Consider the following 113,495-nt stretch of genomic DNA (forward strand, 5'->3'; position numbering starts at 1 on the left):
AGCACGGCCCGCTTTTCTATGTCAATGATCGTTGTTTTTAGAATCTTCCACGACGACGCAGCACTCCCCCGGCCGGGCGTCCATGCGGGCGCGGACGGCGCCGGCCGCACCGAGCAGCCCTTCCAGCAGTGCGAGGTTCATGCCGCAGACCAGGGGCGGGAAGCGTTCGGCCACGGCGTGGAAGGGGCAGTTGCGCATGCGGACGGCGCGCGCGGCCGTCCCGGACGTACCTTCGGGGCCTCCGGCAGGTCCGGCGCCCCCGGTGTCCTCCAGGTGCGGTTCGTAGCCGCGGGCGGCCAGCAGTTCCACGGCCTCTTCGAGGCTGGCGCAGGGCTCGGCGGGAGCGCGCAGGGCTTCACCGCGGCGGCGCGCGGCCGCGCAGAGCGCGGCGTCCAGCCCGGCCCGCTCGACGGTCTCGGCGAGGAGTTCGGCGGCGGTGCGGTAGTCGCGGGCGGGCAGTGACAGCGTCCGCTCGGTGCGCGAGCGGGTGTACACCTTGGCGGGGCGGCCCGCCCCCGGCCCCGAACGGCCCGTCAGGCGGCGGCTGCCGCTCTCCAGCAGGCCGGCCTCGGTCAGCCGGTCCAGGTGGTGCGCGGCGAGGGTCCGCGCCACCCCGGCCGCTTCGGCGGCCTCGTTGCGGCCGACTTCGCGGCCCTGCGCCGCCACGTACTCGTAGAGGCGGCGTCGTACCGGGTCCTGCAGCGCCGCGATCGCGTCGATGTCCTCCATCCGGCCATTCTAGGAACAACGCGGGTTGGAGATAGAAGGGGCGGCGGGATCGCGCGGGCGGTCCCCCGCCGGCGGGCGGGGCGGCGGAACTCGGCGTTGAAGACGGGCGGGAAGCGCGCGGCCTCCGGGACGACCTGGATCGACACGAGGAGCGCCCGGCCGACGTCGTCGTCGTACTCGGCGGCGCTGTGCGGCTGCCGCATCGAGCGGTACGTGCTCCCGGGGGTCAGGACCGGGTTCTCCCGGTCGTTGCCGCCCGGGAGGCCTGAGTGGCTGCCGGTGCGCGGCATGATGCGGGCGTCGCCGATGCCGAGGGCGTTCTGTAACTCCAGGGCCCGGTCTCCGGACACGAGGTGGGTGTCGGCGCCGGGGGGGGGAGGGTTCGGCCGCGCGGGTCGGTGGAAGGGACGGGTGCGGCGTACGGTCGGGTGACCGGCCGGCCTCACCGGGCGGGGACCGGTCCTCCTCGACGCCACGACCCCAACGGGAGCCCGACGATGCGTCTTTACGCCCAGACCCCGGCACGTCGGAACCGGCAGGTGCTCGGGGACCTGATCGCCGCGGCCCTGGTGGCCGCCGCGGTGTGGTTCGCCCTGGCCGTCCGCGAAACGATCATGCTGCTGGCCGAGCCGGGGCGGAAGGTCGAGAGCGCGGGCGACAGCCTCGCCGCCGGACTCGGCAACGCCGGGGACGCGGCCGGGGGCGTACCGCTCGTCGGCGGTCTGCTGGAGAAGCCGCTGCGCTCCGCCGCCGACGCCGGCAGCGGGTTCGCCGACGCCGGACAGTCGCTCCAGGACACCGTCGGCCGGGTCGCGGACCTGACCACGGTGGCGCTGATCGTCGTCCCGGTGGCCGCCGTGCTGCTGCTGTGGCTGCCCTGGCGCCTGCGCTGGATCCGGCGCGGCGTCACCGTCCGGCGCCTCCTCGACGCGCCCGGGGGCGCCGACCTGCTCGCCCTGCGCGCCCTGACCGGCCCGCCGGGCGACCTCGCCGCGGTCCCGGTGCCCGCGGGCGGTCTCGCCGACGCGTGGCGGCGGGGGGACCAGCGGGTCATCTCCGACCTCTCCCGGGTCGCCCTCGACCGGGCCGGTCTGCGCCCCTGACGGCCGCCGGGGCGGCGGGCCTTCGGAACGGGGCGGGAGCGGGGGCGCGCGGGCTTCCGGCCGACCGGTCCGAGGGCGGCCCGGCGCGGTGTGGTGCGCGGGTGGCGCGTGGCGCCGCTAGGTCGTCTCTTTCGGATCTTGTCGGCCGAGCCCGCGGCGTCTGGTGCCGTGCCTGGGCGTGCTGCCGGGGCGCTCGCGTACTGGACGTACGTGGTCGCCTCGGCAGTGCGGCCGGGCACGGTGCCAGGCGTCGCGGGCCCGGCAAGATCCGAAAGAGACGGCCTAGCGGGCGAGGAGGGCGCTGACGGTCTTGCCGCCGGCCGGCCGGCGGGTCACGGCGGTGGCGCGGGCGAGGCGGTTGACCATGGGCCAGCCGAAGCCGCCGGTGCCGCCGTGCAGGTCGGGGGTGCGCGTGTGCGGCTCGTGCGGGCTGCGGTCGTGCACGGCCACCTCGATGGTGTCGGGGTGGGCGGTCAGGTCCAGGGTGCAGGCGCCGCCGCCGTGGCGCAGGGCGTTGGTGACGAGTTCCGAGACGATCAGGACCAGGGCGTCGGCGACTTCGGCCGCGATCGGGCGGACGAGGCCTTCGAGGAAGGCGCGGGCGCCCTCGCGGGCGCCGGCGAGGGAGGCCGCGGGGCGGACCGTCGCGATGGCGAGGCTCATCGTGTCCATCGGGGTCACCCCGGTCTCTTCCTGGTTCGGTGCGCGGTTCCGGTTGGGTGCGCGGTGTGCGGTGCCGGCCGTGGGCTCTTGTGCCCTGCCCGTGGTCCGCCAATCGCGGGTGGGGGCCGCACCCTGCCGTGTCGTTGTTCGAGGTCGATTACCTGACCGTCGAACACGCGGAAATCTATGATGGCTGGAGTAGACATTGGGCGATGGCGTGGTTATGGTTTCTCTCGTAGCCCAGAGAGACAGCAGGGCCCGGCAGAGACGAACTGCCGGGCGGTGGTAGCGCAGTTGCAGTACGCAGGACGGTGCGGTGGTGGAGCGTCGAAGCCAGAGCGGTTGCAGGACGGCGACGGGGCTGACGACCGGACCGGGTGGCCCGAGGTGATCAGGGGCCGCCGTGGACGGTGTCGCGGGGCAGTACCCGCGGCACCCGGCAGCGAAGTGCAGCACCTCGGTGAAGGCGTCGGCTGCGGACGCGCGCACCGGGAGGTCCGGCAGTGGGGTTCCAAGCCAGAGCAGACGCACGACGGGCGACGGGGCTGGCTGCCGGAGCGTGGCGCCGGGACGGGCCGCGCAGTGGTTCGCGTCACCAGCAGTACGCAGTTCCCGTGGTAGGCAGTTGATCACCGAGGGAAGAACGGAGGAGCGGGCAGGCGCCATCAGGATCGCCCGGGCGGGTTGTTCGAGCCCGGGTACCGCAGGACATCGATAGTGAGGTGGTCTCCGGTCAGGCAACCGCGATCCCCGCTCCCCCGACGGCGTTTCGGTCGGGTGGGCGGAAACAGAGGGCCGGCGCAGGATCAGGGCCGGCAGATGGTGTAGCAGTTCCTTCGGGGCCCCGGTGCCGTACGGCACCGGGGCCCCTCCACGTGTTCCGGCCGGTGTCCGGGGTTTCGGGGCGGCGGCCGGCCCCGCCGGCCGGTCAGCGGGGCCCGTCGGAGGGTGGGGCGGCGGCCCGCAGGAGGCCCGAGAGGGAGATCACGAGGTCCGCCAGGGTGTCGGTCAGCTCCCGCTCCCGGGTGTGGAGGAGGGCGGCCAGCAGGGTCACCCGCAAGGGGACGGGGTGGGTCCGCAGGAGGGAGGGGGCCTCGGCGGCGGCGCGGGTCCGCCAGCCGGCCAGGACCGGGGGTGCGATGCCGGTGAACAGGTCCGGCGGCAGTCCGATCGAGCGGACCGCCAGGAGCCTGTCCGCCTCGGCGAGGATCGTCTGCAGGCTGGCCGCGCCCGGGGCCTCTTTGATCGTCTTCAGGAGTGGCGGATCGTTTTGGCTCGGCCCCGCCGGCCCGGCTCCGGGTGCGGCGGCGGCGTTGCGGCCGGCCCGGGCGGCCACCAGGGAAACGATTCGCTGGGTGCTTTCCGGGCTGAGCCGCGAGCAGACCTGCGCCGTGAGCGCCTCCTCGGCCGCGTGGAGCGCCGCGGCGACGATCCGGTCGCAGCGGCCGGGGGTGGGCGGTTCGACGCCCTCGGCGCGGCAGCGCCGCATCAGCTCCTCGCGGACCCGTTCGGGGGTGCGTTCCTCCCGGGCGACGGTGCCGGCCAGGTAGCCGGTGAGTTCCTTGGCGTCGGCGACGGTGCACTCCCTGAAGCGGCGGTGGCCGCGGATCTGCGCGCGGTGGTACTCGGCGGTCCGCCCCGTCCAGTTGTAGGAGTCCAGGTCGGACGCGGGAACGTGCAGCCGGCGGGCGACGCACGCGACGGCGCCGTCCGGCAGCTCCGACGGGCCGTGGGGGAAGCGGCCGTACAGGGTGTGGAACTTGAGCAGCACGGCGAATCCCAGCCGGGTCGCGCCGCGCTTGCCCGCGGCGAGTTCCCGCTCCTCCTCCGAGAGCGTCCAGCGCTCGGCGAGCTCATGAAGGTCCGACTTTCTACGCGTCACGATCGAAGATCGTCGCCGTGGGCCTCCGCCCCCCACAGTGGTACGGCCCCGGGCTCACCCGGACGAAGGACATTCGGCGGCTTCCGGCGCATGCGGCGCCGGTGACGTGCTGTCGACCCGCATCCCGCGCCGGCCCCGGGGCGTGGACCGGCCCGCACCGCTCCGGCGGGCCCGGCGGCCGGACACGCGTGAACGCCCGGCCGGGGTGCCCGGCCGGGCGTTCACGTGCGTCTGAGGTCCACCGGCGGTTTAGTACCAGTGGTTGTTCTGCCAGAACTTCCAGGCGCCGACGGGGCTGCCGTAGCGGGAGTTCATGTAGTCCAGGCCCCACTTGATCTGGGTGGCCGGGTTGGTCTTCCAGTCCGAGCCCGCCGAGGCCATCTTCGAGGCCGGCAGGGCCTGGACCAGGCCGTAGGCGCCCGAGGAGGCGTTGGTGGCGGTGTGGTTCCAGCCGCTCTCGCGGGACACGATGTTGTTGAACGCCGCGAACTGCGCCGGGTCCTTGATCATCTGCTGGGCGATCGCCTTGGCGCTCGTCGGAGCCGCCTGGGCGGGAACCGTGGCGAGCATGGAACCGGCGACACCGAGGGCGACGACGGCACCCGCGAGGGTCTTCTTCGAGGCGGCGATGCGGCGGATGACGGTGTGGGACACGGACGGACCTTCCGAAGGGGACGGGGACGGTCGCGGCATGTCGAAGACATGCGTGAGCCACTCACGCGAAGGAGAGGGGTTCGTCGGCGGCGGGTGAAGCACCCGTGCCGCCTGGCGACTCATCCAGTTCTACAGACGCCCCGACCCCCTGGCAACGACCGCTCCTACTAGGCGCCCTCGCAGCCGGGGGCCCGCGGCCCCGCGCCGGGGGCGGGGCGTTCCGTGCAGGTGGGAGCCGGTGCGGGGCCGCAGGATCGGCCCGTGCGGGCCTACTAGAGCGGCTCGTATGTGATCTGGGCCCTATGGGACGGCTCACCCTCCAGGCGCCCGTATCTCACCGAATGTCACCGTATGTACCCGTGGAGAGGACCCGTCCGGACCGGTCGGACCGACACCGGCGTTCGGGCCGGTCGGGGCGGTCGGGGCTCATGCGGTCTGCTCGTCGCCGGTGTCGGTGAACATGCGGACCAGGCCGTGGGGCGCGTCGTCGCCGTACATCCGCTCGTGGAGGCGGACGGCCTCGGCGGCTTCCGCGGCGCTGCGCGGGAAGAGGTCCCGCTCGTACGCGGTGAGCGCGGCCTCGACGTCGTCGGGGTGCGCGGCGAGGGCCAGGCCGAGCTCGGCGCCGTCGTACATGGCCAGGTTGGCTCCCTCGCCGGACGGGATCATGAGGTGGGCGGCGTCGCCGAGCAGGGTCACCCCGGGCACCCGGTGCCAGCGGTGCTCGCCGGGCAGGGTGTGGAGGGGGCGCAGGACGGGTGCGCTCTCGCCGTCGGTGATCAGCGCGGTGAGTTCCGGTGCCCAGCCGGCGAACTCCTCGGCGATGCGGGCGGTGGCCGCGGCGGGGTCGGTGAAGTCGATGCGGGTGAACCATTCCCGCGGCTTGGAGAGCGCCACGTAGGTGTGGAGGGTTCCGCCGGTCTCCCGGTGGGCCTGGATCCCCCGGCCGGGCGCGAGGGCGAGGAGCGATCCGCCGCCGACCGCCTTCGCGCTGGCCGGGTGCCGCGTGTCGCTGTCGAGCAGGTACGTCTCGACGAACGACGTGCCGACGTACTCGGGCGTGGCGGCGGAGAGCAGGGGGCGGACGCGTGACCACGCGCCGTCGGCGCCTACCAGCAGTCGCGTGGTGGCGGTGGCGCCGTTGGTGAAGGCCACCTCGTGGCGGCCTTCGCCGAGGGCGCGGACGGATCGGGCCTTGTGGCCCCAGCGGACGGTGCCGGCCGGGAGGGAGTCGAGGAGGATCCGGCGCAGTTCGCCGCGCTGCACCTCGGGGCGGCCGCCCTCGGCGTCGTCGGGTTCGTCGAGCAGGACGGTGGCGTCGCGGTCGAGGATGCGCAGGGCCTGGCGGCCCTCCAGGACCAGGGCGCGGAACTCGTCGGTCAGGCCGGCCGCGCGCAGGGCCGGCTGGCCGTTGTGGTCGTGGATGTCGAGCATCCCGCCCTGGGCGCGGGCGGTCGGGGAGGGTTCGGCCTCGTAGACCGTGGCCGGGATTCCGTGGACGTGCAGGACGCGGGCGAGGGTGAGGCCGCCGAGGCCGGCTCCGATGATCGTGACGTGCGTGGGCATCGTGGCTCCTTGGGTGGGGGCCGCCGCCGGTGCGCCGGGCCGCCGCTTTGGAATGTCGTTCCAGTCATGTTGGAACAACGCTCCAGTCATGTCAAAATGCGGGGGTGACATCACCACGCGCACGCAGGTCGCCACGGCGGACGGAGGCACTCAGCCGCGAGCGGATCGTCGAGGCGGCCGTCGGGCTGCTCGACGCGGCCGGCGAGGGCGGGCTGACGTTCCGGGCACTGACCGAACGCCTGGCGACGGGGCCCGGGGCGATCTACTGGCACGTGGCGAACAAGGGCGAGCTGCTCGGCGCGGCGACCGAGGCCGTCGTCGCGGCCGCCGTGGCCACCGGCCCGCAGCGCACCGGGCGTGCGGGCGGGACCGAAGGGGCCGAAGGGGCCGAAGAGAGCGGTGGGGCCGCGGAGGCGGCGCGGGAGGGGATCCGCTGCGTCGCGCTCGGCCTGTTCGACGCGATCGAGGAGCACCCGTGGCTCGCCCCGCAGCTCGCCGGCCAGCTCTCCCGCAACCCCGGGGGGCCGGTCGCCCCGCGGATCTTCGAGAACATCGGCCGGCAGGTCCGCGCGCTCGGCGTGCCCGGGGACAGCTGGTTCACGGCGACCTCGGCGCTGGTGCACTACGTGCTCGGCGCGGCCGGCCAGAACGCCGCGAACACCGCGAGCGGGCGCGCCCTGGGTCCCGACGCGGACCGCGCCGGGTTCCTGGACGCGGTGTCGACGGCGTGGGAGGGCCTCGACGCCGAGGACTATCCGTTCACCCGGGCCGTCGCGGACCAGGTGCGCGAGCACGACGACCGCGAGCAGTTCCTCGCCGGGATCGATCTCGTCCTGGCCGGCATCACCGCCCTCCACCTGCCCGCCGGGCGGCCGGGCGGCTCGCCGGAGGCCTGAGCGGCGCCTTCGGCGGCGCGCGCACGGGCGGTCCGGCCGTCGGGTGCGGCGCCTCTCCCCCGGCCACCTCCGGGAGGGCCCGGAGTGGAGGGGCGCCCGCGTACGGGACCTGCTCGGGCGCCCCGACGACGCGGGCGAGGCGCCGGGCCGGGCGGCCGGGGTCCGGCACGGTCCGGGGGAGGCGGTCTAGGCCGTCTCTCTCGGATCTTGTCGGCCGGGCCCGCGGCGTCTGGTGCCGTGCCTGGGCGTGCTGCCGGGGCGCTCGCGTACGTCCCGTACGCGAGCGCCTCGGCAGTGCGGCCAGGCACGGTGCCAGGCGTCGCGGGCCCGGCAAGATCCGAAAGAGACGGCCTAGCTCTGGCGTCTGCGGAGCAGGGGCGGGGCGGGGTTGGGCAGGGGGGTGGCCGCGGCGGGGGTCAGGCCGTCGAGGACCAGGGTCACGTAGCGCCGCCAGCCGCCCTCGGACGGGTCCATGGTCCACAGCACGCTGACGAGCATGCCCATGATGCGCTTCAGGTCGTCGGGGACGAGGTCCGTGCGGATCACCCCGGCCTGCTGGCCGCGGGTGACCAGGGGGTCGAGCGCGTCGAAGAAGCGGGCGCTGGTCTCCGTGGTGAAGATGCCGGCGGTGCGCGCGGCGGTCAGTACGTGGTGTTCGTCGGCGGCCGAGGTCAGGGCGGCCTCGATGACGGCGCCGAGGCCGCGGCGCGGGTCCTCGTCGGCGAGTGCGCGCTCGATGGCGGGCAGGACCTCGTGGGTGAACTGCTGCTCCAGGACCGCGCGCAGGAGGGCGGCCTTGTCCGGGAAGCGGCGGAAGAGCGTCGCGATGCCCACGCCGGCGCGTCGGGCGATCTCGTCGAGGCCGGCGTCGGGGCCCTGTTCGGCGTAGACGTGGCGTGCCGCCCTGACGATCTTCTCGACGTTGCGCACCGCGTCTGCGCGCAGCGGCCTGGGGGTTTGGGTGGGCACGTGTCCAGGATACCAACCGATAGTCGGCAATCAGTTCGAGTTGACACCCTGCGCGGCGTGAAGTGATAGTTGGCTACTGATTAAGGGGGGTCCCGCTCCGCCGTGCCCGCCCGCCGCTCCCGCTCCCCCGCCGCCCGGCGGGTGGCGTCCTCTCCTCGCTCCGCCCGCCCGTGCCGCCTGCCCGGCCGGGTGAATCAGCCCTACGCCCCTCAGCCCTACGCCCCGAGGAACCCCCATGCCACAGCCGCCCGCGGCTCCCCGTACCGGCAAAGTGATCGCGACCCTGGCCCTCGCGGGGGTCACCGCGGCCGTCATGCAGACCCTGGTCACTCCCCTGCTGGCCGACATGTCGACGATCCTGCACACCTCTTCCTCCAACGCCGCCTGGGTCGTCACCGCCACCCTCCTCGTCGCGGGGGTGTGCGTCCCCATCAGCGGGCGGCTGGGCGACATGCTCGGCAAGCGCCGCATGCTCCTGGCGTGTTCGATACCGCTGATCGGCGGATCCGTGGTGTGCGCGCTGTCGGGCAGCGTCGTCCCGATGATCGTCGGACGCGGCCTGCAGGGCATCGGCATGGGCATGATCCCCCTGGGCATCGCCCTGCTGCGCGACGTGGTCCCCGCCGAGAAGCTCAGCTCCTCCATCGCCCTGGTGAGCGCCTCCATGGGCATCGGCGGCGGCATCGGGCTCCCCGTCGCCGCGGCCGTCGCGCAGTACGCCGACTGGCGCTTCCTGTTCTGGGGGGCGGCCGCGCTGGCCGGCGTCGTCGCCGCCATGATCGTGGCGTTCGTCCCGGAGGTCCCGGCGGCCGCCAGGGGTCAGCGGTTCGACGCCGTCGGGGCGCTGGGGCTGGCCGTGGGCCTGGTGTGCCTGCTGCTCGGGGTGTCCAAGGGCGCGGACTGGGGCTGGGGTTCGCCCGTCGTCCTCGGCCTGCTCGCCGGCGCCGTCGTGGTGCTGGCCGCCTGGGGCTGGTACGAGTGGCGCACCACCGACCCGCTGGTCGACCTGCGCACCACCATCCGTCCGCGGGTCCTGCTGACCAACCTCGCGTCGGTGTTCATCGGCTTCGGCATGTACGCCAGCATGCTGGTGGTCCCGCAACTGCTCCAGTTCCCCGAGGCCACCGGCTACGGCCTGGGGCAGTCGATGCTGGCGGCGGGCCTGTGGATGCTCCCCGGCGGTCTGATGATGATGGTCGTCTCGCCCCTGGGGGGCAGGCTGACCAACGCGCGCGGTCCGAAGGTCACGCTGGTCTGCGGGGCGCTCGTGCTGGCCCTGGGCTACGGCACGGCGCTGCTGCTGTCGGGCACGGCCTTCGGGCTGATGTGCGCCGCGATGGTCATCAACAGCGGTGTCGCCCTCGCCTACGGCGCCATGCCCGCCCTGATCATGGGTGCGGTGCCGCTCGCGGAGACCGGTGCGGCCAACGGCTTCAACACGCTCATGCGGTCCCTGGGCACCTCGGTGGGCGCCGCCGTCGTCGGTGTGGTCCTGGCGCAGATGACCACCACGGTCGGCGGCCACACCTTCACCTCCGAGAACGGCTTCCGCACCGGACTGCTGCTGGGCGGCTGCCTCGCCCTGGTCTCCGCGGCCGTCGCGGCCGCCATCCCCGCCGCCCGGCCGGAGCGGCCGGCGCCGCGGGACCCGGCGGGGCCTGCGGCACAGAGCGCGCACGCGCCTGCGGCCACATAGCGGGCCGGCGGGCCGGGGCCGGCCGCGCCGCCGCGCGGGGCGGTGCGCCGCTCCCCCGCCCGCGGGGTGATCGAAGGCTCGCACCGCAGCGGACGCGGGCGGGCCTTCGGCCTGTGCGGGGCGGGGGTGGCGCGGGGTCAGGCGAGGCCGGCGATCCAGGCGTCGACGGTGGTGACGGCGGCCCGGCCGGGGAAGACCTTCTCGGTCAGGACCCGGTGGACCTCGGCGTCGGCGTCGGCGCAGCCGTCGGTGGATGGCCGCACCGGGGTCCTCCGCGGTGGAGGCCCCCCTCGGGCAGGGCGCCGAAGAGCGGGCCGGACCTGGTCTCGGGGTGGCCGGGGCGGAAGCCGGACGGGGGCTTCTCGGGGGCCGGGGGCGGCGGGACTCGGGGTCCGGTGTTCCTCAACCGCTGCCGGTTTCAAGGGAGATGGGGTTCGGGTACGAGGTACCCGGTTCGGTTCGAGCCGCTGCGGAAAGGGACGGGGGCCCGTTGCGGTGTCCTCGTTCCCTTCTCCGCGGGTGATCCCCGCCGGCGCACGGGAGTCCGCGCGCCGGCCACCCCCCTCCCGGAGGAATGCCATGCGTCGTCGCCTCGTCCCCGTCCTCGCCGCCGCCGCGGCCGCGGTCCTCGCCCTCGCCACGCCCGCGTCCGCCGTCCCCGCGGACAAGCCCCAGGTGCTCAGCGGCTGGACGCAGACCAGCGCGGCCAGCTACGGCTCCTGGGTGGCGGCGCGCGGGAGCCAGGGCAGCTGGTCGGCGTACGGCTTCGACTGGTCGACCGACTACTGCTCCAGCTCGCCCGACAACCCGTTCGGCTTCCCGTTCCAGACGTCCTGCGCCCGCCACGACTTCGGGTACCGCAACTACAAGGCCGCCGGGGCCTTCCCGGCCAACAAGTCCAGGCTGGACGACGCCTTCTACGCGGACCTCAAGCGGGTCTGCGCCCAGTACTCGGGGGCGAAGAAGGTCTCCTGCGACGGGACGGCGTGGACCTACTACCAGGCCGTGAAGGCCCTCGGCGTGTCCCCGGAGAGCTCCCTGGTCGGCTGAGCCGCCGCGGGCGGACGGGCGGCCGGGGTCAGCCCCGCTGCCCGTCCGCCGGCGAGGCCGCCGGCTGCCGCTTGCCGATGACGGCCGGCGCGATGAAGAAGCCGATCTGGCCGATCGCCAGGGTGGGGGTGGCCAGCGCCTTCTCGTCGTAGTGCCCGGCGATGCGCTCTTGCGACTCCCCCGCCTTGCGCGGGAAGGCGGTGCTCAGGACCGTCAGGTAGGTGGTGGCGACGATCTGCCCGGTCTGGCTGGTCGTCATGGCCGTGCTCCTTCGCGGCGGCCCGGTCGGCGTGTTCGGAGCACTGGCGGACGGGCCCGGCCGGATGTGACGGGAATCGGGAACGGGTTTCCCGCGGGGCCGCGGACGCGCGGGCCCGGGGCACGGTGGGGCTCAGCGGGGGCGGGGCGGCGGAGCGGGCAGGCGCAGGCGGGCGGCGGCGGAGGTGATCACCGCGCCGGCGAGGCCCGTGGCGGGGTCCAGGCCGGCCAGGACCGCGGCCCGGTGGGACGCGCCGCCGGCGGGCAGGCCGGGAAGGCCGTTGACCTCCAGCAGGTGCAGCGCGCCGTCGGGTGAGAGGCGGAAGTCGGCGCGGGCGAAGTCGCGCAGCCCCAGGGCGCGGACGGCGGTGCGGGTCAGGGCGCGGGCCCGGTCGGCCAGGGCGGCGGGGAGGGGGGCGGGGACGCGCAGGTGGCTCCAGCGCGCCGGGTCCTGTTTGAGGGTGTAGTCGAAGAGGCCGCCGGGGGCCCGGGTGGCGGGCATGGTGGTCTCGGCGGGGGTCAGGGCGCCGCCGGCGGCCGTGAAGTAGGGGACGGTGATGTCGCGGCCCGGGACGTACTCCTCCACCAGGACCCCGGCCGGGTAGTCCCGGAGCGTCTCCAGGAGGAGGGCGCGTGCGGTCCGGGCCGTGTCGGCGAGGGAGTGCGGGCCGATGCCCTTGGAGCAGGACTCGAAGTTCGGCTTCACGATGACCGGGTACCGCAGGTGCTCCAGCGGGGGGAGGTCCGTCGCGTCGTCGGCGAACACCCAGCCGGGGGTGGGTATGTGACGGGCGCTCAGGACGAGTTTGGTGAGGTGCTTGTCGAGTGCCAGGCCGAGCGCGGCGGGCCCCGACCCCGTGTAGGGCAGGCCCAGTCGCTCGTAGAGGGCCGGGTGGAAGGACTGGCGCCAGGGTCCGGCCCACCCCTCGGCCAGGTTGAACACCAGGTCCGGCCGGGCCGTGCGCAGCAGGTCGAGGGTCTCGTCGAGGGTGCCGCCGACCTCCACGGGCACCGGGTGATGGCCCAGCAGGCCCATGCTCTGCAGCAGTTCGTCCACCTCCGCGCCGGAGGTGAAGCCCCGCTGTCCCTCGTCGTCGCCGCGCCGCAGGTTGTGGGCCAGGGCAATGCGCACGGGAGCCTCCCCCGACCGGGGCCGGGCGTGCCCCGGCCGCCCGGGGACCCTACCCGCGTAACGGGCGCCGCCACCCTGCGCGGGGCGGTTGTCGCGGGGCGGCGGGGCGGGCCGTTCGGGGTCCGGTCAGTGGGTCGGGGTGATGTCGGGGGCGCCCAGGCGGGCCGCGTCCGCGGTGCGGTCGTCGGGTTGCTGCTGGGCTTCGCGTTCGGCGGCGACGCGTTTCGTGTAGTGGTCGACCTCGCGGTCCTGGCGGGCGCGGTCCCAGCCGAGGTGGGGGGCCATCAGTTCGGCGACGGTGCGGGCGGCGTCCACGCCGCGGTCCCAGGACTCGATGGAGATGCGGGTGCGGCGGGCCAGGACGTCCTCCAGGTGGCGGGCTCCCTCGTGGGTGACCGCGTAGACGGCCTCGACGCGCAGGTAGTCGTCGGAGCTGGGCAGCGGTTCGCCGAGCGCGGGGTCGGCCTCGACGAGGGCGAGGAGTTCGTGGACCAGGGAACCGTAGCGGTTGAGGAGGTGCTCGATGCGGGCCACGTGCAGGCCGGAGCGGCGGGCGAGGTGGTGGCGGGAGTTCCACAGGGCCGGGTAGCCGTCGGCGCCGAGCAGCGGGACGCGCTGGGTGGTGCAGTCGGGGACCTTCTCGTCCAGGGCGCGGGCGGCTTCGTCGACGGCGTCCTTGGCCATGACCCGGTAGGTCGTGTACTTGCCGCCGGCGACGACGACGAGGCCGGGGACGGGGTGGGCGACCAGGTGTTCGCGGGAGAGCTTGCTGGTCTCGGCGGCCTCGCCGGACAGCAGGGGGCGCAGGCCGGCGTAGACGCCTTCGACGTCCTCGGGGGCCAGGGGGGTGGCCAGGACGCTGTTGACGTGGTCCAGGAGGTAGCCGACGTCCTGGGAGCTGAGGGCGGGGTGGGCCTTGTCGAGGGTCCAGTCGGTGTCGGTGGTGCCGATGATCCAGTGGCGTCCCCAGGGGATGACGAACAGGACGCTCTTCTCGGTGCGCAGGATCAGTCCGGTGCGGGAGTTGATGCGGTCGCGGGGGACGAGGAGGTGGACGCCCTTGGAGGCGCGGACGTGGAACTGGCCGCGGGTGCCGGCGAGGGCCTGGGTGTCGTCGGTCCACACGCCGGTGGCGTTGATGACCTGCCGGGCGCGGACCCGGGTCTCCTCGCCGGTCTCCAGGTCGGTCAGGACGGCTCCGACGACGCGTTCGCCCTGGCGCAGGAAGCTGCCGACGCGGGTGCGGTTGGCGGCCAGGGCTCCGTACGCGGCGGCCGTGCGGGCCAGGAACATGGTGTGGCGGGCGTCGTCGACCTGGGCGTCCCAGTACTGGATGGCGCCGACCAGGGCGTCGGAGCGCAGGGCGGGGGCTTCGTGCAGGGCGCGGCGTTTGAGGAGGTGGCGGTGGTGGGGCAGGCCGCTGGAGGTGCCGGAGGCGGCGGCCATGGTGTCGTAGAGCAGGACGCCGGCGCCGACGTAGGGGCGTTCCCACAGGCGGTGTTGGAGGGGGTAGAGGAAGGGGACGGGGCGGACCAGGTGGGGGGCGAGGGTCTGGAGGAGGAGGCCGCGTTCCTTGAGGGCTTCGGCGACGAGGCGGAAGTCGAGCATTTCGAGGTAGCGCAGGCCGCCGTGGATGAGTTTGCTGGAGCGGCTGGAGGTGCCCGAGGCCCAGTCGCGGGCTTCGACGAGGCCGGTGCGCAGGCCGCGGGTGGCGGCGTCCAGGGCTGCTCCGGCGCCGACGACGCCGCCTCCGACGACGAGGACGTCGAGTTCGCCCTCGGCCATCCGGGCGAGGGCGCGGGTGCGTGCTTCGGGTGAGAGGGCGGCCGGGTCGGCCATGGTGGTCTCCTCCTCGTTCTCCTCGGTCCTCCCCCTCGGTCCTCCCCCTCGGTCCTTCCGGTTGTCCTCGCTGCCCTCCCCGGTCCTCCCCCTCGGTCCTTGCGGTCCTGCCCGGTCCTCCCGGTCCTCCCGGTTCTCCCGGTCCTCCCGGTCCTTCCGGTTCTCCCCGGTCCTTCCCCGGTCCGCTCGTTCTCCTCGGTGGCGTGTACGGGGTCGCGGGCCGCGGGCGGGCGGGGCCCGGGGCGGCCCGCGGGGGTCAGGCGACCTCGGTCCAGTCGAGGGTGCGTTCCACCGCCTTCTTCCAGCCGGCGTATCCCTCGGCGCGCTGTTCCTCGGACCACTGGGGTTCCCAGCGCTTGGACTCCTGCCAGTGGGTGCGCAGTTCGTCGGTGTCGCGCCAGAAGCCGGTGGCCAGGCCGGCGGCGTAGGCGGCGCCCAGGGCGGTGGTCTCGGCGACGACGGGGCGGCTGACGGGGACGCCCAGGACGTCGGCCTGGATCTGCATGCACAGGTCGTTGGCGGTGACGCCGCCGTCGACCTTGAGGACGTCGAGGTGGACGCCGGAGTCCTGTTCCATGGCCTCGACGACGTCGCGGCTCTGGTAGCAGATGGCTTCCAGCGCGGCTCGGGCCAGGTGGCCGCTGTCGTGGTAGCGGGCGAGGCCGACGATGGCGCCGCGGGCGTCGGAGCGCCAGTACGGGGCGAACAGGCCGGAGAAGGCGGGGACGAAGTAGATGCCGCCGCTGTCCTCGACGGTGCGGGCGAGGCGTTCGCTCTCGGCGGCCTGGCCGATGATCTTCAGCTGGTCGCGGAGCCACTGGATGGCGGAGCCGGTGACGGCGATGGAGCCTTCCAGGGCGTAGACGACGGGCTGGCCGGCGAACTGGTAGGCGACGGTGGTCAGCAGTCCGTGCTGGGAGCGGACCAGTTCGGTGCCGGTGTTCAGGACGAGGAAGTTGCCGGTGCCGTAGGTGTTCTTGGCTTCGCCGGGTGCGTAGCAGACCTGTCCGACGGTGGCGGCCTGCTGGTCGCCGAGGACGCCGGTGATGGGGATGGCGGCGCGCAGGGGGCGGGAGGTGCGGGTCTGGCCGTAGGCGTCGGGGTGGGAGGAGGGGTTGATGGTGGGCAGCATGGCCCGGGGGACGCCGAAGAAGCCGAGGAGTTCCTCGTCCCAGTCGAGGGTTTCGAGGTTCATCAGCATGGTGCGGCTGGCGTTGGTCACGTCGGTGGCGTGCATGCCGCCGTCGGGGCCGCCGGTGAGGTTCCACAGCACCCAGCAGTCGGTGTTGCCGAAGAGGGCGTGGCCCGCTTCGGCGGCTTCGCGGACGCCGTCGACGTTCTCCAGGATCCATTGGATCTTGCCGCCGGAGAAGTAGGTGGCGGGGGGCAGTCCGGCCTTGCGGCGGATGACGTCGCCTTGGCCCGAGCGGTCCAGGGCCGCGGCGATGGAGTCGGTGCGGGTGTCCTGCCAGACGATGGCGTTGTAGTAGGGGCGGCCGGTGCGCGGGTCCCAGACGACGGTGGTCTCGCGCTGGTTGGTGATGCCGATGGCCGCGAGGTCGGACGCGGAGAGGTTTCCGTGCCGGAGGGCGTTTTGCATCACGGAGTTGGTGCGTTCCCAGATCTCGACGGGGTCGTGCTCGACCCATCCGGAGCGGGGGAGGATCTGGGAGTGTTCCAGCTGGTGCTTCGCCACCTCGTTGCCGGCGTGGTCGAAGATCATGAAACGGGTGCTGGTGGTCCCCTGGTCCACTGCGCCGACGAAGTCAGCCATGGTGTGCTGCCTCTCTTGCGGCCCCTTCGGGTCCTGTGGGGGCTCCGGGGCTCCTCGGGCTTGCCGGGTGGGGGTGGAGCGGGCGCGCGGGCCCGCTCCACGGGTGGGGCGCGGTCAGCTCTTGTCCGGGGCCGGGATGCGTCCGGCGGGCTCCGGTTCGGCGGTCGGCAGGAACCGGCCGATGAAGAACTTGTACAGTCCCGCTCCCAGCAGGCCGCCGATCAGCGGGCCGATGATGGGGACCCAGAAGTAGAAGTTCCCGTACTGGTCGCGCCATGCCCCGCCGTAGCCGGTGAGGAAGCTGGCCAGTCGGGGGCCGAAGTCGCGGGCCGGGTTGATGGCGTAGCCGGCGTTGGTGCCCCAGGCCATGCCGATCGCGACGACGATGAGGCCCACGATGAACGGGGCCAGGTTGGCGCCGGGGGGCGTGTTGAGCAGGTCGGTGACCGCCATGATCAACAGGAGCAGGATGGCGGTGCCGATGATCTGGTCGCGCAGGGCTCCCCATTCGGTGACCGGCAGGTTGGGGTTGCCGTTGGCCGGGAGGGTGGAGAAGACGGTCTGCGTCTTGATGGTGTGTCCCGGGTCGGCCTTAGCCAGGGCTTCGGTGTAGTTCCAGCGGACGAGCAGGGCCGCCACGAAGGCGCCGGCCGTCTGGGCCAGCGCGTAGGGGGCCACCTTGCGCCACGGGAAGCCTCTGAACGCGGCCAGGGCGACGGTGACCGCGGGGTTGAGGTGGGCTCCGCTCAGCCTCGCCGCGACGTAGACGCCCAGGGTGACGCCCAGGCCCCAGGCCCAGGCGATGCTGTCGTGGTTTCCGAGGCCGCCCGCCGGGTCCGTGAGGGCTCCGCCGGCGGCCACTTGGGCCACCACGCCGCAACCGAAGAGGATGAGGATCATGGTGCCGGCGAATTCGGCCGAGAGTTCGCCGATCAGCCCCGACCTTTTGAGCCGCTCAGCCATGGATGCCCGCTTCCCGCCGGCCCGGAGACCAGCCGTCGAACTGCCCCGAGTGCTCCACGAAGCAGTTTAATCCCGCACATATCGACCGGCCAGCGTGGTGCGTACGGGGGGTCCGCGCCACGCGCCGGGTGGCGGGAACGGGCGGATCGTGCTGGGGCGGCGGGGGCGGGGCGGCCCGGCGGTGGGCGCGGGGCGCGGGGGGCATCCGTGGCGGATGTCCACGGCGGGGCGGCACACTTGGGCTGTACGGCAGGTCCGGGTCCGGCTGGTCCGGCGGGCGGCCACGGTCGCGGCCGCCGCCCGCCGGCCGCGCTCCCCCGGCCCGGTGGGCTCACCGGGCGCCGCTCCGTCCGCCGGTTCCCTCCGGGAGGTACCCCATGAAGATGCTGATCAACAGTCCGCAGAGCGTGGTCGCCGACGCCCTGCGCGGGATGGCCGCCGCCCACCCCGATCTGGAGGTGGACGTGGAGCAGCGGGTGGTCGTGCGGCGCGGCGCCCGGGAGGGCGGCCGGGTGGGCCTGGTGTCGGGCGGCGGCTCGGGGCACGAGCCGCTGCACGCGGGGTTCGTGGGGTACGGGATGCTGTCGGCCGCGTGTCCCGGGGAGGTGTTCACCTCGCCGGTGCCCGACCAGATGGTGCGGGCGGCCCGGGCCGTGGACTCGGGGCGCGGTGTGCTGTTCGTCGTCAAGAACTACACGGGCGACGTGCTGAACTTCGACATGGCGGCCGAGCTCGCCGAGGAGGACGGCATCCGGGTGGAGCGGGTGCTGGTCAACGACGACGTCGCGGTGACCGACAGCCTGTACACGGCGGGGCGGCGCGGTACGGGGGCCACGCTGTTCGTGGAGAAGGTGGCCGGGGCGGCGGCCGAGGCGGGCGCGTCGTTGGAGGAGGTCGCGGAGGTCGCGCGGCGGGTCAACGCCTCCTCGCGGAGCTTCGGTGTGGCGCTGAGCGCGTGCAGCACCCCCGCGAAGGGCAGTCCGACCTTCGACCTGCCGGACGGCGAGCTGGAGCTCGGGGTCGGGATCCACGGCGAGCCGGGCCGCGAGCGGCGGGCGATGATGCCGGCGCGGGAGATCGCGGAGTTCGCGGTGGGCGCGGTGCTGGAGGACCTGGCGCAGGTCGCTCCGGCCGACGGGCCGGTGCTGGCGCTGGTCAACGGGATGGGGGCGACGCCGCTGTTGGAGCTGTACGGGTTCCACGCGGAGGTGGCGCGGGTGCTGGCGGAGCGGGGCGTGCCGGTGGCGCGGACCCTGGTCGGCAACTACGTCACGTCGCTGGACATGGCGGGCTGTTCGGTGACGCTGTGCCGGGCCGACGAGGAGGTGCTGCGGCTGTGGGACGCGCCCGTGCAGACCAGCGCGCTGCGCTGGGGGCGCTGACCTAGGGTGGCGGGGGCGGGGGACGGCCAGGGTGGTGCGATGCGAGGGCGAGGAGATCCGGTGCGTGACGCAGACTTCTTCCGGCGCTGGATGGTGGCCGCGGCGGCTGCCGTGGAGCGCGAGGCGCAGTGGCTGACCGAGCTCGACTCCCCCATCGGGGACGCCGACCACGGCAGCAACCTGCTGCGCGGGTTCACCGCGGTCCGGGCCGCCCTGGATGCGCAGGATCCGGCCCCTGCCGGGCCGGGGGCGGTGCTGCAGTTGGCCGGGCGGACCCTGATCTCGACGGTCGGCGGTGCCTCGGGGCCGCTGTACGGGACGTTGCTGCGGCGTACGGGCAAGGAGCTCGGGGACGCCGCGGAGGTGTCCGACGAGGAGCTGCGCGCGGCCCTGGACGCGGGGGTGGCGGCCGTGGCCGGGCTGGGCGGGGCCGCGCCGGGCGACAAGACGATGCTGGACGCGCTGGTGCCGGGGGTCGCCGCGCTCGGCACCTCCTACCGGGCGGCCGCGGACGCGGCGGAGGCCGGGGCGCGGGCGACGGTGCCGCTGCAGGCGCGCAAGGGCCGGGCCAGCTATCTGGGCGAGCGGAGCGTGGGGCACCAGGATCCGGGCGCGACCTCGTCGGCGCTGTTGCTGGGGGCGCTGGCGGACGCGGCGGACGGCGCGCCGTGACCGGGCCGCGGCGGGCGGAGGCGGGTACGGGTGCGGGGCAGGTCGGCATCGTGCTGGTGTCGCACAGCGCGGCGGTGGCCGAGTCGGTGGCGGAGCTGGCACGGGGGCTGGCGGCGGGCGGTCCCGTGGTGCCGGTGGCCGCGGCGGGCGGTACCCCCGACGGCGGGCTGGGCACGAGTGCGGAGCGGATCGCGGCGGCGGCGCGGGAGGTGGACCGGGGCGCCGGGGTCGCCCTGCTGGTGGACCTGGGCAGCGCCGTCCTGACGGTCAGGGCGCTGCTGGAGGACGACGAACTGCCGTCCGGATCGCGGCTGGTGGACGCCCCGTTCGTGGAGGGCGCGGTGGCGGCGGTGGTCGCCGCTTCCGCGGGGGCGCCGCTGGCGGAGGTCGAATCGGCGGCCGCGGAGGCGTACGGGTACCGCAAGTCCTGACCCGCGACACCGCGACCCGCGGCACCGTGACACCGCGGTACGGGGGCTGGTGGCGCGAGCTCCGGCGGGCGGGCCGTGCGGGGGCCGATCCCGGCGGCCGCGGGCCCTGCGGTGTGGGCCTGGCGGCGTGAGTGCCGCCGGTGCGGTCCCCGGCGCGGGGGCCGGCGGTGCGGGTGTGCCGGGCCGGTCGCGGGACGGGGTGGCGGGGGGACGGGCCCCGCCGGTGAAGGGGGTGGCGGGGCCCGTCGGTGGAGGGGGCGGGGCCGTGTCAGCAGGCGCGGTAGCGGTAGCCGTCGGTGCCGGCGGCGGAGACGTCGAGGTCCCGCTGGACGATGGCGAGCTTGGAGCCCCAGGCGGAGCAGGCGCGGTCGTAGCCGCCGGACTCGTACTCGATGACGAACACGCGGTTCGCGTACGCCTTGGCGAAGTCCCCGCACTCGTCGTACCGGCCGCATTCCTCGGCCACGGCGAAGTCGAAGCCGATCTTCGTGCGGTCGGGCAGCATCTCGGCGGTGTTCTTCTGGCCGATGGCGAGGCCGGCGGCGTGTGCGCGGTCGGCCAGGAGTGTGGCGAAGGCGACGTTGTTCGCCTTGGTCAGGCGGCCCTTGGAGCGGCTGAAGGAGTCGAGGTTGTCGGGTTCGACGGCCTGGAAGCCGCTGCGGGCGCAGCCGCTGATCCAGTCTCCGACGACCTTGGCGAGGCGGGTGCGCTTGTCGGCCGTCGAGGTGTCCAGGAGGGCCTCGCCCCAGTTCTCGTCGACGACGGGCTGCTGCCTGCCGTCGCGGAGCACCAGGTCGGGGTGGTTCTTCTGCCACCAGCCGAGGGCGTCGGGCTGGGTCTGGAAGGCGTTGACGTAGCAGATGTTGTAGAGGCCCGCGGTGGGCTTGGCGGAGCGGTCGCGGGAGACCGTCTTGACGCCCTTGGGGGGTGTGTACGCCTGTCCGATCTGGTAGTCGAAGGGCGAGTTGGCCGCGGGGAGGCGGGGCGCGGCGCTCTGCCCGGCGGATGCCTGGAAGAACATCAGGCCCGCGCCGAGGGCGCCGGCGACGCCGACGGCGCCGGCCGCGAGGGTGCGCTTGCGGCGCAGGAAGGGGGTTGCTGAGTGTTTCGGCACACGTGCTCCAGTACGAGGGGCGGTCTGGTGTTCGCATCCTGCGTGAGGAGTCGTGAGGAATTCATGAGGGCGGGGCGGCGGGGGGCCGGGCGCGGCGGGCGCGGGCGCGGCGGGCCGGTCGCGGGCCGAGGGCGAGGCGGAAGACCGCGCCGCCGCCGGGGCGGGTGTCCGCGGTGAGGCGGCCGGCGTGGGCGGTGGCGATCTCCGCCACCAGCGACAGGCCGATGCCCGAGCCGCCGCCCGGGGAGCGGAACCGCGAGACCAGCTCGGGCAGGTCGGCCGCGGTGACGCCGGGGCCGCGGTCGGCGACGGCCACGGTGGCGCCGCGGACGGTGACGTGGACCTGGGCGCGGCCCGCGGGGTCGCCGGGGGTGCGGCCGTGGCGCAGGGCGTTGTCGAGGAGGTTGCGCACGGCGATCCGTACGAGGGCCGGGTCCGCGGTGGCGACCGAGGGTTCCAGGGAGGCGGTCAGGGTGTGGGCGCCGGCCGGCAGTTCCTCGCAGATCTGCTCGACGAGCTGGTCCAGGCGCAGCGGTACGGGGCGCAGGGTGTCGGCGGGGTCCTGGAGCCGGCCGCGGGTGAGGACGTTGTCGACGACGTCGGTGAGGCGTTCGGTGGCGCGGCGGATGCGCGGCAGGTGGGGGTCCAGGCCGCGCGGGTCCAGGCCGGCGACGTCCACCGAGCTGCGCATGACGGCGACCGGGGTGCGCAGTTCGTGCGCGGTGTCGGCGAGCATCCGCTCCTGTGCCTCCAGGGCCTGCCAGGCGGGGCGCAGGCTGCGGCCGGAGAGCAGGTGTCCGGTGGCCGCGGCCAGGCAGGTGAGCAGGCCGGAGCCGGTCAGGACGGCGGCGATGAGGCGGTCGTGTTCGGCCACGCGGTGGGCGGGGTCGCCGACGACCACGACCGCGCCTTCCACGGCCCCCGATTCGTCGTGGTGGAAGGGCCGGCCGAGGAGGTAGGCCGGGGCTCCGCGGGCGTCGGTCACCTCCGCCCGTACGGTGTCGTCGCGGGCCATGGCGGAGCGGGCGAGGGCGGTCAGCCGGGTCTCGGCGACCGGGGCGGCGGGGCCCCGGGAGGTGAAGATCCGCTGCAGGGTGCCGTCGGGGGCGGTGTGGACCACGGTGACCTGGGGGCCGTTCTCGGTGGCCTCGTCGTCGTAGAGGCCGTCCAGCTGGATGCCGGTGTCGGTGTAGTAGATCAGCGAGGTGCCGACGGCGGCCCGGCGGCCCATCTCGTCGTATGCGGCGGCGCGCCAGGAGCGTTCGTCGGTGCGGATCACCAACCAGGACAGTGCGCTGACCCCGGCGAGGGTGACGAGGGTGTAGGCGAGGGTGAGGCGCAGTTGGAGGCGGCGCAGCCGCAGGCGGGCGGGTGAGCGGCGGGCGCCGCGCCGGGCGGCGCGCTCGGCGCCGGCCGGGGCGCGGGGGCCGGGCGGGGCGTCGGGGGTGCGGGGGCCGCCGGCGGGGTCGCGGCGGGTGCGGCGGCGGTGGGAGGGCGGGCCGGGGGCGGTGTCCGTCACGGGTGGTCCGGTTCGGCGGAACCGAGGAGGAAGCCGTGGCCGCGTACGGTCCGGATCAGGGCGGGGGCGCCGAGTTTGCGGCGCAGGCCGGCCATGACGGCGTCGACCACGTTGGAGACGGGGTCGGCCATCTCGTCCCAGCAGTGCTCGACCAGTGCGGTGCGGGTGACCACGGTCTCGCGGTGGATGAGCAGGTGGCGCAGGACGGCGTATTCCTTGTGGGTGAGGGTGAGCAGGATGCCGGCGCGGCTGACCTCGCGGCGGGCGGTGTCCATGCGGAGGTCGGCGTGGGCGAGGTGGACGGGGAGCCGTCCGGCGGCCCGGCGGCCGAGGCTGGCGACCCGCATCACCAGTTCCTCCATGGCGAAGGGCTTGGGGAGGTAGTCGTCGGCGCCGGAGCGGAAGCCGTCGACCCGGTCGGGGAGGGTGTCCAGGGCGGTGAGGCAGAGCACGGGGGCGGCCCAGCCGGTGTGGCGGCGGCGTTCCAGGGGGCGCAGGGAGTCGCCGGAGGGCAGCATCCGGTCCAGGACGACGCAGTCGTACGCGGTGAGGTCGAGCAGGATCTCGGCGTCCGGCCAGTCGCCGGCGGAGTCCACCGCGTAGCCGGCGGCCTTGAGCCCGGCCGTGAGGAGGTCCCTGAGGTCCGGTTCGTCCTCGACGAGAAGTACGCGCATGTGCGGTTCGACCTTGGTTTTCGCGTCGGCTGCGGGCAGGCGGGAGGGGGTCGCGCCACGCCGCCACGCGGTGGGGGGCGCGGCCGGAAGCACATCCTAATCAGGCCGGAGAGGAAAGGTTTCTTCTGACCGAGGGGAATGGAGGGGTAAGTTCCGTTTTCCCTCTTCTTCCCTCTTCTTCCCCCTTCCCCCCTCGGAACCGGCGCCCGGCCGGGGCTCTGACGTGGGATCTCCCGGCCCGGGCCCGCGGGCCCGGCGCTCCCCCGGCGCCGGGACGGGCACTCCGGCGGGGGCCCGCGGGGCGCAGCGGGGTGCCTCGGGCGGGTCCGGGCGGGTCCGGGCGGGGTGGCGCGATACCACCGGATCGGGATGCAAACACCTTGTGGGACAAGATCACCGCATCGGGGTAATACCAACGGCTTACCGGATCAATCGGGTGGGGCCGCCACTAGTGTGCTGCTGGATCTGGGCGGATTGCCCGGTATTTCTCTGCCCTTTTCCGTTTTCACCGGTGACGCGGGCGCACGCCGGTCACCGCCCCGACGAAGGAGAGCGTGCCCGATGACCACGGACACCAGCCCGGAAGCCCAGCTGGAGCCGCCCCGGCAGAGCAGCCTGGGCACGGCGGCCGCCCGCAACCTGGCCACCACCACCAAGTCCGCTCCGCAGATGCAGGAGATCACCTCCCGCTGGCTGCTGCGGATGCTTCCCTGGGTGGAGACCAAGGGCGGCACCTACCGGGTGAACCGCCGGCTGACCTACACCGTCGGCGACGGGCGCGTCGAGTTCGTCCAGGACGGCGCCCGGGTCCGGGTGGTGCCGCGCGAGCTCGGCGAACTGGCGCTGCTGCGCGGCTTCGAGGACGAGGGGGTGCTGGCCGCGCTCGCCGGCCGGTGCGTCCAGCGCGACTTCCGCGCGGGCGAGGTGCTGGCGGAGCGCGGCGGGCCCGCCGAGCGGATCCACCTGATCGCCCACGGCCGGGTCGGCCAGACCTCGGTCGGCAAGTACGGCGACGAGATCGCCGTCGCCGTCCTCGCGGACGGCGAGCACTTCGGCGAGCACGCCCTGCTGGACGAGGAGGCGCGCTGGGAGCACACCGCGACCGCCGAGACCGCCGGCACCCTGCTGAGCCTCTCCCGCGCCGACTTCGCCGCCGTGCTGTCGACCGCGCCGCAGCTCCAGGACCACGTACGGCGGTTCGCCGCGCTGCCGCTGCAGCGGCAGAACCGGCACGGCGAGGCCGAGATCGCGATGTCGGCCGGGCACACCGGCGAGCCCGCGCTGCCGGGCACCTTCGTCGACTACGACCTCCACCCGCGCGCGTACGAACTGTCCATCGCGCAGACCGTGCTGCGGGTCCACACGCGGGTCGCCGACCTCTACAACGAGCCGATGAACCAGACCGAGGAGCAACTGCGGCTCACCATCGAGGCGCTGCGCGAGCGCCAGGAGTACGAGCTGATCAACAACCGCGAGTTCGGCCTGCTCCACAACGCCGCCTTCAAGCAGCGGATCCAGACGCACTCGGGTCCCCCCACCCCGGACGACCTCGACGAGCTGCTCTGCCGGCGCCGCGGTTCGAAGTTCTTCCTCGCCCACCCCCGGACCATCGCGGCCGTCGGGCGCGAGTTCAACGCCCGCGGCCTCTACCCGGACCACGTCGACCTCGGCGGGCAGCTGGTCCCGGCCTGGCGCGGGGTCCCCATCCTGCCGTGCAGCAAGATCCCCATCAGCAAGGAGAACACCAGCTCGATCCTGGTGATGCGCACCGGCGAGGACAAGCAGGGCGTCATCGGCCTGCACCAGACCGGCCTGGCCGAGGAGTACGAACCGGGCCTGTCGGTGCGGTTCATGGGCATCGACGAGCAGTCGATCATCTCCTACCTGGTCAGCACCTACTACTCCGCCGCCGTCCTGGTGCCCGACGCGCTCGGCGTGCTGGAGAACGTGCAGATCGCCCGCCGGCACGGCTAGGGCGTCCCTTCCGGATCGTGCCTGACCCGCGCCGCCCGGCACCGCACCTCGCCGCCTTGGCCGAACACCACGTACGTCCAGTACTCCGGCGTCCCGCCGAGGCGCCGATGCACGGCACCGGACGACGCGGGCTCAACCGGCACGATCCGAAAGAGACGACCCAGGCCGCCCGGACCCTCCCCGCCCGGCCGCGCGCCCGGACGGCCCGCCGCCCTCCCGGGGCCCGCCCCCGGCCCGGCGGGTGCGCCCGGGTGCGGGCGGCCCGGCCACTTCCACCAAGGAGCCACGGATGCCCGTTCCCGGGCCTTCCCCCCGGCAGCCGAGCCTGCCCTCCCCCGCGGCCCGTCCCGGGGACCGCGTCCCCGGCCCGGCCGCCGCCCCCGGAGCCCTCGCCGGTGCCTGCGGCAGCGGGACGCCCGTACCGACCGCGGCCTCCGCGCCGCCGCTCGTTCCGGGGCCGCCCGTTCAGGGGGCTGGCGCGGCGCTGGCGCGGCTGCTGCGCGGGCCCAGCGGGCTGGGCACGGCCGGGCTGTCGCTGGTCCGGCGCGCGGAGCCGGCCGCCCCCGCGGAGCCTGCCGCGGCGGGCACCGCGATCCCCGGCCTCTACCACCACCCGGTGCCCGAACCGGACCCCGTACGGGTGGAGGAGGTCAGCCGCAGGATCAAGGCCTGGGCGGTGGAGGAGGTCGAGCTGTACCCGCCGGACTGGGAGGACCAGTTCGACGGGTTCTCCCTGGGCCGCTACATGGTCGCCTGCCATCCGGACGCCCCCGGCGTCGACCACCTGATGATCGCCACCCGGCTGATGGCGGCCGAGAACGCCCTCGACGACTGCTACTGCGAGGACCACGGGGGCTCCCCCGTCGGCCTCGGCGGACGCCTCCTGCTCGCCCACACCGCGCTCGACCCGCTCCACACCACGGCGGAGTACCAGCCGCAGTGGGAGCGCTCGCTGCACGCGGACGCCCCCCGGCGCGCCTACCGCTCGGCCATGGGGTACTTCGTACGGGAGGCCACCCCCGCCCAGGCCGACCGGTACCGGCACGACATGGCCCGGCTGCACCTGGGGTACCTCGCCGAGGCCGCCTGGTCCGAGACCGACCACGTGCCGGAGGTGTGGGAGTACCTGGCGATGCGGCAGTTCAACAACTTCCGTCCCTGCCCCACCATCACCGACACCGTGGGCGGCTACGAGCTGCCGGCGGACCTCCAGGCCCGGCCCGAGGTGCAGCGGGTCATCGCGCTCGCCGGGAACGCCACCACCATCGTCAACGACCTCTACTCGTACACCAAGGAACTCGCCGGCCCCGGCCTGCACCTCAACCTGCCCGTGGTGATCGCCGAACGCGAGGGCCTCCCCGTCCGCGACGCCTACCTGAAGGCGGTCGAGGTCCACAACGACCTCATGCACGCCTTCGAGACCGAGGCCGCCGGGGCTGCGGCCGCCCTGCCCGTGCCGAGCCTGCTGCGCTTCCTGCGGGGCGTGGCCGCGTGGGTCGACGGCAACCACTACTGGCACCAGACCAACACCTACCGCTACAGCCTGCCCGACTTCTGGTAAGAAATGGACCGATCTGTGACCGACACCGAGCTCACCCTGGCCCCCGCCTCCGCGTTCGTGCCCGCCCCGGCGACGCCCTACCAGGGGGACATCGCCCGCTACTGGGACCACGAGGCCAGGCCGGTGAACCTGCGCCTCGGCGACGTCGACGGCCTCTACCACCACCACTACGGCATCGGCGACGTCGACCACGCCGCTCTCGGGGACCCCGGCGACGAGGCGTACGAGAAGAGGCTGATCGCCGAGCTCCACCGGCTGGAGTCCGCCCAGACCGACGTCCTCCTGGACCACCTCGGCCCCATCGGGCCCGGGGACACCCTCGTCGACGCCGGCTGCGGCCGCGGCGGCTCGATGGTCATGGCCCACCAGCGGTTCGGCTGCACGGTCGAGGGCGTCACCCTGTCGGCCAAGCAGGCCGAGTTCGCCAACCGGCGGGCCCGCGAGCTGGACATCGACGGCTCCGTCCGCGCCCGCGTGTGCAACATGCTCGGCACGCCCTTCGAGACGGGACGGGCGGCGGCCTCGTGGAACAACGAGTCGAGCATGTACGTCGACCTGCACGACCTCTTCGCGGAACACTCCCGCGTCCTGGCCGTCGGCGGCCGCTACGTGACCATCACGGGCTGCTGGAACCCCCGGTACGGCCAGCCCTCGAAGTGGGTCTCCCAGATCAACGCGCACTTCGAGTGCAACATCCACTCCCGCCGGGAGTACATGCGGGCCATGGCCGACAACCGGCTCGTCCCGCAGACCGTCGTCGACCTGACGGCCGCGACCCTGCCCTACTGGGAGGCCCGCGCCACGTCCTCGCTGGTCACCGGGATCGAGGAGGCGTTCATCAACTCCTACAAGGACGGCTCGTTCCAGTACCTGCTGATCGCCGCCGACCGCGTCTGACCCCGCACCGCACCGTCCGGGCGGCCACCTCGACGGCCGGCCGCCCGGACGGGAATGCCCGGGGGCTGGCTTCCGTTGCAGAAGTCAGCTGACATGCGCGCGTCACCCGCCGGGGAGCGCGCGGTGTCACCGGAAGGAGCAGCTCGTGGCCCGCAGCACCACCCGTCCCGTCGTCCGGCTGACGTCGACGGCCGGGACCGGCACCACCTACACGACGCGCAAGAACCCCCGCAACGACCCCGACCGGCTCGTGCTGCGCAAGTACGACCCGCTGGCCGGCCGGCACGTCGCGTTCCGGGAGGAGCGCTGAGGGGCGCCGAACCGCCCCGGGCGGCGCCCGGCACGGGCGCACCGCCCACCCGTACACGTGTGACCAGGGAGGAAAGCACATGAGGAAGCACATCCACCCCGTATCGCGCCCCGTCGTCTTCCGTGACCGGGCGGCCGGCACCGCGTTCCTGACGCGGTCGACCGTGGACACGGCCCGGACGGTCGTCTGGGAGGACGGCGCGCTCTACCCGCTGGTCGACGTCGAGGTCTCGGCGGCGAGCCACCCCTTCTTCACGGGCGGCACGCGGGTCGTGGACACCGCCGGCCGCGTGGAGCGCTTCGAGCGCCGCTACGGCCGCCGGGGCCCGTCCCGGGGCTGACGGAGAGGGCCGGCCGGGGGCCGGGGACGGGCAGGGGCCGGCAGGGCCGGCACAGGCGGCAGGACAGGCAGACAGGACGGACAGGACGGGAAGAGGGCAGAGCCGTGAAGGTACGCGCATCCGTGCGCTCGCTGAAGTCCAGGCCCGGAGCGCAGGTGGTCCGCCGGCGGGGCGTGGTCTTCGTCGTCAACCGGAAGAACCCGCGCTTCAAGGCCCGCCAGGGCTGACGGGCACCGCGACACCGCCCCGCCCCCCGACCCGCCGCGGGTCGGGGGGCGGGGCGCGATACTGGGGTTCCGGTGGGCAATGACGTCGAGGGGAGCCGTTCATGACCACGGCGAAGGACCTGTTCATCATCGCGATGGCCCCGCGGCCGGACCGCTCCGTGGGCCAGGGCGACCTGTCGCTGGCGCTCGCGGGAGCCGAGCTGATCGACCTCCTGGGCGCGGGGGCGCTCACCCTGGACGGCGAGCGCATCGTGCCGGGCCCCGGGCCGGCCACCGGCGACCGGCTCCTGGACGGGGCGGCGCGGGCGCTCGACCGGCAGGCCCCGTACGAGCGGATCGAGGACTGGCTGTGGCGCAGGGGCCGCGACCTCGCGGCGCTCTACCAGACGGCCCTGGAGGAGGAGGGGCAGCTGACGCGGGAACGGCACGGCCGCTCGCCCTTCGGCGCCGAGCGCCTGCAGCTGGCCGACTCGCCCGCGCGCGGGCGGGCCCTGGAGCGGTGGGCGGACGGCGATCCCGTGCTGGTGGCCCTCGCCGCGGTCGTGGGGGTCGGCGGCGGGCCGGACGGGGACGCGCCGGTTCCCGAGGACGAGGCGGTGACGGCGGTACTGGCGCTGGTCAACGACGCGGTGATGGAGCTGGAGGCCGTGCGCCAGCGCCGGTCCATCGAGAAGGCGGCGTTCGCCAACCTCTGGCGGGGCCCCTGACGGACGCGGGCGCCCCCGCCCCGCCGTCGCGGCCCCGGCGCTGCCGTGCGGGAGGCGGCCTAGGCCGTCTCTTTCGGATCTTGCCGGGCCCGCGACGCCTGGCACCGTGCCTGGCCGCACTGCCGAGGCGACCACGTACGTCCAGTACGCGAGCGCCCCGGCAGCACGCCCAGGCACGGCACCAGACGCCGCGGGCTCGGCCGACAAGATCCGAAAGAGACGACCTAGGGTGGAGGTGTGAGCGAACGCCACGTGCCGACCTGGGAAGTGACGGCCAGCGGCGGCCTGGAGACCGCCTGGGTGGAGATCGGCCGGGGCCCCGCGGGGCCGGCCGGGCTGCGCGCCCGGGGCAGGGCCGTGGGCACCGACCCGGAGCCGTACTGGCTCTCGTACGCGCTGGAGACCGGCGAGGACCTCGCCACCCGGCGCCTGACGGTGCGGGTCGAGGACGCCTGCCGGGTCCGGGAGCTGGACCTGCGGCGCTCCCCGTCCGGCCGGTGGACGGTCGACGGCCGTCCCCGGCCCGACCTGGAGGGCGCGCTCGACTGCGACCTCGGCCTGTGCCCGCTGACCAACACCATGCCGGTGCTGCGCCACGCCCTGCACCGCCGGCCCGGCGAGCACCGGTTCCTGATGGCCTGGGTGTCCGTCCCCGACCTGACCGTGCGGCCGTCCCGCCAGACGTACACGCACCTGTCCCGCACCCCGTCCGGCGGCGCCCTGGTCCGCTACGCCTCCGGGGACTTCGCCGCCGACGTGGAGTTCGACGCGTACGGCCTGGTCGCCGACTACCCGGAGCTGGCCCGGCGCGGCGACGGCGGGCGGCGCCCGCCGGTCAGGCCGCCACGGCGCTGACGCGGCCGGCGGCGATGGCGGCGGTCAGCGCGCGGTGGTCGCGTTCGTTGCGGTCGGCGTAGGTTTCCGCGAACCGCTGCACCGCCCGGTCGAAGACGTCGCCGCGGCCGAGGTAGGCGGCGATGGCGATGCGGTCCCCGGAGCGGGCGTGGGCCCGGGCCAGGGTGAGCCCGCACAGGTCGGCGAAGACCCGCATGCCGCGCGGTTCCATCTGCGAGGGGTCCAGCACTCCCTTCCAGTCGCGCAACTGGCGTACGTAGAAGTCGCGTTCGCGGCCGTCGATGCCGCGCAGCCGCTGCCAGCCGAGGAAGATGTCCCCGGCCGCCTGCATCAGGCGCTGTCCGGCGACGACCCGTTCGCCCTGCGTGGGGTAGGCGCTCGCGCCGGCGTGCGGGGCGAGGACCGACTCGCCCGCCTCCTTCGCCTGCAGGAGCAGCGGGTCCGCGTCGTCGCGGCCCGTCAGCAGGACGACCCAGCAGCGCATGCCGACGCTGCCGACGCCCACCACCTTGCGGGCCATGTCGATCACGGTGAACTGTTCGAGGAGGTGGCGGCGGTCCGTGGAGAGGCTGTGCCGGTACTGCCGCAGCAGGTCGCCGATCTCCTCCTTGAGCGCGGCGCGCTCCCGGTCGGGCAGCAGGTGGGAGAGCGGCGTGATCAGGCGCGGTACGGCGGCGAACCGGCGTTCCCCGTCGACGACCTCGGTGAGCTTCCCGGCGGCCTGGAGGCTGTCGCGGCCGCGGGCCTTGCGCAGCTCGGTGGAGACGCGCGCGCGGCCGCGGGTGTGCAGGGCTCCGGCGGCCAGGGCGCGCAGCTGGTCCTCGTCGATCCTGGCGTACCAGACGTCGAGGTGGCGCTGGGCGGCGAAGCGGTGCATCTGCTCGCGGTAGGAGCGCACCGCGGACCGTACGATCGCGGCGCGTTCGGAGTCGGTGAAGGAGTTCTCGCGGCCGGCGACGACCAGACTCACGGCGAGCCGTTTGACGTCCCACTCCCAGGGGCCGGGCAGGGTCTCGTCGAAGTCGTTGATGTCGAACAGGAGGTTGCGTTCCGGGGAGCCCAGCAGGCGGAAGTTCATCAGGTGGGCGTCGCCGCACAGTTGGACGCGCAGTCCGGAGTCGGGGGTGCCGGCGAGGTCGCCGGCCATGATCGCGGCGGCGCCGCGGTAGAACCGGAAGGGCGACTGGGCCATCCGTCCGTAGCGGATCGGTACGAGTTCCGGGACCCGGGTCGCCGACTGCTCCTCGATGACGTCGACCGGGTCCGGGCGGGCGGGGGACGGTCCGAACTCCGCGTGGGCGGAGCGCGGCGTCCGCTTGCGGGCGGCCCGGCCGCGGTCGGCGCGTTCCCGGGCCGAGGGCCGGGGCCCGTCGGCGCGGTCCGTCTCGGGTGCCTCGCGCTTCGTCATCGCTGTGAACCCTTCCGGCTGCGGGGCCCCCGCCCTTCAGCATGGCATCCCGGCGGCGGCGCTGCGCTGTGAGCGGGGGCGGGCGGGTGTGGGCGGGCCGCCCGGGGGCAGGGGGTCGGTATATCCGCCCCCGGGGACGAGACCCCGGCGCAGGCGGCGAGCGACGGAGGAGACGCGGTGTCGGACCGGACCACGCACGAACACCTTGAGGCCCTGCGCGAGGAGCTGAGGACGTCGGGCTCCCGCCTCTCCCCGCAGGACCGCGCCCATCTGGAGGCCCTGCTGGAGGACGCGGCCGCGGACGACGCGGCGGCCGATCCCGGGGTCACGCAGTCGCTGAACCACGCCGCGGAACGCTTCGAGGTGGACCATCCGTCCCTGTCGGCCGCGCTGCGCAACATCGGCGTGAGCCTGGCCAACATCGGCATCTGAGACCGCGGCCGCGGCTCGCGCGTGCGGGCGTGCGGGCGTGCGGGCGGTGCACCGGTGCGTACGGGTGGGGGTGCTGCGGCCGCGGGGTGCGGGCCGCGGCCTGAGGACCGCCCGGTGACGCCGTTCCACGGGGGAACGGCGTCGCCGGGGGCCGGGCGGCGCCTGAGTAGCGGGCGCCGGGCGGCTGAGTACGGCGGCGGGTACGGCGGGGGCGGGCGGGGCTGTTCACTGGGGGCATGGACGAGACGAGGGGTCCGGCGGGTCCGGGGGGCGGGGTGCGGCGTACGAGGCCGTGCCGGTGGTGCGGGCGGCCGGTGGCGCAGCCCTGGCCGGTGGTGCGCCGGCTGCACTGTTCGGCCGGGCACTGGTTGCGGGACGTGCGGGCCCATCTGTGGCGCGATCTGTGGAAGGGTCTGTGAGCGCCTGCCCCGGCTGCCCGCCCGGGGCCGGGGCGGCGGGGCGTGTCAGACTGCCCGGATGAGCGTGCTCCCCTCCCCCGCCGGGCCCCCGGTCGCCGTCCGCGCGATGACCGGGGCCGACATCGACGCCGTGGCCGCGGTGCGCGTCGGCGGCTGGCGCCGCGCGTACGCGGGGCTGATGCCGCAGGAGCGTCTCGACGCGCTCGATGCCGCCGCCGACGCGGCGCGGCACCGTGCGCGTCTCGCCGACGCGTCCTCGCAGTCCACCGACCTGGTGGCCCGGGACGCGGACGGCGACGTCGTCGGCTGGGCCTGCTTCGGGCCGGTCCGGGATGCCGGACTCGCGCGCGGCGAGGCCGAGTTGTACGCGCTGTACGTCCGCCCCGATCTCATCGGTACCGGGGTCGGTCGGGCCCTGATGGCGGAGGTGCTGCGGCGGTGCGCGGACCGGCCGGCGCTGCGCCTGTGGGTCGTGGAGGGCAACGTGCTCGGCCGGCGGTTCTACGAGCGTGCCGGTTTCGTCCCCGACGGCGCGGTGTCGTGCGAGGAGATGGCGGGCGCGGTGGTCCGCGAGGTGCGCTACCGGCGTGCCGGTGGGCGGGGGGCGGGGGCGTGAGCCGTCCTTCGCTGCCCACCACGGAGTCGGCGGTGCGCGCCGTGCGCGCGGTGGCGGCGGAGTACGGGCGGGCGGTGGCGGTCGAGGAGGACATCGGCGCGGACCTGACCTCGCGCCGTACGTCGGCGGCCCTGTTCACGGTTCTGGACCCGAACGGTTCGCTGCCGCACGAGGCGTACGTGGAGCTGGGCGGGGTTCCGTCGGTGGGCGTGCGGTTCTTCCCCGAGGACGACGCGCACGTCACGGTCGAGGGGATCGAGTTCCTCGACGTCCCCCGGGAGTCCGTGCCGGCGTTCCTGCGGTCGGTCTACGGCGGACTGGCGTGGGTGCGGGGGCGGTTCTTTCCGCCGGGGCAGTGGCTCGTCGTGCCGCTGCCCGGTGACGAGACCTACCGGGAGCGGGTGGGTGTCGCCCTCACGCCCTGGCTCGCCCGGATCGTGCGCGGCTGACGCGGGCCGCCGGAGGAGTGTCGGGCGGCGCGGGGGGCGGGCGCCTGGTTGAACTCGACGCCGACCCGGCAGGGGACCAGGGCAGGGGCGTGCGGCGGGGCGTCCAGGAGGGTGCGGGCGGGGGCCGGGGCGCATGCGGAGACCGGTGGGGTCGGGGCGGTGGGGTCGGGGCGGTGGGGCGGGGGGTGCCGGGGACGGGGTGTTCGCCGCGGCGGAGGCGGTCGCGCACGTCGGTGACGGTGGCCGGGGCGAGGCCGACTTCGGCGACGATCTGGCGCAGGGAGGCGCCGGGGTTGCCGCGCAGGAGTTCTCCGGCGCGTTCGCGACTGCGCGAGGAGTCGACGGGGCGGGCGCGTCCGTCGCGTCCGACGCGGTGGCCGGCGGCGTCGGCGGAGGTCTCGATGAACTCGACCGAGACGGGTCTGCTGAGGGGGGTGCAGGCGGTGGGCGGCATCGCGGGCGGGGCGCTGGTCGGCACGCTGGCCCGGCGGACCGATCCGAGCCGGCTGCTGGGCTGGGCTGGGCGCTGCTGGTGTTCTCCGCGACGACGGCCGTGACGTGGAACAGCGTCTACCTGACCACGTCGATGGGGTTCTTCGTGGCCTTGTTCGTGGTGCTGGGGGCGCCGGGCATCGGGGTGTTCGCGGGGCGGATGTCGATCGTGCAGATGTACACCTCGGATGCCACCCGGGGCCGGGTGCCGGCCAGTTTCCAGAGTGTGTTCGACGGGTTCCAGGCGCTGGGGATGGCGTTGGCGGGGGTGCTGGTCGCGCACATCGGGCTGCCGCTGGCCCTGGACGTGCAGGCGGCGCTGCTCGGTACGGCGGGGCTGCTGGCCCTGTGGCACTCGAACCCGCCCCGGCCGGCACCCGGTCCGCTCGCTCCGCACCCGCCACGACCGCCGCCGGCCGGAACAGTGAGCGGTGTGGGGCGGGGGCGGGCGCGGGGGCGGGGGCGGGCGGGGTGCCGGAGAGGTGCTGGAGAGGTGCTGGAAGATCGCTCGAAGTCACCGTGGTGCGGCGCCCACCGGCCGTATAGTCGCCATGACTTGACGATTTGATGACCCGTTCCCGAAGAATCGATGACCCAGAGGCTCCGAGGACGGACGATCGGGGGGACCCACGATGGAGACCGCACGCCTTGCCTCACTCATCGCCGCGACGGTCACGATGGGCCTGGTGAGCGGCCTGTTCTACGGGTTCTCGGTCTCGGTGATGCCGGGTCTCAAACGGACCGACGACCGGACGGTCATCGAGGTGATGCAGCGCATCAACGTGGCCATTCTCAACGGCTGGTTCGTGCTGGGCTACATCGGGGCGTTCCTCTTCACGGCCCTGGCGCTGGCCCTGCACATCCCCGAGGACGGGCGCGGGGTGCTGCCGCCGCTGATCGCGGCGCTGGTCTGTTACGTCGTGGCGATGGGTGTGACGAACAAGGTGAACATCCCGCTGAACAACGTGCTGGAGAAGGCGGGTCCGGTCGGTCGGATCGGTGACCCGGCGGCCGTCCGGCGGGCCTTCGAGGGGCCCTGGGCGCGCGCCAACGTGTGGCGGACGCTGCTGTGCACGGCGGCGGTCGGGTTCCTGGCGTGGGCGCTGTACCTGAACGGGCAGGGTGCCTGAGCCGCGTCCGAGCCGGGCGCGGTACGCGCGAAGTCCCCCGGTCGGGTGGTCCGGGGGACTTCGCGGTGGTGCGTGTGGGGGCGGGTGGGCCGTGGTGGGCGGCGGTCAGCGGGTGGCGCGGCCGTAGAGGACCAGGGCGCGGGACAGACCGGTGAGGGCCACCGTGCACAGCAGGGTGCGCAGGATGTTGGTGGTGACCCAGGTGCCCTTGAACTTGTCCACGATGGAGAAGTCCTTGAGCTGGGCGGCGTCGCCGACGGCGGCGAGTTCGTTGTTGAGGGGGATGTTCACGGAGAAGGTGATCATCAGGACGACGAAGTAGGCCACGGCGGCGGCCGCGACCCAGACGGCGACGTTGCGGCGGCCCTTGCGGAACTCGACGATCGCGGAGGCTCCGGAGACCAGCAGGGCGAGGATGAACGCCATGCCGAAGAGGCCGTTGCCGTCGATGGCCTTGTTGAAGGCCTGCATGGCGGTGACGTAGGTGCGCTCGTCGCCCGCGGCGAGACCCGGCATGACCGAGACGTCGAAGGCGAAGAAGAGGCCCGCCATCAGGCCCACGAGGACCGTGGAGGCCACGAGCAGGGCGGTGGCGACCTTGCTGTGCCCGGCGGTTGCCGGGGTGTGCTGGGGGTGCTGCTGCTGGGCGTGGTAGCCGGGAGGGGCCGTGTACGGACTCGGGCCGCCGGCAGGGTACTGCTGGTGACTACCGGCCGGATTGGTGTTCATGGGTGATCCTCATCTGGGGTGGTGGGAGTGGTGCTCGCCCTCGGCGCGGACATTCGATCGTGGCATCCCCGGGGTCACCGGGCCACGGGGTTCCACCGGCTCTCGAGCGGAGTTCGAGAGCCGGTGGAACCCCGGTCCGTGCGCGGGCCTGTCGGGTCAGTAGCGGTAGTGGTCGGGCTTGTACGGGCCGGCGACGTCGACGCCGATGTACGCGGCCTGCTCCGGGCGCAGGGTGGTCAGCCGGACGCCCAGCGCGTCGAGGTGGAGACGGGCGACCTTCTCGTCGAGGTGCTTGGGCAGCACGTAGACACCGGTCGGGTACTCGGCGGGCTTGGTGAACAGCTCGATCTGCGCCAGGGTCTGGTCCGCGAAGGAGTTCGACATCACGAACGACGGGTGCCCGGTCGCGTTGCCCAGGTTCAGCAGCCGGCCCTCCGACAGCACGATCAGGACCTTCCCGTCGGGGAACTTCCACGTGTGGACCTGCGGCTTGACCTCGTCCTTGACGATCCCCTCGATCTTCGCGAGACCCGCCATGTCGATCTCGTTGTCGAAGTGACCGATGTTCCCCACGATCGCCTGGTGCTTCATCTTGGCCATGTCCGCGGCCATGATGATGTCCTTGTTACCCGTCGTCGTGATGAAGATGTCCGCACTCGACACCACATCGTCCAACGTCGCGACCTGGTACCCGTCCATCGCCGCCTGCAACGCGCAGATCGGGTCGATCTCCGTGACGATCACCCGCGCACCCTGACCGCGCAGCGACTCCGCACACCCCTTGCCGACGTCCCCGTACCCGAAGACCACCGCCGTCTTCCCACCGATCAACACATCGGTGGCACGGTTGATGCCGTCGATCAACGAATGCCGGCACCCGTACTTGTTGTCGAACTTCGACTTCGTCACCGCATCGTTCACATTGATCGCCGGGAACAACAGCGTGCCCTCGGACATCATCTCGTACAGACGGTGCACACCCGTGGTCGTCTCCTCCGTCACACCGCGGATCTCGGCGGCCAGCGCCGACCAGTCGATGGACGTCCTCGCCAGCAGGCCCAGCACCAGGGCCATCTCCTCGTTGTCGGCGGTCGACGGGTCCGGGACCGCGCCCGCCTTCGCGTACTCGACGCCCTTGTGGACCAGGAGGGTGGCGTCGCCGCCGTCGTCGAGGATCATGTTCGGACCGGTGTGACCGGGCCAGACCAGTGCCTGCTCCGTGCACCACCAGTACTCCTCCAGCGTCTCGCCCTTCCAGGCGAAGACGGGGACGCCCTGCGGGTCCTCGGGGGTGCCGTTCGGGCCGACGGCGACGGCCGCGGCGGCGTGGTCCTGGGTGGAGTAGATGTTGCACGACACCCAGCGGACGTCGGCGCCGAGCGCGACGAGCGTCTCGATGAGCACGGCCGTCTGCACGGTCATGTGCAGCGAGCCGGTGATCCGGGCCCCGGCCAGCGGCTGCGCGTCCGCGTATTCCGCGCGGATCGACATCAGACCCGGCATCTCGTGCTCGGCCAGGGTGATCTCCTTGCGGCCGAAGGCGGCGAGGGAGAGGTCGGCGACCTTGAAGTCCATGGGTTCTACTCCGTGGTGGTGGTGGCTGGGGTCTGGCTGACGTTCAGGTTCTGATGGATCTCTAGAGTCGCGGTGGACTTGTTGAGGGTGATGTAGTGCAGTCCGGGGGCCCCCTCGGCGAGCAGGCGCTCGGACATGGCGGTGGCGTAGGCGACGCCGATGCGGTGTCCGTCGGCCGGGTTGTCCTTGGCCGCTTCGAGGCGGCGGGCGAGGGCGTCGGGGAAGCGGGCGTCGCTGAGTTCGGCGAAGCGGCTGATCTGGCGGAAGTCGGTGGCCGGCATGATCTCGGGGATGACGGGGGTCAGGCAGCCCACGGAGGCGAGCCGGTCGCGCAGGCGCAGGTAGTCCTCGGCGTGGAAGAACATCTGGGTGATGGCGTAGTCGGCGCCGGCCCGGCACTTGGCCGCGAAGTGGGTGATGTCCTCGCACCAGGACGGTGAGCGGGGGTGGCGTTCGGGGAACGCGGCGACGCCCACCGTGAAGTCGCCCAACTGTCTTATGAGAGTGACCAGTTCGGCGGCGTGGGTGAGGCCGTGGGGGTGGGGTGTCCACTCCCCCTTGGGGTCGCCGGGCGGGTCGCCGCGCAGGGCGAGGACGTCGCGGATGCCGGCGTCGGCGTACTGGCCGATGATGTGGCGCAGTTCGGTGACGGAGTGGCCGACGGCGGTGAGGTGGGCGACGGGGCGCAGGGTGGTCTCGGCGGCGATGCGCTTGGTGACCTCGACGGTGCGGTCGCGGGAGGAGCCGCCGGCGCCGTAGGTGACCGAGACGAAGGAGGGGGCGAAGGGTTCGATGCGGCGGATGGCCGCCCACAGGGTCCGTTCGCCCGCGTCGGTCTTGGGCGGGAAGAACTCGAAGGAGAAGGTCCGCCGGCCCTGGGCCAGCAGCTCGCGGACGCCGAGGGGGGTGGGGGCGGACGTGCGGGGGCGGGGTGCGGTGACGGCGGTGGCTGCCGGCATGTCGGGCTCCTTTCCGGCTTGGGGAGCGGGGGTCAGCGTGCGTTGAAGTACTTCGCTTCGGGGTGGTGGATGACGATGGCGTCGGTGGACTGTTCGGGGTGGAGCTGGAACTCCTCGGAGAGGTGGACGCCGATCCGCTCGGGCTGGAGGAGGTCGGCGATCTTGGCGCGGTCCTCCAGGTCGGGGCAGGCTCCGTAGCCGAGGGAGAAGCGGGCGCCGCGGTACTTGAGGTCGAACATGTCCTCGACCTGGGCGGGGTCCTCGCCGGCGAAGCCGAGCTCGGAGCGGACGCGGGCGTGCCAGTACTCGGCCATGGCCTCGGCGAGCTGGACGGAGAGGCCGTGGAGCTCCAGGTACTCGCGGTAGGCGTCGGCCTCGAAGAGTCTGGCGGTGGCTTCGCCGATCTTCGAGCCGACGGTGACGACCTGGAGGCCGACGACATCGGTTTCGCCGGATTCCTCGGGGCGGAAGAAGTCGGCGAGGCACAGGCGGCGGCCGCGGCGCTGGCGGGGGAAGGTGAAGCGCGTCCGCTCGTTGCCCTGCTCGTCGAGGATGATCAGGTCCTCGTCCTTGGACACGCACGGGAAGTAGCCGTAGACCACGGCCGCCTCCAGCAGGTTCTCCGTGTGCAGCTTGTCCAGGAGACCGCGCAGGCGCGGACGGCCCTCGCTCTCGACGAGCTCCTCGTACGTCGCCCCGCCCGCACGGGCCTGCTTGAGGCCCCACTGGCCCTTGAAGAGGGCGCCTTCGTCGAGCCAGGAGGCGTAGTCCTTGAGCGGGATGCCCTTGACGACGCGGGTGCCCCAGAACGGCGGAGTGGGCACCGGGTTGTCGACGGCGGTGTCGGAGCGGACCGAGCCGAGTTCGGGGACGTCCTCGACCTCGGGGACGGGGGCCTCGCGCTTGGCGACGCGGCGTTGTTTGAGAGGGGGCAGGGTGACGCCGGGGGTGCCGCGTTTGACTCCCATCAGGGCGTCCATGAGGCGCAGGCCTTCGAAGGCGTCGCGGGCGTAGCGGACTTCGCCTTCGTAGATTTCGTGGAGGTCCTGTTCGACGTAGGCGCGGGTGAGGGCGGCGCCGCCGAGGATGACGGGGTAGTCGGCGGCCAGCTTGCGCTGGTTGAGCTCCTGGAGGTTCTCCTTCATGATCACGGTCGACTTGACCAGGAGGCCGGACATGCCGATCACGTCCGCCCGGTGCTCCTGCGCCGCTTCCAGGATCGCCGAGACCGGCTGCTTGATGCCGATGTTGACCACGTTGTAGCCGTTGTTCGTCAGGATGATGTCGACGAGGTTCTTGCCGATGTCATGGACGTCGCCGCGGACCGTGGCCAGCACGATCGTGCCCTTCCCGTCCGCGTCCGTCTTCTCCATGTGCGGCTCCAGATAGGCCACCGCGGTCTTCATCACCTCGGCGGACTGCAGCACGAACGGCAACTGCATCTGACCCGAACCGAACAGCTCACCGACGACCTTCATCCCCTCCAGCAGGGTGTCGTTGACGATGTCCAGCGCCGGACGCGTCTCCAACGCCTCCGCCAGGTCCGCGTCCAGACCGTTCTTCTCCCCGTCGATGATCCGCCGCCGCAACCGCTCCTCCAGGGGCAGGGCGAGGAGTTCCTCGGCCCGGCCGGCCTTCAACGACTTCGTGTTCACACCCTCGAACAGGGCCATCAGCTTCTGCAGCGGGTCGTAGCCCTCCGCACGCCGGTCGTAGATCAGATCCAGGGCCGTGGTCACCTGCTCCTCGTCGAAACGGGCGATCGGCAGGATCTTGCTCGCATGGACGATCGCCGAATCCAGACCCGCCTTCACACACTCGTCGAGGAAGACGGAGTTCAGGAGGATGCGGGCGGCGGGGTTCAGACCGAACGAGATGTTCGACAGGCCCAGGGTCGTCTGCACGTCCGGGTGACGCCGCTTCAGTTCACGGATCGCCTCGATCGTCGCGATGCCGTCCTTGCGGGACTCCTCCTGCCCCGTGCAGATCGTGAACGTCAACGTGTCGATGAGAATGTCCGACTCGCGGATCCCCCAGTTCCCCGTCAGATCCGCGATCAACCGCTGCGCGATCGCCACCTTGTGCTCGACACTCCGCGCCTGCCCCTCCTCGTCGATCGTCAACGCGATCAACGCGGCACCGTGCTCCCGCGCCAGCGACGTCACCTTCGCGAAACGCGACTCCGGACCGTCCCCGTCCTCATAGTTCACCGAGTTGATGACCGCCCGGCCGCCCAACTTCTCCAGACCCGCCTGGATGACCGGGACCTCGGTGGAGTCCAGCACGATGGGCAGGGTGGAGGCGGTCGCGAACCGGCCGGCGAGTTCGGTCATGTCCGCGACACCGTCACGGCCCACGTAGTCCACGCACAGGTCGAGCATGTGCGCGCCCTCGCGGATCTGGTCGCGGACCATCTCCACGCAGTCGTCCCAGCGGGCCTCCAACATCGCCTCGCGGAACTTCTTCGACCCGTTCGCGTTCGTCCGCTCACCGATCGCCATGTACGAGGTGTCCTGCCGGAACGGCACCGTCTGGTACAGGGACGCCGCACCCGCCTCGGGCTGCGGGGTGCGGGCGGCGGGGGCCGCTCCGCGGACCCGCTCCACGACCTGCCGCAGGTGCTCGGGCGTCGTACCGCAGCAGCCGCCGACCAGCGACAGTCCGTAGTCGCGGACGAAGCCCTCCTGCGCATCGGCCATCTCGGCCGCCGACAACGGGTAGTAGGCCCCGTCCTTCGTCAGGACCGGCAGGCCGGCATTGGGCATGCACGAGAGCGGGATGCGGGCATTGCGCGCCAGATAGCGCAGGTGCTCGCTCATCTCCGCCGGACCCGTCGCACAGTTCAAACCGATCATGTCGATGCCCAACGGCTCCAACGCCGTCAACGCCGCACCGATCTCCGACCCCAACAACATCGTGCCCGTCGTCTCCACCGTCACCGAGCAGATCAACGGCACCGACACACCCAACGCCGCCATCGCCCGATGCGCACCGACGATCGACGACTTCGTCTGCAACAGGTCCTGCGTCGTCTCCACCAGCAGCGCATCCGCACCACCCGCGATCAGACCCTCCGCATTGACCTGATAGGCATCACGGATCCTCGCGTAGCCGATATGGCCCAACGTCGGCAGCTTCGTCCCCGGACCCATCGACCCCAGCACCCACCGCTGCCGCCCCGTCGACACCGTGAACTCGTCCGCGACCTCCCGCGCGATCCGCGCACCCGCCTGCGACAGCTCGAAATTCCGCTCCGGAATGTCATACTCCGCCAACGCCGCGAAATTCGCACCGAACGTGTTCGTCTCCACACAGTCCACACCCACCGAGAAATACGCCTCGTGGACCGTGCGCACGATGTCCGGCCGCGTCACGTTCAACACCTCGTTGCAGCCCTCCAACTGCTGGAAGTCCTCCAACGTCGGATCCTGCTCCTGCAACATCGTCCCCATCGCCCCGTCGGCGACCACCACCCGAGTGGCCAGCGCCTCCCGAAGGGCATCGGCCCGGGTCTGGGTGGTGTCCGTCATGTCAGCTGCCCCAGCTTCTCTTCGAGCAGCCCGGCCGCCTGCGCGCCGTACACGGTGCGGACGGTGTCCAGGAGCCGTTCGGGGTGGACCTCGTAGGCCTGTGAGCCGACGGCCGCCAGGGCCAGCGCGGACATCGCGCAGCCGAGCTGGGCGGCGCTGCGCAGCGGCAGGCCCCAGCTGACGGCGGCGAGGAACCCGGAGCGGAAGGCGTCGCCGACGCCGGTGGGATCCTGGACGGGCACGTCGGGGACGGCGGGGACGGTGAGGGTCTCCTCGCCCTTGCGGTCGATGCGGACGCCCTGTGCGCCCAGGGTGGTGATCCAGGTGCCGACGCGGTCGAGGACGTCGGCGGGGCTCCAGCCGGCGCGTTCGCGCAGCAGCGCGGACTCGTACTCGTTGGTGAACAGCCAGCGGGCTCCGGTGACCAGGGCGCGGACCTCCTCGGCGTTCAGGCGGGCGAGCTGCTGGGAGGGGTCGGCGGCGAAGTCGATGCCCAGTTCGCGGGCCTGTTCGGTGTGGCGGATCATCGCGCCGGGGTCGTTGGGCGAGACCAGGACCAGGTCGAGGGGGGTGCGGGCGTGCAGGGCGCGCAGGTCGATGCGGCCCGATTCGGCCATGGCGCCGGCGTAGAAGGAGGCGATCTGGTTGGTGTCCTGGTCGGTCATGCACATGAAGCGGGCGGTCTGGTGCTCGGTGGAGACGTGCACCGAGCCGGTGTCGACGCCGTGTTCCTTGAGCCAGACCTCGTACTCGGCGAAGTCGGGGCCCACGGCGCCCGCGAGGAGCGGGTCCAGGCGCAGGCCGCCGAGGCCGTAGGCGATGTTGGCAGCCACTCCGCCGCGCCGCACCTCTAGGGTGTCGACGAGGAACGACAGCGAGACGTGTTCCAGCTGGTCGGGAAGCAGCTGGTCGACGAACCGGCCGGGGAAGGCCATGAGGTGATCTGTGGCGATGGATCCGGTCACCGCGATACGCACGTGGACTCCTGTGTGCTGGTCTGAGGTCGGCGGGGCGGAGTGGGGCGGGGCTGATGGTGCGGGTGGTGCGGGTGGTGGCTGCTGGCGGGGAGCGGGCCGGCCGTGCGGGCCGGCCGCTCCGGGGCCGGGGAGGCTGCGGCTCAGGCGCCGGCGGCGGCCGCGGCGGCCGCCTTCAGGCGCTCGGCGCGGTCGGTGCGCTCCCAGGTGAAGTCGGGCAGCTCACGGCCGAAGTGGCCGTAGGCGGCGGTCTGGGCGTAGATCGGGCGCAGCAGGTCCAGATCGCGGATGATCGCGGCGGGGCGGAGGTCGAAGACCTCGCCGATGGCCCGCTCGATGCGGTCGGTGGGCACGGTGTGGGTGCCGAAGGTCTCGACGAACAGGCCCACCGGCTCGGCCTTGCCGATGGCGTAGGCGACCTGGACCTCACAGCGCGAGGCCAGCCCGGCGGCCACGACGTTCTTGGCGACCCAGCGCATCGCGTACGCGGCGGAGCGGTCCACCTTGGACGGGTCCTTGCCCGAGAACGCGCCGCCGCCGTGGCGGGCCATGCCGCCGTACGTGTCGATGATGATCTTGCGGCCGGTGAGGCCGGCGTCGCCCATCGGGCCGCCGATCTCGAAACGCCCGGTCGGGTTGACCAGCAGCCGGTAGCCCTCGGTCTGGAGCTTGATGCCGTCCTCGGCGAGCTGGCGCAGGACGTACTCGACGACGATCTCGCGGATGTCGGGGGTCAGCAGCGCTTCGAGGTCGATGTCGGCGGCGTGCTGGGTGGAGACGACGACGGTGTCCAGGCGGACCGGCTGCTCGCCGTCGTACTCGATGGTGACCTGGGTCTTGCCGTCGGGGCGCAGGTAGGGGACGGTGCCGTCCTTGCGGACCTCGGACAGGCGGCGGGAGAGCCGGTGGGCGAGGTGGATGGGGAGCGGCATCAGTTCGGGGGTCTCGTCGCAGGCGTAGCCGAACATCAGGCCCTGGTCGCCGGCGCCCTGCTTGTCGAGCTCGTCCTCGTCACCCTCGACGCGGGACTCGTAGGCGGTGTCGACGCCCTGCGCGATGTCCGGGGACTGTGCGCCGATGGACACCGACACGCCGCAGGAGGCGCCGTCGAAGCCCTTGGTGGAGGAGTCGTAGCCGATGTCGAGGATCTTCTGGCGGACGAGCTGGGCGATGGGGGCGTAGGCCTTCGTCGTCACCTCTCCCGCGATGTGCACGAGACCGGTGGTGATGAGGGTCTCCACGGCCACCCGCGAGGTCGGGTCCTCGGCGAGGAGCGCGTCGAGGATGGTGTCGCTGATCTGGTCGGCGATCTTGTCGGGGTGGCCCTCGGTGACGGACTCCGAGGTGAACAGACGGCGGGACATGTCACTCCTGGTGGTTCGGGGACGGGATGTCGGAACGTCGGGTGGTCGGGTGTCGGGTGGTCGGGTGGTCAGGGCCGGGTGGCGCGGGCCGCGGCCGCCGTCAGGGTCCGGGCGAGGGCAGCGGCCCGACCGGTGGCGGTGGCCGGTGCGGCGGCGATCGCGACGCGGGGCGGGTGCCAGCCGTGCGCGGCGATGCGTTCGGCGACCTCGCAGGCCAGGTCGCCGGCGCCGGTGAACCCGGCCAGCAGCAGCGGCTCGTCGCGGGCGAGGGCGGGCCGCAGCGCGGCCAGGACGGTGCGCGCGTCGGCGGGCGGGCGCAGCGTGGTCAGTTCCTGCGGGCCGGGGTAGGCGGCGGCGAGCGTGTCGTAGCAGCCGGGGGGTGCGCCGGGCGGCGGGATCAGGCAGATGGTGCCGGCGCCGGTGCGCGCCGCCGCGCGCAGGACGCTCAGGGTGCGGGCGGTGTGGCCGGGTGCGGGGTGCGGTGGGGGTGCCGGTTGCGGGTGCGCGGTGAGCAGCGCCAGGGCATGGGCGACGGTGGCGGTGACGGGCTGCTCGGCGGTGTCGGGCAGGGTGCGCAGCAGTCGGGCGGTACGGGCGAGTGCCCGGGCGGCGTCGGCGTCGGTGAGGTGTGTGCGGTGGTGGACGGCGGTGAGGACGAGGCCGCCCCCGGTGTCGTGGTGGGCGGTGATCGTCAGCGGGAGGGCGGTGGCGGCGGTGATGGTTTCGGCGGCACCGGTACGGACGCCTTCGGCGGCGAGTTCGGTGGGGACGGGGTCGTCGGCGGGCCCGTCGGGGGCGTGGGCCTCGAAGTCGATGAGGGCCCCGGGAAGCCGGAGGCCGTGGTCACCGTGGTCGCCGGGGCCGTCGCGGTGGCCGGGGGTCCAGGCGGCGGCCTGGGCGGGGGCGACCCATTCGTAGGACGACGCGTCCAGGACCTGGCCCGCCAGGGTGGCCAGCAGGCTGGTCAGCGGGACGGCCGGGTCGATGCGCGCGTGCAGGGGGACGGCGCTGCGCAGCGGGCCGGGGAGGCGGTCGGCGCCGGGCAGGGGGATGCCGCGGCCGGAGACCGCCGCGGCGAAGCCGATCGGGCCCGGGGCGGGGTGGGTGTGGTGGGCCTGGAGGGCCCAGGCGGCGTGCAGGGCGGTGCTCTCCGAGGCGCCCTGGTCGGCGGCCCAGCGGCGCAGGCGCCGTGCCTCGTACGGGGTGAGCCGCTCGCGGGTGCGGCCGTGTCCGCGGGCGTGTCCGCGCGGGGGTGGGCCGACCGGTGTCGGGTCCGCGGGCGGGGCGGCGGGGTGTGCGGGGGCGGGCCGGGGGGTGGCCGGTGCGGGGTGCGGGGTGGGGCGGGACCAGAACCGGCGGGCTTCGTGGAGGTCTTGGGCGGCGGTCCAGCGCAGGTGGTCGCGGATGTCGGGGCGGCGTTCGCGGCCGGCGGGCCGGCCGTCGGCGAGGTAGGCCCGGTGCAGGGCGCGGCGCAGGAGGCGTGCGCTCCAGTTGTCGAGGAGGGCCTGGTGGTAGGTGAGGAGCACCCTGGAGGCGGGTTCGGGGTGCGGCTGTTCTTCCAGGACGGTGATCCTGAGGGCGGCGGGCCGGTGGAGGTCGAACTCCCGCGTGCGTTCGGCCCGTAGCAGCGTCTGCCAGTCGGTGCCGGAGCGGGTGTGGCGGTGGAGTTCGGGGGTGGCGTGCGGGTGGACGGTGAAGCGGGGGCCGTCGCCGGGTGCGGCGGGGCGGGCCAGGGCGGTGCGCAGGACGGCCTCGGTGTCGTGGAGGTGCTGCCAGGCGGTGGTGAAGCGGTGGTGGTCGAGCGGTCCGTGCCAGCGCCAGTGGAGCTGTTCGACGTGCAGGCCGGATCCGGGGTGGGTCAGGGCGTCGAGGAGTACCGCGCGCTGGAGGGCGGTGGCGGGCAGGGCGGTGTCCGGCCGGTGCGGGGGCCGGCCGGTGTCGGGGAGGGGGTGCGGGTGCGGGTGGCGGGGGGCGGGGGCGGCGGGGGCTCCGGTCAGGAGGTCGCCGAGGCGTCCGGCGGGGTAGGGCGGTGGGGGCAGCGTGAGGGTGTGGTGGTGGTCGGTGTGGCGGTGCAGGGTCGGGGTGCAGGGCGGCAGGGCCGCCAGGGCGGCGGTGAGCGCCGCGGGGGTGAGCTCGCCGTGGAGGTCGAGGGAGGGCGGGGGTCCGGGGGTGACGACCACGGTCATGGCCACGGTGGCGGCCATCGCTTCCCTCCTCTTCCCTTTCGGCCTCGGCGGCCCCGGCTCGGTCGGCCGTGGGTCTCCGGTGTGCGCTGTGCGGTGTCTGGTGTGCGGTCGCTGGTGTGCGGTGTCGTGCTGTCGTCGGTGGTGGGGGCGGGCGCGGGCGGGTGCGCGTGTGCCGCGCGCCGGCGGCTGCCTGCGGGTACGGATGCGTCCGTGTCTGCGTGTGCGGGTGCGCGGCCTCGTGTGGGCTGGTGGTGTGGATCGTGCGGGACTCATGCGGGTCTCGTGGGGGACACGGCCGGACATGGTCTGTTGTCGAGGATTCTTGCCGCCGGTCCTCGGTTCGTCCTTGAGAGCGCGTCGAGCGGGGAGGGGCCGCTCCCCCGGTCCCCGCTCGACCCCGTGTGTCGGGGTCCGCGCCCGGTGTGCGGACTCGGCTACCGGATGCGGAAGTTGGCCATCATGCCCATCGCGGAGTGGTCCAGGAGGTGGCAGTGGTAGACGTAGGTGCCCTTGTAGGTGTCGAAGGTGGCGTGCAGTTTGACGCTCTCGCCGGGGAAGAGGCGCACGGTGTCCTTCAGGCCGGCCTCGGCGGGGCCGGCCGGGGCGCCGTTGCGTTCCAGGACCCGGAACTGGACCAGGTGCATGTGGAAGTTGTGCGGGACGACCTTGTTGGTGTTGGTGACGGTCCAGATCTCCGAGGTGCCGTGGGCGACGGTCTGGTCGATGCGCTGGGGGTCCCAGACCTGGCCGTCCATGAACCCCCGCGGTTCCTGGCGGCCGTCCTCGTCCATGCTCAGGACGATGCTGCGCTGGACGGTGGCCCTGCGCAGGGCGGGCAGGGTGCGCAGGACGTCCGGGACGCGGCTGGGGTCGGGGGCGGTGCGCACGACGTCGAAGCGGAGCACCTTGCCGACCTGGTCGGGGGTGCCGGGGCCCAGGGTGTTCTCCAGGACGATCCTGGTGCCGACGGGGTAGCGGGAGAAGTCGATGACGACGTCGGCGCGTTCGGCCGGGGACAGTCCCACGGTGTCGGTGGTGAAGGGGCGTTCCAGCAGGCCGCCGTCGGAGCCGATCTGGATCATCTGGCCGCCGTCGGACAGGCGCAGTTGGAAGAAGCGCATGTTGGAGGAGTTCAGGAGGCGGAAGCGGTACTTGCGGGCGGCGACCTCGAAGTAGGGGCTGGGGCGGCCGTTGGCGAGGATGGTGGTCCGGCCGAAGACGTCGTCCATGACGTAGACGAGCTGGCCGCTCTCGTCGAAGTGGGCGTCGCGCAGGGCGATGGGGACCTCGTACTGGCCGGCGGGCAGCGGCAGGGACCGTTCGGTGTCGTCGGAGAGGAGGTAGGTCGCGGACAGGCCGCGGTAGACGTGTTCGGATTCCATGTGGTGGGCGTGGTCGTGGAACCAGAGGCCGGCGGCGAGCTGCTGGTTGGGGTAGGTGTAGGTGCGCGAGGTGCCCGGTCCGAAGGTGTCCATGGGGCCGCCGTCGTTCTCCGGTGAGACGTTGCCGCCGTGGAGGTGGACGGAGACGGGCATGGTGAGGGTGTTGCGGTGGCGGATGACGACCTTGCGGCCGCTGCGGGCGCGCAGCACGGGGCCCGGGAACTGGCCGTCGTAGGTGAGGACCTTCGTCTGGACGCCGGGGATGATCTCCCGGCTCACTTCCTTGAGGGTGAGCGCGTAGGTGTCCTGGCCGCCGAGCTGGGATATCGGGGCGAGCACCGGGAGGGTGGGCATGCGCACGGTGAAGGCCGGTGGGACGGTGACCGGTTTCACGGGGGCGCCGGCCGCGGTGGCGGCGTCGGCCTGGGCGGTCCGGGCGTTGAGCAGCGGGGCGAGGCCGCCGGTGGTGAGCAGGCCCGCTCCGGTCGCGGCGAGGGCTCCGCCGAGCACGCTGCGTCTGGTGACCATGGGTTTTCCTCCTGGGAAGGGTGGGTGCGCGCGGGTGTCCGTGGGCGGGGCCGGGCAGGGTGCGGGGCCGGTGGGCGGTGCGTCTCGCGCGGGTGTGGCGCCGCGAGTGCACCAGATGCGCCTTGCGGGTCGGTGGAGCCGGGATGGTGTGCGGGGGTGCGGCGTTGCGCGGGCCTTGCGGGGGCTGGGCAAGGCTCCTCGTGCGTACGTACGACCGCGTACGCGCGACTTGGGCCGCTGTCCGGGCGGTCCGCTGGGGGAGGCTCCCGTGGATCTGCACGACCTGCACGACTTACGCGACTGGCTGCCGCGTGCGCTGGGGGTGGCGGAGCGGTGGGGCGGGCAGTTCGGCCCGTACGAGACCCATGACGCGCACCGGGTCCGGCCCGAGGCGTTCGCCGAGGCCTTCGACCGGCTGGCGAAGCGGATGGACCACAACTATCCGTTCTTCCACCCGCGTTACGCCGGACAGATGGTCAAGCCGCCGCATCCGGCGGCCGTGACGGGCTATCTGACCGCGATGCTGTTCAACCCGAACAACCATGCCGCCGAGGGCGGTCCGGCGACCACGGAGATGGAGCGCGAGGCGGTCGCGGAGCTGGCCGGGATGTTCGGGCTCGCCGCGCACGTGGGGCACCTGACGACCAGCGGCACGATGGCCAACCTGGAGGCGCTGTACGTCGCCCGGCAGCTGCATCCGGACCGCGGTGTCGCCTACAGCTCGGAGTGCCACTACACCCACGAGCGGATGTGCCACGTCCTGGGCGTGGAGGGCCACCGGGTACCCGCCGACGCGCACGGGCGGATCGATCTGGGCGCGTTGGAGGAGGTGCTGCGCGGCGGTCGGGTCGGCACGGTCGTCGTCACCACGGGCACCACCGGGCTGGGCGCGGTCGACCCGGTCCACGAGGTGGTGGTGCTGGCGCGGCGGTACGGGGTGCGGGTGCACGTCGACGCGGCGTACGGCGGGTTCTACGCGATCCTGGGCCGGGCGGGTGCGGGCGGCGTCGACGCGGCGCCGTGGCGGGCGATCGCCGAGTGCGACTCGGTGGTGGTCGATCCGCACAAGCAGGGGCTCCAGCCGTACGGGTGCGGGGCGGTGCTGTTCCCCGATCCGCGGGCCGGCCGGCACTTCGCGCACGATTCGCCGTACACGTACTTCACCGACGCGGAGCTGCACCTGGGCGAGATCAGCCTGGAGTGCTCGCGGGCGGGTGCGGCGGCGGCCGGGCTGTGGCTGACGCTGCAGCTGCTGCCGCTGACCGTGGACGGCTTCGGGCGGATCCTGGCCGCGAACCGGCGGGCCGCGCTGCGCTGGGCCGAGCTGCTGGAGGGCTCGGCGGAGCTGGAGCTGTACCAGCGTCCGGACCTGGACATCGTGACGTACTTCCCGGCGACCGCCGACGGCCGGCTGTCCTCGATCGACGCGGCGTCCGAGCGGCTGCTGCGCGACGGGATGACGGCGGAGGCGGACCCGGTGTTCCTGAGCGTGCTGCGCGCGGACGCGGAGGCGTTCGTGGCGCGCCATCCGGGGTTGGTGGCGGACGCGGACGCGGCGCGGGTGATGCGCAGCGTGCTGATCAAGCCGGAGTCCGAGCACTACCTGCCGGTGCTGCACGGGCGGGTGGCGGAACTCGCCGCGCGCGGCCGCGTCGCGCCCTGACCGCCGCGCGCCGGGGCGTCCCGCCCTGGTGTGCCCGTTCGTGCGGCCTGCCGGGAGTGCCCCGCGCTCCCCCGGTGTGCCGCTTCCCGCCGTCCCTCCCCCGCGCCGGTCCGGTTCCGGCGCGGCCCGTCTCGTCCCGCCGCTCGTCCCGTCCGAACCGCTCGTCCGGCTCGACCCGTCCGAACCGCTCGACCCGTCCGAACCGCTCGTCCACCTCGTACCACTCGTACCGCTCGTCCAGCTCGTCCTGTCCGTCCGGCTTTTCGTCCCGTCCGTCCTGCTCGTGCGTTCGTTCTTCCGTCTCCCGTGACCGGAGGTCCCCGTCGTGTCCCCGACCCTGTCCCCCTCCCCCAGCCGGCTGAGCCGATCGGCCGTCGCCCATTTGTCCTCGCTCCTGGCGTCCTCCTTCCACGAGGACGCCCTGACCCGCTGGATGATCCCCGACGACCGGCTGCGCGCCGAGCTGCTGCCGGGGTTCTTCCGTGTGTTCGTGGAACTGTCCGCCGCCTACGACGGGGTGCTGACCAGCCCCGACGGCGAGGCGGTCCTGCTGTTCCTGCCGCCCGGCGCCGAGCCCGACGGCCAGGCCCTGGACGCGGCCTTCACCGAGGCGCTGGGCGGGTACGCCGGTGCGCTGCGCACCATCGCCGAGCTCCAGGCCACCGCCCACCCGGTGGACCGGCCGCACTACTACGTCTCGTTCGGGGCGGTGCGCCCCGGCCGCCAGCAGGGCGGCCTGATGTCCGGGCTGCTGGGCGAGGTCGGGGCCCGGGCGGACGCCGCGGGCGTCGGCTCGTACGGGGAGGCCAGCTCGCCGGGCGGCGAGGCCGTGACCCGGCGCAGCGGTTTCGTGCCGCTGGGCCCGGACCTCGTGCTGCCCGGGAACGGACCGTCACTGCGACCGATGTGGAGGGATGCCCGATGAGGGGCGACGACCTGATCCAGTCGTGGACCACCGGACAGGTGTCCCGCGGGGAGGTCCCGGCCGAGGCGCTGGGGCCGCTGTTGCAAGTGCTCGACTGGAGCCGTGACTTCCTCGTCTCCAGCCATCCCGAGCTGGGGCGCACCGGCCCGGTGTGCCCGTACACGCAGCCCTCGCTGCGCAAGGAGCTCTTCCATCTGGCGCTGCCGTCCGCGGACTGCGACAACCTGGCGCTGGCCGTGGACTCGCTGCGGACCCGGCACGCGGTGCTGTCGCAGCCGTTGTCGCCGGAGGACCGTGAGCTGCTGACGATCCTGCTGGTGCTGCCGGGCTTCGATCCGACGGATTCGGTGGAGCTGGACGAGTTGCAGCGCAAGGCGAAGGACGAGTTCGTCGCGGAGGGGCTGATGATCGGCCAGTTCCATCCGGTGTGCGAGGAGCCGGGGCTGTACAACGAGTCGTTCCGGCCGCTGCGTGCTCCGCTGCCGCTGCTGGCGGTCCGCAAGCTCCTGGTGTTCGACCTGCCGTTCCTGGTGGGCGACGACGCGCACATGGACCACTACCTGCAGCGGTTCGCGCCGGGGATACCGGCGCGGATCCGGGACCAGTTGGTCGGCAAGGTCGTGGCCTGAGGGCCGGCGGGTCGAGGGGCGGCGGGTTCGGGGCACGGTCCCCGGGCCCGCCGCCTTCGTGCGTACGGGTGCGGGGCGGGGGTCGGTGCGGTCCGCCGGCGGGTGGGGGCATGCCGAGGGGCCGTACCCGCGGTGGGGGTACGGCCCGTCGGTGGGTGGTGCGCGGTGGGCGGTGGGGTTCAGGGGGCGCCGGCGGAGCGGAGGCAGTCCTCCAGGAAGGCCAGGGCGCGCAGGTGGTAGGGGGTGGCGGCGTGGCCGAGGCTGACGTTGTGGCCGGCGGCTGCGAGGTGGTCGACGGTGACCGAGGGGGACGCGGTCAGGCGGGCGGCCATCGCGGAGAGGGTGGGGGTGTCCAGGTGCCACCAGGCCTCGTGTTCGGCGAAGGTGAGGCGGACGGGGATGCGGACGTCGGGGGCGAGGGCTTCGAACTGGAGGGGCCAGTGGATGGTTTCGGCTGATTCGCGGGGCGGGGTGGGGGCCAGGAGGGCCCGGCTGGCCTGGAAGGTGCCGCGGGGGTAGAGGCCCAGGGGGCCCCAGTTGAGTTTGGTGGCGCCGCCGCCGAGGGTCGAGGGGAAGTGCAGGGCCTCGGGGTTGTAGTGGTAGCCGGTGCCGGAGGTGTCGAGGCCGAGGAGGGGTACGGAGCCGGTGGTGGCGGCGGTGTGCAGGGCGACCTTGCCGCCGTCGGAGTGGCCCAGGAGGAAGACGCCGGCGCCGGTGTCGTGGGTGCGGGCGTGTTCCTTGAGGCCGGCGTGGAGGGTCTGGGCCTGTTCGGCGAGGGTCTGGCCGTCGGGCAGGAGGTCGGCGGAGTCGCCGTAGCCGGGGCGGTCCACGGCCAGGACGGTGTGGCCCAGGGCGGTGGCGAGGGGGATGAAGGAGTTCCAGTAGGCGGCGCGCATGCCGCGGCCGTGGATCGCCAGGATGGTGGAGCGGGGCGGGCCGGGGGTGGCCGGCCGGGCCAGGAGCGCGGAGAGCGGGACGCCGCCGGCGTCCAGTACGTGGCGCTCGCACCGGTGGCCGGGCCCGGCCGCGGCGGCTGGGGCCGCGGCCGGGATCGGGGTGGTGGTCGGGGTGGTGGTCGGGGCCGTCGCCGTGGGGGCGGGTGCGGTGCGGGTGGGTGTGGTGGTGGTCATCGCAGGGCCAGCCCCTTGCGGGTGGCGGCGACCTCGTCGACCCACTGGGCGGGCGAGCCGGTGCGCAGCAGGGAGGTGCCGACGAGGAGGCCGCCGAAGCCGGCGTCGAGGAGGGCGGCGGCGGTGGCGGGGGTGTCGATGCCGCTGGCGCTGACCGGGCAGGCGGCGCCGGCGGCGCGGACGGCGGGGAGCAGGTCCAGGGAGCGGCCCAGGTCGCCGGCGCCGCGTTCGCGGGTCTTGATGTCCTTGTTGTTGACGGCGATGACGCAGGCCTCGGGGTGGTGGACGGAGGCGAGTTCGGCTTCCGTGGTGATCTCGACGAAGGGGGTCAGCCCGGTGAGCAGGCATTCGGTGACCAGGGTGCGCATGCTGGAGGCGGGCAGCAGGGCGGCGGTCAGCAGGACGGCGGAGGCGCCGAGTTCGCGGGCGGTGCGGATCTGGTCCTTGCGGGTGATGAAGTCCTTCTGCAGGATCGGCAGTCCGGTCAGGGCGGCGACGTCGCGCAGCAGGGCGGGCGAGCCGCCGAACCAGCGGCCGGTGACCACCGAGATGCAGGGGGCGCCGGCCGTTTCGTAGGCCTCCACGATGGCGGCGGGGGTGCGGCCGCCGAGCATGTCGTAGCCGTGGGCGTCGCGGCGTTTGACCTCCATCACCACGGGCGTCGGGGAGGCGAGGAGGGCCTCGAGAAAAGGGAGGCCGGTCCGGTTGGGGTCGGTCATCGTGACAGCTCCAGCGGGGGGTGGTCGGGGACGGTGGGGCGGGTGCGCCAGGCGCGGGCCAGGGCGGTGATCTGGGGGACGCCGAAGCGTCCGGTGGTCCGGTCGCGGGCGGCGGTGTCGACGTCGATGCCGCGGAATCCGGGGTGGTCGGCGACGTCGCGGTAGGCGGGGCGGTTGTCGGGGGTGAGGCCGCCGGCGAGGAGGAAGGGGCGGGTCAGTCGGGGCAGCAGGGCGGTGATGTGGTCGGGGTCCAGGGTGTGGCCGGTGCTGCCGATGCGGCCGTCGCCGGTGGCGGTGTCGAGGAGGAACAGGTCGGTGCCGGCGCGTCCGTAGGCGCCGATCAGGGGGCGTTCCACGCAGCCGCCGTCCTCTTGGACGTGGAGGACCTTGACGATGCCGGTGTGCTCGGGCAGGGCCTGGCGCAGGGTCCGGACGAGGGCGGGGGGCTGGTAGGCGTGGAGCTGGACCCAGCCGACGCCGGTGTGCCGCACGAGGTCGGCGAGGGCACCGGCGTCGGACAGGAAGGTCACCAGGACCGGGAGGAGGCCGGCCGAACGGGCCGCCGCCGCGAGGGCGGCGAGCCCGTTCGGGTCCAGTTCGGACGGGCCGCCGGGTACGCCGTGCCAGAGGCCGACGCAGTCCGCCCCGGCGGCCGCGGCCGCCTCGATGTCCTGCGGGGTGGTGGCCCCGCAGACCTTCAGGAGGGTCTGGGACGGGGGGTGGGTGGTGGTCACTTGCCCAGGCCCAGCATCGAGGCGATGCGGTTGTACTGGATCTCGTTGGTGCCGGAGTAGATGGTGCCGCCCAGGGCGTTGCGCACGTCCTGTTCGAGGCCGTACTCCGTCATGTAGCCGTGGCCGCCGAAGATCTGTACGGCGGTGAGGCTGGTGGCGAGGTTGCTCTCGCTGGTGACGAGTTTGGCGATGGCGAGGTCGGTGGTGACGTTCTCGCCGGCCTGGAGCTTCTCGCCGGTGTCGTAGAGCCACTTGCGGGCGGTTTCCAGCTGGATCTTCGTGTCGACGATCTTGTTGGCGATCGTCTGGTACGAACCGATCGCCTTTCCGAAGGACTTGCGGGTCCTCGCGTAGTCGACGCAGCGTTGCAGCCGGTGTTGCATCTCGCCCACGTTGACGATGAAGGAGAAGAGGATCTCCCGTTTCATCACGTGGTCCAGGACCAGGAAGCCGCCGCCGACCCGGCCGAGGACCGCGCTTCGGGGGACGCGTACGTCGTCGAAGAACAGTTCGCTGATCGGGGAGGTGCGCAGGCCCATCTTCTTGATGGGTTTGCCGACGGTCAGTCCGGGGGTGTTGCGGTCCACGAGGAAGGCGGTGGTTCCCAGCGGGCCGCCGTCGGGGTGGGTGCGGGCGTAGACGACGATGACGTCGGCGACGGGGCCGTTGCTGACGAAGACCTTGCTGCCGTTGATGACGTAGTCGTCGCCGTCGCGCAGGGCGCGGGTGGTCATCGCCATGGCGTCGGATCCGCCCTCGGCCTCGGTGATGGCGTGGGCGCCGATCGCCTCTCCGGAGCAGATCTGGGGCAGGTAGCGCTCTTTCTGCTCGATGGTGCCGAACTGCTGCAGCGGGATTCCGGTGGAGCAGATGGAGGTGGTGACGGAGAAGCTCAGGCCCGCGTCGCGGTTGTACTCTCCGAGGCCTTCCAGGACGTACATGGTGGTCAGGAGGGACTGTCCGAGGCCTCCGTAGTCCTCGTCGAAGGGCAGTGAGAGGATTCCGGTCTTCTGGACGAGCTTCCACTTGTCCTCGGAGAAGGCGGACTGCTCGTCGAGTTCGATGTGGTCTGCGCTGAGTGCGTCTCCCCACCGCTCCAGGCCGTCGCGCAGATCGGCCTGGTCGGCGTTCCAACGGATCACGAGGACCCCTTTGATTCGGTCGGTGTTCGGGACGGTGGCGCCGCGGGGGCGTCTCAGTAGGCGGAGGAGCTGTGGGCGTCGAGGCTGTGGACCTCGTCGCCGCGCAGGGCCGGCGAGAAGACGCAGACCAGGCGCAGGTCCTCGTGCGGGCTGGCGACGAGGTAGTGGGCGTCGTGCTGGTCGAGGGCGTACATGCGGCCCGGGACGATCTCGTGGGAGGTGCCGTCGAGTTCGATGACCTCGCCGGAGCCGCCGATGCAGTAGCAGGCCTCCAGGTGGTTGACGTACTCCAGGCGGGACTTGGTGCCGGCCAGGACGGTGGTGTCGGTGAGCGAGTAGCCCAGGCCGTCCTGGGCGAGGAGGAAGCGGCGGCTGAGGCCGTTGCCCCACTCGACGGTCTTCACGGACTCGATGTCGCGAACGATCATGGCGGTCTCCCGGTGTGTGGGTGGTGCGTGGACGGTTCGGATGAGGGGTGGAGCGGTGGGTGGTGCGGTCAGGCGGTCGGTGCGGGCAGGACGGAGCGGACGAAGTCGCGGAAGGCCTCGGTGACGTCGAGGCCGGCGTCCTGTGCCCGTTCCACGGCCGCCACCGCGGCGGAGCCGATGATCGCCGCGTCGGCGCCGGAGGCTCCGACGGCCTGGACGTCCTGCCGTGTGCTGACCCCGAAGCCGACGGCGATCGGGGAGTCGGTGTGGGCCCGCAGGTCGGTGACCGTCTGGGCCAGGGCGGCGTGTCCGGCGCCCGGTGCGGTGCCGCTGCGCCCGTAGTGGGCCACCAGGTAGAGGTAGGCGGAGGCGTGTGCGGCGGCCTGCGCCTGGGTGGCGGGCGGGCTCTTGGTGTAGCAGGTGGTGACGACGGGCAGGCCGGCCGCGGCGGCCGTTTCCAGGTGCGCGGCGCGCAGTCGGGGGGGCAGCGCGTGGATGAGGAGTCCGTCGGCGCCGGCGGCGGCGATGTCGCGGGTGGCGTCGGCCAAGTCGCGGTGTTTGAGGGAGTGGCTCCAGTCGGCGAGCAGGGCGATCCGCAGGTGGGCGAGGCGGGGGCGGACGTCGGCGATGAAGGCGAGTACGTCGTCGAGGTCGGCGCCGCCCCGGTCCAGGGCGCGGCGGGCGGAGCGCCGGATGACGGGTCCGTCGGTGACCGAGTCGGGGAAGGGGACGGCCAGTTCGAGGCAGTCGACTCCTTCCTCGTCGAGCATGAGGACGAGGTCCTTCAGGACGGGCAGGGGCGGGTCGCCGGCGTTGAGGAAGAGGGCGAGGCCGGGCGGGCCGCCGGGGGTGCGGCGGGTGAAGAAGGGGGCGGGGGCCCGGGTGGCGGCGGGGGTGGCGAGGTCAGGCATGGGCCACCGCCAGGGGGCGGGGTGCGGCGGGGGCGGCGAGGCGCAGGGCCAGGTCGTGGGCGGCGCCGGAGCGTACGGCGGCTTCGGCGACGGCGACGGCGGAGGGCCAGTCGCGGCGGGTGCCGGAGGCGACGAGGAGGGCGGCGGCGCCGAGGCAGACGGTGCGGGTGGCGACCCGGCCGGCGGTGCCGGACAGGACGGAGCGGAAGTGGGCGGGGGCGTCGGCGGGGTCGGCGGGCCGCAGGTCGCCGAAGGAGCCGTCGCCGGGGGTGAGTTCGCCGGGGCGGATGGTACGGGTGCGGGTGGTGTCCTCGTGGACGGTGTTGGTGGCGAAGGGCAGCAGTTCGTCGGCTCCGGTGTCGTTGGAGACGAGCCAGATGCGGCGGGTGGTGGTGGTCGCGGCGAGGGCGCGCAGGGTGTCGAGGGGGGCGGTGGCCGAGACGCCGGTGACCTGGGCGGTGACGGGCAGGTCGGCGAGGAAGGGGCCCAGGGCGTTGAGGAACCGGCCGAAGGGTTTCATGCCGTGGGGGGCCGCGGTGCGGGCGAGGCGGGTGAGTTGCGGCGGGTAGACGTAGGGGCCGGCGAAGGCGATGCCGTGGGCGGCGAGGGTGTCCTCGGTGTGGGCGTGGGAGGAGGTGAGGCGGATGCCGAGGCGTTCGAGGAGGTCGACGGAGCCGAGCGAGCTGGTGTAGGCGCGTGATCCGGTCTTGACGACCTTGACTCCGGCGGCGGCGGCGACGAACGCGGAGGCGGTGGAGATGTTGAAGGTCCTGGGTCCGCCGCCGGTGCCGACGACGTTGACGGTGCCTTCCCAGGGGGTGGTGGCCGCCGGGGCCGGCCGGCGCTCGGTGAGCGAGTCCAGCAGGTGGCGCAGGGTCTGGTGGTCGGGGAGCCGGCTGGTCAGGGAGGCCAGCAGGGCGAGGACCTGGGCCTGGTCGATCTGGCGGTCGGCGAGCTGGTCCCACCAGGACCGCCAGGTGGCGAGGCCGACCGGGGCTTGGCTCTCCAGCAGGCCGGTGAGTGCGTCGTGCACGCTCGGGCTCCGTCTCGTCTGCGTCGGGATGTCGGGCTGTGGTGGCGTGGTGCGGGGGCGGGGCGGGTCAGGGGTGTGGGGGGCGGGGCCCGCGGCGTCCGGCGGGTGCGGTCGCCAGGCGGAACATCGCGGCTCGTACGTGGGCGATGTGGCAGCGCAGGGGGCGTGCGTGCCAGGCGCCGCGGGCCCGGTGGGTGCCTCCCCGCCACAGTGGGGGGAGGGAGGAGGCGGCCACGGTGCTAGGCGGCGGCGGTGCGCCGGGCGTGGGTGATGAAGGTGTCGATGGCCTCGACGCTGCGGAAGTTGTTGGGGTCCAGGTCCTCGTCGCCGATGGCGAGCTCGAAGCGGTCCTCGACCCAGGCGATGAGCTTGAGGACGCCCAGGCTGTCGATGACCCCGTCGTTGAGGAGGTCGTGCTCGACGGCGAGTTCGGCGGCGGGGGTGCCCGGGAGGAACTCGGTGATGACGAAGTTCTTGATGGTGTCGATGTTGCTCATGACGGGATTCCTTCGGCGATCGGTGTGGCGACGGGTGTGGTGGGGCTGAGCTGGTCGATCCGGTCGAGCTGGTCGAGCTGTCTGCGGTCGACCTTTCCGGTGGCCGTCTTGGGCAACGGCTCGTCGGTGAGGGTGAGTTGGTGGGGTATGGCGGCCCTGGGCAGGTGGCGGGCGCAGTGGGTGCGCAGTTGCAGGCCGGTCAGGGTGGAGCCGGGGGCGCGCTGGACGGCGGCGACGAGGCGTTTGCCGGCGAGGGCGTCGGGCAGGGCGGCGACGCCGGCTTCCAGGACGTCGGGGTGTTCCTGCAGGACGCGTTCGATCTCGGCGGTGTTGACGGCGACGCCGCGGACCTTGACCTGGAAGTCGGTGCGTCCGGTCAGGTGCAGGGTGCCGGTGGCGTCGCGGCGCACGAGGTCGCCGGTGCGGAACCAGCGGTGGTCGTCCAGGCCCAGGGGGTGGGCGGTGAACTTGTCGGCGTGGCGGGTGCGGTCGAGGTAGCCGCGGGCCTGGAAGGGGGTGGAGACGAAGAGCTCTCCGCTGCCGGGGCCCTCGACGGGGGTGTGGGTGTCGGGGTCGAGGATCAGGGCCCGTACGCCGGGCAGCGGGCGGCCGATGGGGACGGGCGGGAAGGTGGTGGCGGTGGTGTCGAGCTCGTGGACGAAGCTGTCGTTGGTCTCGGTGCAGCCGTAGATGTTGTGGATGCGGGCCCGGGGGAAGAGGGCGGGCAGGGCGGCCAGGGTGCGGTCGGGGATGGCGTCGCCGGTGAACATGACGTGGTCGACGCCGGGGAAGGTGTCGCCGGTCTTGGCTGCGGCGTCCTGGAGCAGTCCGAAGGCCATGGGGACGGCCTGGACGATGTGGACGCGGTGGCGCAGGACCAGGTCGCGCAGGTGGCGGCCGTGGGCGGCGAGGGCGGGGTCGACCAGGACGACGCGGCCGCCGCGGGCCAGGGTGGTCCACACGTCGAGGAGGCAGAGGTCGAAGTTGAGGGGGGCGTAGTTCAGGACGGTGCGGCCGGGTCCGATGTCGAAGGCGGCGGCGGCCCAGCGGGTGAAGCGGTCCACGGCGCCCAGCGACAGCGGGACGATCTTGGGGAGGCTGGTGGAGCCGGAGGTGGTGAGCATGAGGGCCACGTCGGCGGCCTCGTCGGCCGGCAGCGGCTGGGCGGTGGTGGCGGGGTTGGGGGCGAGCCGGGCGGGGGCTCCGCCGGGGGCCAGGACGAGGGCGCAGCCGGCCTGGGCGAAGAGGTCCGCCAGGAGGGTGTCGGCGAGGGCGGGCGAGGGCAGCAGCAGGGGGCGGTGGGCGAGGAGGCAGCCCAGGACGAGGGCGACGGTGGCGGGTGACTTGTCGGCGAGTACGCCGACCGGGACGCCGGGGGCGAGGCGGAGGCGGGCGAGGCGGTCGCGTTCGCGGCCGGCCTGCTCGTAGAGCTCGCGGTAGGTGGTCTCCTCGCCGTTGAAGACGAGGGCGGTGGCGTGGGGGCGGTCGCGGACCTGGGTGAGGAAGCCGCCCAGGAGGCCGAGTTCGACGCTTTCGGGTCGGGTCACGGGCGGTCGCCTCCGGGCTGGTCGAGCTCGATCCAGCCGCTCTTGACGGCCGCTCCCTTGGGGGTCTTGCAGGTGAAGCGGACGACGCGGGCGTCGGCGTCGGGCTGGAGGGTGATCTCCAGGGGGATGCCGGGGGGTACGGGGCCGGAGAAGCGGCAGCCCAGGCCGCGGACGGCGGTGGTGTCGCCGCCGGCGAAGCGGTCGACGGCCTCCTCGACGGCGAGGGCGACGACGCTCATGCCGTGGGCGATGACGGTGTCGAAGCCGGCGGCGCGGGCGGCCTGTTCGTCGAGGTGGATGGGGTTGAGGTCGCCGGAGGCCTGGGCGTAGGTGCTGATCCAGTCGGTGGTGAGCTGGTGTACGGCGCTGTGCGGGGTGCCGGCGCCCCGGGGGGCGGGGGCGGCGGGGCCGCCGGCGATGTCGCCGTAGGCCTCCAGCAGGGTGGCGCCGACCAGGAGGGCGGAGATGGTGAGTTCGGCGAAGGGGTCGGGGCCGTCCTCGCCGGTGAGGCGGACGCGCAGGGCGATGCGGGCGCCGCGGGCCTCCTTGCGGATGCCCCGGACGTCGAGGGCGGCGGTGACCTGTTCGCCGGGGCGCACGGGCCGGGTGGTGCGGATGTCCTGGCCGAGGTGGACGACGGAGACCGGGCCGGGTTCGGGTGCGGTCAGGGCGGCGACGGTCTGTTCGGCGAGGGTGTGGGCCAGGACGAAGGTGTGGACGGGCGAGGCCTGGCCGGGCCGGGCGGCGGGCAGCGAGGCGCGGGCGGCGTCGCGGTAGTCGGTGATCTCCGGCTCGGTGACGGTGAGGGTGCGTACCGGTGCGGGCAGGGTCAGGAGCGTCATACCGGCGCCACCACCAGCGAGGAGTTGTGGCCGCCGAACCCGAAGGAGTTCGTGAGGGCGGGTCCGGGGCGTACGGTGCGCGGTGCGCCGTGGACGACGTCGATGTCCATTCCTGGCTCCTGCTGTTCGTGGTTGGCGGTGGGCGGGACCTCGCAGTGCCGCATGGCCTGCACGGTGGCGATGAGTTCGACGGCTCCGGCGGCGCCGATGAGGTGGCCGATGACCGACTTGGGTGCGGTGACGGGGGGTTGGGCGGTGCCGAAGACCTTGGTGAGGGCGGCGGCTTCGGAGCGGTCGTTGTAGGGGGTGGAGGTGCCGTGGGCGTTGACGTGGACGATGTCGGAGGGGTCCAGGCCGGCGTCGGCGATGGCTCCGGCCATGGCGGCCGCGGCTCCCGCGCCGTCGGGCAGGGGCATCGCGAGGTGGTGGGCGTCGGCGGTGGCGGCGTAGCCGGCGATCAGGCCGTACGTCGTGGCGCCGCGGGCGCGGGCGTCCTCCAGGCGTTCCAGGACGACGAATCCGGCGCCCTCCCCCATCACGAAGCCGTCGCGGTCCTTGTCGAAGGGGCGGGAGGCGTGTTCGGGGTCGTCGTTGCGCAGGGAGACGGCGTTGAGGTTGCCGAATCCGGCGAGGGTGACGGGGGTGAGGGTGTGTTCGGCGCCGCCGGCGATGACGAGGTCGGCGCGGTGTGTCTGCAGGAGCATCAGGGCGTGGCCGATGGCGTCGGCGCCGCTGGCGCAGGTGTTGGCGACGGTGAGGGCGGGGCCGGTCCAGCCGAGGCGGATGGCGATGTGGGCGGCGGCCGCGTTGGGCATCGTCATCAGCGGCATCAGCGGGTTGACGCGGGCGGGGCCGCCCTCGGTGTAGTGGGCGGACTCCAGGTCGCTGGTGGCGCGGCCGCCGACGGCGTTGCCGACGACGATGGCGGTGCGGCCGGGTTGGGCGGTCGGCGAGCCGGCGTCGCGGTGGGCGGCGAGGGCCGCGGCGGTGCCGTAGTGGGCGAAGGGGTCCATGCGGCGGGCTTCCTTGGCCGGGACGAGTCCGGCCAGCCCTTCCAGGCCGCGGACGGTGCAGCCGATGCGCACCCGGTGGCGGCTGAGGTCGGTGTGGGTGAGGGCGGCGGCGGTGGAGCGGCCGGCGCGCAGCGTGTCCCACAGTGCGTCCGGGGTGCACCCGCCGGGGGTGACCACGCCCATACCGGTGATGGCTACGGGCGGCTGCGCCGAACTGCCCCTGGACGGTGAAGACATGTCTGCTCCCTTGGGCGTGCTTCGCGTCGTTGGGCGGTCAGATGATGCGGCACTCGCGGGCCGACTTGATGAAGGCCTCGGCCGCGAATTCGAGGTCGGCCTTGGTGTGGGCGGCGGTGATGGCGATGCGCAGCCGGGCCAGGTCGTTGGGGACGGCCGGGGTGACGACGGGGAGGCCGATGACGCCGTTCTTGCGGCAGACGGTGGCGTAGTCGTAGGCGGCGGTGTCGGATCCGGCGATGACGGGGACGACGGCGGTCTCGCTGTCGACGGTGGACATGCCGGCCTCGTGGAGGGTGGTGCGGAAGCGCTCGGACTCCTGCTGGATGAACTCCACGCGCTCCGGTTCGCGCTGCAGGATGCGCAGGGACTCCAGGGCGGCGGCGGACTGGGCGGGGCCCAGGGCGGCGGAGAAGAGGAAGGGGCGGGCGGCGTACTTGAGGTGGTGGATGAGTTCGGCGGAGCCGGCGACCCAGCCGCCCATGGAGGGGATGGCCTTGGAGAGGGTGCCGAGCTTGACGTCGACCTTCACCTCGTAGTCGAAGTGCTCCTCGATGCCCTTGCCGGTGGCGCCGATGACGCCGAGGGCGTGGGCCTCGTCGACCATGAGGAGGGCGTTGTGGGCGTCGCAGACCTTGCGCAGATCGACGAGGGGGGCGATGTCGCCGTCCATGGAGTAGACGCTGTCGACGATGACCAGGCGGACGCCGGTGTCGGGGGCGGCGGCCAGGCGGCGCTCCAGGTGGGCGACGTCGTTGTGGCGGAAGCGGGTGACGGTGGCGCCGGAGAGCTTGCAGCCGTCGACGATGCTGGCGTGGTCGTACTTGTCGATGAAGACGGTGTCGCCGGGGCCGACGATCGCGCCGACGGTGCCGACGTTCGCCGCGTAGCCGGAGCCGAAGACGAGGGCCTGCTCGCGGCCGGCGAACTTGGCGACCTCGGCTTCGAGTTCCTCGTGCAGCGGGGTGGATCCGGCCAGGGCGCGCACCCCGTGGTTGCCGGTGCCGTAGCGGTCGACGGCGGCCTTGGCGGCCGAGACGACGCGCTCGTCGCCGGCGAGTCCGAGGTAGCTGTAGCCGGACATCATCAGCAGGCGCTGGCCGTCCTGGTCCGCGTAGGCGGAGTCCCGCTCGACGGTGTAGGCGACGAAGCTGTTCTTGCGGTTGGGCTCGTACTCCAGGGACCGGACGCGGTCGCGGAAGTAGGCCAGCTTCGGTTCGAGTCGGCTCCAGGCAGCGGATGCGTTCACGTGCTTCTCCTCGTGGCGATCGTCCGGCGGACCCGGAACTCCATCTGCGCTCCGCCGTTGTTCCGGCGGGGCTCTAGTGGAATTCCATTAAGACTCGGGGGGCGCAATAGCGGCGCAAGAGCGGGACACCGGCCGGAGTGGAGCGGGACCACAGTGGGGCTTGACGCGACGAGGAAATGCGCCGGGACCTGGGGTTTTATTCGCGGGGGAATGTTGGCGGCCGCTGTTGACATGCGGAGACGGCCCGCCGGTATCCTCTGAATCGCACGAGCTAGGGGGACACGGCCGGAAGCCGACCGTTTCGGAGAGTGCATAGTGCTGATCAGACTGATAGGTCTTGTCACGATCGAGCCGGACGGAGCACCGCCTCAACACCTCTCGAGCGCCCAGGCGCAGGTCGCGTTCGCCCGGCTGTTGCTGGAGCGGGCCGGGGGCACGGACCGTGACCAGTTGGCCGAGACGGTGTGGCCCGAGGGCCTGCCGGACACGTGGGCGTCGGCGCTGCGCAGCATCGTCAGCCGGGTGCGTACCTTCGTCACGACGCCGCAGGACAAGCCGGGGGCTCCTCCCCTGGTGGCGCAGGGCGGCCGGTACCTGTTGCGGGTGCCGCGCGACGCGGCGGTGGACGTGGAGGTCGCGGAGACCGCGGTGGGCGAGGCGGGCGAGGCGTACGCGGAGGGCGCCTTCGCGGTGGCCCAGCAGCTGGCGGCCGGTGCGGTGTCGAACCTGCGGGGTTCGTTCCTGCCCTCGCACGAGGGCGAGTGGGTGAACGCGATGCGCGAGCAGTTGGAGGAGCTGCGGCTGAAGGCGCTGGAGACGGCGAGCCTGGCGTCCTCGGCGCTGGGCGACGAGCACCACGCGCTGCGGTACGCGGAGGAGGCGGTGCGCCGGGCGCCGTTCCGGGAGAGTGCCTACCGCTGCCGGATGGCGGCGCACACGCGGGCCGGCAACCGGGCGGAGGCGTTGCGCAGTTACCAGCAGTTGCGGGAGGTGCTGGCGGAGGAGCTGGGCATCGATCCGGCGCCGGAGACGGAGGCGGCGTACCTGGAGCTGCTGCGGACGCCGGAGCCGCGGCCGCGGGTGCGGTCCGCGACCTGCCTGGACCCGGTGCTGATGGGGGTGTTCGAGGTGGACCTGCGGGCGCCGGCGCCGCGGCCGTGCTCGCTGGCCGACCACGGGTGCGTGACGCATCCGACGGTCTCCTCCCCCGCCGCCTGACCCCGTCCGCGGCCCGTACGCCGAAGGCCGCCCCCGCGATCCGATCGCGGGGGCGGCCTTCGGCGTGCGCGCGGGTGCGCCGTACCGCGTCCGGGCGGTTCCGCGGGCCGGGCGGCGGGCGGGCGGGCGGCGGGGGCGGGACGGGGACGGCGGAGCGGCCCCGGCCTCCCTGGGGGGGGTGGGAGGCCGGGGCCGGGCGGGGCAGCGGGGGTCAGGTGATGGAGACCCCGCTGTCGATGCTGATGACCTGGCCGGTCATGCAGTCCTGGTCGAGGAAGAGGGCCGCGCTGCGGGCGACCTCCTCGACGGTGACGAACCGCGGGATGGGGGCCTTGTCCTCCATGCCCTCGATGACCCGGTCGGGAAGGGTGTTGGTCATTCCCGTGATCATGAAGCCGGGTGACAGCGCGTTGACGGTGACCCCGCGCCGGCCGCACTCCGAGGCGAGGGTGCGGGTGAAGCCGATCAGGCCCGCCTTGGAGGCCGAGTACGCCGTCTGGCCGGCGGTCGCGATGATGCCCGAGGGGGACACGATGTTGATCACGCGGCCCCAGCGCTGGCGCAGCATGTGCGGCACCGAGACGCGGGCGGTGTGGAAGGAGCCGATCAGGTTGGTCTGGATGACCTGGGCCCAGTCGGCCGGGTTCTGCATGGCCATCAGGCTGTCCTTGCGGATGGCGCCGTTGTTGACCAGGACGTCCACGGGGCCGAGTTCGGCGGTGATGTGGGCGTGGAGGGCCTGGGTGGCCTCCCACGATCCGACGTCGCCGGTGACCAGCACCGAGGGGTTGGTCAGCTTCTCGCGGACGGCCTCGGCGGCCTCCTTGGAGCTGTTGTAGTGGACGGCGACCCGGCAGCCCAGGGCGTCGAGTTCCAGCGCCAGGGCCTGGCCGAGGCCGCCCGAGGCGCCGGTCACGAGCGCGACCGGGGAGTCCGGGCGCTTGCCCGCTCCGTTCTTGCTCATGCCGCGACACCGCCCCATTCCATCAGGATCGATCCCCAGGTCATGCCGGCTCCGAAGCCGGCCAGCAGGACCTTGTCGCCGGCCTTGATGCGGCCCTCTTCGAGGGCCTCGGTCAGCGCGATGGGGATCGACGCCGAGGCCGTGTTGCCGTACTTCTGCAGGTTGGTGATCAGTGCTTCGGGCCGCAGCCCGGTGTGCGAGAGGATCGAGTTGATGATCCTGATGTTGGCCTGGTGCGGGACGACGTGGTCGATGTCGGCCGCGTCGACCTTGGCGCTCTCCAGCGTCTCGCGGACCGTGCGCACGGTGTAGCGGACGGCGTTGAGGTAGATCTCGTTGCCGTTGATCTGCGCGTAGTGCAGGCCCGCGTCCAGGGTCTCCTGGGTGGTGGGCATCCGGCTGCCGCCGGCGAGGACCTTGAGGGAGCCGGTGCAGGCGCCGTCGGCGCCCAGGTTCCAGGCCTTGACCCGGTTCTCGGCGCCCGGTTGCAGGACGACGGCGCCGGCGCCGTCCCCGACGAGGATGGACAGGTCCCGGTCGGCCGGGTTGGCCGTCAGGGTGTGGGTGTCGGAGCCGATGAGCAGGATCGGGCGGGGGTCGATGGCGATGAGTGCCATCGCCGACACCAGCCCGTAGACGAAGCCCGCGCACTCGGAGTTGACGTCGTGCGCGCTCCCGGAGATGCCCAGTTCGTGGTGGACGAACGCGGACGTCGCCGGGGAGGGCTGCTCGGGCGTGGCGGTCGCCACGATGAGGTGGGCGATGTCGGCGCCGGTCAGACCCGCTTTGTCCAGCGCGCGCCGGCCGGCCTCGACGGCCAGGGAGGCGGTGGTCTGCCCCGGGTTGACCGCCCGCCGCTCGCGGATCCCGCAGCGGCTGACGACCCAGTGCTCGTCGACACCGAACCGTTCGGCGAGCTCGGCACTGGTGACGATGCGTTCGGGTACGGACATGCCCCACCCGGTGATGTCGAAGCCGGTCACGTCACCCCCCGCTACGCCTGAGCCGGGGCGAGGTCGACGATCTTCGCGTACACGTCACGCAGGGTGGTCGTGTCGTCGAGGTCGGCGAAGAGCGACTCGTCGGCCGGGATGTGCGGGTACTGGTTCTGGAATCCGTACAGCCACTCCATCAGGTCCAGCGAGTCGACGTCCGCGATGTGCTGGAGCGGGGCGTCGGGGCTGACCTCTGCGGCACCAGAAACGGCCTCGAGCTGGCTCGCCAGTTCTTCGATGGTGGGCAGCGACATGGGGTCGGTCCTCTCTCGGCAATGCAACTCGGCAGTGCGTGTCTGTTTTCGAGAGTGATGAAATCCCCGCCCCCGCAAGGAAGCCGCAACACGGGACGTTGGCGTGAATGCGGTCCGTCTTGCGCCCGCCTTGCGGGGCATCGGGTTTCCTCGGACGCGAATTAGGAAATACGGCCCGCCGGACACGCAGGAAAGAGGATCAGGATGACAACGGTCGCCCCCAAGTCGGTGGACCCCGAGGTCGATGCGATCAGGCACCACTACGAGGTCAGCAACGATTTCTACCGGCTCCTGCTGGGCCCCTCGATGATGTACTCCGGCGGTTACTGGGAGGCCGGCGAGGACCTCAACGCCGCGCTCGACGAGGCGCAGTACCGCAAGCTCGACAAGTTCGCGGAGCTCGCGAACGTCACCCCGGCCACCGGGCGCGTCCTGGACATCGGCTGCGGCTGGGGCACGATGCTCAACCGCCTCACCACCGTGCACGGCGCGGAGCGGGCCGTGGGCCTGACCCTGTCGCGTACGCAGGAGGCCTTCATCGACGGCCTCGGCAACCCGAAGATCACCACGCTGGTGCAGAGCTGGGCCGACTACAAGGTCGCCGACGACAGCGAGAAGTACGACGCGGCGTTCTGCATCAACGCGCTGGAGCACTTCGTGTCCTCCAACCTGCCGCCCAAGGAGCGCACCAAGCGCTACCGGTACTTCTTCCAGCAGGTCGCGAACGCCCTGAACCCGGGTGCGAAGTTCGTGCTGCACACGATGACGGCCGAGGCGCTGCCGATGAACCGGGCGCTGCTGGACGACCTGAAGTTCCTGCAGCGCTCCGAGTTCGAGGGTTGCCACATCCCGCACCTGAGCGAGCTGAGCGCGGCGGCCGAGGGCCTCTTCGAGATCGACGAGGTCGTCAACGAGCGCGAGTCGTTCGCGATGGCGTGCCGGGCGTGGCTGGTGCTGCTGGCGGAGCGCCGGGACGAGGCCGTGGCCCTGGAGGGCGAGGAGGTCGTCTCGCGCTTCGAGCGCTACCTGGACATCTTCGCGTACACCCTCGAGGACAAGTTCTTCAACAACTTCCGCGTCACCATCACGCGCCGCTAAGGGAGCCAGACGTGACGAGCATTCTCGAACCGGCCAAGGACGGCGGTGCCCGGACGGGCACCGAGCCGGCTCCCGGTGGCCGCGGCCCGACCCGGCACCTGCGGGTCGCGGTCATCGGTACCGGGTTCTCGGGCCTGGGCACCGCCGTCCGGCTGCTGCAGTCGGGCATCGACGACTTCCTGGTGTTCGAGCGGGCTGACGAGGTCGGCGGCACCTGGCGCGACAACAGCTATCCGGGTTGTGCGTGCGACGTCATGTCCCACCTCTACTCGTTCTCCTTCGCCCGGAACCCGAACTGGAAGTCGACGTTCGCCTCGCGGGACGAGCTGTACGCCTACCTGCGCGATACGGCCGACCGTTTCGGGGTGCGCCCGCACATCCGGTTCGGGCACGAGCTGGAGGCCGCCCGCTGGGACGAGGGCGAGCGGCACTGGAGGATCGAGACCTCCCAGGGCGAGTACACCGCCCAGTTCCTGGTGACGGGTACCGGCTACCTCAGCGAGGCGGCGGTGCCGGACATCAAGGGCCTGGACGGGTTCGAGGGGAAGGTCTTCCACTCCTCCGACTGGGACCACGACCACGACCTGGCCGGCCGGCGCGTCGCCGTCATCGGCACCGGCGCCTCGGCGATCCAGTTCGTGCCGGCGATCCAGCCGGAGGTCGGGCAGCTGGACCTCTACCAGCGCACTCCCCCGTGGATCGGTCCCAAGCCCGACAAGGCCAACAGCGAGCTGCACACCAAGCTGCTGCGTTCGCTGCCGGGTTACCAGAAGTTCCGGCGGGGCTTCAACATGTGGGGCCGGGAGATCCTGGCGTTCTTCTGGAAGCGCCCCAAGCTCGCCGAGAAGGTCCAGAAGATGGCGAGCGACCACCTGAAGAAGTCGGTGGCCGACGAGGCGCTGCGCGCCCGGCTGACGCCCGACTACCTGGTGGCGTGCAAGCGCCTGCTGTTCTCCAACACCTGGTACCCGGCGATCCAGCAGCCCAACGTGGAGATCGTCAGCGACGGGATCGCGGAGGTCCGGGCGCGGTCGATCGTCGGGTCGGACGGGGTGGAGCGCGAGGTCGACACCATCATCCTGGGCACCGGGTTCCAGGCCACCGACCGTCCGGTCGCGCGGCGGATCTGGGGCCGGGGCGGGGTGAGCCTGCGCGAGACGTGGAAGGACGGCATGTCCGCGCACCGGGGGACCACGATCGCCGGGTTCCCGAACCTGTTCATGCTGCTGGGTCCCAACACGGCGCTGGGGCACTCCTCGCAGACCGTGATGATCGAGGCGCAGGTCCAGTACGTCGTGGACTCGCTGCAGCAGGCCGCCAAGCGGGGTCTGGCCAGCATCGAGGTCCGCCAGGAGGCGCAGGACGCCTACAACCGCAAGCTCGACGGGCACCTTGAGGGCACGGTGTGGATGTCGGGCGGCTGCAAGAGCTGGTACCTCGACGCGAACGGCCGCAACACCTCGATCTTCCCGACGTACACGTGGCGGTTCCGCCGCGGTACCAAGCGCCTCGACCTGAGCGAGTACCAGCTCGCTTCCCAGGTACGCAGCACCAAGCCGGTACCTCACCAGTAGGAGACGCAGAAAGATGAGCAGCACCCCTAGAACCGATGCCGGCGTGAGCGCCGAGCCTTCCCGCCGCCGGGTCCTCGGCTCCATCGCGGCGACGGCCGTGGCCGTGGTCGGCTGGAACGCGGTGGACCAGACGTGGGCGACGGCCGCCGAGGCCGCCCGCAATCCCGATGTCGTGCCGGTGCCGGGACTGGTCGGCACGCTGGAGACGACGCCCGCGACGGTCGAGGCGTTCGCCAACGACTTCGGGCACCTCTTCGACGGTGACCCGAGCAAGCCGTGGGCGGTGCTCCGTCCGGGCCACATCGACGACATCGTCAAGATCGTCAACTATGCCCGGGCCAACGGCATCAAGGTCGCCGTGAACGGTCAGGGCGGTACGGGCGACGACATCGAGTCGCACTCGGTGTACGGCCAGGCGCGGGTGCCGGGCGGCATCTCCATCGATGCCAAGGGCATGTCGAAGATCGTGTCGATCGGCGGCGACCAGGCCGTGGTCGAGGCGGGGGTGACCTGGGGCCAGCTGACGGACGCCGCGCTGGCGGTGGGCAAGACCCCGCCGGCCCTCCCGGACTACCTGTACATCTCGGTCGGCGGGACGATCAGCATCGGCGGTATCGGCGGGACCGTGCAGAAGTACGGTCTGCTGTGCGACACGGTGAAGTCGATCGACATCATCACCGGTGACGGCAAGCTGGTGACGGCGACGGCGAGCCAGCGGTCGGACCTGTTCAACGCGGCGCTGTCGGGCGGCGGCCAGGTCGGCATCATCGTGCGGGCGACGGTCAAGCTGGTGCCGGCGCCGAAGCGGGCGGTCATCTTCAGCCTGTTCTACAGCTCGGTGGAGCAGTACCTGGCCGACTCGGAGAAGGTGCTGGCCGACAGCCGGTTCCAGGTCCACGCCGGTGAGATGCTGCGCACCCCGGACAACTCGGGGTGGCGCTACAAGCTGGAGGTCGGGGCGACGTACAGCACGACGCCGCCGAACCGGACGCGGCTGCTGTGCGACCTGAAGGACGTGCGGGCGGACGCGGTCATCGAGGACGTGTCGTTCCGGGACTACATGTTCCGTCTGGACGCCTACGAGGCGTACCTGAAGGAGGGCGGCCACTGGTACACGCCCAAGCCGTGGCTGAGCATGTTCCTGCCGGCGTCGAAGACCAAGACGTTCATGAAGCAGGTCGAGCAGGAGCTGGACGCGAGTTCGCTGGGCGGCGGGTTCCTGCTCTTCTACCCGTTCCACACCTCGAAGATCAAGCGGCCGCTGGCGATGATGCCCAACGAGTCGGTGGTCTACCTGTTCGACCTGCTGCGCTTCCCCAACCCGGGTGAGCCCAACATCCAGGGCATGATCGACCAGAACCGGCGGTTGTACGACGTGGCCGTGGCGCTGGGTGCCAAGCGGTACCTGGTGGGGTCGATCCCGATGACGGGCGCGGACTGGAAGAAGCACTTCGGCAACCGCTGGAGCGGCTTCGTCAACGCCAAGCGGAAGTTCGACCCGAACAACATCTTCACGCCCGGCCAGGGCTTCTTCGCCTGACGGCGGAGTCCGGGCCGGCTGTGGGGTCCCGGCGGCGGGGGTGGGGTGAGGGTCCCCGCCCCCGCCGCCCTTTTCTGTTTCCGTACCGAGTGGAGGCTTGGAGATGACGACGTACGACCTGATCGACGAGGCGGTGATCGACGCCCCGGCGGATGCCGTCTGGGACGCGCTCGTCGCGGAGTTCCGCGGCGCGAAGAAGTGGTGGGTGCCGCACAACACGTTCACGGCCGTGTCGGGTGCGCCGGACGCGGTGGGCGGGAAGGTGGGCGTGACGGTCCACACCAAGGGCGAGGGCAACGGCGGGCTGAAGCTGCGGTTCACCTCTCGGACGGTGGCGGTGGAGCCGGGCCGGCGGCTGGACATCGAGTACGTGGAGGGTGTCTTCCGCGGGCCGAGCACGTTCCTGCTGGAGCCGCTGGAGGGCGGGCGTACCCGGATCTCGATGCACTTCACGGGCAGCCCGCACGGCTGGCTGAAGGTGCTGGCGAAGGTCGCCGACCTGGGTGTGGAGCACTCGAAGGCGACGCTGGCGGCGTTCGAGTCGCTGGACCGGCAGCTGTCGGCGGTGAAGCGGTGACGACGGCTCCGGAGGTCACCTGCGAGCTGACGGTGCGCACGGACGACGGCGCCGATCTGGCGGTGACGGTCCTGGCGCCGCTGGCCGGGACGGTGCCGGCCGGTGACGTGGTGCTGGTGCACGGGTGGGCGCACGCCCGCCGGGTGTGGGGCACGGTCGCCGACCGGCTGATCCGGGCGGGGCACCGGGTGGTGCTCTACGACCAGCGCGGTCACGGTGCGTCCACGCTGGGCCGCACCGCGGTGTCGGTGGAGCGGCTGGGCGCGGACCTGGCGGCGGTGCTGGGTGAGACCGGTGCGCGGGAGGCGGTGGTCGTGGGTCATTCGGGGGGCGGGTTCGCCGCCCTGTCGTACGCCTCGACGTCGCCGTCGGCGGGCCGGTTGCGCGGTCTGGTGCTGCTGGGGACGGCGGCGCACGGCCAGGACACCCCGGACAGCGAGGTGAAGATGATGGGCAGTGCCGTCTTCTCGTGGGCGCTGCGCCGCGGGTGGCTGGGCGGCAGGCTGCTGGGGTCCACGATGGGCAAGGGTGTGGATCCGGTGGTGCTGGATGTGAACCGTCAGCTGTTCGCGGGGACGGTGCCGCGGGTGCGGGCGGACTTCTTCCGCTGTACGCGGGGCTGGGACGTGCGCGAGGCGCTGGCGTCGGTGACGATTCCGGCGGTGGTGGTGCACGGGGAGGGTGACAAGGTGATCGCGGTCGAGTTGGCGCGGACGCTGGCCGGGGTGCTGCCGCGGGCGCGGTTCGAGTCGGTGGCGGGTGCGGGTCACATGCTGCCGCTGGAGCGTCCGCTGCTGGTGGTCGCGGCTGTCGGGGAGCTCGCCTCGCGATGATCGAGGTGCTGCTGCCTGCGGGCGTCTCGTCGTCGGAGGCCTTCGACGACGAGGCGCCCGTCGTGTTGTTCGAGGCCGAGGCCGTGTTGATGGAGGGCCGTCGGGCGCGCCGGCGGCGGCAGTTCGCGACGGTGCGGGGGTGTGCGCGGGCCGCTCTGGCGGAGTTGGGTCGTCCGCCGGTGGCGTTGTTGCCGGGTCGGGGCGGGGCGCCGCAGTGGCCGGTGGGGGTGGTGGGTTCGCTGACGCACTGTGACGGGTATCGGGGGGCGGTGGTGGCCGAGGCGGGGGCGGTGGCGGCGTTGGGCATCGACGCGGAGCCGGCCGGTCCGCTGCCGCGGGGGGTGCTGGGTCTGATCACTTCGGAGGCGGAGCGGGCGGAGCTGGCGGCGTTGGCGGCGGTGGACGCGTCGGTGCCGTGGGAGCGGGTGCTGTTCTCGGCGAAGGAGGCCCTGTACAAGGCGTGGTATCCGGCGACGGGCCTGTGGCTGGGGTTTCGGGACGCGACGGTGTCGCTGTCGGCGGCCGGGACGTTCACCGCGACGGTGTGTCCGCCGGCGGGGGTGCCGGCGGGGGGTGTGGACCCGGTGTACGGGGGCCGGTGGCTGGCCGGTTCGGGGCTGGTGCTGACGGCGGTGGTGCGGGGGGCCGGCTGAGGGTGCCGGGTGTGCGGGCCCGGTGTGCGGGCCGGGTGTCCGCCCGCCGTGCGGCCCGTGTGGGGGCCGGGCGGCGGGCGGCGGGCTGTCAGGGGGCGGGCAGGACGACGGTGCGCGGGGGTGGGGGTGGCGGTGGTGGCGTCGTCGGGCTGGGTGTGGGTGCGGTATTCCTGGGGGCTGATGCCGCGTACTCGTTTGAAGGCGGTGGACAGGGCGAAGGCGGAGCTGTAGCCGACGCGGCGGGCGACGGTGGCGATGGTGGCGTCGGGTTCGCGCAGGAGGTCGGCGGCGAGGGCCAGGCGCCAGCCGGTGAGGTAGGCGACGGGGGGTTCGCCGACGATGTCGGTGAAGCGGCGGGCCATGGAGGCGCGGGAGACGCCGACTTTCAGGGCGAGTTCGGCGACGGTCCAGCCGTGGGCGGGGTTCTCGTGCAGGAGGCGCAGGGCGGGTCCGACGACGGGGTCGCCCTGGGCGCGGTACCAGGAGGGGGCGCCGCTGGCGGGGGCGGCGAGCCAGGTCCGCAGGACGCCGATGAGGAGGAGGTCCAGGAGGCGGTCGAGGACGATTTCCTGGCCGGGTTCGTCTTTGGAGATCTCGGCGGTGAGGAGGGTGACCAGGGTGTGGTCGGCGGTGGGGGTGGCGGGGCGGACCAGGAGGGTGGGCAGGGCGCTCAGGAGGCGGCGGCCGATTTCGCTGGGGGCCTGGTAGGTGCCGCTGAGCATGACGGCGGAGCCGGCGTCCTGGAAGTCGTCGCCCCAGGTGCGGACGCCGAGGGCGAGGACGTCGGTGACGTCCTGGCCTTCCTGGGTGGTGCAGCGCTGTTCGGGGCCGACGGTGATCTGGACGGGGGTGTCGGGGGTGTCGGCGACGGTGTAGGGCTCGGGGCCGCGGACGACGGCGACGTCGCCGGGGCGGATGAGGACGGGGGCGCCGTGGTCGGGCAGGAGCCAGGCGTCGCCGTGGACCATGGTGACGACGGAGAGCGGGGCGCGGTCCTGGACGCGCAGGGACCAGGGCGGGTTGAAGACGGATTTCAGGAGGAAGGCTCCGCGGGCTTTGGGGCCTTCCAGGAGGCCGGTCAGCGCGTCCATGGGGTGTCCTTGTCTGGGGGCGCGGCGAAGCGCCCGCTCTCCCGCGGGGGACGGAAGTAAGAGAGCGGGCGCCGTTCGTGGGGTGGTGCCGTGGTGCGGGTGGGGGTGGATCGGGGGCCGGCCCGGGTGGAGGTGCCGGGGCCGGTGTGGTCCGCGGGGGCGGCCTGGGTCGTCTCTTTCGGATCGTGCGGGTTGAGCCGGCGTCGTCCGGTGCCGTGCATCGGCGCCTTGGTGGGACGCCGGAGTACTGGACGTACGTGGTGTTCCGCCAAGGCGGCGAGGTGCGGTGCCGGGCGGCGCGGGTCAGGCAGGATCCGGAAGAGACGCCCTAGGCGGAGGCGCGGCCGTGGAGGGTGAGGGCGCGGCCGAGGGCGGCGAGGGCGGCGGTGCAGGCCAGGGTGCGGACGGCGTTGCCGGTGGTCCAGCGGCCGCCGAAGCGGGTGCGGGCGGCGGTGGCGTCGGCGCCGGCGCGGGCGAGTTGGTTGTTGAGGGGGATGTTGACGATCGCGGTGACGATCAGGGAGAGGCCGTAGAGGGCGAAGGCGAGCCAGCCCCAGCGGGCGGCGTCGGGGCGGCCGCGGCGCTGCTGCTGGGTGGCGGCGACGCCGGTGGCGAGGAACGCGCCGAGGAAGAGCAGGCCGAACAGGCCGTTGTCGATGGCCTCGTTGATGTTGCGCATGGCGGTGACGTAGGTGTGGTCGTCGCCGCGGGCGAGGCCGGGCATGACGGAGATGTCGAAGGCGAAGTAGAGGCCTGCCATCAGTCCGGTGCCGACGGTGGCCGCCACGAGGGTCACGGATTGGGTGGTGGTGCTGGTCACTTCAGGATTCCCTTCAGCGTGCGTTCGTAGCGCCGTTGCAGCAGGGTCGCGCCGATCAGCCGGACGGGCGGCGGGATGGTGGCGGAGACGTGGGCGACGGACTGGCGGGGGGCGCCGTCGAACATCCACGGCTGGAGGTGGGTCATGACGCGCATCGGGGCGCTGGAGACGACCTTGCGTTCTTCGGCGAGGTAGGCGCGTTCGCCGAGTCGGTCGAAGACGGGGAAGACGATGCGTTCTTCGTCGCGCAGGTGGTCGTGGAGGACGGCTTCGAAGGTCCGGGCGGCGTGCGGGAGGCCGTCGCCGCGGCGGGCGATGGCGGTGGAGACGGCGTGCATCGCGGCGTCGAGTTCTTCGTGGTCGTCGTGGAGTTCGCGGGCCTGGGCGTCGAAGTCGGCGTCCTTGCGGCGCAGTCCGGGCCACAGGACGTCGTCTTCGCTGGTGTGGTGCCATTCGATGACCTCGCGCAGCCGCTGCCACCAGTCGCCGCCGGCGCCGTTCCACGTGGGGGCGGCGGCGCGCAGCCGGGCCGCGTCGCGTCGCATCGCGATGTGCATGAGGGCGAAGCCGTGGAAGTAGGGGGGCAGCGAGTGGAGTCCGTGTTCGCTGGAGAACGGCTGGGGAGTGGGCATGGCGGCCTCCTGCCGGTCGGTCGGTGCGCGGTGCCTGGCACGGGGTGCCCGTGCGTGGTGCCTGTACGTGGTGCGGTGGTGCGTGGTGCCTGTACGTGGTGCGGGGTGCCGGTGTGTCCCTGCCCGGTGCCGGGTCCCGAGCACCGGGCGGCGGCCGTACCAGAGTCGCCGCCCGGGTCAAGGGGCTTGGGTGGGAGGGGGTGGCGGCGGTGTCGTCAGACGTTCCAGACGCCGGTCGCTGCGGCTTCGCGGGCGAAGTCGGCGAAGTCCTTGGGCTTGCGGCCCAGGGCTTCCTCGACGCCGTGCACCAGGTGGGCGTTGCGGCCGTCGAGGATCATGGTGAAGAGGTCGGCGAACTCCTCGGGGAGGTTGTTCTCGCGCAGGACGGCGCGGTACTCCTCGTTGGTGACGGAGATGTACTGGATCTCGCGTCCGGTGGCCTTGGTCAGTTCGGCGGCGACGTCGCTGTAGCTGAGCAGGCGCGGGCCGGACAGGGCGTAGGTCTTGCCGATGTGCTTGTCGTCGGTGAGGGCGGCGACGACGACGTCGGCGATGTCGTCGGCGTCGACGAACGCCTCGACGGCGTCACCGGTGGGCAGGGCGATCTCGCCGGCCAGGACGGGCTCCAGGAAGAAGCTCTCGGAGAAGTTCTGGTTGAACCAGCTGGAGCGGACGATGGTCCAGTCGGCGCCGGATGCCTTGAGGTTGTCCTCGGAGACCTCGGCGGCCTCTTCGCCGCGGCCGGACAGCAGGACCAGGCGGCGGGCGCCGGCGGCGACGGCGACCTTGGAGAATTCGCCGACCTGCTCGGCGGCGCCGGGGAAGGCGAGGTCGGGGTAGTAGGTGACGTAGACGCGGTCGACGCCCGCGAGGGCCGGCTCCCAGGTCTTGGGGTCGTGCCAGTCGAAGGCGGGCTCGGCGCTGCGCGATCCGATGCGGACCTCGCGGCCCTGCGCGGTGAGCTTCTCGGCTACGCGGCGGCCGGTCTTGCCGGTGCCGCCGATGATGAGGGTGATCTGCGTGTTCTGAGTCATGAGTACAGTCAAATCCAGTCTCGCGAGACGGGCCATAGCCACAAAGCTCAGTTCCATGTGCGTGCGTCCACGAGTGGTCGTCTCGGAGCGCGGCGGGCAGCGTGTGGCTTCGGCGTGAGCCCGGGAATCGTAGGCATGGGCGGTGGGGGTGGGCCAGGGCCCTTGGAGCTGTTCTCGACCTGGTGTGGGCGGGGGTTCGAGGGGGTCTCCAGCCGGTGTCGAGCGGTCGTGTACGGCGAGACTTGAGCGGTCCTCCGGTCGGGCGGGACACCATCGGCGCCGGAGTACCGATCCGTTCGCCGGGAGGCCGTATGAACGCCAGTGGGGACCATCAGGAGCTCGACCGGTTGTCGGCCGATCTGGCGGGGGTGCTGGGCCGGATCGGGCTGGACCCGGCGGCCGGGCGGTCCGAGCGCCGGGAGCGCATCGACACGCGGTTCGCGGCGGCGGCCGCCCGTCATGCGGGGCGGGTGGCCGCTCAGGACGGGGAGGGGGCCTCGACCTATCTGGAGTTGGACTGGCTGGCGGACGACGTCGCCCGGCGGTTGTCGGGGCGGGCGGGGCCCGGTGCGGCGGTGGCGGTGCGGGTGCGGCGTTCGCACGTGTCGGCGGCGGCGGTGGTCGGGGTGATGCGGGCGGGGGCGGCGGTGCTGCCGTTGGAGTCGGGGCACCGTGCGGGCCTGCAGGAGTTCATGATGCGCGAGGCCGGTGTGGAGATGGTGGTCTCCGACGGGGTGCTGCTGCGCGACGAGGTGCCGGTGGCCAAGACGGGCCGGTTCGTGATCGCGGTGCGGCCGCGGGTGCGGGCGGTGTGCGAGATCGGTCCGGGGGCCGCGTTCGTGGCGCTGCCGGCGGGCGGTGAGCCGGGGCGGGCGGCGGGTGTGCGGGTGGTGAGCCACCTGGACGTGCTGGCGTGGGTGGATGCCGTGGTGCCGTTGTTGGAGGCGGGCCCGTACGACGTGTGGGCGTCGTTCCATTCGATGAGCCTGGAGGTGGGCATGCGCGAGCCGTGGGGTCCGCTGCTGTCGGGCGGGCGGATGGTGGTGGCGGGCCGGGAGGCGGCCGGGGACGCGGGGGCTTTCGTGCGGCTGTTGGCGGGGCACGGGGTGACGGTGCTGACGCAGCTGCCGTCGGCGTTCGCCCGGCTGACGCAGGCGGCGCTGGGGAGCACGCTTCCCTCGCTGCGGCACGTGCTGCTGGCCGGGGAGCCGGTGGAGGGTGGGGTGGTGGCCCGGTGGCGGGAGTCGGGGATCGCTCCGGCGGCCGTGGTGCGGGACGTGTCGGGGTCGCCGGCGGTGTTGTGAGCGGCGGCCCGGGCGGGTACGGCGTGAGGGGCCCGGGACGGGTGGACCGTCCGGGGCCCCTTTTTTCGGTGCGGGCGGGGTGGGGTGGCGGGTGGGGTGGTCAGGCGTTGCCGAGTCCGCCGCACACGTTGAGGGCCTGGGCGGTGATGGACGCGGCGAGGTCGGTGGTCAGGTAGCCGACGAGGCCGGCGACTTCTTCGGGGGTGGAGTAGCGGCCGAGGGGGATCTTGGCCTCGAACTGTTCCTGGACGTACTCCTCGGTGGTGTCCCACACCTGGGCGTATCCGGTGCGGACGCGGGCGGCCATGGGGGTTTCCACGTAGCCGGGGCAGACGGCGTTGACGGTGGTGCCGGTGGGGGCGAGTTCCTTGCCGAGGGCTTTGGTGAAGCCGATGACGGCGTGTTTGGAGGCGGAGTAGGGGGCGCCGAGCAGGACGCCCTGTTTGCCGGCGGTGGAGGCGATGTTGATGATGCGGCCCCAGGGTGCGGTGGACAGGCCGCCGGCGTTGAGGACTTCGCGGGTGAGGAGGAAGACGCTGTTGAGGTTGGTGTCGATGACGTCGTGCCACAGTTCGTCGGTGATGCCGGCGGTGGCGCCGCCGCCGCTGCGGCCGGCGTTGTTGACCAGGATGCTGACGGGCGCCCGGTAGGTGGTGGTGGCGGCGGCGACCAGGGCCCGGACGGCGGTGCGGTCGCGTACGTCGGCGGCGGTGCCCTCCACGGTGAGGCCTTCGGCCTGGAGGTCGGCGACGGTCTGTTTGACGGCGGTCTCGGTGCGGGCGCACAGGAACACGCGGTGGCCGCGGGTGGCCAGGTCGCGGGCGACGGCCAGGCCGATGCCGCTGGTGGCTCCGGTGACCAGGGCCACGGGCCGGTCGGGGGCCTTGTCTCTCGCCTTCGGCGTCATTGCTATCCCTCCGTCGCTGTCCTGGACGCCGTCAGGGTGGCGCAGGGCGCTCGGGGCGCGGCGGAAGGCGGATGGAGGCGGCCCGGCCCCGGACCGGACCGGCCCGCTCCGTCACGGCGTACGGGGTGCGGGCCGGGGTGCGGGGTGCGGGCCGGTGGGCGGGGTCAGTGCGGGCGCCAGGTTCCGGCGCGGGGCAGCGGGCGGGCCGGGGGGCGGTCCCAGGCGGCGCGGGCGGGGGGCGGGGGCGGTGCGGGGGCGGGGGCCCGGGTGCGGCCGAGCCAGGCGGTCAGGACGGCCAGGACGGCGGCGGTCTCGGCCCGGTCGGGCCGGCCGCGGGTGATGGTCCAGGCGGGTGGCGGGTCGGGCACCGGGCCGGCGCCGGATTCCGGGTCGGGGGCGGGTGGCGGGGAGGGTGCGGGGTGGGTGCTCATACCGGGGGGTTTCCGTGCTTGCGGGAGGGCAGGCCGGCGTATTTGGTGCGGAGCATGGCCAGGGCTGCGACGAGGGTGGTGCGGGTCTCCCCCGGGTCGATGACGTCGTCGACCAGGCCGCGTTCGGCGGCGTAGTAGGGGTGCATGAGTTCGGCCTGGTACTCCTTGATCTTCTGGGCGCGCATCTGGTCGGGGTCGGCGGCGGCGGCGATCTCGCGGCGGAAGATGACGTTGGCGGCGCCTTCGGCGCCCATGACGGCGATCTCGTTGCTGGGCCAGGCCAGGGCGAGGTCGGCGCCGATGGAGCGGGAGTCCATGACGATGTACGCGCCGCCGTAGGCCTTGCGCAGGACCAGGGAGATCCGCGGGACGGTGGCGTTGCAGTAGGCGTAGAGCAGTTTGGCGCCGTGGCGGATGATGCCGCCGTGTTCCTGGTCGACGCCGGGCAGGAAGCCGGGGACGTCGACGAGGGTGACCAGGGGGATGTTGAAGGCGTCGCAGAACTGTACGAAGCGGGCGGCCTTCTCGCTGGCGTGGATGTCGAGGACGCCGGCGAGGTGGGCGGGCTGGTTGGCGACGAAGCCGGTGACGTGGCCGTCGAGGCGGGCGAGGGCGCAGACCACGTTGGCGGCCCAGGCGGGCTGGATCTCGAAGTACTCGCCGTCGTCGGCGATCTCCTCGACGACCTTGCGGATGTCGTAGGCCTGTTGCGGGTTGGCGGGGACGATCCGGGTCAGGGCGTCGGTGCGCCGGTCGGCGGGGTCCTCGCCCGGTTCGTGGGGGGCGGTCTCGCGGTTGTTGGCGGGGAGCAGGGACAGCAGGTGGCGTACGTCCTGCAGGCAGCTGTCCTCGTCGTCGTAGGCGAAGGCGGCCACGCCGGAGACGGCGGCGTGGACGTCGGCGCCGCCGAGGCCGTTGTGGGAGATCTCCTCGCCGGTGACGGCGCGGACGACGTCGGGGCCGGTGATGAACATCTGGGAGGTGCCGCGGACCATGAACACGAAGTCGGTCAGGGCCGGGGAGTAGGCGGCGCCGCCGGCGCAGGGTCCCACGATCACGCTGATCTGGGGGATGACGCCGGAGGCGCGGGTGTTGCGCTGGAAGATGCCGCCGTAGCCGGCGAGCGCGGAGACGCCTTCCTGGATGCGGGCGCCGGCGCCGTCGTTGAGGGAGACGAGCGGGGCGCCGGCGGACTCGGCGAGGTCCATCACCTTGTGGATCTTCTCGGCGTGGGCTTCGCCCAGGGCGCCGCCGAAGATCCGGAAGTCGTGCGCGTAGACGAAGACGGTGCGGCCCTCGACGGTGCCCCAGCCGGTGACGACTCCGTCGGTGTAGGGGCGTTTGTCCTCCAGGCCGAGGCCGGTGGCGCGGTGGCGGCGCAGGGCCTCGATCTCGTGGAAGGAGTCGGGGTCCAGGAGGCGTTCGATGCGTTCGCGGGCGGTGAGTTTGCCCTTGTCGTGCTGGCGCTGGGTGGCGCGTTCGTCGGGGCCGGCGAGGGCGGTGGCCTTGATGCCGGCCAGTTCGGCCGTGCGGTCCAGGGCCGGCAGGGGTGGCGCGTCGCTGATGGTCATGGAGCTCCTCCAGGTCTGGGGCCGGATTCCAGCCACCGTCGCGCGCGGGGCTCAAGAGGTCGTGGAAGTCGGCTCGAATGTCCGTACAGGGCGCGGTGGTGGCTCCGGCGCGGCGGGTGCGGCGGCGGGTCGGGCGGCGGGTCGGGGCGGGGTGGCCGGTTCGTGTCGGGCGGGTGGCGGTTCGGGGCGGGTGGCGAAGGCGGCGGGCGGGCGGGGGCGGGTCAGGGGGTGAGGTGCAGGGTGAGGTGGCCGCGGCGCGGCGGCGGGGTGGTGTGGGCGGGGCGGGGGGTGCTGTGGCCGGCCGCGGCGCGCACGGGGGCGGCGGTCTGCCGGGGCGGGTGGACGGCGGCGGTGTTGGTGGTGGTGTGGTGTTCCTCGCGCAGGATCTGTTCGAGGGCGTGGGTGAGGCGGTCGAGGTCGCGGGGGGTGGTGTCGGCGGTGACGGAGACGCGGACGGCGGTGGCGCCGCCCCGGCCGGCGGGGTGGAGGGGGGTTTCCTGGGCGACGGTCTTGGCGACGGCGACGCCCAGGCGGGCGAGTCGGCGGCGCAGGAGGGCGGCGGGGACCTGCGGGTGGCGGAAGGCGAGGATGCCGGCCTGGGCGGTGCCGGCGGGCAGGAGTTCGGTGCCGGGGATCTGCCGCAGGGCGGCCCGCAGCCGGGGCAGCAGGTCGGGGGCGGCGGGGGCGGGGTGGGCCAGGGCGCAGGCCAGGGCGGCCGCGGCGGCGGGGGTGGGGGCGGGTGCCTGGGGGTGGGTGTCCTCGCGGCCGGGGCGCAGGTAGGCGAAGCCGGTGTCCTGGGGGCCGCGCAGGAAGCGGAAGCCGTCGGCCGTCAGGAGGTCGCAGCCGATGCGGGCGGCGTCCAGGGGGAGTTGGCCGGCGGAGTGGGAGGCGTCGAGGAGGTAGCGGGCCCGGTGGGGTGCCAGGAGCCGGCCGATGTCCTCGGCGGGGTTGAGGGTGCCGCAGGCGGCGGAGACGTGGACGACGGAGACCAGGGCGACGTCGTCGTCGAGGTGCTCGCGCATCCAGTCCAGGTCGAGGTCGCCGTCCGTGCGCAGCGGGACGGTCTCCAGGCGGGCGCGGGTGCGGTCGCGCAGGGCGTGCAGGGCGGTCAGCTGGGCGACGCCTTCGTGGGGGGTGGTCCAGATCCGGTCGCCGGGGCGGAGGTCGAGGCGGGCGGTGTAGGCGTCGAAGACCTGGGCCGCGCCGGTGGCCAGGACGGTGTCGTCGGCGGCCACGCCCAGCAGGCGGCCGAGGAGTTCGTGGAGGGCCCTCTCGCGGGGGGCGGGCCGTCCGGGGGGTGCGGGGGCGGTGTGGCGGTCGTCGTGGGCGGTGCGCCCGGCGAGGACGGCGCGCACGGCCCGCGGCATCCGGCCGGCGTAGGCGGTGTTCAGGTGGGCCGTGTGCCGGGCGTGGTGCGTCGGCGTGTTCATTTTCAGGGGCCTCCCCCCGCTGCGGGGGCCGCGGCACGTTTCGCCCGGCCCTGGTTTTCCCTGTGTTGCCAAAACGCTTGGCAATACCTTGCCCAGCGGTCGGGACTTTTGGCAATGTCCGCTCCGGCGATACTCAAGTCCGGGGAATGCGGCAAAAATTGGCAAGATGCGGGCCGGTTTCTGTCACATCCCCTGCGGTGCAGGTCACAGGGGTAGCAGGGGTGGTCTGGTGGGGGTGCGGGGGCGGGTTGGGGGGGGTTTACGGGTGGGGGGTCCAGTGGTTCTCCAGCGGGTTTTGAGCGAATTCCGAGCGGGTGTTGCCAATCTTCTTGGCAGAGGAGTTGCCACGCCGGATCGGCTTGTTGCCACAGAGGAGTCACCATGAGGAGCATCGCCCGCATCGCCGCCGCCGCCGCGCTGGCAGGAGCGGCCGTACTGGCCGCCGCGGGGGCCGCCGGGGCCGACGAGGGCGGCGGCCGGATCGACTGGCCCGTCGCCCCGGCCGCCGGGCCCGCCGCGCCGGGCGCGGCCCCGGGGGCGCCGGCCGGCCCGCAGCGCATCGACTGGCCGTAACCGGCCGTCGGGAACCGGTCTGCGCCGCCCCGGCCGCCCGTGCGGCCGACGCCCCGACGCGCGCCCCCGCACCCGCTCGACGTGCCGTGATGGAAGGCGGCTAGAGAGCGGCTACAGGAAGGGGATGGAAAACCTCCACCCCGGCTAGCGTGCCCGCATCGGGGGCAGTTCCCTGGCCAACTGTCGAAAACGGCCGGGGGACTCGACGAGTACGGAGGAGACCATGAGGATTCAGGTTCTGGGTCCGTTGAGCGCCGAGGTCAACGGCGGCTCGATCGTTCCGACCGCGGGCAAGCCGAGACAGGTCCTGTCGCTGCTCGCGCTGTATCCCGGGCGCGTGATGCCGGTGCCCACCCTCATGGAGGAGATCTGGGGGACCCAGCCGCCGCAGAGCGCACTGACCACCCTGCAGACGTACATCCTGCAGCTGCGCCGCCGCCTGGGGACCGCGATGGGACCCGACGCGCCGGGCGGCGCCAAGGAGGTCCTGGCCACCCGGCACGGCGGCTACCTGCTGCAGATACCCGAGGACAGCGTCGACGTCCACGACTGGGAACGGCTGATCCGCGAGGGCCAGGGCGCCTACGAGGCGGGCGACAGCCAGCTGGCCGCCGACCGGCTGCGGGCCGCGCTGGACCTGTGGCGGGGGCCGGCGCTGGTCGACGTACGGGTCGGGCCGATCCTCGACATCGAGGTGATGCGCCTGGAGGAGAGCCGCCTGGTCACCGTGGAGCGGCGCATCGACGCCGACCTGCGCCTGGGACGCCACAGCGAACTGATCGCCGAACTCACCGACCTGACCGCCCGTCACCCCCAGCACGAGGGGCTGCACTCGCAGGTCATGGTCGCGCTCTACCGCTCCGGCCGCCAGGCGACCGCCCTGGACGTCTACCGGCGGCTGCGCGGACGCCTCGTCGAGGACCTGGGCGTGGAGCCCTCACCGCAGCTGCAGCGCCTGCACCAGGCCATGCTCGCCGTCGACCCCGCCTTGGAGGTCCTCGCCGGACCCCGGCGCACCTCGACGTTCGACCTCTTCGCCGCCTGAGCCGCCCCTCCCCCGCTCCGACCGGCCGGGCCCGCACCCCGGCCCGGCACCGGACCGCACGGCCGCACCGGGCCCCACCGCAGCGCCCCGCACCGCGCTGCGCCCGACGCCCCCGCCGCACCGCGCCGGCCGGCCGCACGGGACCGCCCCCGTGGCGCCGCACCCCACCGCAGCCACGCCGCACGAGGCGCCGCCACGCCACCCCGCCCGACAACACCCGCCCAACTCAAGGGACTTCGATCCCGGGCTTCGTCGACTCAGACCTCGACTTCGGGCTCAAGGCCTCGCCTTCGGGCTCAGGGGCTTCGGGCTTCGGGCGGGCGGTCCGTGCAGTGCGTACGGTCCGGGGCGCTTACCGCTCCCGTACGCCACCCGCCCCGCCGGGCCCCCGCCGGCCCCGCGCCGGTCCCCCGCCGGGCCGCCGCGGGCAGCCCGCGCCCCGCTCCCCCACCGCACGGCCACACGGCCACACCCTGCCCGCCCTGCCGTGGTGTTCGGGCGCGGGTGTCCCGTACGGGCGCGAGCGGGCGGCCGGCGGGGGCCTTGGGGGTGCGGGGCGCGGGCTGCCCGCGCCCCGCTCCCCCACCGCACGGCCACACGGCCACACCCTGCCCGCCCTGCCGTGGTGTTCGGGCGCGGGTGTCCCGTACGGGCGCGAGCGGGCGGCCGGCGGGGGCCTTGGGGGTGCGGGGCGCGGGCTGCCCGCGCCCCGCTCCCCCACCGCACGGCCACACGGCCACACCCTGCCCGCCCTGCCGTGGTGTTCGGGCGCGGGTGTCCCGTACGGGCGCGAGCGGGCGGCCGGCGGGGGCCTTGGGGGTGCGGGGCCGGGTCAGGGGCGTACGGAGGTCGAGGCGGCCAGGCCCCGGGCGAGGGCGCGGGCGCTGTCGCCGGGGCCGGCCAGGCCGGTCAGGACCACTCCCACCGCGCCGCCCCCGCTCCCGGGGGCGCGGTGGGCGCCGGCGAGCGCCCGCGCGAGGGCGTACGCGGCGCCCGCGGCGGGGCCGTGCCCGCACAGCAGCAGCCGTCCCGGGCCGTGCGGGCCGCCGCCGGCACCGGCACCGGCTGCGGCTCGGACGGCGGCTGCGGCGGCCGCGTCGGGCGGGCCGTCGAGTTCCAGGGCCAGGACCGTCTCGGGGCCCCGGTGGCCGCGGACGAACAGCTCCGGCACCCCGGCCGCCGCCCCGGGCACCCGGAGCAGGCAGATCACGTCCGCGGCGGGCTCTCCGCGGCGCAGGGTCCGCAGGGCGGGGCGGCGGGCCGGTGCGGGGCCGGTGCGGGGGCGGGCGGCGGGCACGGGGGCGGCGGCCAGGGTGTCCAGGAGCCGGCCGACGGCGGGATCGGCTCCGCCGCGGGGGCGTCGGCCGGGTGCGGACCCGGCACCGGTTCCGGCGTCGGGGCCGGGGTCGGATTCAGGGCCGGGGTCGGATTCGGGGTCGGGGTCGGGTAGTTCGGTCAGGGCCTCCAGCAGGGCCAGGCACTGGCCCAGGACGGTGCGGGCGTCCGTGTCGGTCCACACCGCGCGGTCGTAGACGGCGTCCAGGACCAGGGCTCCGGTGTCGTCGTGGCGGGCGGTGAGGGCCAGGGGCGGGGTGGGCGCGGCGTCTTCGGCGGCGGTGCGCGGTTCGTCCACGGTGATGCCCCGGGCCCGCAGTTCGCCGCGCAGGGCGGCCGGGAGGGTGTCGGGGGTCTCGAAGGCGACGACGGACTCGCTCAGTTCCTCCGGGCCGGTGCGGCCGCTCCACGCGCGGATCTGGTCCTGGGACACCCACGGGTACGCGGACAGGTCCAGCAGGGCGTCGCGGACCTGCCGCAGCAGCGCGGACAGCGGCTGTGCCCGGTCGACCCGCACGGTCAGCGGCAGCGGGCCGCCGAGCAGCCCGGGGATGCCCGCGCCGGAGGGTGCGGTGCTGTCGCGGCCGGAGAGGCGCACCGCGAAGCTCACCCGCAGCGGTTGCCCGGCGCCGCCGGCTGCCGCCCGGTAGAGCAGCAGGGCCCACACCGTGTGCAGGGCGCTGCTCTCCCCGGCGCCGCGGGCCGCGGCCCAGGACCGCAGTCGGGAGCTGTGGGGTTCCTCCAGCCGTCGGCGCAGCCGCCCGCTGCCGGGGTCGCCGTCCGGTCCGGGGGCCGGTGGGGGTCCGGGGGCGGGGTGGGGGTGGCGGCCGGGGGTGGTCGCGGCGTGGCGCGGGGGTGCGGTGCGCGTCCACAGTTCGCGGGCGCCGTCGCTGCCCTGGCGGGCCAGCCAGCGGGCGTGGTCGCGCAGGTCGGGGCGGCGTTCGCCGCCGGGCAGGACGCCGTCGGCGAGGTAGGCGCGGTAGAACTCGCGCAGCAGCAGGCGCACGCCGCGTTCGTCGAGGAGGGCGCGGTGGCAGGTCAGGAGCAGCCGTGCGGGGGCGTGCGGGGTGTGGGCGTGCGGGGTGTGGGGGTGGGGGGCGGGGTGCAGGACGGTCAGGCGCAGCAGGGGCGGGCGGTGCAGGGGGAAGGGGCGTCGGCGGTCCTGGGAGAGGAGGTCCGGCCAGTGGGGGCCGGTGTGGTGGGCGATGTCCACTTCGGCGTGCGGGTGCAGGACCAGGCGGGGTTGCGCGGTCCAGTCCAGGGCGGCCCGCAGGATCGATTCCCGTTCGCACACCGACTGCCAGGCCGCGTCGAAGCGGGCGCGGTCCAGTGGTCCGGTCCAGGTCCAGTGGAGTTGGCGCAGGGAGAGGCCGGGGCCGCCGGGGGTGGTGACGGCCTCGCGCAGCAGGTCGTGCTGGTGGCCGGTGAGGGCGAGGGGGTGGCCGTCGGCGGGCCGGGGGCCGAGGAGGTCGGCCAGCAGGGTGGCGTCCAGCAGCCCGTCGCGGCAGGGGGGTTGGTGGGGTCCGGGGGCGGGGTGCAGGCGCAGGGTGTGCCGGCCGGGGCCGTGGGGCTGGAGGGCGACGTGGTAGCGGCGGTGGCCTTCGGCGATCCGCGCGGTGAACCGTTCGGCGTCCGCGTCGTCGGACAGGCCGAGTACGTCCAGGACCAGGCCGCGTCCGCCCGCCGCGGCCGCGGGTTCGGTGCGGGGGGTGGCGGCGGGGTGGAGGTGGTGGACCACGGTCAGGGGCGCGGCCGGGTCGGCGGTGGCGGGCCGGCCGGTCACCGGCTGGCCCGGGCGGGGGCTGCGGGCGGGCGGGCACGGCGGGCGGGGTGGGGGGCCTGGGCCCGGGGCGCGGGCACGGTTCAGGCGGCACGGCGGGTCGGGCGGGGCGCGGACGGCGTCCGGGGCGGTCGCCTCGTGTGCACGGCTGCGTTCACGGCGTCCGCCTTCCCTCGCCCCGGCCGGAGGTGACCGGTCGCAGGAAGCGTAGTTCGCCGCCGGGCCGCGGGGCGGTTTCCTTGAGCGGCCCTGCAGTGCTCCGCGATGCGGTGTCGAGAGCGCGGGCGGCGCCGCCCGCGCCCGCGGGGCCGGCGGGGCCGGCGGGGGCGGGGTGGGGGCGGTGGGCGGCGGCGAGCAGGTAGCGGTCCTGGACGAGGTGGGCGGCCACCTCCCACGGCCCGGACGGCCGCCCGGCACCGGCACCGGCACCGGGGCCGGTGTCGGGGCGGGGGTCGTGGCCGGGGTCGGTGTCGGGGCCGGTCGGGGTGTGCAGGAAGGGCCGGCCGAGGGTGTCGTGGCCGAGGGCGGGGGCCGGCATGCGGTGGCGGGCGCCGTGGCCCAGGGCCTGGGCGTGGGCCTCGCGCAGGGTCCACAGCGACAGCAGCCGGGTGCGGCGTTCGCCGGCGGGCAGGGCGTCGAGGGCGGCGGCTTCCCGTGGGGTGCACAGCTGGTCGCGCAGGGTCGCGTAGGGCAGGTCGCGGGCGGCCGGTTCGGCGTGCACGCCGATGGGGCCGGTGCGGCTGACGCCGACGGCGATGAGTTCGCCGGTGTGGGCGACGCCGAGCTCGATGCGGGCGCCGGCTTCGGCGCCGCGCAGGACGGGCCGGCCGCCGGGGCGGTGGGCCAGGTCCAGGGTGTGCGGGGGGACGTCCAGGGCGGTGGCGGCGGTGTACTTGAGGACCACGCGCGAGACGGCGAACCGCATCCGGGCGGCCGCGGCCGGCGTCTGCCGGTAGCGCGGCCAGTCCCCGGCGAGCAGCGGGCGCAGTGCGGGGTCCAGGAGGACGGCGGTCAGCCACTGGCCCCAGGTCGTGCAGAGCAGGGCCCGTCCGGTGTCCTCCAGCCGGTCGGCGAGTTCCTCCCAGGGGCCTTCCGGTCCGGCGATGTGGACGGGCGCCTGCAGACCGGCGGGGGCGGGCGGGCCGGCGGGGGCGGGGGGCCCGGCGTGGTGGGTCGTCCGGTGCATCGGGGGCTCCTCCTGTCGGTGCTCGTCGCGCGCGGCTCGCTGCTCATCGCAGTCGGCGTACCGTGTTCTGCGCGTGCCAGGCGGCCAGGCGCAGCGTGTCGGTGGCGGCCCGGCCCAGCCAGGTGCGGACCTGGGCGCGGACGTCGGCCGCTCCCCCGTCCGGGTGTCCGCGGGCGGCGTCCGGGTCCGTGTCGGGGGCGGGTGGTGCGGTGGCGTCGGGGCGGAGCATCACCTGCTGGGCGCAGACGGCCAGGACGCCGTCGCGGTGGGGCTCCAGGGACCATTCGCCGCTGTGGGCGGCGATGGGGTGGGGGGTGGCCAGTTCCTTGTAGACGATGCGTGCGGCGGCGGGGAAGCACAGGCGTACCGAGCGGGTGGCCAGGGTGCGGCCGTCGGGGGTGGCGCAGGTGTCCAGGGAGGCGAGCTGGATGCCGGGGGTGTCCTCGGTGACGTGGGCGGCGTCGATGTGGGGGACGCGGTCGGGCCAGTGCTCGACGTGGTAGAGGAAGTCGTAGACGAGTTCGGCGGGGCCGGTGACCTGCAGGGTGTCCTGGAAGGACAGCAGGAGTTCGTCGAGTTGCTCCCAGCGTTCGGCGAGTTGGGCGACGTGGGCGAGGAGGGCGGCCGGTTCGGCCTGCCAGTGGTCGCGGCTGTGTCCGGTGGCGGCGGCGGGCGGCCCGTCCAGGGTGCGGTCCTGGGCCAGGGTGAGCCGGCAGCGGGCGGGGCCGTGGGCGTGGACGGTCCAGGTGCCGGTGGTGGGTGCGCCGGGGCGGGCGGTGTCCTCCTGTTCGAACCGCACGGTGCGGGTGTGCGGGTCGAGGGTGCGGTGGAGGTGGAAGGAGCGGACGCGGCCGTCCTGCAGGTCCCACAGTCGCAGGCGTTCGCGGACGCCGTCGAAGTCGATGCGTTCGACGTGGACGGGGCCGGGCAGCAGCAGGGGCCAGCGCACGGCGTCGGCCAGCAGCCCGTACACCACGTCGGCGGGGGCGGCAACGGATGCCGTCTGCTCGCTGGTGTGCACGCGCTGCGAGGGCATCGCTCGCCTCCCCTGGTCGTCCGTGCGGGTGCGCCCCACGCTGCACCACCCCGCTAGAGGCTCCCTCGACCCCCGCACGGACCCGGGAGACCGGCGGGAAAGCGGGGGGGGACGGGCCGGGGGGACGGGTCGAGGGGCGGACGGGTCGGGGGCGGTGGCCCGGGCGGGCCGGGGGCCGGGGGGCGCCGTGGGCCTGCCCGGCACGGTCCGGGCGGGGTGTTCTAGGAGGTCGGGGCGGGGTGGGGCGTGTGCAGGGGGGCGGGCGGGGGTGTGGGGGCGGCGGCCGGCAGGGGGCCGGGAGGCGGGGCGGGGTGCCGGGTGGGGGCGGTGGGGGTGAGGGCGTCGGCCAGGACCCGCCAGATCTCGGCGGCGAGGTCGATGTTGGCGTCCCGCTGGGCTTGTTGGGCGAGGTCGCGCAGGCCCTGGATGCCCTGCGGGTCACCGTCGAGGATCAGCAGTTGGTGGCGCAGGATCTCCAGCCGTACCTGGCCTCGGTAGGTCATCCGGGGCTGGTCCGCGGCGAGGGCGGCGAGCAGGGCGCGGGCCTGGTCGTAGTGGCCGGTGGCGTAGGCGAGGTCGGCTTTGAGGGCGGTGAGGTCCTGGCGCAGGGCGGGGGTGGCGACGAACGCGAGGGCGGCTTCGGCCTCGGCGGCCCGGTGTTCGGCGCGGGCGGGTTCGGCGGGGAGCTTCTCCAGGTGCAGGCGGGCGGTGGCCAGGCGCAGCCGGGTCCACAGGACGAGGTCCTCCTGGCTGCCGAAGCGTTCCAGTGCCTCGTCCAGGCAGGCCTGGGCGCCGGTGTGGTCGCCTTGGCGGACGCGGACCGCGGCTGCCGTCCACATCGCCTCGGCCCACAGGGTGTCCGAGCGGCCCCGCAGCAGGGCGGTCAGCTCGTCGGCGTGGACCCGGGCGTCGGCGACCCGGCCCGCCTCGGCCGTCACCGAGACCAGGGCGAGCAGGGCGGCGGCGCGGTCTTCCACTCCCAGGTCCTCGCCGAGCGCGATGCGGTGGGCCTCGACGGCCGCGTCGAGGGCGGGGGTGATCTCGCCGAGGGAGCGCAGGCAGCGGGCCAGGCGGGTGAGGCCGCGGACGCGCAGTTCGCCGACGTCCGTCTCCTCGCCGAGTTCCACCAGCCGTGCGAGGTGGTCGCGTTCGGCCGGGTGGTCGCCCTGGAGGCGTGCGGCGCGGGCGAGTTGCCACAGGGCCTGCCAGCGCAGCAGGGCGCTTTCGTGGCCTTCGGCGGCCAGTGCCCGGCGCAGTGCCTCGATGGCGTCGGGGGACCCGGTGGACGCCGCCAGGGTCAGGGCCTGGGTGAGGGAGCCGCCGGCCTGTTCCTGGAAGTCGTGGGCTTCCAGTCCGAGTCGGCCGGCCAGGTATCCCACGGCCCGGTCGGTGGGTTGGCGGGCGCCGGACTCCAGGCGGGAGAGGTAGCTGGTGGACATGCCCTCGCCGGCCAGGGCCGTCTGCGACAGGCCCTGGGCCATCCGAAGCTTCCTCAGGCGGTGTCCGAACGCGGGCTGTCGCAGCATGAGCATCCCTGGGTCGCGGGGCAACAATTCTGTCGGGAACCGGCGCCGAGCGTAGGGCGCCCGGCAACGGGCGGGCAAACCTTTGCCAGCGCCGGCGGACCGGTCTCATGCGCACGTCATGCGGCTCTCCGGCGGGTGTCGTGCGGTCTTCGAGCGGTCCTCGACCCCTTCGAGGCAGACTCTCCAGGACCGGCCGCGGCACCCGCCGGTGACCTGCACTTCCGCCAATCCAGCGCCTTGGAGTCGACGATGGGGCCATCGGTGTGCGCAACCCGCGTGTCCTGGACGCCCGCAGCACACCGCGCCCCGGCCTCCCCCGGCCCAGGGACCCGCGCCCGCGCCCGGCCCGCGCATGCGGGCCGGCTCCTGCGCACGGCCCTCACCGCGGGCCGCGCCCTGCGCCCGGACGAGGACATCGGCTGGCCCCGGGCCCGGGCCGAGGCGCGGGCCGGGGGCGGGGACTGCGTCCGGGCGTGAATCCGCACCGGACCGCCGCACCCCACCGCCACTGCCGCGCCGTCTCGGGACACGCGGGCCGGGCCCGGGGTCGGGGCCGGCAGGGGGCGGACGCGGGCGGAGCGCTCCAGGGGACCGGAGCGGTACGGATCCCGGACCACGCACTGCGGCGACACCGGGCGGCAGCACCCGGACCGAGCAAGGGCGCGGGCGCGCGAACAGGCGTGTGTACGGGCGCGCGCGGGCGCTGGACACGGGCGCCGGCGGGGAGCGGCGTACGGCGGCGGTAGGACACGAGCGCGCGGACCGAGCTCGCGGACGCGCGGGGCAGCGTACGGCGGCACCGCGCCCCGGCCGGAGCGGGGCCGGGCGGGCGGGCGGGCGGGCGGAGCGAGTGGGGCGTTGGCCCGTCGCAGAGTGCGTGCGGCAGGCGGGAGCGTGCGCGTCGGCGCGCGGCCGTGCCCCGACCGCTCGCGGAAGGGCGGCGCGACCGCTCACGTGCCGGCAGCCCGACCCTTCACGGGCGGACGGACGGGCGGACGGGTGGGCGGGCGGGCGGGTGGGCGGGCTGCGCGGCTTCGTGGAGCGGGGTGGCCGGGGCCCGCTACAGGCCCGGGCGGGGTGGGTCAGACGGCGTAGAGGTCGAAGGTGGTGCCCCGCCGGGGGCCGGCCGGTACGTCGAGGGCGGGGTCGACGGCGAGCATGGCCTGGTGCAGGCGCTGCAGCTGCGGTGAGGGCTCCACGCCCAGGTCCTCGACGAGGCGTCCGCGCAGTCGGCGGTAGACGTCCAGGGCCCGGGCCTGGCGGCCGGAGCGGTAGAGCGCGACCATCGCCTGCGCGTGCAGTCCCTCGTGTTGCGGATGGCGGGCGGTCAGGTCGGTGAGTTCGGCGATCAGTTCGGTGTGGCGTCCCAGGCGCAGGTCGGCGTCGATGCGGCGTTCGACCGTGGCCAGGCGGCTCTCTTCCAGGCGCATCACCTCGATCTCCAGGACCGGGCCCAGCCGTACGTCGACCAGGGCCGGGCCCTGCCACAGGGCGAGGGCCGCCCGCAGGGAGGCTGCGGCGCCCGCGTCGTCACCGTGCTCGTGGCGGTCGTGGCCGCTCGCGACGAGGGACTCGTAGGCGTGGACGTCGACCGCCTGGGGCGGTATCCGCAGCAGGTAGCCGCCGTGCCGGGTGGCCAGGACGTCCTTAGCGCCGGCCGGGCCGCCCGGTGCGGCCGGGCCCATGGCGGTGCCCAGGCGGCGGCGCAGCTGGAGGATGTACGTCTGCAGGGTCGTCAGCGCGCTCTGGGGCGGTTCGGTGCCCCAGATCTCCTCCATGAGGGTGGGGACCGGCATCACCCGCCCCGGGTAGAGCGCGAGGAGGGTGAGGATCTGCCGCGGTTTGCGGGCCGTCGGCACGATCGAAGCGCCGTTGACCTCGGCACTCAACGGACCCAGCACCTGAATTTTCACGGTCTCCTCCGCACGTCGTCGTGTTCCTCTCGTCGTCCGGTCCTCGACCCGGGGCACGGTAGCGGGCTCCGCGGGTGGTCACCGGTTCCTCCAGCGCCCTTCGAGGCCGCCTCCAACAGGACGTGCACGTAAGGTCGTTCAGTGCCGTCGGCGGAGCGCCCGCACGCTCGCGGGCCTCCCGTTCCGGGCGCGTCGGCCACACCCGGCCGGGCCGGGGCAGGGGGCGGGGCCGCACGGCCGGCGGAGCTGGAACGGGCCCGGCCCGGCCCGGCGGTGGCCGGGGGCGCCGTACGTCCGTGCGGGCGGAGCGGCCCGGGGCGGGTTCACGGCGGGCCGGCGGGTGCGCCGCCCGTCCGGCGGAACAGCCCACGGCCGAGAACACGACACCAGCACCAGCAGCGGCAGCGGCAGCGGCAGCGGCAGCGGCAGCGGCAGCGCCGACAGAGCCGGCAGGGACGGCGGGGACGACGGTGTGCCGAACACGGGCGTGTCGAGGGGTGGTTGCCGTCCCGGGGGTCGGCGACCCGTTGGGGGTCACCCCCTCCCGGCCGTGGGTCCTGCCGCCGTCGCCGGGGCCGTACTCCCGGCCGCCGTCGGACCGAGCGGACCGGGCGGACCGGGCGGACCGGACGGGTCTGGCGGGTCGGACGGGTCTGGCGGACCGGACGGGTCGGACGGGTCTGGCGGGTCGGGCGGGTCTGGCGGGTCGGACGGGTCTGGCGGGTCGGGCAGGTCGGGCAGGTCGGGCTGGTCGGGCTGGTCGGGCTGGTCGGGCTGGTCGGGCTGGTCGGGCTGGTCGGGCGGAAAGGTGGCGGGGGCCGGCGGGTCCAGGGGTGCGGCCCACAGCGGTACCACGTGTACCGGGCTCACGGCCCGCTGTAGGCGCCGCGTACCGCCCGCGCGCCCGCCCCCGCCCCGGGCCGGTGGGGGTGTCGGCGGTGTGGCGGCGGGGCCGGTGGCCGGCGTCGTGGTCCCAGGCGTCGGCGGTGGCCTGGGTGCGGTACTCCCCCGCCCTGGCCTCCCCGACCAGTGCGGGCAGCAGCAGGGCCCACAGGGCGGCGACCTTCCGCTGGAGTTCCCCGTAGGGCATGCCGGTCCCGGACAGGACCTCGATCCCGCAGGCCGCGGCCACCACCAGGGCCTGCGCGCTCTCCCAGTCGCGGCCCGCCGCGGGTACCTCGCCGGACTCCCGTGCCATGCGCAGCAGGGTGGAGACGGCCGAGATCCACGCCCCGTGGAAGTCGACGACCGCCGGGCGGGTTCCGCCCGGCCCGCGGGGGCGGCGCCGCATTCCTTGGTGATCCTGAAGCTCGCCGCGACCGCCGGGTCCTCGTGCAGGGTCCACGCGAGCCAGTGCGTGGTGTCGATCAGGGCCTGCAACGGGGGGACGCCGGCCTCGCGCAGGGCGCGGACCGAGTCGTGGAGCAGGGCGCAGCCGCGCTGTTGGACGGCCTCGGCGAGTTCGTCCTTGGAGGCGAAGTGGAAGTACAGCGCCCCCTTCGTCACTCCGGCCGCGCTCGCGATGTCGCCGAGCGTGGCGTTGGCGTATCCGTTCTGGTGGAACATCTCGGCCCCGGCATAGACCAGCCGCCTTCGGGTCCGTTCCGACCTCTCCTGCACCGAGCCGTCTCCTCTCACCGCCGACACCGCCCCTGACGGGCGTCCACGGGTGTCCGCGGGCGTCTGCCGCTTCTGCGGGCGGGCCTTCACCTGTGCCCCGCCCGGCATCCCACTCCTGACCCGGATCCGGCCCCGTACGGCCGTTGCCGTATGGGGGCCGGCCCGGTACGAACCGCACCGCACGGCCCCTCGCCCCCACCCCGGGCCCCGGCCCGAACCCGGACCCGGGCCCCGGGTGGTCCTGGACCCGGGCGGCCCCGGGCCCGGTAGGGGGTGGGGACCGTGAACCTCACACGGGCCGCGACCCCGCGCGGACCGCGACTTCCCCCGGACCGCGACTTCCCCCGGACTGCACCCCATACGGGTCGCGACCTCGTGCGGAGCGGCCCCCGGTTGGGGGCCGGTGTCCGGCGGAGGGGGGCTCAGACCCGTACGAGTCGTTCTCCGCCGGGTTCCGCGCCCGTCTCGGCCGGGTTCTCGGGGCCGGCCATGAGGATCGAGCGCTGCAGGCGGCGCAGGGCCGCGGAGGGTTCGAGTCCCAGTTCGCGCACGAGGGTCTGGCGCAGCCGCTGGTAGACGTCCAGGGCCTCGCCGCGGCGGCCCGAGCGGTGCAGGGCGAGCATGAACTGCCCGTGCAGGTTCTCGTGGGTGCGGTAGCGGGTGGCCAGGACGGTGAGTTCGGCGAGGAGTTCGCGGTGGCGGCCCAGGCGCAGGTCGGCCTCGATCCGCTGGTCGAGGGCGCACAGGCGCGTCTCCTCCAGCCGGCGGGTCTCCATGTCGAGCTGGACGCCGCCGTGTACGTCGGCGAACGCGGGCCCGGACCACAGGGCCAGTGCCTCGCGGAGCAGTCGGGCCGCTCCGGCGAAGTCCCCGGCGTCCATGGCCCGGTAGCCGGTCCCGGCGAGCCGGTCGAACTCCCTGACGTCCAGGGTGCCGCCGCCGCTGCTGAGCAGGTAGCCGCCGGGCAGTGTCACCAGGACGTCCTTCGCGGTCCGCACCGCGGCTCCCCCTCCCGGAGCCGGGTACGCGGCGGCCGGGTCGGCCGCCGGTGCCTGTCCGGGTCTCGCGCCCTGTTCGAGGGCGGTCGCGATGAGGGCGCGTAACTGCAGGACGTAGGTCTGCAGTGTGGTGCGCGCGCTGCGCGGCGGTTCTCCCGCCCACAGCTCCTCGATCAGTGCCGACACGGGCACCACCTGATCGGCATGGAGGGCCAGGAGGGCCAGGACCTGCCGGGGCTTGGGGGCGGTCGGTGTGATGGAGATCCCGTTCTCCCGCACGGCCAACGCGCCCAGTACATCGATGTCCACGCCGTACTCCCCTGTCCTTGGATGAGTCGCAACGCCAGTAGAAAACAGGACCGACGGTTTGTCAATATCAAACCGGTCGTGCTGTTTTACGGACCAGCGGGACCCGACCATGACTCAAGTACCGGCTCTGAACTGCCAGTTCACAACGATCAACCAGGCCGGGCGGTAGGCTCCCACCCCTCGACGGCCCCTCGACCCGCGCCCTGCGACCGGCTCCGAACCCACTGGAAAGAGACCGCACAGTCTCCTCTGCGACGTCATCCCCGGCCCTCACACCACCCCGGGGCCGCACCCCCACCAGCGCAGCCACCCGCCCGGCCCGGCCCGCACGGCCAGCCCGGCCCGCACGGTCCGGTCCGCACGGCACGCCTGGTACGGCACGCCTGGTACGGCGCGCCCGGCCCGCACGGTCCGGTCCGCCCCGGGCACCCCCGTCCCTCCGCCCGGCCACCGGCCACCGGCCACCGGCCACCGGCCGCAGCAGGCAGCCCGGCCCGCACGCGCCCGTCCCGGGGGGCCACGGCCCGGCTCACGACCCCACCCGCCGGAAGACCCCGCACCCCCGCACTCCGCGCCCCCGGCCGCCCGTACGTGCGGCGGCAGGACCACCGGGCCCGCGGCAGGGGCAGGGGGCAGGGGGGCACGGGCGGGCCGGAGCCGGCCGGGCGCACCCAGGCCGCAACGGCGCCACCGCGGACGGGAGAACACGTGCCCGGAGGGGCTTGCAGGCCCGACACCCCCCGCTCCGCTCCCGGCGCCGAAAGCCCCGGGCCCGTCCGTCGACCGCCCGCCCGGCACAACCCCCACGCACCCGGCGCCTCCCACCACCCCGGTGTCCCGGTGTCCCGGTGTCCCGGTGTCCCGGTGTCCCGCCGCGAACGGCCGGCCACCCGGCATCCCCGCGGGCCCGACCGGTGGACGGGCCGGTGCGCGTCTGCGGCCGGGGCCGCGTTCGCGGTACCGGGGTGTTCCGGCGCCGGCGGATACCGCGTGACACGGCGCGCGGACGGCGCGAGCCCCTCGCCCGGTCCCACGACGACCGGCCGCCGGCCCCGACAACAGACCCCGGGCCGGTCCGAGACGACCGGCGGCCCCGCCACCACCGCGCCCGGCCCGGAACCCGACGGCCCACCCCGATCGCCCCGCCGACCCGCACCCGTTCACTCCCCCACCATGGAACCCGCCCGGGCAGGCCCGCAGCCCCCGCCGCCCGGGACGCACCGCCGTACGGAACGCGCCCCGGGAGCGAAGAGCCCTTACGGGACCACTCCGCCGGCCCACGACTCCCCCACGGGAAAAAGGGGCGCCCACCCCCCTGCGGCACATCGCCTCACGCCTTCCCCCTCACCCGGCGCGACCCCGGCAGGCCGCCACCCACCCAGGCCACGCCCGAAACGGAACACGCCGACCTCACCCAGCCCTGCCCGACCTCCAGGCCCACACCCCGCCCCGGCCCTGCCCACGACCACGACTGCCGGCTGCGGCCACACGTGCCGGGGGGCCCGCCCAGGCCCCGTCGGCAGACGCAGGCAGCCACCGGCCCCGGCGGCGCGCCGCGTCCCCGCCCGGACAGGCCGCACAGACCGTACCCGCACCGCCCGCCCGCGGACCCGCGCCCCGAGGCCCCCGAAGCAGACGTCCGAACATCGGCACACCACCGCGACAGCCACCGACACCGGACCCGCCCGACCCGGCCCCTCCCCCGACCACCACCAGGAAAGACAGCCCGCACCAGAACGCTCCCACCCCCGGCACCTCTGCCCCCCACGCCCCACGCCCCACGCCCCAAGGGCGCACCTGCGCGCCCTGCCCGGTCCCGGCGCGGGAGAGTCCACGGCAAGGCCGCGGGCGACGGACGGCGGGCGGCAGGCGGCGGGCGGCGGATGCGCAAGTGCCGCCCGCCGTGGACATGCCCGCAGTCCCCGGCACGGGGGGCGATTGCCGGTGGCACGTCCGACTGCCGCCACCGTGTGCAGGCGGCCATGGGCGGCTGTGCGCGTCACCGCGTTCCCTGGTGTGGGGCCGTCACCGCCGGGTGAGGTCGCGGCCGGGGTCCACGGTCCAGTGGTTGGTCCGCAGGACCCGGTCCGCGAAGGTCACCGGGCACTTACCGACGAAGCGGAAGCCGAGGGAGCGGCAGATGGCGTTCGAGGGGCCGTTGCCGGTCGCCGGGAACGCGTGCACCACACCCCAACGGCCGTCGTCCCGGGCCTGTTCGAGCAGAGTGCGAACGGCAAGGCCGCCCAGTCCTCGTCCCTGGAACTCGGGCAGGACCATCCATCCGATCTCCGTCACGGCCCCGCCGCCGCCCCCGTCATCGTGGGACCACAAGGTCACGGTTCCCGCCACGACGTCAGGCGCCGCAGCATCGGGGACGATCATCTTGATCCAGTCGACGTCGGCCGCCGCCCTCCGGACGTCCCGCCGGACCTTGTCGTCGATGCCTTCGCGTGGCAGCGGTCCGCCGAGGTCGCCCATCATGACCGGATCGCACCGCATCCTGACGTAGGCGTCGACGTCGTCGCCCCTGACATCACGCAACCGCACCGGCTCCCCCTCAAATCCCCGGACCGCCGAATGATCCGCCACGACACCCACCGGCGGCAACACACCCCATCCCGTCCCGGCGCCCCGTCCACCCACACCACCCCTCGCCCGGCCCGGCCCGACTCCGGGCCTCCGCAGGTACCCCACGCACCCCGGCCGGCCACCTCACCCGCCCTCCGACCCACAGCCGCACCACAGCCGCACCACACCCCGACACCGGCACCGGCACCGGGCCCACGGGCACCGACACCGCTCCCCCGCAACCGGCCGGACACGCCCCGGCGCCCCCGCGCCCGGGGAATCCGGACACCACGGCGAGCACCGTCCCGCCCGCCACACCCGCCCGCGGCGCGACCCCCACCCGCGCGCCAACGACCGCCGGGCACCGGTGGACGAGGCACGACAACCAGCGCCCGAGAGCAGCCTCCGAGCGGCACCACCCCCACCGACACACCCCCGGCCACGGCCACGGCACCCAACCGCACAAGGGCAAGACAGAACAGGGCAGGTGGCACACGGCCCGCCGCACACCACCGCCAACGACTCCCGCTCCCCGCCCCAGACCCCGCGCGAGACGCCAGCAGGACGCCCGGCACCAGGAGCGAAAGGCAACGCACCCACCCGACCGCAGAAGACAGCCGGCACGGGGCCCGGCCGGACCCCCGATGCCCCGTCAACAACCCCACGGCACCCCCTACGGCGCGGACGACTCAGGCACCCCCGCCTCCCCGGCCGACCAAGGAAGCCCCGACGGCACGGACGCCCCCGTGAGCACCCGCCAGGCCGCCCGCTCCGGCCCGCCCGACGAGGCCGGCGGGGCCGACAGGGACGAAGGCATCCGAACGCCCGGCACTCCGCGAACCCCAGGAGCTACGGGTTCGGAGAATCCGGGGACTCCGGGGACTCCGGGGACTCCGGGGACTCCGGGGACTCCGGGGACTCCGGGGACTGCGGGGACTGCGCAGCCCTCGCGGGCGCGGCGGCCGTCGAGGACCCCCCAGTCGTCGACGAACCGTCGGTCGTCGGGGAACTGGCGGCCGTCGTCGAACCGACGGTCGTCGCAGACCCCTCAGTCATCGGGGAATCAGCGGGCATCGGGGAATCGGCAGCCGTCGGCGAACCGGCGGTCGTCGAAGGCCCGGCCGCCGTCGAGGGCCCGGCCGCCGTCGAGGGCCCGGCCGCCGTCGAGGGCCCGGCGGTGGTCGGGGGCCGTGATCCCTGGGGCAGCAGGTCGTCCAGGATGCCGGCCGCCGCGAGGCAGGGCAGGGTCAGCGACCAGAACCGGGTGAGGGCGTTCGGGGCGATCAACTCCCGCTCCCGGGACCCCAGAACCTCCAGCCCCACCGTCCACGCCACCACCGCACGCGCCGCGTCCCGCGGCGCGACCCCCTCGGCCAGCGTCCCCTCCCGCGCGGCGGCCCGTACCGCCTCCTCGACCCACCGCGCCCACTGCCGGCGCAGGTCCACCCCGCTCGCCCGCGAGGCATCCGCGCACAGCCCGTACCCGGCCCGCACCACCACATCCCCGGCCAGCAACGCCATCAACGCGTGCGTCGCGTCCACCAACACCTGCAACGCCCCGCCACCCGGCCCCCGCCCCGCCGCCCCCGACGCGTCCCGCTCCCCCACCGGCCGTCCACGCGAGGAAGCCCGGAAACCGGCGGCCGTGACCTGCCGCAGGGCACCGGCCGCACGTTCCTCGACCGCCTCCGCCAACGCCGTCTTGCTCTCGAAATGAAAATGCAGACCGCCCGCGCTCACCCCGGCCCGACGGCTGATCACCGCGATCGACGCCGTCACGAACCCCTGCTCGGCGAACACCTCCGCGGCCGCACGCACCAGCGATTCCCGAGTGCGGGCCGCACGCTCCTGCTTGACCATGGAAATGTCTCCACAAACCGCCAACGCGGTTTGCCTCAGGGGGTAAAAGATCTTCGCGTCACAGTCGGCCGCCCCACCGGAGCCACACTCGCATCCCACTGGAGCGCCCCCCGGCCACCCCCGCAACCACCACACCCGCCCCACCACCCACACCCGCCCCACACACCGGACACCAGGGACCGGGCACCAGGCGCCGGGCACCGCGCCACCGGCACGGGCCTCGGCCGCCGACAGCCCCACCGGGCCCCCAACCCGCGCCACAGGCCCGCCGCCACGGCAGCCAGCCCCCGCCCACGGCCCACCCGGCCCCGACCCGGAGACCTCCCCGAACCCAAGCCCCGGACCCGGCCCACGGAGCCGCACACGCCAGGGCTCGCCCCCGCCCGGGGGCTCGCGCGCCGGCCGGGCCTGCCGCGCCCCCACCCGGCACCCCCCTTTTTTCAGGAGAACGCCGGGTCCGCCTCGCGCACCGGGCCCCGACCCGACTCCAGTTCCGCGGCCACCCGCTGCCCGCGGTCCGGCGCCATGTCCAGCCGGGCCAGCATCGCCGGCGTCGCGATGCTCGGACAGATGTGCTGGTAGACCGCGGCCACCCGCTCCTCGACGTCCGTACGGTCGTTCAACGCCTGCGAGTAGATCTGCGCACCCGTCCAGCAGGCCGACAGGATCCAGGCCGTCTCCGCCGGATCCACATGAACCAGCAGCTCACCCTGCTCCTTCGCCCGCACCAGCAAGGTCCGCGTGAACTCGATCCACCCCGGCACCGAACCCCCGCCGAAGATCTCCCGCATCCCCGGCCCCAACGACAGCCGCGCCCCCGCGCTCAACATCGGCTCCCGCTTCATCCGGTACGCCAACAGCATCGCCACGTCCACGAGCTCCTGCAGCTTGCTCTCCCGCTGCGGCACCCCGCCCTCACCGAACTGCTCGTCCAGCACCCCCTGCGCCAACTCCTGCTTCGACGCGAAATGGAAGTACAACGCCCCCTTGGTGACCCCCGCCCGGGAGAGGATGTCGGCGATGGTGGCCGCGTCATAGCCCCGCTCGTCGAAGACCGCCGCAGCCGCCTCCAAGATCACGCGACGCGTACGTACCGCACGCTCCTGCCGTGCCACGGTGCCTCCGTTGTCCAAGGGCCACTCCGGCCGGACCCGCATACACGAATCCACCACCCTCAGTAAAACCAACCAGAAGGTCCGTATTTTATCAAGCGGGCACACCCCGCCCCGCCCTCACACACCCCCAACCCACCACCCCCAACCCACCCTCCCCACAACCCCCTTCACCCCCACCCGCCTCACACACCCCGCACCGGACACCGCCCCCCGCCCGAACCCCGAACCGACCCGCCGTCCACCACGACACCACCCCCGACCACGTCCCCGGCATCCACACCGACACCGACACCGGCCCCGGCATCCACACCGTCCCCGACCCCGGCCTCGACCACGGCCTCGACGCCGACACCGGCCCCGGCATCGACGCCGACGACCCCGGGACCGGATACGGGACCGGCACCAGAACCGGACGCCGCGCCCGGCCCCGCGCCCGAACCCGTGTCGGGCACCTGCACCGAGACCGGCACCGGAGCCCGCACGTGCACCACCCCCGGCACCCGCTCCCCGACCGGCCCGGCAACCACACCCGCACCCCGCACCTCGACCCGCACCACAGAACCCCCCGCACCCCCGGCCACACCCACCCCGGCACCCGCACCGGCCCCTGCCCGCACACCCGCACCGACGCCAAAACCGACGTCACCCTCCACACCGCCTCCCGAACCGAAGCCGGAACCGGAACCGCCCCCCACGCCGGAGCCCGAGCCGGATCCGCCCCCCACCCGGTATCCGGAGCCGGAGCCGGAGCCGCCCTCCACCCCGTATTCGGGGCCGGGGCCGCCCTCCACCCCGTATCCGGGGCCGGAGCCGCCCTCCACCCCGTATCCGGGGCCGGGGCCGGGGTCGGAGCCGGGGTCGGGATGCGGGGCGGCCTGGCGGCCCAGGACCACCGGCAGTTCACGCAGCCCGTTGGAGATGAACGACTCCACCCGCGCCGGCCCGCGCCCCTCGCCCCCCACCCCCGGCGCCAGAGCCGCCTCGGGGAACCGGGTGAAGAACCGGCGCAACGCCACCACGCACTCCAGACGGGCCAGCGTCGCCCCGGGGCAGTGGTGGGTCCCGTGACCGAACGACAGGTGCTGCGCCCGGGTGGAACGGGTGACGTCGAAACGGGCGGCGTCCGGGCCGTGGACGGCCGGATCACGACCGGCCGACGCGAAGGACACCAGAATCGGGTCACCCTGCGCGATCACCACACCCTCACCCATGTCGATGTCCTCGACCGCGAACCGCAACAGCCCGTACGCGGCCGGCGCCTCCACCCGCAACGACTCCTCCACCGCGTCCTGCCACGACGCCACCCCCGCCCGGACCAGCGCCAACTGATCCGGAGCACGCAGCAGCTCATACAGAGCGGTGCTGATGAGATTGGCGGAGGTCTCATAACCCGCGGTGAACAGCAGAATCAGGTTGTCCAGGAGCTCCTTCTCACTGAACGGCGCCTCACCCCGCGCACCATCACGAGCCGTGATCAACGCACTCGTCAGATCAGGCCCCGGACTACGCCGGCGATGCGCCACCAGATCGGCCATCGTCGCATTGAGATCGGCAGTGTTGCGACGAGCGTCCTCGGCAGAGATCGCCGTGTCGAAGAACCCCTTGATGATCTTGTGGAGAGGCGCCCAGGACCGCTCCGGAATCCCGAACAGCTCGAACACGATCCGAGTCGGCAGCTCATGCGCCAGCGCCGCCCGCAGATCCACCGCGCGACCCTCCCCGCCCACCCGGGCCAACCCGTCCAACAACTCCCCCACGACAGCCTCCACCCGCGGCCGCAGATCACTCACCCGCCGGGTCGTGAACGCGGCCGCCAACGGCCGCCGCAACCGCGTGTGCTCCTCCCCGTACGCGGTGTGCATGTTCTGCACCGACACCCAGATCGCCAACGGCCAACGATCGTCCACCTCCCCACCCGCCCACGCCGGCCAATGCCGGTAGGCATCCTTCGACACCCGCGGATCCACCAGCAGACGCCGGATGTCCGCCTGCCGATTCACCGCCCAACCCCGCACCCCACCCGGCAACACCACCGGCACCGCCGGACCCCGCCCACGGATCCACTCCGCCTCGGCATGCATCCGGACACCGGACACATCGATCTCCACAGGACACTGACGGTTCATCACACAGCACTCCCCCACGGACGGCGACACGGCATGCCCCGGAACGGACACCCGCCCAATCAAACCGCCCATCCGGTTCTCGACTCACCGGCGGCGGCCCCGAGTCTGGCATCCGCCCCACCCCCTTGCCAATGGCCCACCAGGCCCACAACTCCCCCGCCCCACACGGCCACAGCCCAACCCCCACCCACCCCACACCCACCACCGCCCCCGTCTGAACACCACATGCCGCCACCCTGTCCGACCGGCACACACGACCGGAAGACCACTTGCCACTTTGACCCCCCTCCCACCCGCCACCCCCACCCACCCCCCACCCCGATATCCGCTGGTCGCCCCCTCCCCACACCCCCACGACACCCACCCCCACCCCCACACGACACCCCCGCCCACCACACACCCCCGTCAAGACCTTGCAAACAAAACCGGAGAGTCCGTATCTTGCGGAACGCGTGAGGAACCCCGACCCATCCGTCCAACGGCTCTGCGGGAGACGTCCATGACCATGCTCACGATCCGCGAGAACACCCCCCTGCTCCCCCCACCCGGAGCACCCCTGACCCGATGCAACCCCCTCCCCACCCCCACCCCCGCCCTGACCACCACCGTCCCCCGCGAATACGTCCACCGCAGCTCACTCGCCGAGGTCTTCCTCACCGGCTGCCACCGCACCGGCGAACACACCTTCCACCTCACCGGACAATGGCCCCGCGCCCACACCTTCTTCACCACCCCCGACCACACCCGCCACGACCCCGTCCAAGCCGGCGAAACCATCAGACAAACCGGCCTCTACCTCTGCCACGCCCTCTACCACGTCCCCCTCACCCACAACGTCCTCCTCCACACCCTCGACTTCACCACCCACCCCCACCACATGCACATCGGCACCACCCCCACCGACCTCCACATCACCGCCCACTGCACCAACACCACCCAAAAAGGCAACCGCTTCTCCGGCACCCTCCACACCACCATCCACCGCAACAACCACCCCATCGCCACCGGCACCGCCCGCTTCACCTGCATCCCCCCACCACCTACCAACGCCTCCGCACCCCCCACCACACCACCCCCACCCACCCCTCCCCCGCCTCACCCCCATCCCCCCCACACCGCCGGACGCCACCACCCCCACGACGTCGTCCTCGCCCCCACCAACCACCCCCACCACTGGCAACTCAACCCCGACCTCAACCACCCCATCCTCTTCGAACACACAAACGACCACCACCCAGGCATGGTCCTCATCGAAGCCGCCCGCCAAGCCGCCCACGCCCTCCACCACCCCACCAACCCCACCTACACCCCCACCACCCTCACCACCCAATTCCACCAATACGCCGAACTCCACACCCCCTGCTACATCACCGCCACCACCCCCACCCCCCACCACACCCACATCACCGCCCACCAAAACAACAACCCCATCTTCACCACCACCCTCACCCACACCACCCCATAAACCCCACCCACCCCAACACCCCAACCCTCGAACAAACCCTCCCCAAGGAACACCACACCACCAACACCACCACCCTCCACCCACCCCCACAGACCACCACCCCCACACGCGCCACAGCCAGCCACAACACCCACGACACCCCCAGCACCCGCACAGCACCCCGCACGAACACAGCACGAAACACGACCGCCACAGAGCCCGAGAGGTGAAGACAAACACCGGGACAACACCCCCACAGCCCGCACCCGGGGCCGGGGGCCGAAGACCGGGGGCACAGCTCCGCACCACCTCTCCGGCAACCCCTCACCCGACGAGCCAGTTCCACACCACCGAACCGGCGCAAGGGACCAGGTACCAGGTACCAGGTACCAGGGCCAGCGATCACCCACAAACGATCACAGACCCAAACCGCCAAGACCTCACTCGGTCAATCGGTCACACGACACCCGAAACAAACACCTCACCCCAACTCACGCCCCTGGCCCGATCCCACCCCCGACGCGGCCCGACCTCACACCGCAAACCCACCCACAACTCTCCTAACCGCCACTCCCAACCGACCGACCCACACCCCACCCCGACACCACCCCCACACCCCCAACACAACTAGTCACAGCACGTGTTACCTTCACGCGATGACCACGCCGGAACCCGGCCACCTCCTCCTGGCCAACAAAACAGCACTCATCACCGGGGCAAGCAGCGGCATCGGCGCAGCCACGGCACGCGTCTTCTGCCGCGAGGGCGCCAAAGTCACCCTCATCGCCCGCCGCGAACCTCAACTCGCCGCTCTCACCGAAGAACTCAACAACGCCGGCCACCAAGCTCAATACGTCATCGCCGACGTCACCAACCCCCACGACGTCAACCGCGCCGTCGCCGTCCACCTCGACGCCTACGGCCGCCTCGACACCGCCTTCAACAACGCCGGCACAGGCGCCACCCCCCAACCCATGCACCTCCTCGACGAGCACACCTACGACACCATCATGGACACCAACGTCCGCGGCATCTGGAACTGCATGCGCGCCGAAATACGCACCATGCTCACCACCGGCGGCGGCACCATCATCAACAACAGCAGCACCGCAGGCCTCGTCGCCACCCCCGTCACCGCCCCCTACATCGCCTCCAAACACGCCGTCATCGGCTTCACCAAAGCCGCCGCCAACGAATACGCCCAACACAACATCCGCATCAATGCGATTGCCCCCGGCACTACCCGCACCGAGATGATCGACGACTGGCTCAACACCGACCCCACCCTCGAACAAGCCCTCATCAACACCACCCCCCTCCCCCGCATCGCGACTCCCCAAGAGATCGCCGAAGCCACCGCCTTCCTCGCCAGCAACCGCGCCACCTTCATCCACGGCGCCACCCTCAGCATCGACGGAGGATGGACCACCCGATAGCACCCACAGCCAACCGTGGGCAGTCGGCAGCAGCAGGCAGACAGGCAGCAAACAGCGGGCAGGTCGGACGGATCGGACGACAGGCAGCACGACGACGGGGAACGCAGCGGGTCGGGCGGCGCCACAGCGCGGCGGCACGGTGCGGTAGGCACGCGTGGTGCGGCGCAGCGGCAGACGTGCGGAACAGCGACGCCGTGCGATGTATGGAACCGCACGGTGCAGCAGCACCGTGCGACAGCCAAGGCGGACAGCATCGGCCGGATGACGGCGGGCGCAGCCGCGGTGCGGTACGCGCGGACGAGCAACGGACGGACGTTCAGCCAGGGCCGTGGAGTACGGCAGCCACACGCCACAAACGAACAGGCAGGACGCACAGGACCACGACCGCGCCGGCAACATCGAAGATCAGCAGGACGAGGGACAGCCCGGCCACGGTCCCGGCGTCAGGGCCGTCACCACCAGTGACCACCACCAGTGACGCGGACACCCCCACCGTCACAGGACACACACCGCATACCAGGAGCATCAAGCACGCGAAGCGGCGCGCGACACTGACCGCGAGAGCGCCAATGGCACCACACCGCGCCGAGCAACACCGCGCGAGCATCCCCGCGCAGGAAGCAGGGCAGCGGGCCACAGAACCAACGCGACATGGCCGGCCGCCCCACCACTACCAGCACCTCACCCACAGGTGCAGCCGACAGGCATGAACCCCTCTGACAGGGGCCACGGCCGCCGACCGTCGGCGTCACACGCCGCTGTCGATGCCCGTCACCGCGGGCGGCCCCAGCGGAGCGTCGCGCTCCGAAAAGCCCGAGCCCTCCAGCGCAGCGGCCGCCAAACTGAGCGCAGTGCCCTCCGCCGTCTTCTGGTTCGCCGCCTCCACCTCCAGCCGCAAGCAGAAGGTCCCGTCGTCGTTCACCTTCAGGAGGTCCAGGTCCTCCGCCTCGCCCAAGTCGGAGCGCGACGCGTCCACCGGACGCAGCCGGCGCACCAGCTCCGCGCGATCCGTGCTGCTGGCCTCCCTGATGAACGTGCCGGGAACGGTGATCACGTAAGCAGTCACTGGTGACTCCTCCTCCTGTCGACGGACAGCCCGAAGGCCCTGTCCCTCCCCCGCGCATGCCCCGCCCGCCGTTCCCGAATCGCGCCGCCGGCCGATCACCCGATGGGACGATACGACGCCCCGACGCCCGGACACCGCTCTCGCGGAATTTTCTCCGCTGCCCGGTTTGCTCGCCCCGGAGACGGCCATACGCGAGGTACGGGCGGCCTCGAGGTGAGCGGCGCGGTCCCCGTAGCCGATGCGAGCCGCGTAACGACATCCCCCCGTCGTCACGCGACTCGCATCGGCGTTTCTCTCAGCGTCTCCGTCACCGTTTCCCGAGAGCCTCATCAGGGCCGGGGCCGGGAAGGGGGCCAACACCAGGGCCGGGACTGGGGAGAAGAACCAGGTCTCCCTCCAACTTTCCGCGCGTGGCCACCACTGCGTCCGCTCCACCCGGTCCCCGGCCCGTCGTCCACCCATCGTGGTAGCCCTCGAAACCGACGCGGACGTGGTTGCCGCGGCACTGCTTGGGATCACACTTCTCGTCGCGCCCGATGCCGACGTACCGCCGTGCACGCCGCCGTCCCCGAGGCCGCGGGCACCAAGGCTCCGCTGCCAGCGGCAACCGGCGCCTGTAGGCCTGCAGGGGCGTTCCTCGCACCACGGCAGCACGCCCCGTTCCTCGGCGTGTACCCGGGTGGCTTATCGGCGGGCGTACCTGGTCCTGTGACCAGCGTGGCACGGTCCTACGGGCCGCGCACGTCGCTGCCGGGGCCCGCCCGCCCCCTCGGCCGCGGGGGCGTCGCACGGCCACGGGCAGGCCACGACACCCGACCGTGTGCGCCTTGCCCGAAGGTTCTTCGACGGGGGTGCGAGGGGTGGGCGATGGGAATGGGGTGGAGGTGGGGCCGTACGCCTGCCCCGGGGGGGGTGGGGCATGCGTACGGCGCTCCACTGAGCGGGCCCTACCGACAGGGGGGGGCGTCGTGCGGCCCGCTGGATACGCGAGTGTCCCGCTTCTGCCCGACTAAACGAGGCTCGGACGAAAACTTTTCGCGGACCCCGTGCAGGAGGGTCGGGCCAGGCGCCGGGGGCCGGCTCGGAGACCGCGCGTCAGGCGGGCCTCAGCCCGAGTCGTTCGCCCGCCCCGAGCCGTTCGCCCGCCCTGACCCGGTCCCCGGACCCGCCCGGTCCCCGGACCCGCCCGGTCCCCCGGTCCCCGTCACGCCGGGAAGGTCCGCTGGAGGCCCATCCGGTCGGTGCCCAGCTTCGTGTAGACCGACGACAGGAGTTCCGCGACGGACTGGGTGTCGAGGTGCATCTGCTTGGCGATGGCCGCGGCGTCGAGGCCCTGGGCGGCGTGCCGGGCCGCGGTGTGCTCCGCGATCGTCAAGGTGTCCTGTTCCGACGAGTAGAGCCGGCGCGGCCGCAGCCCGGCCGATGCGAGTTGGGTCCGCGCCCGGTCCACCAGGATGTCCGCGCCGCAGGCCGCGGCGGTCTCCATCCCGCGGTAGAGCTGCTGCGCGGCCAGGTGCGGGTCTCCCATCGTGTGCAGGGCGCTGCCGTGGTCGATGAGGGCGTGGGCCAGTTCGCAGGCGGCCGGGGACCTCTCCAGGTGTCCCACCGCCTCTTGCAGCAGCACCACCGCGTGCGCCGGATCCCTGGTCGCCGCCGAGACGCGCAGGGCGTGGCCCATGGCGCTGGCCGCGCCGAACGCACGGGCCCGGGCCACCGCCTCGGTCGCCGTGGCGCGCGCCTGGTCCGGGTCGTGGGTGAGCTGGGCGAGGGCGAGGTCCAGCTGCCAGGAGCTCCACGACGGGTTGCGGGTGCCCCGGAGGTCGAGTCGTTTGCCGGCCGCCACCAGGTGCTGCTCCGCCTCCTCGATCCGGTCCTGGGCCAGCAGCAGCTTGCCCCAGACCGCTTGGGGGTCCGGGTAGACGACGGCCTTCGGGAACCCCTCGGCGAGCTTGTAGGTACGGGCGACCTTCTGGGCCTCGGTGACGTTCCCCCGCGCGAGCAGCGTCTCGATGAGGGTGCCGATCGCGTACCACTGCGCGGGGATGCCGTGCCCTATGCGGTCGGCGATCTGCAGGCCGTTGCGCACGAAGTCCTCGGCCTCGGCGAGCCGGCCGCGCCGGTAGCGGACGTAGCCGAGCAGGGTGTACACGAACGACAGGTGGGCGCCGCGCCAGCCCTTCGCCTCGAATTCGACGATGCCGGTGTTGAAGAGCTCCTCGGCGCGGCCGGGCTGGTCGCAGTACATGAGGGTGACGGCGACGACGGCCGGCACCTCGAATCCGAAGTCCTGGTCGGTCCAGCTCATGCCGCCGTCCAGGGCCTGCTCCGCGTAGGCCAGTGCGGTCGCGGCGGATTCGCCGCGCATCGCGGCGTCCCAGGCGCGCAGGCCAAGGATGTGCCGCTCGGGCAGGCCCCGTCCGGTGAGCCGCTTGGCGAACTGGGCGAGGAGTCGGGACCGGGCCGGTGAGTTCTCCTCGTCGACCCGGACCGAGTTCCACTTGAACTGCTCGGCCTGCATGCGCAGTCGGGTGCGGGAGCTGGTGGCGCGACGCGCCTCGTCGGCGAGGACGCCCGACGCCGCGGCCAGTTCGCCGGTGTAGGCGAGGGCCTGGGCGAGCCGGTACGTGATCGCCTCGCGCAGCGCCTGGTCGGTCCTGGGCTCTTCCAGGGCCGTCCTGAGCTGGTTGATGGTGGTGCCGGGATCGTGCAGCAGGTTGGCGGAGCCGAGTTCGAAGAGCACTTCGGCCCGGTCCTCCATCTCCGGGGGTTCGCGGAGCGCTCGGGCCAGGTAGCGCCGGGCCGCGTCGGGCGCCCCCGCGGAGAAGCTGTCGCGCGCGGCCTGGCGGAGCTGCTGCACGACCCAGGGGTCGCCCTCGGGGTGCATCTCCAGCAGGTGGCGGGCGGCGGCCGCGGCTCCGTGTCCGTCGTCGACCAGGGCCTGTGCGGCCATGCCGTGCATGGCGACGCGCACGCCGGGCGGGATGGAGCGGTACACGGCGGTGGCGATGAGGGGGTGGAAGAAGTCCACGACCTCCTTGCGCCGCACGCTGGTGAGGACCGTCAGGATGCGCGCGGCGCGCAGTTGCTCGATGGCCTGTGCGGCCTGTGCCTCGCCGAGGGCCGCGACGTTTCCGATGATGGTGATCGGGACGGCCGTGCCCAGGACGGCGGCGGCCCAGGCGAGTCGGACGGTGGAGGGGCCGAGTTGTTCGATGCGGTCGATGAGTCCGCTGCCCTTGACCGCGGACGCGAGGTCGCGCAGTTGGGGGATGTCCTCTTGGTGGGGCTTGATCCCCCGGTCGCGGCCCTTCATCGCCAACTCGACGACTTCGAAGGGGTTTCCGCCGGTGATGGCCCAGCATTCCCGGCAGAAGACGTCGTCGGCGCTTTCGCCGAGGGTGTCGCGCACGATGCGGGCCACGGCGCTCGTGGAGAGCGAGGCCAGTTCGTGCGGGCGGATGCCCTGGCGTCCCATCAGGGCGCGCAGCGAGGCGGCGTCGGCGGGGATCTCGTCGGGGCGGCAGGCCACGATGATGAGCATGGCCAGTTCTTCGGCGCGGGCGGCGAAGGCGGTCAGCCAGGCCAGGGACTCCGCGTCCGCCCAGTGGGCGTCGTCGAGGAACAGGACGACGGGGGCGCCGCTGCGCACCGTGAGGTGGGTGACGACCCAGTCCAGTCCGTCGCGCACGCCCTGCGGGTCGGGTGCGGCGGGGCCCTTCGGGGCGGCGGTCAGCCCGAGTGCGGGGGCGACGATGCCGTACCAGGTGCCCAGGACGTCGCGGCGTTCGTCTTCGCTCATGGCGGCGAACGTCGGCTGGATGAGCTGGCGCATCACGTGGAACGGGACTTGCCGCTCCTGCTCTCCGCCCCGGGCGAACAGGACGGTGCAGCCGCGCTCGACGGCGTGCCGTCGGGCTTCGGCGAGCAGGGTGGTCTTGCCGATGCCGGCCGCTCCGGCGAAGGTCAGGACCCCGCCCCGGCGGGTGCCCGGTCCCTTGTCCGTCGCGCCGTACAGGTCGCTGACGGCCCGGTGGATCGCGAGAATTTCGTTTTCCCGTTCGAGCAGGGGCTGTGAAGCCCATCCTCTCGGTTCCGTGACGTGTGTCATTACTGCCCCCTCCTGCGCGTGCGGCCGAGTGTACGACCCGGGGGCGAGAAGTTGCTGCTTAAAGTTATTAATGCGGACTCTCACCACTCGTACGGGCACAATCCTGTACCCTCGGCTGACTTCATTTCGATGCAGTGTTAAAGGATTGGCGGGTTTCCCCCTCAGAAACGAGCGGAAACGGCCGTTTCCGTCAACGCCGCGGTACGGGAATCATCGGCAGCTCGCTCGGCTGGGGAATGCCGGCCGGGACCTGGCGGACCGTCACCCCCGGAGCCGGGACCAGTCGCCACGAGGACGCCACCGTGGCCAGCGCGGTCAGGATCTCCGCCACGGCGAAGGTGTCGCCTATGCACTTGTGCTGGCCCGCCCCGAAGGGGACGTACCGGTGGTCGCGCGGGCGGTCCTTCGCACCCTCCAGCCAGCGGTCCGGATCGAAGACCGTCGGATCGCGGAAGAGCGCGGGGTCCCGGTGCAACGCGTACGGGCTGTAGGCGACTTCGGCGCCGGCCGGGATGGCGACGCCGCCCAGGGTGAGCGGGACGAGGGCGCGCCGGGTGAAGAGCAGCGGCGAGTGGAGCCGCAGGGCCTCCTGGAAGACGCTGTTCGTGTACGTCAGGGCGGAGAGCTGCTCGGGGCGTACGGGTCCGGCGCCCACCACGGCGTCGACCTCGGCGTGCATGCGCGCCTCCACCTCGGGATGGCGGCCGAGTTCGTGGAAGACCCAGGCCAGGGTGGTCGCCGAGGTCTCCGTACCGGCGAACATGATGGCGATCACCTCGTCCCGGACCTGTTCGGGGCTCATGGTGGTGCCCGTCTCGGCGTCGACGCTGGAGAGCAGCATGGACAGCAGGTCGCTGCGGTCCTCCCCCGCGGCCACGTACTGCGCGATCACCTGGTCGATGATCTGGCGCAGGCGGGCCGCGGCGGTGTCGAACCTGCGGTTGAGCGGTATGGGGAGCCGGTCGAGGGCCTTGGGCATGACCGCCCGTACGAGCATGCCCTCCAGGACGACGGGCAGCGAGCGGTGCACCTCGGCGACGGCGGGGCGGCTCAGGTCCCCCGAGAAGATCATCTCGGCGACCGAGGCGAGCGCGTACCGGCGGGTCTCGGTGATCATCGAGACGGCGCGGCCGGCCGTCCAGGACGCGGTCATCTCGTCGGCCTGCCGGCCCATCACCGCCGCGTACTCCGCGATGTGGTTGCGGTGGAAGGCCGGCTGGATCATCCGCCGCTGCTTGCGGTGGAAGTCGCCGTCGGTCGTCACCAGCCCGTTGCCGAACATCGGGCGGAGCCGGTCGAAGACCCTGCCGCGGCCGAACTTCTGCGCCTGCTGGACCAGTACGGCGTGGACGTGGTCCGGGCTCGTGAGGACGTGCACGGGCCACGTCCCGATGTCGAGCCGCACCACCTCTCCGTGGTCCCGCAGGGATTCCAGGAACGCGATCGGCTCCCGCCACAGGGGCAGTGCGTGACCCAGGAGGGGTAACCGACCCGGCACCACGGGGGCGTTGACCGCAGTGCCGTCCTGCTCGACTCGTGCCATGGACCGACTCCCTGTCATGCCACCCAGACCAGGTCCGGGCGGGTGTACGCAGACTCCAGCCCGGCAGCGAACCGTTCGTCGCTGTACCGCGTGCACTCGTAACGCTGCCACAGATCCGCGCCGATGATCCAGTCTTCGTAACTGCGCACGCACCGGGCGACGTCGGCGCGAATGGCCCCGTCCGTCTCCCCGCGCGCGTCCAGGGTCTCGAAGAGGAGCCGCTCTCCGGTCAGGAAGTCCTCGATGCGGGCCTGGATCCGGTTCTCGACGGCCCGGACGCCGTCGGCGAGCGAGCACCCCTCCCAGGAGGCGATGAGGGAGACCAGGTTGTTGTTGTCCCCGCAGGAGTACTCCTTCGGGAGCGAGAAGACGTCGTTGCCCCACGAGATCACGTCCACGGCGCTCGCGATGAGCGCCTTGAATTCGGGGAGGTCGTGGATGCGCTGCGGCAGGTCGATGCCGAGGCCGGCCTCCACCATGTCCATCATCGGGAGCATCTGGGAGCTGTGCCGGCGCATGAGGATGTACTCGTCGACCGACGGCCGCCCGACCGTGCCGCGGTTGCCCGCCTCCTGGTCGAGGGAGTGGAGCATGAGCGGGACGTGTGCCCGGTAGCGGGCGGCGGTGCCCTCGGACATCCCGGCCAGGATGCGGTCGCAGACGTCGACGAACCCGCTCACCAGTGGATTGCGGCGCGCTCCGGCCCCTTGCGCCGCTCGGGCCCCCTGCGTCTGCCGGGCCCTGCGGGCCCCCTGGGTGTCCGGCGTCCCCGGCGCCTCCGGGGTCCCACCGGTCTCCAGGTGCTCGGTGATCGCACCGACCACGGGGCGCCAGGCCTCCAGTTCCCCCGTCCTGATGAGGTGGTCGTGCTGGTCGTCGAGAACGAAGGACCAGGCCATCCATTCGGCGAGCAGGGCCACCGTCTCGTAGGGCACTTCACCGCTCACCCGGCCGGCGAGGTGGCCGAAACCAATTCCCGCGAACTGCTCCACGGCGTCGGTGACGAGCTCGTGGCGCACCGCCCAGGACGTGGCGTCGGCATTGGCGCGTGCGGCGAGCGGGTGCTTGGAGTTCCCGAAGGGGAGGTGAAAATCAGGAACAGAGAAAGAGTTGAGCTGGGTCATTGATCCCCCTAAATAAGAAAGCCTTGTCCACCAATACCAGCTCAATATGTCGTCGTGTGCGCTGCGAGCCGGATCACACCCCTCTAGTGCAGCATTCGTCACGGTGGCACACCACGCCCGACGAAACCAATCCGGTCGCGGAACGACCA

At 73.5% G+C, this 113,495-nt stretch carries 98 protein-coding genes and 1 pseudogene; 37 read left to right on the forward strand and 62 right to left on the reverse strand.

From position 1 onward, the window contains the following. Positions 1 to 21: 21 nt before the first annotated feature. Positions 22 to 729, reverse strand: coding sequence for a helix-turn-helix transcriptional regulator (locus CP968_RS00240; protein ID WP_150516056.1), 708 nt, complete (start codon positions 727 to 729; stop codon positions 22 to 24). Positions 730 to 1,226: 497 nt separating this feature from the next. Here CP968_RS00240 and CP968_RS00245 point away from each other — a divergent pair, with 497 nt between their 5' ends. Continuing rightward, positions 1,227 to 1,832 (forward strand): hypothetical protein, encoded by a 606-nt coding sequence (locus tag CP968_RS00245; protein ID WP_150516057.1) that lies wholly within the window; start codon positions 1,227 to 1,229, stop codon positions 1,830 to 1,832. Between the two features lie 282 nt (positions 1,833 to 2,114). On the opposite strand, the gene CP968_RS00250 is transcribed toward CP968_RS00245, so the two are convergent. The 4 genes from CP968_RS00250 to CP968_RS00270 form a co-directional block, all read right to left on the reverse strand. Further along, positions 2,115 to 2,504 (reverse strand): ATP-binding protein, encoded by a 390-nt coding sequence (locus CP968_RS00250; protein WP_150516058.1) that lies wholly within the window; start codon positions 2,502 to 2,504, stop codon positions 2,115 to 2,117. A gap of 919 nt (positions 2,505 to 3,423) precedes the next feature. Further along, the gene (locus CP968_RS00260) at positions 3,424 to 4,377 is read right to left on the reverse strand and encodes a DUF4158 domain-containing protein (protein WP_167536732.1); all 954 of its coding nucleotides are present in this window, start codon (positions 4,375 to 4,377) and stop codon (positions 3,424 to 3,426) included. A 249-nt stretch (positions 4,378 to 4,626) separates the two neighbouring features. Then, positions 4,627 to 5,031, reverse strand: coding sequence for an aggregation-promoting factor C-terminal-like domain-containing protein (locus CP968_RS00265; RefSeq protein ID WP_412126184.1), 405 nt, complete (start codon positions 5,029 to 5,031; stop codon positions 4,627 to 4,629). A 426-nt stretch (positions 5,032 to 5,457) separates the two neighbouring features. Beyond that, entirely contained in the window at positions 5,458 to 6,597 is a 1,140-nt protein-coding gene (locus tag CP968_RS00270; protein ID WP_150516061.1) for an FAD-dependent oxidoreductase, read from the reverse strand. Between the two features lie 104 nt (positions 6,598 to 6,701). Here CP968_RS00270 and CP968_RS00275 point away from each other — a divergent pair, with 104 nt between their 5' ends. Next, positions 6,702 to 7,493 carry a TetR/AcrR family transcriptional regulator gene (locus CP968_RS00275; protein ID WP_150516062.1) on the forward strand — a complete coding sequence of 264 codons (792 nt, stop codon included), beginning with the start codon at positions 6,702 to 6,704 and terminating at the stop codon, positions 7,491 to 7,493. Positions 7,494 to 7,844: 351 nt separating this feature from the next. On the opposite strand, the gene CP968_RS00280 is transcribed toward CP968_RS00275, so the two are convergent. Next, positions 7,845 to 8,462: a TetR/AcrR family transcriptional regulator gene (locus CP968_RS00280; RefSeq protein WP_208835962.1), complete on the reverse strand. Its 618-nt coding sequence runs from the start codon at positions 8,460 to 8,462 to the stop codon at positions 7,845 to 7,847. 235 nt (positions 8,463 to 8,697) lie between these two features. Here CP968_RS00280 and CP968_RS00285 point away from each other — a divergent pair, with 235 nt between their 5' ends. Beyond that, positions 8,698 to 10,158, forward strand: a complete 1,461-nt coding sequence (locus CP968_RS00285) for an MFS transporter (RefSeq protein ID WP_150516063.1) — start codon at positions 8,698 to 8,700, stop codon at positions 10,156 to 10,158. A 137-nt stretch (positions 10,159 to 10,295) separates the two neighbouring features. Here CP968_RS00285 and CP968_RS35250 read toward each other — a convergent pair whose 3' ends face one another. After that, entirely contained in the window at positions 10,296 to 10,421 is a 126-nt protein-coding gene (locus tag CP968_RS35250; protein ID WP_268253320.1) for a hypothetical protein, read from the reverse strand. Positions 10,422 to 10,737: 316 nt separating this feature from the next. On the opposite strand from CP968_RS35250, the gene CP968_RS00295 reads away from it, so the two are divergent. After that, on the forward strand, positions 10,738 to 11,208 hold the full coding sequence (locus CP968_RS00295) for a phospholipase (protein ID WP_150516064.1): 471 nt from the start codon (positions 10,738 to 10,740) through the stop codon (positions 11,206 to 11,208). 28 nt (positions 11,209 to 11,236) lie between these two features. On the opposite strand, the gene CP968_RS00300 is transcribed toward CP968_RS00295, so the two are convergent. From CP968_RS00300 to CP968_RS00320, 5 genes are all read right to left on the reverse strand, one after another. After that, complete coding sequence (locus CP968_RS00300) at positions 11,237 to 11,467, reverse strand: hypothetical protein (protein ID WP_189829210.1); 231 nt, start codon at positions 11,465 to 11,467, stop codon at positions 11,237 to 11,239. Between the two features lie 132 nt (positions 11,468 to 11,599). Further along, a complete protein-coding gene (locus CP968_RS00305) occupies positions 11,600 to 12,598 on the reverse strand; it encodes a D-alanine--D-alanine ligase family protein (RefSeq protein ID WP_150516065.1) in 999 nt (332 codons plus the stop codon). A gap of 126 nt (positions 12,599 to 12,724) precedes the next feature. Next, positions 12,725 to 14,437, reverse strand: a complete 1,713-nt coding sequence (locus CP968_RS00310; protein ID WP_150516066.1) for a glycerol-3-phosphate dehydrogenase/oxidase — start codon at positions 14,435 to 14,437, stop codon at positions 12,725 to 12,727. Between the two features lie 256 nt (positions 14,438 to 14,693). Next, the gene (gene glpK / locus CP968_RS00315) at positions 14,694 to 16,211 is read right to left on the reverse strand and encodes a glycerol kinase GlpK (protein ID WP_150516067.1); all 1,518 of its coding nucleotides are present in this window, start codon (positions 16,209 to 16,211) and stop codon (positions 14,694 to 14,696) included. A gap of 114 nt (positions 16,212 to 16,325) precedes the next feature. Continuing rightward, a complete protein-coding gene (locus CP968_RS00320; RefSeq protein ID WP_150516068.1) occupies positions 16,326 to 17,174 on the reverse strand; it encodes an MIP/aquaporin family protein in 849 nt (282 codons plus the stop codon). 377 nt (positions 17,175 to 17,551) lie between these two features. On the opposite strand from CP968_RS00320, the gene dhaK reads away from it, so the two are divergent. The 3 genes from dhaK (at position 17,552) to CP968_RS00335 (ending at position 19,659) form a co-directional block, all read left to right on the forward strand. Next, on the forward strand, positions 17,552 to 18,556 hold the full coding sequence (gene dhaK, locus CP968_RS00325; protein WP_150516069.1) for a dihydroxyacetone kinase subunit DhaK: 1,005 nt from the start codon (positions 17,552 to 17,554) through the stop codon (positions 18,554 to 18,556). A 90-nt stretch (positions 18,557 to 18,646) separates the two neighbouring features. Next, complete coding sequence (gene dhaL, locus CP968_RS00330; protein WP_373304146.1) at positions 18,647 to 19,228, forward strand: dihydroxyacetone kinase subunit DhaL; 582 nt, start codon at positions 18,647 to 18,649, stop codon at positions 19,226 to 19,228. Continuing rightward, positions 19,225 to 19,659, forward strand: coding sequence for a PTS-dependent dihydroxyacetone kinase phosphotransferase subunit DhaM (locus CP968_RS00335; protein ID WP_150516071.1), 435 nt, complete (start codon positions 19,225 to 19,227; stop codon positions 19,657 to 19,659). The genes dhaL and CP968_RS00335 overlap by 4 nt, the downstream gene beginning before the upstream one ends. A 268-nt stretch (positions 19,660 to 19,927) precedes the next feature. Here the strand turns inward: CP968_RS00335 and CP968_RS00340 are convergent, their stop codons facing one another. From CP968_RS00340 to CP968_RS00355, 3 genes are all read right to left on the reverse strand, one after another. Then, positions 19,928 to 20,773 carry an endo alpha-1,4 polygalactosaminidase gene (locus tag CP968_RS00340; RefSeq protein WP_150516072.1) on the reverse strand — a complete coding sequence of 282 codons (846 nt, stop codon included), beginning with the start codon at positions 20,771 to 20,773 and terminating at the stop codon, positions 19,928 to 19,930. Between the two features lie 61 nt (positions 20,774 to 20,834). Continuing rightward, positions 20,835 to 22,292, reverse strand: a complete 1,458-nt coding sequence (locus tag CP968_RS00345) for a sensor histidine kinase (RefSeq protein ID WP_189829209.1) — start codon at positions 22,290 to 22,292, stop codon at positions 20,835 to 20,837. Then, positions 22,289 to 22,966 (reverse strand): response regulator transcription factor, encoded by a 678-nt coding sequence (locus tag CP968_RS00355; protein WP_150516073.1) that lies wholly within the window; start codon positions 22,964 to 22,966, stop codon positions 22,289 to 22,291. Before CP968_RS00355 ends, CP968_RS00345 begins: the two co-directional genes overlap by 4 nt. A gap of 561 nt (positions 22,967 to 23,527) precedes the next feature. Between CP968_RS00355 and CP968_RS00360 the strand changes: the two genes are divergently transcribed. The 8 genes from CP968_RS00360 to CP968_RS00395 all read left to right on the forward strand — a co-directional run bounded on the left by CP968_RS00360 (position 23,528) and on the right by CP968_RS00395 (position 29,837). Next, positions 23,528 to 24,940, forward strand: a complete 1,413-nt coding sequence (locus tag CP968_RS00360) for a family 2B encapsulin nanocompartment shell protein (protein WP_150516074.1) — start codon at positions 23,528 to 23,530, stop codon at positions 24,938 to 24,940. Positions 24,941 to 25,229: 289 nt separating this feature from the next. Further along, the gene (locus tag CP968_RS00365; protein WP_150516075.1) at positions 25,230 to 26,501 is read left to right on the forward strand and encodes a family 2 encapsulin nanocompartment cargo protein terpene cyclase; all 1,272 of its coding nucleotides are present in this window, start codon (positions 25,230 to 25,232) and stop codon (positions 26,499 to 26,501) included. Positions 26,502 to 26,504: 3 nt separating this feature from the next. After that, complete coding sequence (locus CP968_RS00370) at positions 26,505 to 27,398, forward strand: geranyl diphosphate 2-C-methyltransferase (protein WP_150516076.1); 894 nt, start codon at positions 26,505 to 26,507, stop codon at positions 27,396 to 27,398. Positions 27,399 to 27,543: 145 nt separating this feature from the next. After that, positions 27,544 to 27,708: a 50S ribosomal protein L33 gene (gene rpmG / locus CP968_RS00375; RefSeq protein WP_150516077.1), complete on the forward strand. Its 165-nt coding sequence runs from the start codon at positions 27,544 to 27,546 to the stop codon at positions 27,706 to 27,708. A 79-nt stretch (positions 27,709 to 27,787) separates the two neighbouring features. Next, positions 27,788 to 28,048, forward strand: a complete 261-nt coding sequence (locus CP968_RS00380; RefSeq protein WP_150516078.1) for a type B 50S ribosomal protein L31 — start codon at positions 27,788 to 27,790, stop codon at positions 28,046 to 28,048. A 104-nt stretch (positions 28,049 to 28,152) separates the two neighbouring features. Beyond that, entirely contained in the window at positions 28,153 to 28,275 is a 123-nt protein-coding gene (gene ykgO, locus CP968_RS00385; protein WP_150516079.1) for a type B 50S ribosomal protein L36, read from the forward strand. A gap of 101 nt (positions 28,276 to 28,376) precedes the next feature. Continuing rightward, a complete protein-coding gene (locus tag CP968_RS00390) occupies positions 28,377 to 28,982 on the forward strand; it encodes a GOLPH3/VPS74 family protein (RefSeq protein ID WP_150516080.1) in 606 nt (201 codons plus the stop codon). A gap of 237 nt (positions 28,983 to 29,219) precedes the next feature. Beyond that, positions 29,220 to 29,837 carry a putative glycolipid-binding domain-containing protein gene (locus CP968_RS00395; RefSeq protein ID WP_150516081.1) on the forward strand — a complete coding sequence of 206 codons (618 nt, stop codon included), beginning with the start codon at positions 29,220 to 29,222 and terminating at the stop codon, positions 29,835 to 29,837. On the opposite strand, the gene CP968_RS00400 is transcribed toward CP968_RS00395, so the two are convergent. Further along, complete coding sequence (locus CP968_RS00400) at positions 29,818 to 31,245, reverse strand: DUF2252 domain-containing protein (protein WP_150516082.1); 1,428 nt, start codon at positions 31,243 to 31,245, stop codon at positions 29,818 to 29,820. The genes CP968_RS00395 and CP968_RS00400 overlap by 20 nt on opposite strands. A gap of 177 nt (positions 31,246 to 31,422) precedes the next feature. Here CP968_RS00400 and CP968_RS00405 point away from each other — a divergent pair, with 177 nt between their 5' ends. The 5 genes from CP968_RS00405 (at position 31,423) to CP968_RS00425 (ending at position 34,783) form a co-directional block, all read left to right on the forward strand. After that, the gene (locus CP968_RS00405; RefSeq protein WP_150516083.1) at positions 31,423 to 31,677 is read left to right on the forward strand and encodes a DUF4404 family protein; all 255 of its coding nucleotides are present in this window, start codon (positions 31,423 to 31,425) and stop codon (positions 31,675 to 31,677) included. A gap of 477 nt (positions 31,678 to 32,154) precedes the next feature. After that, complete coding sequence (locus CP968_RS00410; RefSeq protein WP_229886975.1) at positions 32,155 to 32,712, forward strand: GNAT family N-acetyltransferase; 558 nt, start codon at positions 32,155 to 32,157, stop codon at positions 32,710 to 32,712. Further along, the gene (locus tag CP968_RS00415; RefSeq protein ID WP_150516084.1) at positions 32,709 to 33,161 is read left to right on the forward strand and encodes a hypothetical protein; all 453 of its coding nucleotides are present in this window, start codon (positions 32,709 to 32,711) and stop codon (positions 33,159 to 33,161) included. The genes CP968_RS00410 and CP968_RS00415 overlap by 4 nt, the downstream gene beginning before the upstream one ends. 199 nt (positions 33,162 to 33,360) lie before the next feature. Then, positions 33,361 to 34,221: an MFS transporter gene (locus CP968_RS00420; protein ID WP_150516085.1), complete on the forward strand. Its 861-nt coding sequence runs from the start codon at positions 33,361 to 33,363 to the stop codon at positions 34,219 to 34,221. Between the two features lie 64 nt (positions 34,222 to 34,285). Then, positions 34,286 to 34,783 (forward strand): anthrone oxygenase family protein, encoded by a 498-nt coding sequence (locus tag CP968_RS00425; RefSeq protein ID WP_150516086.1) that lies wholly within the window; start codon positions 34,286 to 34,288, stop codon positions 34,781 to 34,783. A 105-nt stretch (positions 34,784 to 34,888) separates the two neighbouring features. Here CP968_RS00425 and CP968_RS00430 read toward each other — a convergent pair whose 3' ends face one another. The 8 genes from CP968_RS00430 to CP968_RS00465 form a co-directional block, all read right to left on the reverse strand. Then, entirely contained in the window at positions 34,889 to 35,512 is a 624-nt protein-coding gene (locus tag CP968_RS00430; RefSeq protein ID WP_150516087.1) for an anthrone oxygenase family protein, read from the reverse strand. 156 nt (positions 35,513 to 35,668) lie between these two features. After that, on the reverse strand, positions 35,669 to 37,087 hold the full coding sequence (ahcY, locus tag CP968_RS00435; protein WP_150516088.1) for an adenosylhomocysteinase: 1,419 nt from the start codon (positions 37,085 to 37,087) through the stop codon (positions 35,669 to 35,671). Between the two features lie 5 nt (positions 37,088 to 37,092). Further along, positions 37,093 to 38,046 (reverse strand): methylenetetrahydrofolate reductase [NAD(P)H], encoded by a 954-nt coding sequence (gene metF, locus CP968_RS00440; RefSeq protein WP_150516089.1) that lies wholly within the window; start codon positions 38,044 to 38,046, stop codon positions 37,093 to 37,095. 32 nt (positions 38,047 to 38,078) lie between these two features. Continuing rightward, a complete protein-coding gene (gene metH, locus CP968_RS00445) occupies positions 38,079 to 41,576 on the reverse strand; it encodes a methionine synthase (RefSeq protein WP_150516090.1) in 3,498 nt (1,165 codons plus the stop codon). Continuing rightward, complete coding sequence (locus tag CP968_RS00450; protein ID WP_150516091.1) at positions 41,573 to 42,553, reverse strand: carbohydrate kinase family protein; 981 nt, start codon at positions 42,551 to 42,553, stop codon at positions 41,573 to 41,575. The genes metH and CP968_RS00450 overlap by 4 nt, the downstream gene beginning before the upstream one ends. 140 nt (positions 42,554 to 42,693) lie before the next feature. Further along, positions 42,694 to 43,914 (reverse strand): methionine adenosyltransferase, encoded by a 1,221-nt coding sequence (metK, locus tag CP968_RS00455; protein ID WP_150516092.1) that lies wholly within the window; start codon positions 43,912 to 43,914, stop codon positions 42,694 to 42,696. A 68-nt stretch (positions 43,915 to 43,982) separates the two neighbouring features. After that, entirely contained in the window at positions 43,983 to 46,118 is a 2,136-nt protein-coding gene (locus CP968_RS35255; protein WP_150516093.1) for a condensation domain-containing protein, read from the reverse strand. Between the two features lie 416 nt (positions 46,119 to 46,534). Continuing rightward, a complete protein-coding gene (locus tag CP968_RS00465; RefSeq protein ID WP_150516094.1) occupies positions 46,535 to 48,010 on the reverse strand; it encodes a multicopper oxidase family protein in 1,476 nt (491 codons plus the stop codon). 268 nt (positions 48,011 to 48,278) lie between these two features. On the opposite strand from CP968_RS00465, the gene CP968_RS00470 reads away from it, so the two are divergent. From CP968_RS00470 to CP968_RS00485, 4 genes are all read left to right on the forward strand, one after another. Next, positions 48,279 to 49,673, forward strand: a complete 1,395-nt coding sequence (locus tag CP968_RS00470) for a pyridoxal phosphate-dependent decarboxylase family protein (RefSeq protein ID WP_373304144.1) — start codon at positions 48,279 to 48,281, stop codon at positions 49,671 to 49,673. 76 nt (positions 49,674 to 49,749) lie between these two features. Continuing rightward, positions 49,750 to 49,983: a hypothetical protein gene (locus CP968_RS00475; protein ID WP_150516096.1), complete on the forward strand. Its 234-nt coding sequence runs from the start codon at positions 49,750 to 49,752 to the stop codon at positions 49,981 to 49,983. Positions 49,984 to 49,998: 15 nt separating this feature from the next. Then, entirely contained in the window at positions 49,999 to 50,598 is a 600-nt protein-coding gene (locus CP968_RS00480; RefSeq protein WP_229886947.1) for a hypothetical protein, read from the forward strand. Continuing rightward, a complete protein-coding gene (locus CP968_RS00485) occupies positions 50,595 to 51,227 on the forward strand; it encodes a DUF6875 domain-containing protein (protein WP_150516097.1) in 633 nt (210 codons plus the stop codon). Before CP968_RS00480 ends, CP968_RS00485 begins: the two co-directional genes overlap by 4 nt. 179 nt (positions 51,228 to 51,406) lie before the next feature. Here the strand turns inward: CP968_RS00485 and CP968_RS00490 are convergent, their stop codons facing one another. From CP968_RS00490 to CP968_RS00550, 12 genes are all read right to left on the reverse strand, one after another. Then, positions 51,407 to 52,357: an alpha/beta hydrolase gene (locus CP968_RS00490; RefSeq protein ID WP_150516098.1), complete on the reverse strand. Its 951-nt coding sequence runs from the start codon at positions 52,355 to 52,357 to the stop codon at positions 51,407 to 51,409. Then, positions 52,354 to 53,076: an indole-3-glycerol-phosphate synthase gene (locus tag CP968_RS00495; RefSeq protein ID WP_150516099.1), complete on the reverse strand. Its 723-nt coding sequence runs from the start codon at positions 53,074 to 53,076 to the stop codon at positions 52,354 to 52,356. The genes CP968_RS00490 and CP968_RS00495 overlap by 4 nt, the downstream gene beginning before the upstream one ends. Continuing rightward, positions 53,073 to 53,810 (reverse strand): phosphoribosylanthranilate isomerase, encoded by a 738-nt coding sequence (locus CP968_RS00500; protein ID WP_150516100.1) that lies wholly within the window; start codon positions 53,808 to 53,810, stop codon positions 53,073 to 53,075. The genes CP968_RS00495 and CP968_RS00500 overlap by 4 nt, the downstream gene beginning before the upstream one ends. Further along, positions 53,807 to 54,952 (reverse strand): acyl-CoA dehydrogenase family protein, encoded by a 1,146-nt coding sequence (locus CP968_RS00505; RefSeq protein WP_150516101.1) that lies wholly within the window; start codon positions 54,950 to 54,952, stop codon positions 53,807 to 53,809. Before CP968_RS00505 ends, CP968_RS00500 begins: the two co-directional genes overlap by 4 nt. Before the next feature lie 53 nt (positions 54,953 to 55,005). Beyond that, positions 55,006 to 55,380, reverse strand: coding sequence for an ectoine synthase (locus CP968_RS00510; protein ID WP_150516102.1), 375 nt, complete (start codon positions 55,378 to 55,380; stop codon positions 55,006 to 55,008). A gap of 68 nt (positions 55,381 to 55,448) precedes the next feature. Further along, on the reverse strand, positions 55,449 to 56,291 hold the full coding sequence (trpA, locus tag CP968_RS00515) for a tryptophan synthase subunit alpha (RefSeq protein WP_150516103.1): 843 nt from the start codon (positions 56,289 to 56,291) through the stop codon (positions 55,449 to 55,451). Beyond that, complete coding sequence (locus CP968_RS00520) at positions 56,284 to 57,324, reverse strand: hypothetical protein (protein ID WP_150516104.1); 1,041 nt, start codon at positions 57,322 to 57,324, stop codon at positions 56,284 to 56,286. Before CP968_RS00520 ends, trpA begins: the two co-directional genes overlap by 8 nt. 239 nt (positions 57,325 to 57,563) lie before the next feature. Continuing rightward, positions 57,564 to 57,821, reverse strand: coding sequence for a phosphopantetheine-binding protein (locus tag CP968_RS00530; protein WP_150516105.1), 258 nt, complete (start codon positions 57,819 to 57,821; stop codon positions 57,564 to 57,566). Then, positions 57,818 to 59,368 (reverse strand): AMP-binding protein, encoded by a 1,551-nt coding sequence (locus CP968_RS00535; protein ID WP_150516106.1) that lies wholly within the window; start codon positions 59,366 to 59,368, stop codon positions 57,818 to 57,820. Before CP968_RS00535 ends, CP968_RS00530 begins: the two co-directional genes overlap by 4 nt. Continuing rightward, a complete protein-coding gene (locus CP968_RS00540) occupies positions 59,365 to 60,210 on the reverse strand; it encodes a MaoC family dehydratase (protein ID WP_150516107.1) in 846 nt (281 codons plus the stop codon). The genes CP968_RS00535 and CP968_RS00540 overlap by 4 nt, the downstream gene beginning before the upstream one ends. Then, a complete protein-coding gene (locus tag CP968_RS00545; RefSeq protein ID WP_150516108.1) occupies positions 60,207 to 61,460 on the reverse strand; it encodes a beta-ketoacyl-[acyl-carrier-protein] synthase family protein in 1,254 nt (417 codons plus the stop codon). The genes CP968_RS00540 and CP968_RS00545 overlap by 4 nt, the downstream gene beginning before the upstream one ends. A 37-nt stretch (positions 61,461 to 61,497) precedes the next feature. After that, complete coding sequence (locus tag CP968_RS00550) at positions 61,498 to 62,709, reverse strand: aminotransferase class I/II-fold pyridoxal phosphate-dependent enzyme (RefSeq protein ID WP_150516109.1); 1,212 nt, start codon at positions 62,707 to 62,709, stop codon at positions 61,498 to 61,500. 315 nt (positions 62,710 to 63,024) lie between these two features. Here CP968_RS00550 and CP968_RS00555 point away from each other — a divergent pair, with 315 nt between their 5' ends. Next, a complete protein-coding gene (locus tag CP968_RS00555) occupies positions 63,025 to 63,927 on the forward strand; it encodes an AfsR/SARP family transcriptional regulator (protein WP_150516110.1) in 903 nt (300 codons plus the stop codon). 211 nt (positions 63,928 to 64,138) lie between these two features. On the opposite strand, the gene CP968_RS00560 is transcribed toward CP968_RS00555, so the two are convergent. The 3 genes from CP968_RS00560 to CP968_RS00570 are packed head-to-tail and all read right to left on the reverse strand — an operon-like array spanning position 64,139 to position 66,140. Continuing rightward, the gene (locus CP968_RS00560; RefSeq protein ID WP_150516111.1) at positions 64,139 to 64,891 is read right to left on the reverse strand and encodes an SDR family NAD(P)-dependent oxidoreductase; all 753 of its coding nucleotides are present in this window, start codon (positions 64,889 to 64,891) and stop codon (positions 64,139 to 64,141) included. Further along, entirely contained in the window at positions 64,888 to 65,874 is a 987-nt protein-coding gene (locus tag CP968_RS00565; RefSeq protein ID WP_150516112.1) for a 3-oxoacyl-ACP synthase III family protein, read from the reverse strand. The genes CP968_RS00560 and CP968_RS00565 overlap by 4 nt, the downstream gene beginning before the upstream one ends. An 11-nt stretch (positions 65,875 to 65,885) precedes the next feature. Beyond that, the gene (locus CP968_RS00570; protein ID WP_073920488.1) at positions 65,886 to 66,140 is read right to left on the reverse strand and encodes a hypothetical protein; all 255 of its coding nucleotides are present in this window, start codon (positions 66,138 to 66,140) and stop codon (positions 65,886 to 65,888) included. Positions 66,141 to 66,344: 204 nt separating this feature from the next. Between CP968_RS00570 and CP968_RS00575 the strand changes: the two genes are divergently transcribed. The 6 genes from CP968_RS00575 to CP968_RS35260 all read left to right on the forward strand — a co-directional run bounded on the left by CP968_RS00575 (position 66,345) and on the right by CP968_RS35260 (position 72,415). Continuing rightward, positions 66,345 to 67,238 carry a class I SAM-dependent methyltransferase gene (locus tag CP968_RS00575; RefSeq protein ID WP_150516113.1) on the forward strand — a complete coding sequence of 298 codons (894 nt, stop codon included), beginning with the start codon at positions 66,345 to 66,347 and terminating at the stop codon, positions 67,236 to 67,238. 11 nt (positions 67,239 to 67,249) lie between these two features. Continuing rightward, positions 67,250 to 68,812, forward strand: coding sequence for a flavin-containing monooxygenase (locus CP968_RS00580; protein ID WP_150516114.1), 1,563 nt, complete (start codon positions 67,250 to 67,252; stop codon positions 68,810 to 68,812). Positions 68,813 to 68,825: 13 nt separating this feature from the next. Continuing rightward, positions 68,826 to 70,352, forward strand: coding sequence for an FAD-binding protein (locus tag CP968_RS00585; protein ID WP_150516115.1), 1,527 nt, complete (start codon positions 68,826 to 68,828; stop codon positions 70,350 to 70,352). Between the two features lie 103 nt (positions 70,353 to 70,455). Continuing rightward, the gene (locus CP968_RS00590; protein ID WP_189829203.1) at positions 70,456 to 70,929 is read left to right on the forward strand and encodes an SRPBCC family protein; all 474 of its coding nucleotides are present in this window, start codon (positions 70,456 to 70,458) and stop codon (positions 70,927 to 70,929) included. Continuing rightward, a complete protein-coding gene (locus tag CP968_RS00595; protein ID WP_229886948.1) occupies positions 70,926 to 71,762 on the forward strand; it encodes an alpha/beta fold hydrolase in 837 nt (278 codons plus the stop codon). The genes CP968_RS00590 and CP968_RS00595 overlap by 4 nt, the downstream gene beginning before the upstream one ends. Beyond that, on the forward strand, positions 71,759 to 72,415 hold the full coding sequence (locus CP968_RS35260) for a 4'-phosphopantetheinyl transferase family protein (RefSeq protein WP_150516116.1): 657 nt from the start codon (positions 71,759 to 71,761) through the stop codon (positions 72,413 to 72,415). The genes CP968_RS00595 and CP968_RS35260 overlap by 4 nt, the downstream gene beginning before the upstream one ends. Before the next feature lie 161 nt (positions 72,416 to 72,576). Here CP968_RS35260 and CP968_RS00605 read toward each other — a convergent pair. From CP968_RS00605 to CP968_RS00620, 4 genes and pseudogenes are all read right to left on the reverse strand, one after another. After that, positions 72,577 to 73,506, reverse strand: a pseudogene (locus CP968_RS00605) (AraC family transcriptional regulator); the annotation flags it as partial. A gap of 328 nt (positions 73,507 to 73,834) precedes the next feature. Then, on the reverse strand, positions 73,835 to 74,326 hold the full coding sequence (locus CP968_RS00610) for an anthrone oxygenase family protein (RefSeq protein WP_229886949.1): 492 nt from the start codon (positions 74,324 to 74,326) through the stop codon (positions 73,835 to 73,837). Further along, positions 74,323 to 74,958 carry a hemerythrin domain-containing protein gene (locus CP968_RS00615; RefSeq protein ID WP_150516117.1) on the reverse strand — a complete coding sequence of 212 codons (636 nt, stop codon included), beginning with the start codon at positions 74,956 to 74,958 and terminating at the stop codon, positions 74,323 to 74,325. The genes CP968_RS00610 and CP968_RS00615 overlap by 4 nt, the downstream gene beginning before the upstream one ends. A gap of 215 nt (positions 74,959 to 75,173) precedes the next feature. Then, positions 75,174 to 75,992 (reverse strand): NAD(P)H-binding protein, encoded by an 819-nt coding sequence (locus CP968_RS00620; protein ID WP_189829205.1) that lies wholly within the window; start codon positions 75,990 to 75,992, stop codon positions 75,174 to 75,176. A 311-nt stretch (positions 75,993 to 76,303) separates the two neighbouring features. Here CP968_RS00620 and CP968_RS00625 point away from each other — a divergent pair, with 311 nt between their 5' ends. Then, positions 76,304 to 77,296 (forward strand): AMP-binding protein, encoded by a 993-nt coding sequence (locus CP968_RS00625; protein ID WP_150516118.1) that lies wholly within the window; start codon positions 76,304 to 76,306, stop codon positions 77,294 to 77,296. A 100-nt stretch (positions 77,297 to 77,396) separates the two neighbouring features. On the opposite strand, the gene CP968_RS00630 is transcribed toward CP968_RS00625, so the two are convergent. The 4 genes from CP968_RS00630 to CP968_RS00645 all read right to left on the reverse strand — a co-directional run bounded on the left by CP968_RS00630 (position 77,397) and on the right by CP968_RS00645 (position 81,635). Next, positions 77,397 to 78,203, reverse strand: a complete 807-nt coding sequence (locus CP968_RS00630) for an SDR family NAD(P)-dependent oxidoreductase (protein ID WP_150516119.1) — start codon at positions 78,201 to 78,203, stop codon at positions 77,397 to 77,399. Positions 78,204 to 78,367: 164 nt separating this feature from the next. Next, complete coding sequence (locus tag CP968_RS00635; protein ID WP_150516120.1) at positions 78,368 to 78,634, reverse strand: hypothetical protein; 267 nt, start codon at positions 78,632 to 78,634, stop codon at positions 78,368 to 78,370. Next, the gene (locus tag CP968_RS00640; protein WP_150516121.1) at positions 78,631 to 80,205 is read right to left on the reverse strand and encodes an acyl-CoA carboxylase subunit beta; all 1,575 of its coding nucleotides are present in this window, start codon (positions 80,203 to 80,205) and stop codon (positions 78,631 to 78,633) included. The genes CP968_RS00635 and CP968_RS00640 overlap by 4 nt, the downstream gene beginning before the upstream one ends. 221 nt (positions 80,206 to 80,426) lie before the next feature. After that, positions 80,427 to 81,635, reverse strand: coding sequence for an aminotransferase class V-fold PLP-dependent enzyme (locus tag CP968_RS00645; RefSeq protein WP_150516122.1), 1,209 nt, complete (start codon positions 81,633 to 81,635; stop codon positions 80,427 to 80,429). Positions 81,636 to 82,016: 381 nt separating this feature from the next. Between CP968_RS00645 and CP968_RS00650 the strand changes: the two genes are divergently transcribed. Together CP968_RS00650 and CP968_RS00655 are read left to right on the forward strand one after the other, a co-directional pair. Continuing rightward, positions 82,017 to 82,208 carry a hypothetical protein gene (locus tag CP968_RS00650; RefSeq protein WP_150516123.1) on the forward strand — a complete coding sequence of 64 codons (192 nt, stop codon included), beginning with the start codon at positions 82,017 to 82,019 and terminating at the stop codon, positions 82,206 to 82,208. A gap of 223 nt (positions 82,209 to 82,431) precedes the next feature. Then, positions 82,432 to 83,253, forward strand: a complete 822-nt coding sequence (locus CP968_RS00655) for an AfsR/SARP family transcriptional regulator (RefSeq protein WP_150516124.1) — start codon at positions 82,432 to 82,434, stop codon at positions 83,251 to 83,253. Positions 83,254 to 84,085: 832 nt separating this feature from the next. Here the strand turns inward: CP968_RS00655 and CP968_RS00660 are convergent. The 4 genes from CP968_RS00660 to CP968_RS00675 all read right to left on the reverse strand — a co-directional run bounded on the left by CP968_RS00660 (position 84,086) and on the right by CP968_RS00675 (position 90,071). Continuing rightward, the gene (locus tag CP968_RS00660; protein WP_150516125.1) at positions 84,086 to 86,371 is read right to left on the reverse strand and encodes a condensation domain-containing protein; all 2,286 of its coding nucleotides are present in this window, start codon (positions 86,369 to 86,371) and stop codon (positions 84,086 to 84,088) included. Positions 86,372 to 86,522: 151 nt separating this feature from the next. Further along, positions 86,523 to 87,554 carry a 4'-phosphopantetheinyl transferase family protein gene (locus CP968_RS00665; protein WP_150516126.1) on the reverse strand — a complete coding sequence of 344 codons (1,032 nt, stop codon included), beginning with the start codon at positions 87,552 to 87,554 and terminating at the stop codon, positions 86,523 to 86,525. A gap of 43 nt (positions 87,555 to 87,597) precedes the next feature. Continuing rightward, complete coding sequence (locus tag CP968_RS00670; protein WP_150516127.1) at positions 87,598 to 88,590, reverse strand: aromatase/cyclase; 993 nt, start codon at positions 88,588 to 88,590, stop codon at positions 87,598 to 87,600. Positions 88,591 to 88,811: 221 nt separating this feature from the next. Next, a complete protein-coding gene (locus tag CP968_RS00675) occupies positions 88,812 to 90,071 on the reverse strand; it encodes a transcriptional regulator (RefSeq protein ID WP_412126186.1) in 1,260 nt (419 codons plus the stop codon). Positions 90,072 to 90,392: 321 nt separating this feature from the next. Between CP968_RS00675 and CP968_RS00680 the strand changes: the two genes are divergently transcribed. Then, on the forward strand, positions 90,393 to 90,593 hold the full coding sequence (locus CP968_RS00680; RefSeq protein WP_150516129.1) for a hypothetical protein: 201 nt from the start codon (positions 90,393 to 90,395) through the stop codon (positions 90,591 to 90,593). Between the two features lie 605 nt (positions 90,594 to 91,198). On the opposite strand, the gene CP968_RS00685 is transcribed toward CP968_RS00680, so the two are convergent. The 7 genes from CP968_RS00685 to CP968_RS34505 all read right to left on the reverse strand — a co-directional run bounded on the left by CP968_RS00685 (position 91,199) and on the right by CP968_RS34505 (position 102,607). Next, positions 91,199 to 92,029: an AfsR/SARP family transcriptional regulator gene (locus CP968_RS00685; protein ID WP_150516130.1), complete on the reverse strand. Its 831-nt coding sequence runs from the start codon at positions 92,027 to 92,029 to the stop codon at positions 91,199 to 91,201. Positions 92,030 to 92,563: 534 nt separating this feature from the next. Continuing rightward, on the reverse strand, positions 92,564 to 94,009 hold the full coding sequence (locus tag CP968_RS34500; RefSeq protein ID WP_341873718.1) for a TetR family transcriptional regulator: 1,446 nt from the start codon (positions 94,007 to 94,009) through the stop codon (positions 92,564 to 92,566). A 62-nt stretch (positions 94,010 to 94,071) separates the two neighbouring features. After that, complete coding sequence (locus CP968_RS00700) at positions 94,072 to 94,956, reverse strand: AfsR/SARP family transcriptional regulator (protein ID WP_150516132.1); 885 nt, start codon at positions 94,954 to 94,956, stop codon at positions 94,072 to 94,074. A 2,025-nt stretch (positions 94,957 to 96,981) separates the two neighbouring features. Next, positions 96,982 to 97,503 (reverse strand): GNAT family N-acetyltransferase, encoded by a 522-nt coding sequence (locus CP968_RS00705; RefSeq protein WP_150516133.1) that lies wholly within the window; start codon positions 97,501 to 97,503, stop codon positions 96,982 to 96,984. Positions 97,504 to 98,373: 870 nt separating this feature from the next. Beyond that, positions 98,374 to 99,384 (reverse strand): TetR/AcrR family transcriptional regulator, encoded by a 1,011-nt coding sequence (locus CP968_RS00715; RefSeq protein ID WP_189829168.1) that lies wholly within the window; start codon positions 99,382 to 99,384, stop codon positions 98,374 to 98,376. 440 nt (positions 99,385 to 99,824) lie between these two features. Beyond that, positions 99,825 to 100,541 carry a ScbR family autoregulator-binding transcription factor gene (locus CP968_RS00720; RefSeq protein WP_341873719.1) on the reverse strand — a complete coding sequence of 239 codons (717 nt, stop codon included), beginning with the start codon at positions 100,539 to 100,541 and terminating at the stop codon, positions 99,825 to 99,827. 140 nt (positions 100,542 to 100,681) lie between these two features. Next, positions 100,682 to 102,607, reverse strand: a complete 1,926-nt coding sequence (locus CP968_RS34505; RefSeq protein WP_268253313.1) for a cytochrome P450 family protein — start codon at positions 102,605 to 102,607, stop codon at positions 100,682 to 100,684. Between the two features lie 517 nt (positions 102,608 to 103,124). Here CP968_RS34505 and CP968_RS00735 point away from each other — a divergent pair. Together CP968_RS00735 and CP968_RS00740 are read left to right on the forward strand one after the other, a co-directional pair. Then, on the forward strand, positions 103,125 to 104,090 hold the full coding sequence (locus CP968_RS00735; protein WP_244330564.1) for a ScbA/BarX family gamma-butyrolactone biosynthesis protein: 966 nt from the start codon (positions 103,125 to 103,127) through the stop codon (positions 104,088 to 104,090). A gap of 635 nt (positions 104,091 to 104,725) precedes the next feature. Continuing rightward, complete coding sequence (locus CP968_RS00740; RefSeq protein WP_150516136.1) at positions 104,726 to 105,505, forward strand: SDR family NAD(P)-dependent oxidoreductase; 780 nt, start codon at positions 104,726 to 104,728, stop codon at positions 105,503 to 105,505. A gap of 748 nt (positions 105,506 to 106,253) precedes the next feature. On the opposite strand, the gene CP968_RS00745 is transcribed toward CP968_RS00740, so the two are convergent. The 4 genes from CP968_RS00745 to CP968_RS00760 form a co-directional block, all read right to left on the reverse strand. Further along, on the reverse strand, positions 106,254 to 106,571 hold the full coding sequence (locus CP968_RS00745) for a hypothetical protein (RefSeq protein WP_150516137.1): 318 nt from the start codon (positions 106,569 to 106,571) through the stop codon (positions 106,254 to 106,256). Between the two features lie 1,204 nt (positions 106,572 to 107,775). Continuing rightward, positions 107,776 to 110,679 (reverse strand): ATP-binding protein, encoded by a 2,904-nt coding sequence (locus CP968_RS00750; RefSeq protein ID WP_150516138.1) that lies wholly within the window; start codon positions 110,677 to 110,679, stop codon positions 107,776 to 107,778. 190 nt (positions 110,680 to 110,869) lie between these two features. Next, positions 110,870 to 112,222, reverse strand: coding sequence for a cytochrome P450 (locus CP968_RS00755; protein ID WP_150516139.1), 1,353 nt, complete (start codon positions 112,220 to 112,222; stop codon positions 110,870 to 110,872). Between the two features lie 14 nt (positions 112,223 to 112,236). Continuing rightward, positions 112,237 to 113,346, reverse strand: coding sequence for a terpene synthase family protein (locus CP968_RS00760; RefSeq protein ID WP_150516140.1), 1,110 nt, complete (start codon positions 113,344 to 113,346; stop codon positions 112,237 to 112,239). Positions 113,347 to 113,495: the final 149 nt, after the last annotated feature.

It is taken from the genome of Streptomyces subrutilus (assembly GCF_008704535.1).
GTDB classification, from domain to species: domain Bacteria; phylum Actinomycetota; class Actinomycetes; order Streptomycetales; family Streptomycetaceae; genus Streptomyces; species Streptomyces subrutilus.

Excerpts from the sequence above, each read along its gene's own strand:
- CP968_RS00485 (WP_150516097.1), top strand. The coding sequence starts at position 50,595 with ATGAGGGGCGACGACCTGATCCAGTCGTGGACCACCGGACAGGTGTCC.
- CP968_RS00575 (WP_150516113.1), top strand. The coding sequence starts at position 66,345 with ATGACAACGGTCGCCCCCAAGTCGGTGGACCCCGAGGTCGATGCGATC.
- CP968_RS00250 (WP_150516058.1), bottom strand. The coding sequence starts at position 2,504 with ATGGACACGATGAGCCTCGCCATCGCGACGGTCCGCCCCGCGGCCTCC.
- ahcY (WP_150516088.1), bottom strand. The coding sequence starts at position 37,087 with ATGGACTTCAAGGTCGCCGACCTCTCCCTCGCCGCCTTCGGCCGCAAG.
- CP968_RS00380 (WP_150516078.1), top strand. The coding sequence starts at position 27,788 with ATGAGGAAGCACATCCACCCCGTATCGCGCCCCGTCGTCTTCCGTGAC.
- CP968_RS00760 (WP_150516140.1), bottom strand. The coding sequence starts at position 113,346 with ATGACCCAGCTCAACTCTTTCTCTGTTCCTGATTTTCACCTCCCCTTC.
- CP968_RS00495 (WP_150516099.1), bottom strand. The coding sequence starts at position 53,076 with ATGACCGACCCCAACCGGACCGGCCTCCCTTTTCTCGAGGCCCTCCTC.
- CP968_RS00300 (WP_189829210.1), bottom strand. The coding sequence starts at position 11,467 with ATGACGACCAGCCAGACCGGGCAGATCGTCGCCACCACCTACCTGACG.
- CP968_RS00540 (WP_150516107.1), bottom strand. The coding sequence starts at position 60,210 with ATGACGCTCCTGACCCTGCCCGCACCGGTACGCACCCTCACCGTCACC.
- CP968_RS00625 (WP_150516118.1), top strand. The coding sequence starts at position 76,304 with ATGAACGCCAGTGGGGACCATCAGGAGCTCGACCGGTTGTCGGCCGAT.
- CP968_RS00570 (WP_073920488.1), bottom strand. The coding sequence starts at position 66,140 with ATGTCGCTGCCCACCATCGAAGAACTGGCGAGCCAGCTCGAGGCCGTT.
- trpA (WP_150516103.1), bottom strand. The coding sequence starts at position 56,291 with ATGCCTGACCTCGCCACCCCCGCCGCCACCCGGGCCCCCGCCCCCTTC.
- CP968_RS00270 (WP_150516061.1), bottom strand. The coding sequence starts at position 6,597 with ATGCCCACGCACGTCACGATCATCGGAGCCGGCCTCGGCGGCCTCACC.
- CP968_RS00715 (WP_189829168.1), bottom strand. The coding sequence starts at position 99,384 with ATGGTCAAGCAGGAGCGTGCGGCCCGCACTCGGGAATCGCTGGTGCGT.
- CP968_RS34500 (WP_341873718.1), bottom strand. The coding sequence starts at position 94,009 with ATGGGGTGCAGTCCGGGGGAAGTCGCGGTCCGGGGGAAGTCGCGGTCC.
- CP968_RS00370 (WP_150516076.1), top strand. The coding sequence starts at position 26,505 with ATGGACCGATCTGTGACCGACACCGAGCTCACCCTGGCCCCCGCCTCC.
- CP968_RS00750 (WP_150516138.1), bottom strand. The coding sequence starts at position 110,679 with ATGACACACGTCACGGAACCGAGAGGATGGGCTTCACAGCCCCTGCTC.
- CP968_RS00740 (WP_150516136.1), top strand. The coding sequence starts at position 104,726 with ATGACCACGCCGGAACCCGGCCACCTCCTCCTGGCCAACAAAACAGCA.
- CP968_RS00285 (WP_150516063.1), top strand. The coding sequence starts at position 8,698 with ATGCCACAGCCGCCCGCGGCTCCCCGTACCGGCAAAGTGATCGCGACC.
- CP968_RS00390 (WP_150516080.1), top strand. The coding sequence starts at position 28,377 with ATGACCACGGCGAAGGACCTGTTCATCATCGCGATGGCCCCGCGGCCG.
- CP968_RS00755 (WP_150516139.1), bottom strand. The coding sequence starts at position 112,222 with ATGGCACGAGTCGAGCAGGACGGCACTGCGGTCAACGCCCCCGTGGTG.
- CP968_RS00400 (WP_150516082.1), bottom strand. The coding sequence starts at position 31,245 with ATGACGAAGCGCGAGGCACCCGAGACGGACCGCGCCGACGGGCCCCGG.
- CP968_RS00320 (WP_150516068.1), bottom strand. The coding sequence starts at position 17,174 with ATGGCTGAGCGGCTCAAAAGGTCGGGGCTGATCGGCGAACTCTCGGCC.
- CP968_RS00510 (WP_150516102.1), bottom strand. The coding sequence starts at position 55,380 with ATGATCGTTCGCGACATCGAGTCCGTGAAGACCGTCGAGTGGGGCAAC.
- glpK (WP_150516067.1), bottom strand. The coding sequence starts at position 16,211 with ATGGCTGACTTCGTCGGCGCAGTGGACCAGGGGACCACCAGCACCCGT.
- CP968_RS00465 (WP_150516094.1), bottom strand. The coding sequence starts at position 48,010 with ATGGTCACCAGACGCAGCGTGCTCGGCGGAGCCCTCGCCGCGACCGGA.
- CP968_RS00635 (WP_150516120.1), bottom strand. The coding sequence starts at position 78,634 with ATGAGCACCCACCCCGCACCCTCCCCGCCACCCGCCCCCGACCCGGAA.
- CP968_RS00310 (WP_150516066.1), bottom strand. The coding sequence starts at position 14,437 with ATGGCCGACCCGGCCGCCCTCTCACCCGAAGCACGCACCCGCGCCCTC.
- CP968_RS00630 (WP_150516119.1), bottom strand. The coding sequence starts at position 78,203 with ATGACGCCGAAGGCGAGAGACAAGGCCCCCGACCGGCCCGTGGCCCTG.
- CP968_RS00665 (WP_150516126.1), bottom strand. The coding sequence starts at position 87,554 with ATGCACCGGACGACCCACCACGCCGGGCCCCCCGCCCCCGCCGGCCCG.
- CP968_RS00240 (WP_150516056.1), bottom strand. The coding sequence starts at position 729 with ATGGAGGACATCGACGCGATCGCGGCGCTGCAGGACCCGGTACGACGC.
- CP968_RS00410 (WP_229886975.1), top strand. The coding sequence starts at position 32,155 with ATGAGCGTGCTCCCCTCCCCCGCCGGGCCCCCGGTCGCCGTCCGCGCG.
- CP968_RS35260 (WP_150516116.1), top strand. The coding sequence starts at position 71,759 with ATGATCGAGGTGCTGCTGCCTGCGGGCGTCTCGTCGTCGGAGGCCTTC.
- CP968_RS00245 (WP_150516057.1), top strand. The coding sequence starts at position 1,227 with ATGCGTCTTTACGCCCAGACCCCGGCACGTCGGAACCGGCAGGTGCTC.
- CP968_RS00670 (WP_150516127.1), bottom strand. The coding sequence starts at position 88,590 with ATGCCCTCGCAGCGCGTGCACACCAGCGAGCAGACGGCATCCGTTGCC.
- CP968_RS00655 (WP_150516124.1), top strand. The coding sequence starts at position 82,432 with ATGAGGATTCAGGTTCTGGGTCCGTTGAGCGCCGAGGTCAACGGCGGC.
- CP968_RS00735 (WP_244330564.1), top strand. The coding sequence starts at position 103,125 with ATGACCATGCTCACGATCCGCGAGAACACCCCCCTGCTCCCCCCACCC.
- CP968_RS00620 (WP_189829205.1), bottom strand. The coding sequence starts at position 75,992 with ATGACTCAGAACACGCAGATCACCCTCATCATCGGCGGCACCGGCAAG.
- CP968_RS00425 (WP_150516086.1), top strand. The coding sequence starts at position 34,286 with ATGGAGACCGCACGCCTTGCCTCACTCATCGCCGCGACGGTCACGATG.
- CP968_RS00640 (WP_150516121.1), bottom strand. The coding sequence starts at position 80,205 with ATGACCATCAGCGACGCGCCACCCCTGCCGGCCCTGGACCGCACGGCC.
- metK (WP_150516092.1), bottom strand. The coding sequence starts at position 43,914 with ATGTCCCGCCGTCTGTTCACCTCGGAGTCCGTCACCGAGGGCCACCCC.
- dhaK (WP_150516069.1), top strand. The coding sequence starts at position 17,552 with ATGAAGATGCTGATCAACAGTCCGCAGAGCGTGGTCGCCGACGCCCTG.
- CP968_RS35255 (WP_150516093.1), bottom strand. The coding sequence starts at position 46,118 with ATGGCCGCCACCGTGGCCATGACCGTGGTCGTCACCCCCGGACCCCCG.
- metF (WP_150516089.1), bottom strand. The coding sequence starts at position 38,046 with ATGCCGGCAGCCACCGCCGTCACCGCACCCCGCCCCCGCACGTCCGCC.
- CP968_RS00615 (WP_150516117.1), bottom strand. The coding sequence starts at position 74,958 with ATGCCCACTCCCCAGCCGTTCTCCAGCGAACACGGACTCCACTCGCTG.
- CP968_RS00560 (WP_150516111.1), bottom strand. The coding sequence starts at position 64,891 with ATGAGCAAGAACGGAGCGGGCAAGCGCCCGGACTCCCCGGTCGCGCTC.
- CP968_RS00530 (WP_150516105.1), bottom strand. The coding sequence starts at position 57,821 with ATGAGCAACATCGACACCATCAAGAACTTCGTCATCACCGAGTTCCTC.
- CP968_RS00650 (WP_150516123.1), top strand. The coding sequence starts at position 82,017 with ATGAGGAGCATCGCCCGCATCGCCGCCGCCGCCGCGCTGGCAGGAGCG.
- CP968_RS00355 (WP_150516073.1), bottom strand. The coding sequence starts at position 22,966 with ATGCGCGTACTTCTCGTCGAGGACGAACCGGACCTCAGGGACCTCCTC.
- CP968_RS00645 (WP_150516122.1), bottom strand. The coding sequence starts at position 81,635 with ATGAACACGCCGACGCACCACGCCCGGCACACGGCCCACCTGAACACC.
- CP968_RS00590 (WP_189829203.1), top strand. The coding sequence starts at position 70,456 with ATGACGACGTACGACCTGATCGACGAGGCGGTGATCGACGCCCCGGCG.
- CP968_RS00365 (WP_150516075.1), top strand. The coding sequence starts at position 25,230 with ATGCCCGTTCCCGGGCCTTCCCCCCGGCAGCCGAGCCTGCCCTCCCCC.
- dhaL (WP_373304146.1), top strand. The coding sequence starts at position 18,647 with ATGGTGGCCGCGGCGGCTGCCGTGGAGCGCGAGGCGCAGTGGCTGACC.
- CP968_RS00490 (WP_150516098.1), bottom strand. The coding sequence starts at position 52,357 with ATGACCACCACCACACCCACCCGCACCGCACCCGCCCCCACGGCGACG.
- CP968_RS00585 (WP_150516115.1), top strand. The coding sequence starts at position 68,826 with ATGAGCAGCACCCCTAGAACCGATGCCGGCGTGAGCGCCGAGCCTTCC.
- CP968_RS00295 (WP_150516064.1), top strand. The coding sequence starts at position 10,738 with ATGCGTCGTCGCCTCGTCCCCGTCCTCGCCGCCGCCGCGGCCGCGGTC.
- CP968_RS00360 (WP_150516074.1), top strand. The coding sequence starts at position 23,528 with ATGACCACGGACACCAGCCCGGAAGCCCAGCTGGAGCCGCCCCGGCAG.
- metH (WP_150516090.1), bottom strand. The coding sequence starts at position 41,576 with ATGACGGACACCACCCAGACCCGGGCCGATGCCCTTCGGGAGGCGCTG.
- CP968_RS00720 (WP_341873719.1), bottom strand. The coding sequence starts at position 100,541 with ATGCGGGTCCGGCCGGAGTGGCCCTTGGACAACGGAGGCACCGTGGCA.
- CP968_RS00675 (WP_412126186.1), bottom strand. The coding sequence starts at position 90,071 with ATGGCCCAGGGCCTGTCGCAGACGGCCCTGGCCGGCGAGGGCATGTCC.
- CP968_RS00545 (WP_150516108.1), bottom strand. The coding sequence starts at position 61,460 with ATGTCTTCACCGTCCAGGGGCAGTTCGGCGCAGCCGCCCGTAGCCATC.
- CP968_RS00430 (WP_150516087.1), bottom strand. The coding sequence starts at position 35,512 with ATGAACACCAATCCGGCCGGTAGTCACCAGCAGTACCCTGCCGGCGGC.